Annotated in this window: 113 protein-coding genes (2 of these 113 cut by a window edge); 75 read left to right on the top strand and 38 right to left on the bottom strand. The window is 67.1% G+C overall.

The features are described 5' to 3' along the window. Both K6L26_RS20125 and K6L26_RS20120 read left to right on the top strand, forming a co-directional pair. Positions 1-527, top strand: the 3' portion of a protein-coding gene (locus tag K6L26_RS20125) for a hypothetical protein (RefSeq protein WP_221851307.1). Its footprint begins 64 nt before the window's first position; 527 of the gene's 591 nt are visible here — the last part of the coding sequence; its start codon lies beyond the left edge, outside the window; the stop codon is at positions 525-527. Then, the gene (locus tag K6L26_RS20120) at positions 527-1393 is read left to right on the top strand and encodes an acyl-CoA thioesterase (protein ID WP_221853435.1); all 867 of its coding nucleotides are present in this window, start codon (positions 527-529) and stop codon (positions 1391-1393) included. The genes K6L26_RS20125 and K6L26_RS20120 overlap by 1 nt, the downstream gene beginning before the upstream one ends. 24 nt (positions 1394-1417) lie before the next feature. Here the strand turns inward: K6L26_RS20120 and K6L26_RS20115 are convergent, their stop codons facing one another. Beyond that, complete coding sequence (locus tag K6L26_RS20115; protein WP_019343087.1) at positions 1418-1672, bottom strand: DUF2631 domain-containing protein; 255 nt, start codon at positions 1670-1672, stop codon at positions 1418-1420. 87 nt (positions 1673-1759) lie between these two features. After that, positions 1760-3091: a cryptochrome/photolyase family protein gene (locus K6L26_RS20110; RefSeq protein ID WP_221851306.1), complete on the bottom strand. Its 1332-nt coding sequence runs from the start codon at positions 3089-3091 to the stop codon at positions 1760-1762. 50 nt (positions 3092-3141) lie between these two features. Between K6L26_RS20110 and K6L26_RS20105 the strand changes: the two genes are divergently transcribed. Beyond that, on the top strand, positions 3142-4011 hold the full coding sequence (locus tag K6L26_RS20105; protein ID WP_076213516.1) for a TIGR03619 family F420-dependent LLM class oxidoreductase: 870 nt from the start codon (positions 3142-3144) through the stop codon (positions 4009-4011). 387 nt (positions 4012-4398) lie between these two features. Then, on the top strand, positions 4399-5571 hold the full coding sequence (locus tag K6L26_RS20100; protein ID WP_342394417.1) for a hypothetical protein: 1173 nt from the start codon (positions 4399-4401) through the stop codon (positions 5569-5571). 3 nt (positions 5572-5574) lie between these two features. Here K6L26_RS20100 and K6L26_RS20095 read toward each other — a convergent pair whose 3' ends face one another. Next, positions 5575-6486 carry a hypothetical protein gene (locus K6L26_RS20095; RefSeq protein WP_174551523.1) on the bottom strand — a complete coding sequence of 304 codons (912 nt, stop codon included), beginning with the start codon at positions 6484-6486 and terminating at the stop codon, positions 5575-5577. A 253-nt stretch (positions 6487-6739) separates the two neighbouring features. Next, the gene (locus K6L26_RS20090) at positions 6740-7192 is read right to left on the bottom strand and encodes a nitroreductase family deazaflavin-dependent oxidoreductase (protein ID WP_019346488.1); all 453 of its coding nucleotides are present in this window, start codon (positions 7190-7192) and stop codon (positions 6740-6742) included. A gap of 206 nt (positions 7193-7398) precedes the next feature. Between K6L26_RS20090 and sigI the strand changes: the two genes are divergently transcribed. From sigI to K6L26_RS20065, 5 genes are read left to right on the top strand one after another with little or no spacing between them, the layout of a single operon-like run. Beyond that, positions 7399-8244, top strand: a complete 846-nt coding sequence (gene sigI / locus K6L26_RS20085; RefSeq protein ID WP_221851302.1) for an RNA polymerase sigma factor SigI — start codon at positions 7399-7401, stop codon at positions 8242-8244. A 41-nt stretch (positions 8245-8285) separates the two neighbouring features. Further along, positions 8286-9458: a 1-deoxy-D-xylulose-5-phosphate reductoisomerase gene (dxr, locus tag K6L26_RS20080; RefSeq protein WP_019346486.1), complete on the top strand. Its 1173-nt coding sequence runs from the start codon at positions 8286-8288 to the stop codon at positions 9456-9458. Next, entirely contained in the window at positions 9455-10675 is a 1221-nt protein-coding gene (locus tag K6L26_RS20075; protein WP_019346485.1) for a M50 family metallopeptidase, read from the top strand. Before dxr ends, K6L26_RS20075 begins: the two co-directional genes overlap by 4 nt. Before the next feature lie 10 nt (positions 10676-10685). Further along, a complete protein-coding gene (ispG, locus tag K6L26_RS20070; RefSeq protein ID WP_230983356.1) occupies positions 10686-11840 on the top strand; it encodes a flavodoxin-dependent (E)-4-hydroxy-3-methylbut-2-enyl-diphosphate synthase in 1155 nt (384 codons plus the stop codon). Positions 11841-11895: 55 nt separating this feature from the next. Further along, positions 11896-12750 (top strand): GNAT family N-acetyltransferase, encoded by an 855-nt coding sequence (locus K6L26_RS20065; protein ID WP_047039236.1) that lies wholly within the window; start codon positions 11896-11898, stop codon positions 12748-12750. Positions 12751-12759: 9 nt separating this feature from the next. Here the strand turns inward: K6L26_RS20065 and K6L26_RS20060 are convergent, their stop codons facing one another. Next, entirely contained in the window at positions 12760-13320 is a 561-nt protein-coding gene (locus K6L26_RS20060) for a peroxiredoxin-like family protein (RefSeq protein WP_085140037.1), read from the bottom strand. 75 nt (positions 13321-13395) lie between these two features. Between K6L26_RS20060 and K6L26_RS20055 the strand changes: the two genes are divergently transcribed. From K6L26_RS20055 to K6L26_RS20045, 3 genes are all read left to right on the top strand, one after another. After that, the gene (locus K6L26_RS20055; RefSeq protein WP_064898805.1) at positions 13396-14004 is read left to right on the top strand and encodes a TetR/AcrR family transcriptional regulator; all 609 of its coding nucleotides are present in this window, start codon (positions 13396-13398) and stop codon (positions 14002-14004) included. Between the two features lie 91 nt (positions 14005-14095). Continuing rightward, positions 14096-15919 (top strand): penicillin-binding transpeptidase domain-containing protein, encoded by a 1824-nt coding sequence (locus K6L26_RS20050; RefSeq protein ID WP_064898807.1) that lies wholly within the window; start codon positions 14096-14098, stop codon positions 15917-15919. Between the two features lie 23 nt (positions 15920-15942). Beyond that, a complete protein-coding gene (locus tag K6L26_RS20045) occupies positions 15943-16530 on the top strand; it encodes a DUF1707 SHOCT-like domain-containing protein (protein WP_036389900.1) in 588 nt (195 codons plus the stop codon). A 2-nt stretch (positions 16531-16532) separates the two neighbouring features. On the opposite strand, the gene K6L26_RS20040 is transcribed toward K6L26_RS20045, so the two are convergent. Further along, positions 16533-16913, bottom strand: coding sequence for a PaaI family thioesterase (locus K6L26_RS20040; protein ID WP_019346785.1), 381 nt, complete (start codon positions 16911-16913; stop codon positions 16533-16535). Positions 16914-17026: 113 nt separating this feature from the next. On the opposite strand from K6L26_RS20040, the gene map reads away from it, so the two are divergent. From map to K6L26_RS20020, 4 genes are all read left to right on the top strand, one after another. Continuing rightward, the gene (map, locus tag K6L26_RS20035; protein ID WP_019346784.1) at positions 17027-17884 is read left to right on the top strand and encodes a type I methionyl aminopeptidase; all 858 of its coding nucleotides are present in this window, start codon (positions 17027-17029) and stop codon (positions 17882-17884) included. A 10-nt stretch (positions 17885-17894) separates the two neighbouring features. Next, complete coding sequence (locus tag K6L26_RS20030; protein WP_085140035.1) at positions 17895-19394, top strand: cobyric acid synthase; 1500 nt, start codon at positions 17895-17897, stop codon at positions 19392-19394. A 9-nt stretch (positions 19395-19403) separates the two neighbouring features. Beyond that, positions 19404-20078 carry a hypothetical protein gene (locus tag K6L26_RS20025; protein ID WP_221851301.1) on the top strand — a complete coding sequence of 225 codons (675 nt, stop codon included), beginning with the start codon at positions 19404-19406 and terminating at the stop codon, positions 20076-20078. 63 nt (positions 20079-20141) lie between these two features. After that, complete coding sequence (locus K6L26_RS20020) at positions 20142-20705, top strand: alpha/beta fold hydrolase (RefSeq protein ID WP_019346781.1); 564 nt, start codon at positions 20142-20144, stop codon at positions 20703-20705. A 253-nt stretch (positions 20706-20958) separates the two neighbouring features. Here the strand turns inward: K6L26_RS20020 and ngg are convergent, their stop codons facing one another. Together ngg and K6L26_RS20010 are read right to left on the bottom strand one after the other, a co-directional pair. Then, the gene (ngg, locus tag K6L26_RS20015) at positions 20959-22764 is read right to left on the bottom strand and encodes an N-acetylglutaminylglutamine synthetase (protein ID WP_019347762.1); all 1806 of its coding nucleotides are present in this window, start codon (positions 22762-22764) and stop codon (positions 20959-20961) included. Beyond that, a complete protein-coding gene (locus K6L26_RS20010; RefSeq protein ID WP_221851299.1) occupies positions 22761-24566 on the bottom strand; it encodes an N-acetylglutaminylglutamine amidotransferase in 1806 nt (601 codons plus the stop codon). The genes ngg and K6L26_RS20010 overlap by 4 nt, the downstream gene beginning before the upstream one ends. Positions 24567-24663: 97 nt before the next feature. On the opposite strand from K6L26_RS20010, the gene K6L26_RS20005 reads away from it, so the two are divergent. Continuing rightward, the gene (locus K6L26_RS20005; RefSeq protein WP_221851297.1) at positions 24664-27990 is read left to right on the top strand and encodes a DEAD/DEAH box helicase; all 3327 of its coding nucleotides are present in this window, start codon (positions 24664-24666) and stop codon (positions 27988-27990) included. Position 27991: 1 nt separating this feature from the next. Here the strand turns inward: K6L26_RS20005 and K6L26_RS20000 are convergent, their stop codons facing one another. Then, entirely contained in the window at positions 27992-29581 is a 1590-nt protein-coding gene (locus tag K6L26_RS20000) for an amino acid permease (protein WP_085140032.1), read from the bottom strand. Between the two features lie 190 nt (positions 29582-29771). Between K6L26_RS20000 and K6L26_RS19995 the strand changes: the two genes are divergently transcribed. From K6L26_RS19995 to K6L26_RS19965, 7 genes are read left to right on the top strand one after another with little or no spacing between them, the layout of a single operon-like run. Next, on the top strand, positions 29772-31139 hold the full coding sequence (locus K6L26_RS19995; RefSeq protein ID WP_221851295.1) for a glutamine synthetase family protein: 1368 nt from the start codon (positions 29772-29774) through the stop codon (positions 31137-31139). 37 nt (positions 31140-31176) lie between these two features. Beyond that, positions 31177-31884: a gamma-glutamyl-gamma-aminobutyrate hydrolase family protein gene (locus tag K6L26_RS19990; RefSeq protein ID WP_064898819.1), complete on the top strand. Its 708-nt coding sequence runs from the start codon at positions 31177-31179 to the stop codon at positions 31882-31884. After that, positions 31881-33245, top strand: a complete 1365-nt coding sequence (locus K6L26_RS19985; protein ID WP_221851293.1) for an aldehyde dehydrogenase family protein — start codon at positions 31881-31883, stop codon at positions 33243-33245. Before K6L26_RS19990 ends, K6L26_RS19985 begins: the two co-directional genes overlap by 4 nt. Continuing rightward, complete coding sequence (locus K6L26_RS19980; protein ID WP_019347769.1) at positions 33246-34019, top strand: 3-oxoacyl-ACP reductase; 774 nt, start codon at positions 33246-33248, stop codon at positions 34017-34019. Positions 34020-34036: 17 nt separating this feature from the next. Then, positions 34037-34792: a FadR/GntR family transcriptional regulator gene (locus K6L26_RS19975; protein WP_036388118.1), complete on the top strand. Its 756-nt coding sequence runs from the start codon at positions 34037-34039 to the stop codon at positions 34790-34792. A 9-nt stretch (positions 34793-34801) separates the two neighbouring features. Beyond that, positions 34802-35131 carry an ArsR/SmtB family transcription factor gene (locus K6L26_RS19970; protein ID WP_019343621.1) on the top strand — a complete coding sequence of 110 codons (330 nt, stop codon included), beginning with the start codon at positions 34802-34804 and terminating at the stop codon, positions 35129-35131. 57 nt (positions 35132-35188) lie between these two features. Further along, on the top strand, positions 35189-36295 hold the full coding sequence (locus K6L26_RS19965) for a Nickel transporter NicT (protein WP_019343620.1): 1107 nt from the start codon (positions 35189-35191) through the stop codon (positions 36293-36295). On the opposite strand, the gene mtr is transcribed toward K6L26_RS19965, so the two are convergent. Both mtr and K6L26_RS19955 read right to left on the bottom strand, forming a co-directional pair. Further along, positions 36292-37677, bottom strand: a complete 1386-nt coding sequence (mtr, locus tag K6L26_RS19960; RefSeq protein WP_221851291.1) for a mycothione reductase — start codon at positions 37675-37677, stop codon at positions 36292-36294. The two genes, K6L26_RS19965 and mtr, sit on opposite strands and share 4 nt — an antisense overlap. Before the next feature lie 9 nt (positions 37678-37686). Further along, positions 37687-38718, bottom strand: coding sequence for an alpha/beta hydrolase (locus K6L26_RS19955; RefSeq protein WP_221851289.1), 1032 nt, complete (start codon positions 38716-38718; stop codon positions 37687-37689). Positions 38719-38970: 252 nt separating this feature from the next. On the opposite strand from K6L26_RS19955, the gene mqo reads away from it, so the two are divergent. From mqo to K6L26_RS19910, 9 genes are all read left to right on the top strand, one after another. Further along, positions 38971-40473, top strand: a complete 1503-nt coding sequence (gene mqo, locus K6L26_RS19950; RefSeq protein WP_036388111.1) for a malate dehydrogenase (quinone) — start codon at positions 38971-38973, stop codon at positions 40471-40473. 13 nt (positions 40474-40486) lie between these two features. Continuing rightward, positions 40487-40936 (top strand): GNAT family N-acetyltransferase, encoded by a 450-nt coding sequence (locus K6L26_RS19945; protein ID WP_036388110.1) that lies wholly within the window; start codon positions 40487-40489, stop codon positions 40934-40936. 34 nt (positions 40937-40970) lie between these two features. Then, a complete protein-coding gene (locus K6L26_RS19940) occupies positions 40971-42839 on the top strand; it encodes a magnesium chelatase subunit D family protein (RefSeq protein WP_221851287.1) in 1869 nt (622 codons plus the stop codon). 33 nt (positions 42840-42872) lie between these two features. Next, on the top strand, positions 42873-43487 hold the full coding sequence (gene cobO / locus K6L26_RS19935; protein WP_047039247.1) for a cob(I)yrinic acid a,c-diamide adenosyltransferase: 615 nt from the start codon (positions 42873-42875) through the stop codon (positions 43485-43487). A 91-nt stretch (positions 43488-43578) separates the two neighbouring features. Beyond that, positions 43579-44934, top strand: coding sequence for a cobyrinic acid a,c-diamide synthase CobB (locus K6L26_RS19930; RefSeq protein WP_221851286.1), 1356 nt, complete (start codon positions 43579-43581; stop codon positions 44932-44934). Continuing rightward, positions 44931-46178 carry a uroporphyrinogen-III C-methyltransferase gene (cobA, locus tag K6L26_RS19925; protein ID WP_221851284.1) on the top strand — a complete coding sequence of 416 codons (1248 nt, stop codon included), beginning with the start codon at positions 44931-44933 and terminating at the stop codon, positions 46176-46178. Before K6L26_RS19930 ends, cobA begins: the two co-directional genes overlap by 4 nt. A 33-nt stretch (positions 46179-46211) precedes the next feature. Then, positions 46212-47732, top strand: a complete 1521-nt coding sequence (locus K6L26_RS19920; RefSeq protein ID WP_019347041.1) for an MFS transporter — start codon at positions 46212-46214, stop codon at positions 47730-47732. A 21-nt stretch (positions 47733-47753) separates the two neighbouring features. After that, positions 47754-48416, top strand: a complete 663-nt coding sequence (locus K6L26_RS19915) for a 4a-hydroxytetrahydrobiopterin dehydratase family protein (RefSeq protein ID WP_064898833.1) — start codon at positions 47754-47756, stop codon at positions 48414-48416. A 24-nt stretch (positions 48417-48440) separates the two neighbouring features. Then, a complete protein-coding gene (locus K6L26_RS19910) occupies positions 48441-50201 on the top strand; it encodes a proline--tRNA ligase (RefSeq protein ID WP_221851282.1) in 1761 nt (586 codons plus the stop codon). A gap of 121 nt (positions 50202-50322) precedes the next feature. Here K6L26_RS19910 and K6L26_RS19905 read toward each other — a convergent pair whose 3' ends face one another. Next, positions 50323-50802 (bottom strand): ferritin-like domain-containing protein, encoded by a 480-nt coding sequence (locus K6L26_RS19905; RefSeq protein WP_036388100.1) that lies wholly within the window; start codon positions 50800-50802, stop codon positions 50323-50325. Next, positions 50799-51326 carry a hypothetical protein gene (locus tag K6L26_RS19900; protein ID WP_047039277.1) on the bottom strand — a complete coding sequence of 176 codons (528 nt, stop codon included), beginning with the start codon at positions 51324-51326 and terminating at the stop codon, positions 50799-50801. The genes K6L26_RS19905 and K6L26_RS19900 overlap by 4 nt, the downstream gene beginning before the upstream one ends. A gap of 208 nt (positions 51327-51534) precedes the next feature. Between K6L26_RS19900 and rimP the strand changes: the two genes are divergently transcribed. From rimP to K6L26_RS19865, 7 genes are all read left to right on the top strand, one after another. Continuing rightward, a complete protein-coding gene (rimP, locus tag K6L26_RS19895; RefSeq protein WP_036389894.1) occupies positions 51535-52080 on the top strand; it encodes a ribosome maturation factor RimP in 546 nt (181 codons plus the stop codon). Further along, the gene (nusA, locus tag K6L26_RS19890) at positions 52077-53105 is read left to right on the top strand and encodes a transcription termination factor NusA (protein ID WP_019348789.1); all 1029 of its coding nucleotides are present in this window, start codon (positions 52077-52079) and stop codon (positions 53103-53105) included. Before rimP ends, nusA begins: the two co-directional genes overlap by 4 nt. Positions 53106-53156: 51 nt before the next feature. Continuing rightward, positions 53157-53534: a YlxR family protein gene (locus K6L26_RS19885; RefSeq protein WP_076111750.1), complete on the top strand. Its 378-nt coding sequence runs from the start codon at positions 53157-53159 to the stop codon at positions 53532-53534. Between the two features lie 79 nt (positions 53535-53613). Further along, positions 53614-56403 (top strand): translation initiation factor IF-2, encoded by a 2790-nt coding sequence (infB, locus tag K6L26_RS19880; protein WP_047039256.1) that lies wholly within the window; start codon positions 53614-53616, stop codon positions 56401-56403. A 13-nt stretch (positions 56404-56416) separates the two neighbouring features. Beyond that, the gene (gene rbfA, locus K6L26_RS19875) at positions 56417-56920 is read left to right on the top strand and encodes a 30S ribosome-binding factor RbfA (RefSeq protein WP_019347844.1); all 504 of its coding nucleotides are present in this window, start codon (positions 56417-56419) and stop codon (positions 56918-56920) included. Then, a complete protein-coding gene (locus K6L26_RS19870; protein WP_064898872.1) occupies positions 56913-57917 on the top strand; it encodes a DHH family phosphoesterase in 1005 nt (334 codons plus the stop codon). Before rbfA ends, K6L26_RS19870 begins: the two co-directional genes overlap by 8 nt. Positions 57918-57919: 2 nt before the next feature. Next, a complete protein-coding gene (locus K6L26_RS19865) occupies positions 57920-59254 on the top strand; it encodes an MATE family efflux transporter (protein WP_221851280.1) in 1335 nt (444 codons plus the stop codon). A 78-nt stretch (positions 59255-59332) separates the two neighbouring features. Here K6L26_RS19865 and K6L26_RS19860 read toward each other — a convergent pair whose 3' ends face one another. Beyond that, entirely contained in the window at positions 59333-59944 is a 612-nt protein-coding gene (locus tag K6L26_RS19860) for a class I SAM-dependent methyltransferase (RefSeq protein WP_019347841.1), read from the bottom strand. Positions 59945-59989: 45 nt separating this feature from the next. On the opposite strand from K6L26_RS19860, the gene K6L26_RS19855 reads away from it, so the two are divergent. Continuing rightward, entirely contained in the window at positions 59990-60433 is a 444-nt protein-coding gene (locus K6L26_RS19855; RefSeq protein WP_036388090.1) for a MerR family transcriptional regulator, read from the top strand. Between the two features lie 180 nt (positions 60434-60613). Here the strand turns inward: K6L26_RS19855 and K6L26_RS19850 are convergent, their stop codons facing one another. Then, a complete protein-coding gene (locus tag K6L26_RS19850; RefSeq protein WP_019347836.1) occupies positions 60614-61369 on the bottom strand; it encodes an enoyl-CoA hydratase in 756 nt (251 codons plus the stop codon). Positions 61370-61414: 45 nt separating this feature from the next. Between K6L26_RS19850 and K6L26_RS19845 the strand changes: the two genes are divergently transcribed. Both K6L26_RS19845 and K6L26_RS19840 read left to right on the top strand, forming a co-directional pair. Continuing rightward, the gene (locus tag K6L26_RS19845; RefSeq protein WP_043370305.1) at positions 61415-61681 is read left to right on the top strand and encodes a DUF2277 domain-containing protein; all 267 of its coding nucleotides are present in this window, start codon (positions 61415-61417) and stop codon (positions 61679-61681) included. Further along, positions 61678-62232, top strand: a complete 555-nt coding sequence (locus tag K6L26_RS19840; protein WP_221851278.1) for a DUF1802 family protein — start codon at positions 61678-61680, stop codon at positions 62230-62232. The genes K6L26_RS19845 and K6L26_RS19840 overlap by 4 nt, the downstream gene beginning before the upstream one ends. On the opposite strand, the gene K6L26_RS19835 is transcribed toward K6L26_RS19840, so the two are convergent. Next, on the bottom strand, positions 62221-63864 hold the full coding sequence (locus K6L26_RS19835; protein ID WP_221851277.1) for a CocE/NonD family hydrolase: 1644 nt from the start codon (positions 63862-63864) through the stop codon (positions 62221-62223). The genes K6L26_RS19840 and K6L26_RS19835 overlap by 12 nt on opposite strands. Positions 63865-63890: 26 nt before the next feature. Further along, positions 63891-64484 (bottom strand): DUF3558 domain-containing protein, encoded by a 594-nt coding sequence (locus K6L26_RS19830; protein ID WP_036388076.1) that lies wholly within the window; start codon positions 64482-64484, stop codon positions 63891-63893. A gap of 162 nt (positions 64485-64646) precedes the next feature. Here K6L26_RS19830 and K6L26_RS19825 point away from each other — a divergent pair, with 162 nt between their 5' ends. From K6L26_RS19825 to K6L26_RS19770, 12 genes are all read left to right on the top strand, one after another. Next, positions 64647-65603: an ACP phosphodiesterase PptH gene (locus K6L26_RS19825; protein WP_036389888.1), complete on the top strand. Its 957-nt coding sequence runs from the start codon at positions 64647-64649 to the stop codon at positions 65601-65603. Continuing rightward, positions 65600-66274: a 4'-phosphopantetheinyl transferase PptT gene (gene pptT / locus K6L26_RS19820; protein ID WP_019347830.1), complete on the top strand. Its 675-nt coding sequence runs from the start codon at positions 65600-65602 to the stop codon at positions 66272-66274. The genes K6L26_RS19825 and pptT overlap by 4 nt, the downstream gene beginning before the upstream one ends. Continuing rightward, complete coding sequence (gene truB / locus K6L26_RS19815; protein WP_221851275.1) at positions 66271-67164, top strand: tRNA pseudouridine(55) synthase TruB; 894 nt, start codon at positions 66271-66273, stop codon at positions 67162-67164. Before pptT ends, truB begins: the two co-directional genes overlap by 4 nt. Positions 67165-67251: 87 nt before the next feature. Beyond that, positions 67252-67893: a TetR/AcrR family transcriptional regulator gene (locus K6L26_RS19810; RefSeq protein WP_221851273.1), complete on the top strand. Its 642-nt coding sequence runs from the start codon at positions 67252-67254 to the stop codon at positions 67891-67893. A gap of 122 nt (positions 67894-68015) precedes the next feature. Further along, entirely contained in the window at positions 68016-69221 is a 1206-nt protein-coding gene (locus tag K6L26_RS19805) for a lipid-transfer protein (protein ID WP_221851272.1), read from the top strand. A gap of 27 nt (positions 69222-69248) precedes the next feature. After that, positions 69249-69689 (top strand): type II toxin-antitoxin system Rv0910 family toxin, encoded by a 441-nt coding sequence (locus K6L26_RS19800; RefSeq protein ID WP_221851270.1) that lies wholly within the window; start codon positions 69249-69251, stop codon positions 69687-69689. Further along, a complete protein-coding gene (locus K6L26_RS19795) occupies positions 69686-70573 on the top strand; it encodes a MaoC/PaaZ C-terminal domain-containing protein (RefSeq protein ID WP_221851269.1) in 888 nt (295 codons plus the stop codon). The genes K6L26_RS19800 and K6L26_RS19795 overlap by 4 nt, the downstream gene beginning before the upstream one ends. Before the next feature lie 3 nt (positions 70574-70576). Beyond that, the gene (locus K6L26_RS19790; RefSeq protein WP_221851267.1) at positions 70577-71449 is read left to right on the top strand and encodes an SDR family oxidoreductase; all 873 of its coding nucleotides are present in this window, start codon (positions 70577-70579) and stop codon (positions 71447-71449) included. Further along, on the top strand, positions 71446-72687 hold the full coding sequence (locus K6L26_RS19785; protein WP_221851265.1) for an acyl-CoA dehydrogenase family protein: 1242 nt from the start codon (positions 71446-71448) through the stop codon (positions 72685-72687). The genes K6L26_RS19790 and K6L26_RS19785 overlap by 4 nt, the downstream gene beginning before the upstream one ends. After that, positions 72684-73517, top strand: a complete 834-nt coding sequence (locus K6L26_RS19780) for an alpha/beta fold hydrolase (RefSeq protein WP_221851264.1) — start codon at positions 72684-72686, stop codon at positions 73515-73517. Before K6L26_RS19785 ends, K6L26_RS19780 begins: the two co-directional genes overlap by 4 nt. After that, positions 73514-75127 carry an acyl-CoA synthetase gene (locus tag K6L26_RS19775; protein WP_221851263.1) on the top strand — a complete coding sequence of 538 codons (1614 nt, stop codon included), beginning with the start codon at positions 73514-73516 and terminating at the stop codon, positions 75125-75127. The genes K6L26_RS19780 and K6L26_RS19775 overlap by 4 nt, the downstream gene beginning before the upstream one ends. Further along, positions 75124-75972: an SDR family oxidoreductase gene (locus tag K6L26_RS19770; protein ID WP_221851261.1), complete on the top strand. Its 849-nt coding sequence runs from the start codon at positions 75124-75126 to the stop codon at positions 75970-75972. Before K6L26_RS19775 ends, K6L26_RS19770 begins: the two co-directional genes overlap by 4 nt. A gap of 4 nt (positions 75973-75976) precedes the next feature. Here the strand turns inward: K6L26_RS19770 and K6L26_RS19765 are convergent, their stop codons facing one another. The 3 genes from K6L26_RS19765 to mntR all read right to left on the bottom strand — a co-directional run bounded on the left by K6L26_RS19765 (position 75977) and on the right by mntR (position 79156). Beyond that, positions 75977-77194 (bottom strand): SfnB family sulfur acquisition oxidoreductase, encoded by a 1218-nt coding sequence (locus K6L26_RS19765; RefSeq protein ID WP_221851259.1) that lies wholly within the window; start codon positions 77192-77194, stop codon positions 75977-75979. Beyond that, positions 77191-78360: an LLM class flavin-dependent oxidoreductase gene (locus tag K6L26_RS19760; RefSeq protein ID WP_221851257.1), complete on the bottom strand. Its 1170-nt coding sequence runs from the start codon at positions 78358-78360 to the stop codon at positions 77191-77193. Before K6L26_RS19760 ends, K6L26_RS19765 begins: the two co-directional genes overlap by 4 nt. 73 nt (positions 78361-78433) lie before the next feature. Beyond that, positions 78434-79156: a manganese-binding transcriptional regulator MntR gene (gene mntR, locus K6L26_RS19755; protein ID WP_019347826.1), complete on the bottom strand. Its 723-nt coding sequence runs from the start codon at positions 79154-79156 to the stop codon at positions 78434-78436. A gap of 80 nt (positions 79157-79236) precedes the next feature. Between mntR and K6L26_RS19750 the strand changes: the two genes are divergently transcribed. From K6L26_RS19750 to bla, 6 genes are all read left to right on the top strand, one after another. Beyond that, positions 79237-80223, top strand: a complete 987-nt coding sequence (locus K6L26_RS19750) for a bifunctional riboflavin kinase/FAD synthetase (RefSeq protein WP_019347825.1) — start codon at positions 79237-79239, stop codon at positions 80221-80223. A gap of 97 nt (positions 80224-80320) precedes the next feature. Further along, positions 80321-80590 (top strand): 30S ribosomal protein S15, encoded by a 270-nt coding sequence (gene rpsO, locus K6L26_RS19745; RefSeq protein WP_003880490.1) that lies wholly within the window; start codon positions 80321-80323, stop codon positions 80588-80590. A gap of 10 nt (positions 80591-80600) precedes the next feature. Continuing rightward, the gene (gene lppU, locus K6L26_RS19740; RefSeq protein ID WP_372514979.1) at positions 80601-81101 is read left to right on the top strand and encodes an LppU family putative lipoprotein; all 501 of its coding nucleotides are present in this window, start codon (positions 80601-80603) and stop codon (positions 81099-81101) included. Positions 81102-81390: 289 nt separating this feature from the next. Next, positions 81391-83664, top strand: a complete 2274-nt coding sequence (locus K6L26_RS19735; protein ID WP_221851255.1) for a polyribonucleotide nucleotidyltransferase — start codon at positions 81391-81393, stop codon at positions 83662-83664. Between the two features lie 29 nt (positions 83665-83693). Further along, positions 83694-84983 (top strand): M16 family metallopeptidase, encoded by a 1290-nt coding sequence (locus tag K6L26_RS19730; protein WP_043370301.1) that lies wholly within the window; start codon positions 83694-83696, stop codon positions 84981-84983. Between the two features lie 18 nt (positions 84984-85001). Then, the gene (gene bla, locus K6L26_RS19725) at positions 85002-85886 is read left to right on the top strand and encodes a class A beta-lactamase (RefSeq protein WP_221851253.1); all 885 of its coding nucleotides are present in this window, start codon (positions 85002-85004) and stop codon (positions 85884-85886) included. Here the strand turns inward: bla and K6L26_RS19720 are convergent. The 3 genes from K6L26_RS19720 to ald all read right to left on the bottom strand — a co-directional run bounded on the left by K6L26_RS19720 (position 85878) and on the right by ald (position 88243). Further along, on the bottom strand, positions 85878-86348 hold the full coding sequence (locus tag K6L26_RS19720) for an Hsp20/alpha crystallin family protein (RefSeq protein ID WP_076210996.1): 471 nt from the start codon (positions 86346-86348) through the stop codon (positions 85878-85880). The genes bla and K6L26_RS19720 overlap by 9 nt on opposite strands. A gap of 127 nt (positions 86349-86475) precedes the next feature. Then, the gene (locus K6L26_RS19715; protein WP_081281579.1) at positions 86476-87039 is read right to left on the bottom strand and encodes a DUF4334 domain-containing protein; all 564 of its coding nucleotides are present in this window, start codon (positions 87037-87039) and stop codon (positions 86476-86478) included. 88 nt (positions 87040-87127) lie between these two features. Continuing rightward, positions 87128-88243: an alanine dehydrogenase gene (gene ald / locus K6L26_RS19710; RefSeq protein WP_221851251.1), complete on the bottom strand. Its 1116-nt coding sequence runs from the start codon at positions 88241-88243 to the stop codon at positions 87128-87130. 94 nt (positions 88244-88337) lie between these two features. On the opposite strand from ald, the gene K6L26_RS19705 reads away from it, so the two are divergent. Further along, a complete protein-coding gene (locus K6L26_RS19705; protein WP_036388048.1) occupies positions 88338-88850 on the top strand; it encodes an HTH-type transcriptional regulator AldR in 513 nt (170 codons plus the stop codon). Between the two features lie 2 nt (positions 88851-88852). Here K6L26_RS19705 and K6L26_RS19700 read toward each other — a convergent pair whose 3' ends face one another. Then, positions 88853-89626: an META domain-containing protein gene (locus tag K6L26_RS19700; protein ID WP_019344593.1), complete on the bottom strand. Its 774-nt coding sequence runs from the start codon at positions 89624-89626 to the stop codon at positions 88853-88855. A 206-nt stretch (positions 89627-89832) separates the two neighbouring features. Here K6L26_RS19700 and dapB point away from each other — a divergent pair, with 206 nt between their 5' ends. From dapB to K6L26_RS19680, 4 genes are read left to right on the top strand one after another with little or no spacing between them, the layout of a single operon-like run. Next, positions 89833-90570 (top strand): 4-hydroxy-tetrahydrodipicolinate reductase, encoded by a 738-nt coding sequence (gene dapB, locus K6L26_RS19695; RefSeq protein WP_036388046.1) that lies wholly within the window; start codon positions 89833-89835, stop codon positions 90568-90570. Next, positions 90567-91037 (top strand): hypothetical protein, encoded by a 471-nt coding sequence (locus K6L26_RS19690; protein WP_221851249.1) that lies wholly within the window; start codon positions 90567-90569, stop codon positions 91035-91037. Before dapB ends, K6L26_RS19690 begins: the two co-directional genes overlap by 4 nt. Further along, a complete protein-coding gene (locus K6L26_RS19685; RefSeq protein ID WP_221851247.1) occupies positions 91034-91489 on the top strand; it encodes a flavodoxin family protein in 456 nt (151 codons plus the stop codon). Before K6L26_RS19690 ends, K6L26_RS19685 begins: the two co-directional genes overlap by 4 nt. A 13-nt stretch (positions 91490-91502) precedes the next feature. Beyond that, positions 91503-91967: a hypothetical protein gene (locus K6L26_RS19680; RefSeq protein WP_019344597.1), complete on the top strand. Its 465-nt coding sequence runs from the start codon at positions 91503-91505 to the stop codon at positions 91965-91967. Between the two features lie 7 nt (positions 91968-91974). On the opposite strand, the gene K6L26_RS19675 is transcribed toward K6L26_RS19680, so the two are convergent. Together K6L26_RS19675 and K6L26_RS19670 are read right to left on the bottom strand one after the other, a co-directional pair. Next, positions 91975-92892: an HpcH/HpaI aldolase/citrate lyase family protein gene (locus K6L26_RS19675; protein ID WP_019344598.1), complete on the bottom strand. Its 918-nt coding sequence runs from the start codon at positions 92890-92892 to the stop codon at positions 91975-91977. A gap of 22 nt (positions 92893-92914) precedes the next feature. Further along, the gene (locus tag K6L26_RS19670) at positions 92915-93664 is read right to left on the bottom strand and encodes a dienelactone hydrolase family protein (RefSeq protein ID WP_221851245.1); all 750 of its coding nucleotides are present in this window, start codon (positions 93662-93664) and stop codon (positions 92915-92917) included. A gap of 42 nt (positions 93665-93706) precedes the next feature. On the opposite strand from K6L26_RS19670, the gene K6L26_RS19665 reads away from it, so the two are divergent. Both K6L26_RS19665 and K6L26_RS19660 read left to right on the top strand, forming a co-directional pair. Then, the gene (locus K6L26_RS19665) at positions 93707-94507 is read left to right on the top strand and encodes a thymidylate synthase (RefSeq protein WP_019349060.1); all 801 of its coding nucleotides are present in this window, start codon (positions 93707-93709) and stop codon (positions 94505-94507) included. Continuing rightward, on the top strand, positions 94504-94995 hold the full coding sequence (locus K6L26_RS19660; protein WP_221851243.1) for a dihydrofolate reductase: 492 nt from the start codon (positions 94504-94506) through the stop codon (positions 94993-94995). The genes K6L26_RS19665 and K6L26_RS19660 overlap by 4 nt, the downstream gene beginning before the upstream one ends. Here K6L26_RS19660 and K6L26_RS19655 read toward each other — a convergent pair. Continuing rightward, positions 94977-96218, bottom strand: a complete 1242-nt coding sequence (locus K6L26_RS19655) for a DUF4303 domain-containing protein (RefSeq protein ID WP_221851242.1) — start codon at positions 96216-96218, stop codon at positions 94977-94979. The two genes, K6L26_RS19660 and K6L26_RS19655, sit on opposite strands and share 19 nt — an antisense overlap. 96 nt (positions 96219-96314) lie before the next feature. Here K6L26_RS19655 and K6L26_RS19650 point away from each other — a divergent pair, with 96 nt between their 5' ends. Beyond that, a complete protein-coding gene (locus tag K6L26_RS19650) occupies positions 96315-97517 on the top strand; it encodes a winged helix-turn-helix domain-containing protein (RefSeq protein WP_221851240.1) in 1203 nt (400 codons plus the stop codon). Here K6L26_RS19650 and K6L26_RS19645 read toward each other — a convergent pair. Continuing rightward, positions 97494-98906, bottom strand: a complete 1413-nt coding sequence (locus K6L26_RS19645; RefSeq protein ID WP_221851238.1) for an APC family permease — start codon at positions 98904-98906, stop codon at positions 97494-97496. The two genes, K6L26_RS19650 and K6L26_RS19645, sit on opposite strands and share 24 nt — an antisense overlap. A 31-nt stretch (positions 98907-98937) precedes the next feature. Then, positions 98938-99867 carry a proline iminopeptidase-family hydrolase gene (locus K6L26_RS19640; protein WP_019344726.1) on the bottom strand — a complete coding sequence of 310 codons (930 nt, stop codon included), beginning with the start codon at positions 99865-99867 and terminating at the stop codon, positions 98938-98940. Between the two features lie 69 nt (positions 99868-99936). On the opposite strand from K6L26_RS19640, the gene K6L26_RS19635 reads away from it, so the two are divergent. Continuing rightward, positions 99937-100725 carry a FadR/GntR family transcriptional regulator gene (locus tag K6L26_RS19635; RefSeq protein ID WP_019344725.1) on the top strand — a complete coding sequence of 263 codons (789 nt, stop codon included), beginning with the start codon at positions 99937-99939 and terminating at the stop codon, positions 100723-100725. Positions 100726-100737: 12 nt separating this feature from the next. Here K6L26_RS19635 and K6L26_RS19630 read toward each other — a convergent pair whose 3' ends face one another. The 6 genes from K6L26_RS19630 to K6L26_RS19605 all read right to left on the bottom strand — a co-directional run bounded on the left by K6L26_RS19630 (position 100738) and on the right by K6L26_RS19605 (position 106363). Continuing rightward, positions 100738-101985, bottom strand: coding sequence for a sulfotransferase family protein (locus K6L26_RS19630; protein WP_076215577.1), 1248 nt, complete (start codon positions 101983-101985; stop codon positions 100738-100740). Beyond that, complete coding sequence (locus K6L26_RS19625) at positions 101982-103058, bottom strand: DUF1214 domain-containing protein (protein WP_076215574.1); 1077 nt, start codon at positions 103056-103058, stop codon at positions 101982-101984. The genes K6L26_RS19630 and K6L26_RS19625 overlap by 4 nt, the downstream gene beginning before the upstream one ends. Further along, entirely contained in the window at positions 103055-103666 is a 612-nt protein-coding gene (locus K6L26_RS19620) for a TetR/AcrR family transcriptional regulator (protein WP_036388028.1), read from the bottom strand. The genes K6L26_RS19625 and K6L26_RS19620 overlap by 4 nt, the downstream gene beginning before the upstream one ends. A gap of 144 nt (positions 103667-103810) precedes the next feature. Beyond that, on the bottom strand, positions 103811-104596 hold the full coding sequence (locus tag K6L26_RS19615; RefSeq protein ID WP_221851236.1) for a bestrophin-like domain: 786 nt from the start codon (positions 104594-104596) through the stop codon (positions 103811-103813). Positions 104597-104663: 67 nt separating this feature from the next. Next, positions 104664-104960 (bottom strand): hypothetical protein, encoded by a 297-nt coding sequence (locus tag K6L26_RS19610; protein WP_174682969.1) that lies wholly within the window; start codon positions 104958-104960, stop codon positions 104664-104666. A gap of 530 nt (positions 104961-105490) precedes the next feature. Then, positions 105491-106363, bottom strand: coding sequence for a DMT family transporter (locus K6L26_RS19605; RefSeq protein ID WP_019344719.1), 873 nt, complete (start codon positions 106361-106363; stop codon positions 105491-105493). Between the two features lie 164 nt (positions 106364-106527). Here K6L26_RS19605 and thyX point away from each other — a divergent pair, with 164 nt between their 5' ends. From thyX to K6L26_RS19585, 4 genes are all read left to right on the top strand, one after another. Further along, positions 106528-107280 carry an FAD-dependent thymidylate synthase gene (gene thyX / locus K6L26_RS19600; RefSeq protein WP_019344718.1) on the top strand — a complete coding sequence of 251 codons (753 nt, stop codon included), beginning with the start codon at positions 106528-106530 and terminating at the stop codon, positions 107278-107280. A gap of 112 nt (positions 107281-107392) precedes the next feature. Next, the gene (gene dapA, locus K6L26_RS19595; RefSeq protein WP_019344717.1) at positions 107393-108241 is read left to right on the top strand and encodes a 4-hydroxy-tetrahydrodipicolinate synthase; all 849 of its coding nucleotides are present in this window, start codon (positions 107393-107395) and stop codon (positions 108239-108241) included. Then, positions 108241-109917 (top strand): ribonuclease J, encoded by a 1677-nt coding sequence (locus tag K6L26_RS19590; RefSeq protein WP_019344716.1) that lies wholly within the window; start codon positions 108241-108243, stop codon positions 109915-109917. The genes dapA and K6L26_RS19590 overlap by 1 nt, the downstream gene beginning before the upstream one ends. Before the next feature lie 47 nt (positions 109918-109964). Next, positions 109965-110639 carry a hypothetical protein gene (locus K6L26_RS19585; protein WP_131828906.1) on the top strand — a complete coding sequence of 225 codons (675 nt, stop codon included), beginning with the start codon at positions 109965-109967 and terminating at the stop codon, positions 110637-110639. On the opposite strand, the gene K6L26_RS19580 is transcribed toward K6L26_RS19585, so the two are convergent. Further along, entirely contained in the window at positions 110625-111062 is a 438-nt protein-coding gene (locus K6L26_RS19580) for a hypothetical protein (protein WP_019344714.1), read from the bottom strand. The two genes, K6L26_RS19585 and K6L26_RS19580, sit on opposite strands and share 15 nt — an antisense overlap. A gap of 2 nt (positions 111063-111064) precedes the next feature. Then, positions 111065-111694, bottom strand: coding sequence for a helix-turn-helix transcriptional regulator (locus K6L26_RS19575; protein ID WP_221851234.1), 630 nt, complete (start codon positions 111692-111694; stop codon positions 111065-111067). 64 nt (positions 111695-111758) lie between these two features. Between K6L26_RS19575 and K6L26_RS19570 the strand changes: the two genes are divergently transcribed. Further along, positions 111759-112166, top strand: coding sequence for a group III truncated hemoglobin (locus tag K6L26_RS19570; RefSeq protein ID WP_064894434.1), 408 nt, complete (start codon positions 111759-111761; stop codon positions 112164-112166). Here K6L26_RS19570 and K6L26_RS19565 read toward each other — a convergent pair. Further along, positions 112163-112793, bottom strand: partial view of an SAM-dependent methyltransferase gene (locus K6L26_RS19565; protein WP_221851232.1) — the 3' portion only. 239 nt of this gene lie beyond the right edge of the window; the window shows 631 of its 870 coding nt (coding positions 240-870); the start codon falls outside the window, past its right edge; the stop codon is at positions 112163-112165. The genes K6L26_RS19570 and K6L26_RS19565 overlap by 4 nt on opposite strands.

The raw sequence follows: 112793 nt of genomic DNA, 5'->3' as shown, positions 1-112793 counted from the left end.
TCCGGTTCGACCGGCCGCAGCCGCGTCCGGCCAAGGCTCTGCAGTACGAGTTGAACGTCGTGGCAGCCGGCGTCGCCGACACGGTGACGGGCATCGGGGGGTGGTTGTTCGACCGGGCGATGGCCGGCTGGCGGGTCAGCGTGGCACTCGACGACGGCGCCGACGGCCGGGCCCTTCGCATCCTCGGACTGAAAGCCATTGGGCTGAACGCGCTGTGGCGACCCGTGGCGGCGGAATCGGTGGCGATGACGGTGATCGGCACCTCCCGATTCGAGTCCGGCGACCACGGGCTCGGCTTACGAGATCCCGCCGGCGGCGTGGTCTTCTTCGGGTCGCACGCACCGTCGGATTTCGATGCGACGATCCAGCGGGTCCGATACCGCCCGAGCGCGGCCGCGCTGGCGTTCAAAGCCCATGCGTCGGCCGTTGCCGGGGCGGCCCCGGGATCGGTAGACGGGGTGGAGACCCTGTTCCGGTGCGGCCGGTCGGCCGACTTGCTCGACGCCGAGCTGGTTCCGGTGTGTTGATGCCGATGGGGGCGTCGGTCGCGGGCCTGCTGGAGGCGTTCGACGTGGTAGCCGCCGGCCCGGATCGATTCGTCGGAGTGACCGGACCGGTCGGCGCCGACGGCCGGCGAGTGGCCAAGGGGACGCAAGCGCTGGGTCAGGCCATCGTCGCGACGGCAAAGAGGTTTCCGGACAAAACGATTCGGTCGGCACACGCGGTCTTTACCAGGCCGGTCGAGATCGACTCGACGGTCGAGCTGACCGTCGACGTGGCCCACCACGGCCGCTCGACGGCGACGGCCGTGGTGGCCGTCGAGCAGGATTCACGGCTGTGTGCCACCGTGACGGTGCTCGCCGACGTGCCGACAGCCGACGTGGTCAGCCATCGCGCGTTGCGGCCCGACGTCGATACGCCCGACGACGCGTATCCGTCGCGACAGGCCATGGCCGGCCACGAGGTGCGGCTGGTCGATGTCACCGATGTCAACAGTCCCGACGAGGTGGGACCACCCGAACTCTATGCCTGGCTGCGCTGTGACCCGATCCCCGAACGTGACGATCTCGCCAAGGCCCTGCTCGCCTATTTCACCGGCCAACTCGGCATCTCGACGACGATGCGACCCCATCGCGGGGTCGGCACGGCGCAGGCACACACAACTGTGTCGACGGCCCTGATGTCGACGTCGGTCAGTTTCCACGAGGCCGTGGAGTGGGAGGACTGGCTGCTCTACAGCCACGAGAGCACCGCGGCCGGGCGGGGGATGTCATATGTCCGCGGTCAGGTGCACACCGAGGACGGCGAGCTGCTGGCATCCTTCGCACAAGAGGGGCTGATTCGCCCGATGCGGCGGGTGGATACCTCGATCGATGCGCCGGCCCGGTTGTAGGCCGCCGGCGTGAATGATGTGCGGTTACCGAATCCAGCCGCGGCGGCGCATCCAGATGTTGCGGCCCACGGCCAGCAGGATGAGTACCGCGAACGTGATGAGGAACCAGTTCTCGACCCAGCCGATGTGGTTGCCGCGCATCATGACCAGCAGGAACAGTGCGGACAGAATGCCGCCGAGGTGGATCACCTTGATGTTCAGCTCCGACCAGCCCCACGCCGCCGAGGGCACTTCCTCGACGTCGACGCCGTTGTTGCGCTCCACCTCGGTGCTGGCCACGGTTGCTCCTCCGGATCGAACTGGCTTCTGGCTTGGCTTGCGGACATTCTGGCATACGACGCTGCGTCGTATGCCGGCCGTGGGGGGTCAACCCAGACGCCGGTAGCGCCGCAGCGCCTCGAGCCGCTCTTCGGCGTGGTCGACGATCGGTTCCGGGTAGGACGACGGCCGGTCTCGGCCCAGCTTGTGCACGTCGGCGGCATCGGCCAACTCTGGTACCCAGCGTCGGACGTAGGCGCCTTCCGGGTCGAACTTCGCGCCCTGCAGATTCGGGTTGAACACCCGGAAGTACGGGGCGGCGTCGGTGCCGCAGCCTGCCGCCCACTGCCACCCGTGCTGGTTGTTGGCCATGTCGCCGTCGACCAACTGGTCCAGAAACCAGCGCGCACCCCACTGCCACGGCAGGTGCAGATCCTTCACCAGGAACGAAGCCGCGATCATGCGCACCCGGTTGTGCATGAACCCCGTGGCGGCCATTTGGCGCATCCCGGCATCCACGATCGGGAATCCGGTCCGGCCGTCCTTCCATGCGGTGAATGCCCGCCGGGCCGCCTCGTCGTCATCCACGTCGATCGCGTCGAAATCGCGGTTCCAGTTCTGCCATGCACTGTCGGGCCAGTGGAACAGGACTGCCGCGTAGAAGTCGCGGAACGCCAACTCCCTCAGGTAGGCGTCGTGGCCGGAGGCGAGGTCGACCGCCATGGTCCGCGGGTGGATGGTGCCGAACTTGAGATGGGCCGACATCTGGCTGGTGGCGTCGAGGTCGGGCCGATCGCGCCGGGCCGGATAGTCGGCCAAGTCCCGATGCGCGAACGCCTGCCACTGCCTCAGCGCCGCACTCTCACCCGCGTCGAACACCAGAGCCGCTGTGGCAGAGGGGATTTCGATGCGATCTCCGGCGGTTGGTACGTCCGCCGGGTCGATCCAGCGCGCCGAATTCGGCCCGGAATCCGCGGGCGCACGCCAGCCGTGCCCGCGCCAGGCCCGGTAGAACGGTGTGAACACCCGATACGGCGTGCCATCCGATTTTGTTACGCGCCCGGGCGACACCAGATAGGCCGATCCCGTTGCGCACAGGGCGGTTTCGCCGAGCGCCGCCCGCACCGTGTCATCGCGACGCCGCCCGAACGGCGTGTAGTCCTTCGAGATGTGAACCGAGGCGGCGTCGATGGCCCGGGCCAGCGCCGGTATCCGTTCTTCCGGGCGGCCCCGGGTCACCAGCAGTTTTCCGTCGAGGCTCTCGGACAGCTCGCGCAACGCCCGGTACAGGTACTGCAGGCGCCGCGTGCCCGCGGTTGCCTCCAGGCGCGGATCGAGCACGTAGCAGGCGAGTACCTCGCCGTCCGGTTGTGCGGCCTCCAGCAGGGCCGGATGGTCGCGGCAGCGCAGGTCTCGACGGAACCAGAGCAGCGAGGGCATGCGTACATGCTGCCCGTCAAAACAGGCGAAAAACACACGGAAGGTCTCAGATGCAGTTTTGGAGCGGCACGGCATTCATGGACACCGCCGATGCACTGACGGTGGCGCCGTTGCTCGATGAAGCCGGTTACCACGGCATGGTCTGCTCGGATCACATGATCTACCCGCGGGAACTGTCCTCGCCCTACCCGGACTCGGCGACGGGCAAGCCGCCTTGGGGGCCCGAGACCGCCTGGCCGGACTCCTGGGTGCTGATCGGTGCGATGGCCGCACTCACGCGCCGGCTCCGGTTCTCCAACGCCGTCTACGTGGCACCGGCGCGCCCGCTGCTGGAGGTCGCCAAGCAGGTGGCCACGGCCGCGGTCATTTCCGGCGGACGGGTGGCCCTCGGCGTCGGTGTCGGCTGGATGCGGGAGGAGTTCGAGCTCCTGGGGCAGGATTTCGACACGCGCGGCAAGCGGCTCGACGAAATGATCCCGGCACTGCGCGAACTGTGGCGCGGAGGCTGGGTGTCCTACGACGGGCAGTACTACTCGATTCCCGAGATGATGATCGAACCGCATCCGCCGGCGCCGGTGCCGATTCTGTGCGGCGGCGAATCGGAGACGGCACTGCGGCGCGCGGCCCGCACCTGCGACGGGTGGATCGGCTACGCGTACCCGCTTGAGCGGGCCGCGGGCTTCACCGCCCGGCTGGCCGAACTCCGCCGCGAATATGGCAGGGAGAACCAGCCGTTCGACATCATCCTGGCCCTGCTGGACCCGCCCTCGCCGGATCTGTACAAGCGGGCCGAGGATCTCGGCATCACCGCGGTGATGTGCGCGCCGTGGCTGGCAAACCCCAACGGGGCCACCGGTGTCGACCGGTTTCGGGGCCCCATCGAACAGTTCGCGGAAACCGTGATCGCGAAGGTGCGTTAGAGCAGCTCGCATCACATCGCCCTATGATTTTGAAAACGCAAACAGAGCAAAGGGGTGACGGTGAGGCGGACGGTCCGGGTCGGCAGGGCCGGCGCGGCCGGTGTGCTCATCGCCCTCGGCATCGGACTGGGTGCCTATAACTCCTGGTGGATCGCGCTGCTGTTGTCGCTTCCACTGATTGTCGGGGGAGTCGCGCTGCTGCCCTGGCCATCACGGGTCTCCGAACTCGCTCCGTTCGTCGAGCAGACCCTCGGCGAACTGGTGCCGGTGCGGGTCGACGCCCTGAGCCGCAGCAGCCTCGGCGAGAATGATCTACAGCCGACGTTGGTGACCGCGACGATCAGCCCGCCGCACGACACCGCCTATCAGGGGCGCTGGATCGCCTCGATGTCGAGCGGTGAGTTCCGGTCACTGACCGAGCGCCCGGATACCGAGTTGCCGCTGCGGCGGCTGCCGCCGCGCGAGCCGGCCCGCGCGCCCGAGTTCCATGATCAGCCCGGCAAGTGGGCGGTGATCTATCCGGCGGTCACCATGCTGATGGCGCTCACGGTGCTCTTCGGCGTCGGCGATGCCTGGCACATCTCGCCCAGCAGCGCATCGGCCCCCGCGGCGCCGCGCGCCGACACCGGGTCCAAGTCCAAGAGCATGGATCTGAATGCCCGACGGGACGGAATGATCCGCGCGATCACCGCGCAGTTCGGCCCCGCCGCGGCCAACAATCTGCTCGGTGTTCGCCTCACCGGCAGCGGGTCGGATTACGGGACAGTGCTCGACCCGACCAACGGTGACACGACGACCGTCTACATCAACAACGGCGGAGACGCGTTCACCACACCGTCGCCGCGAGTTCGGCGCAAAGACAGCACATTTCTCGCTACCGATATCGCGTCGACCGACCTGAACGCGATCGTCGACAAGATGGTCCGTCAACTTGAATCACAAGGCCGGCTCAGCAAACTGGACACCCTGGAGATCAAGCGGTCGGGCCCTGGCGCCCCGGTGATTCTGACCGGTACTTTCGGCAGCAAGACCGTCGACGCGCTGCCCGACGGGACTGTGGGAGAGATCTTCGACCCGGCGGATTTCGCGGTCTCGTTCCAGAAGGCGCGAGACGGCTTGGCACTGGCCGGGATCGCGCCCTCGGACCGCGTGCTGACCAACTTCGAGATCCGGGGTACTCACCGGGCCACACCGACAGCGCGCCCGAGCGAAGTCCAGACCAACGGAGGCGTGATGCTCGATTTCCAGACCGGAAACCGAGCCGGCCAGATCATCGTCGTACCGGGAGAGCTGCCCGAGATCACCGACAAGTCGTACAACTCGGGACGGCAGACCTTCTCCTTCGATGACATCTCACAGGAGGCTTTCGAAACCGTTCGCGCACAGGCGATGCAACGCGGCGCCTTGGAACCCTACGAACGCGAGGCCGTCGACATCTGGCTGACGGATCGGGAGATCGACGAGCACCGGTTGGCGATCCGGATCGAGCTCGCCGGTGTCAAAGAGGCAACGGGGACGTACTCGCTCACCGGTGAATTCCTTGCTCCCGGTGCCATTTGAGCGCTACTGCGGTTTTGCCGCCTCGATGGCCCGCCGGGTGGCGGCTTCCAGTTGTGCGAGTTGCACTTTGGGTGGATGTAGGACGCCACGGTCGACGAGTTCGGTGACGATCTCACGGGCCCGGCCGTAATAGGTGGCCTGTTCGGCGGGCGTGGAGCTCGACGTGGCGTGGTTGTACAGCTTGAGCGCGGTATCGAGTTCTGCGCGTTCGCTCGCGTCCAGATAGGAGGTGCCGACCTTCCTGCCGTGGGATTCGCAGGCGATCCAGGCTCGGCGCAGGGCCACCACCGCCTGCTGATAGGCGTCGGCCAGGCCACGGTTTCCCGGGTAATTCTCGGTGCGCAGCGCCTGCGCATCGTCGAGCGCGACGTGGAACGTCTGCGTCGGTTCGACGGTCACGTCGGTGATCGCCGGGTAGCGCAACAGCATCGCCGGGTCGAGTTCGTAGCTGCCGTACGCCCCGAGGATGTGGTCGTGGCGCCGGACGGCCTCCTCCCACAACCGCTGTGCGGCGTCGTCGGTCCCGGCATCGGCGATCCGCGATCCCGAAACCGGTGCCTCCACGCCGGTTCGGGGGTCGGGCAATGACGATTCCAGCCGGCGGAGGACCTCGGCCGCAGCGGGATCCGAACCGACGACGGCTACCCGCCATTCTTCGTGGCCGGCATCGGTGGCGAACGTCAGCGTGAGGTACTTCTGGCCTCGCACCGTCAAGAGCCCGCCACCGGTCGTTGTAGCGTCAGCCGGTCCTGCTCGGCTCACCGCGATCAGTGACGACAGTGGATAGCTCACGATCCGGTCGTTCTCGTCACCGAGATGAACGGTGTGCCCGTCGACAGTGATCAGTACAGCTCCCGGCTTGCCCGAACGTCCGTAGGACAACCCGCCCACGGCAACGGAGACCAGCGTCGCCACCACGACGGCAGTGAGAAACCCTGATGCTCCGGCGTAGTTGAGCGCCACGAGCGCAACCAAACCCGCCAGCAGTACGGCGCCCGACGCGGCCGCGGAGATCCGATGACGGCTGGTCAGATACTCGGTCCGAGCAGTGACTGGCACCAGCTTGGCGTCCTCGGCTGAATTCATCCGGCTCAGCATACGGTCGCCGCCGGGAGCTTCCAGACATCGCGATCCGTCGTGCCGTCGGGTCGGTTGCCAGCGGACGCGACTAGGCGGGATCGAATCGAAACACCGGCAAACGCCCTGCCAGCGCCTCGAATTCGTCAGGAGTGCCGTCGACGACGAGACCGCTGCGCTTGGCGAACCCGACGCCCACCGGGACCTTGACCGCGAACGCGCGCAACACAGGCCGCGACTGCTCCGGTGTGAGCTCGACGATCCTGACCGTGCGGGACCGCCGGCCCCGGGCCAGTGTTCCGGTGCGGGCGGCCCGCGCGTTGGCCGCCCAGTCCGAGCCGGGGTATCCCGCCACGGTGTAGAGGCCGCCTTCGTGGTCGAACGGCGTCATGGGTGTGCTGCGGGGCTTGCCGGACTTGCGGCCGGGGACGGTCAGCACCATGGCCGGCCCGGTCGGCAGGCCCAGGCGCTGCACCGCCATCATCACCTTGTTCATCGGCTTGAGCCAGCGGGGCGGGCACGGCTCGGTCGCGTGTTCTGACATGTCTGGTCCTCCTCGACGGTTGGCGAACACATCGCGGGGCCGGTCACTCGCCCGGCGAACGGCGCGGCCTTACCGGCGTTGCCGGTTGCGCGCGTGACGAGAATTGTGTTCGTGCAACCAAGGACGGAGCGGCCGTCCGAAAAGTTACAGCGGTCGCGAATCAGGGCCACGGGTAACTTTCCGGCCCTCGGAATCGTCATGACTACATGAACGAATCCGCCGGCCTTGAGGCGGCGTGGCACAACCACCACCCGTATCTGGTCAACCTCGCCTACCGCATGCTCGGCGACATCGGCGAGGCCGAAGACGTGGCGCAGGAGGCGTTTCTGCGGCTGGCCCGGGCAGACCAGGACCAACTCGACGATGTCCGGGCCTGGCTGACCGTGGTGGCCGGCCGGTTGTCCCTCGACGTCCTGCGGTCGGCGCGGGCCCGGCTCGAACACCTGGACGGATCGGCCGCGCTGGGCACCGCCGCGGCCGCCGACGCCGACCCGGCCGACCGCGTCACGCTCGACGATCAGGTGGGTTCGGCGCTGCTCGCGGTGCTCGCCCGGCTCAGCCCCGGTGAGCGCGTCGCGTACGTCCTGCACGACATCTTCAAGATCCCGTTCGCGGAGATCGCTCACACCGTCGGACGGCCGGTCGGGACGTGCCGCCAGCTCGCGCGGCGCGCCCGCACCAAAGTGGCCGGCGCCGCACCGGACCGGGTCGAGGTGGGCGCCGACGAGCACCGGCACGTCACCGACGCGTTCATCACCGCATGCGCGAACGGTGATGTGGCGGCGTTGGCCTCGGTGCTCGATCCGAGCGTGTGGGGGGTCGGCACGGTGCTCACCGGCCCGGCACGGCGGCAGGTCAACCACGGGCGTCACGCCGTCGCGACAAACCTGCTGCGCTACCTCGGGCCGGGCGCGACGGTGGTGTGCGCGGCCGAGCCCGTGTTGCTCGCCTACGACCGGCGGCGACTGTTCGCGGTGGTGGTGCTGACCATCCGGGACGGACTCGTGCTCAAGATCGAGGCCACCGCCGACCCGTCCGCCCGCACGCGGTGACCGTCGGCGCCGCCGGGCCCCGAACGCGGCACAATGTAACGGTGAGCGACAGAAAGCGTGTGCTGATACTCGGAAGCACCGGATCGATCGGCACCCAGGCGCTCGAGGTAATCGCGGCCAACCCCGACCGGTTCGAGATCGTCGGGCTGGCCGCCGGCGGCGGCAACCCCGACCTGCTCGCCGCGCAGCGCGCCGCGACTGGCGTCACCAACATGGCGGTGGCCGACCCGGCCGCCGCGGAGAAGATCGGTGACGTGGCGTACGCCGGGCCGGATGCGGTGACCCGGCTGGTCGAGAACACCGAGGCCGACGTGGTGCTCAACGCATTGGTCGGGGCACTGGGGCTGGCTCCCACTCTGGCCGCCCTGGCCAGCGGCGCGCGCCTGGCCCTGGCCAACAAGGAGTCACTCGTCGCCGGGGGGCCACTGGTGCTCAAGGCCGCCGCGCCAGGGCAGATCGTCCCGGTGGACTCGGAGCACTCGGCGATGGCCCAGTGCCTGCGCGGCGGTGCTGCCGACGAGGTGGCCAAGATCGTGCTCACCGCGTCGGGCGGCCCGTTCCTCGGGTGGTCGGCGGCCGACCTGGAATCGGTCACCCCGGAGCAGGCAGGCAAACACCCGACCTGGTCGATGGGCCCGATGAACACGCTGAACTCGGCCACCCTGGTCAACAAGGGTCTGGAGTTGATCGAAACCCACCTGCTGTTCGGCATCGACTACGAGCGCATCGAAGTCGTCGTGCACCCGCAGTCGATCGTGCACTCGATGGCCACCTTCACCGACGGTTCGACCCTGGCCCAGGCGAGCCCGCCGGACATGAAGTTGCCGATCGCATTGGCCCTCGGCTGGCCCGACCGGATCGCCGGTGCGGCCCTGGCCTGTGACTTCACCACGGCCTCCACCTGGGAATTCCTGCCGCTGGACAACGAGGTTTTCCCGGCGGTGAACCTGGCCCGGGCCGCCGGGACCCGCGGCGGGTGCCTGACCGCGGTGTACAACGCCGCCAATGAGGAAGCCGCCGAGGCCTTCCTGGCTGACCGGATCCCGTTCCCGGCGATCGTCGACACCGTGGGTGAGGTGTTGCACGCTGCCGACCAGTGGGCCGCCGAACCCGCTACCGTGGAAGAAGTACTCGACGCGCAGCGGTGGGCCAGGGAGACGGCACGCCGCATGGTCGAGCAGAAATCTGTGAGAAAAGGGCTCGTCACCAAATGATGTTCGTCATCGGCATCGCGCTGTTCGCGCTGGCCATCCTGGTATCGGTGGCACTGCACGAATGCGGGCACATGTGGGTGGCGCGCGCCACCGGGATGAAGGTGCGCCGCTACTTCGTCGGTTTCGGTCCGACGCTGTGGTCGACGCGTCGGCCCAACCGCCTCGGCGAGACCGAATACGGCATCAAGGCGATTCCGCTGGGTGGTTTCTGCGACATCGCGGGCATGACGTCGGTCGACGAGATCGCGCCCGAAGACCGGCCGTATGCGATGTACAAGCAGAAGGTGTGGAAGCGCGTCGCGGTGCTCTTCGCGGGCCCGGCGATGAACTTCATCATCGGCCTGGTGCTCCTGTACGCCATTGCGATCACCTGGGGCCTCCCCAACATCACGCAGCCCACCACCGCGATCGTCGGCGAAACCGGTTGTGTCGCACCGCAACTGAGTCTCGAGAAGATGGGGGAGTGCCAGGGGGCGGGCCCAGCGGCGCAGGCCGGGATCCGGGCCGGTGACGAGATCGTCAAGGTCGGTGACACCAAGGTCTCCGACTTCTCCCAGATGGCTGCCGCGATCCGCAAACTCGACGGTCCGGTGCCCATCGAACTCAAGCGCGACGGGCAGACGATCACCACGGTCGTCGACGTGGCCCAGACGCAGCGCTTCACCAGTGCGGACGCCAAGGAGCCGGCCACCGTCGGCGCCATCGGCGTCAGCGCGGTCCCGGTTCAACCCCCGACCAAGTACAACCCGCTGACGGCCGTGCCTGCGACGGTCTCGTTCACCGGTGACCTCGCTGTCGAGTTGGGTAAATCGCTGGCGAAGATCCCGACCAAGATCGGTGCGCTGGTCGAGGCGATCGGCGGCGGTGAACGCGACAAGGAGACCCCGATCAGCGTCGTCGGCGCGAGCATCATCGGCGGCGAGACCGTCGAGGCCGGCCTGTGGGTCGCGTTCTGGTTCTTCCTGGCGCAGCTGAACTTCGTGCTCGGCGCGATCAACCTGGTGCCGCTGCTCCCGTTCGACGGTGGGCACATCGCGGTCGCGACGTACGAGAAGATCCGCAACATGATCCGGGCGGCCCGCGGCAAAGTCGCCGCAGGCCCGGTCAACTACCTCAAGCTCATGCCCGCCACATACGTGGTGTTGCTGGTAGTGGTCAGCTACATGCTGCTGACCGTGACCGCAGACCTGGTCAACCCACTCAGCATCTTCCAGTAGGAGATCCCACATGACAGCGTCCATCGGTTTGGGAATGCCCGCGCCCCCGGCGCCGACCCTGGCGCCGCGGCGAAAAACCCGCCAGCTCAACGTGGGCGGCGTCGGCATCGGCAGTGAGCACCCGATCGCGGTGCAGTCCATGTGCACCACCAAAACTCATGATGTCAACGCGACACTGCAGCAGATCGCCGAGCTGACCGCGTCGGGCTGCGACATCGTGCGGGTGGCCTGCCCCCGGCAGGAGGACGCCGACGCGCTCGCCGAGATCGCCCGGCACAGCCAGATTCCGGTGATCGCTGACATCCACTTCCAGCCCAAGTACATCTTCGCCGCGATCGACGCGGGTTGCGCGGCTGTGCGCGTCAACCCCGGCAACATCAAGGAGTTCGACGGCCGGGTCAAAGAGGTGGCCAAGGCCGCCGGCGAGGCGGGCATCCCGATCCGCATCGGCGTCAACGCCGGTTCGCTGGATCCCCGGTTGATGAAGAAGTACGGCAAGGCCACCCCGGAGGCGCTCGTCGAGTCGGCGCTGTGGGAGGCCTCGCTGTTCGAGGAGCACGGCTTCGGCGACATCAAGATCAGCGTCAAGCACAACGACCCGGTGATCATGGTGGAGGCCTACACCCAGCTGGCCGCCCAGTGCGATTACCCGCTGCACCTCGGAGTCACCGAAGCCGGCCCGGCATTCCAGGGCACCATCAAGTCCGCGGTGGCGTTCGGCGCGCTGCTGTCCAAGGGCATCGGCGACACCATCCGGGTGTCGCTGTCGGCGCCGCCGGCCGAAGAGGTCAAGGTCGGCAACCAGATCCTGGAATCGCTGAACCTTCGGCCCCGTGGCCTGGAGATCGTGTCGTGCCCGTCCTGCGGCCGGGCTCAGGTCGACGTCTACACCCTGGCCAACGCGGTCAGCGCGGGCCTCGACGGACTCGACGTCCCGCTGCGGGTGGCGGTGATGGGCTGTGTGGTCAACGGTCCGGGAGAGGCCCGCGAGGCCGATCTCGGGGTGGCCTCGGGTAACGGCAAGGGCCAGATCTTCGTCAAGGGTGAGGTCATCAAGACCGTCCCGGAGGCACAGATCGTGGAGACGCTGATCGAGGAAGCCATGCGGTTGGCCGAACAGGCCTCAGATGATGCCAGCGGTTCGCCTGTGGTGACCGTAAGCTGATAACGACCCTGTGAGCGGGGTCACCCAGCCTCGGCATTAACAGAGAGAATCGTCCATGTCGGCTCCACCACTGTTCCGCCTCGTCGATGAGCGCCGAGTTTCCGTGGTGCGTGACGCCACCCCGTGCCTGCCGGTGTTCGACGAAGATCCGGTGGGGTCGTGCATGGTGGCCGCCCGTGTCGCCGAGTTCGGGGTCGAGCACGGCGCGATCGGCGGGGAACTGTGGACGAGGCGAGGCGTGACCGAGTCATTGTGTTACGCCGGGCCCAACCTGATCCCGTTGCGCGGGGACGCCGAGGATCTGAAGGCGTTCTCGGACAAGGCGATGAGCACCGCGCGTCGGTGTTCGTCTCTGGTCGGCCGGGCGGAGTTGGTGCTGCCCATGTGGCGCCGGCTGGAATCGGTGTGGGGGACCGCCCGTGACGTCCGTGAACAACAGCCCCTGATGGCGCTCAACTCGATGCCGCATTGTGCGATCGATCCGGCTGTCCGCCCGGTGCGCATGGAGGAGCTCGACGCTTACCTGGTGGCGGCAGTCGACATGTTCATCGGTGAGGTCGGTGTCGACCCGCGCCTCGGTGACGGCGGCCGCGGCTACCGCCGCCGCATCGCAGGCCTGATCGCCGCGGGACGGGCGTGGGCCCGGTTCGAACGTGGCCAGGTGGTGTTCAAGGCCGAGGTCGGCTCTCAGTCACCGGCGGTCGGCCAGATTCAAGGGGTGTGGGTCCATCCCGAGTGGCGCGGCCACGGGTTGGGCGTCGCCGGGACGGCGGCACTGGCGGCCGCCGTGGTGGGCTCCGGGCGCATCGCGAGTCTGTACGTCAACAGCTACAACACGGTGGCGCGAGCGACTTACGCCCGCATCGGGTTCGAACAGGTCGGTACGTTCGCCACGGTCCTGTTGGACTGAGTGACGCGGTCACGGTCGGGCTGCGGCGGCCCGTTCCAGCAGATCGTCGACGGACCATTGATCGTCCGCGTGGGCACCGTATTTCGCGGCCAGCACGGCGCCGTTCGAGGCGATGAGGAAATCCGCGGGTAGTCCGAGCCGTCCACCGGCCTGTCTGCCGGCCGGGGCGCGGAATCGTCCGCGCACGGTCAGAGCGCCGCCCCGGACGATCGCCGGCCAGCTGCGGGGATCGAGTAGGGCACGGGGGCTGGATTCGACGCCGAACCGCCGGTAGACCTCCTTGTCTGGATCGGCGATTGTGGCGAACGGCAGATCGGCTGTGTGCTGTGCCAATTCGACTGCAGGGCTGTGGAAGAAGACCACCTCGCGGATACCGGCGGCACGGATCTCGGCGTGCCGGGCCACGAACGACTGCAGGTGCAGATTGCAGATCGGACAACCCGCGAAGCGCCTGAACTGCAGATGGACCATGCTGTCCGGATCCGGTACCGGGACGTGTTCGCCTGTGACGCTGACGAATTGGCTTCCATCGACTATCTCGGGTGGAACGGGGCAGGTGGATGGGATCATGGCTTCTCCTCGATTAGCGTGCGATGTACGCCTACGGTCGACGTTATAGGCGTACGGTGTACTCTGTCAATCGTCATGCCACGCCCACGTTCACTCAGCCAAGCCCAGGTAGCCGCCGCTGCGCTGGCGGTGATCGATGCCGACGGCTTGGAGGGCCTGTCGATGCGCGCTGTTGCCCGCGAACTCGGTATGGGCACGATGTCGCTGTACCGGTATGTCGCCGATCGCGACGAGCTCGAAGCGATGGTGGTGGACCTCGTGCTCGACGGGGTCGATCCCGTCCCGTCTCGCGGTTCGGCACGCCACCAGCTCACCGAACTCGCGGATCGGGTGCGCGCCGCGGCCGCGCGGCATCCTGCGGTGGCGCCGCTGATACTCACGCATCGGCACCGTTCGCCCGCGTCGTTGAATTGGGGAGAATCGGTGCTCGCTGTGCTCACCGCAGCCGGTTACGACGGGAAGCGACGGGTCTACGCGTTCCGGGCGCTGCTCGCCTACATTTTCGGGGCGCTGGAAATCGAGATGTTGGGAAGCCTGGCCGGGCCGGGAACCAGCGCTCTGGCGAGTTTGCCGGCGAATGAATATCCCTTGCTGGCGGAGACGGCAGCGGTGGCGAGCGGTATCGAACCGGACGAGGAGTTTCGCCGCGGCCTCGAAATCCTGCTGCGTGCGCTCCAGGTCTGACGCCGGCAACCGGTTGGTCTCACCACAGTCTCGGTTCTATCTCGGTGCGCCTCCGCCGGATCCGGCGTCGACGTTTCTAACATCAGCCTCAATGGCAACTCAAACATCATCAGTCACACGGACCACAGGACTGTTCGCACTCGTAGTGGTCCTCGGGGCGACGGCGCTGAGCGCCTGCACGCCGCGGCCCGACGGGCCCGAGCCCGCGGCGGAGCGGTTCTTTGCCGCACTGGCCACTGGTGACACCGCTGCCGCCGCGCAGCTGGCCGACCGGCCCGAGGATGCCAAGACCGCCCTCAGCGAAGCGTGGAACGGGCTGCAGGCCACCGGCCTCGACGCCCAGATCATGGGTTCGAAGTACGCCGGCGACACGGGCAGCGTCAGCTACCGGTACACGTGGCATCTGCCGAAGAACCGCACCTGGACCTACGACGGTCAGCTCAACATGATTCGCGACGAGGGCCGGTGGGAGGTGCGGTGGAATGCCACCGGGCTGCACCCGAGACTGGGCGAGCACCAGACCTTCGCTCTGCGGGCCGATGCGCCGCGGCGCGCCTCGGTCAACGAGCGCGGCGGCACCGACGTCCTGGTGCCCGGCTACATCTATCACTACGCGCTGGATGCCAGGGCAGCCGGCACCGCGCTGATGCCGACAGCGCGGGCCGTCGCCGACGCCCTGCGCGGCTTCGACCCGACACTGGGTGATCCCCAACTGCTCGCCGAACAGGCCAGTGCGTCAGCGCAACCGATGAGCCTGATCACGCTGAAGCAGGCGGACAACGACCGCATCGCGCCAGCCATCGGCCGGCTCCGCGGCGTCGTCGTCACCCCGCAACCCGAAATGTTGCCCACCGACGAAACTTTCGCCCCGGTGATCGTCAACGAAGTCAAGAAATCCGTGGCCGACCAACTCAACGGTCAGCCGGGCTGGCGCGTGGTCACGGTCAACCAGAACGGCGTCGACGTCGACGTGCTCAACGAGGTGGCAGGCGATCCGGCGCCGTCCATCACCATCAGCCTCGACCGAGCCGTGCAGGAGGCCGCGCAGAATGCGGTCAACACCACCGGCAAGCAGGCGATGATCGTCGCGATCAAGCCGTCCACGGGCGAGATCCTGGCCGTGGCGCAGAACCGGGCCGCTGACGCCGTCGGTCCGCTCGCGACCATGGGTCAGTTCCCACCCGGCTCGACGTTCAAGATGGTTACTGCGGGGGCAGCCATCGAACGCGACATGGCTACTCCCAACACGCTTTTGGGTTGCCCGGGGACGCTCGACATCGGGCATCGGACCGTCACGAACTATGACGCGTTCGATCTCGGCATGGTGCCGATGTCGCGGGCGTTCGCCAACTCGTGCAACACCACCTTCGGTGAACTCGCCAGCCGGATGCCGCCGCGCGGTCTCACCCAGGCCGCGGCGCGCTACGGCATCGGCACCGACTATCAGGTGGACGGGATCTCGACGCTGACCGGCTCGGTGCCGCCGACGGTGGACCTGGCCGAGCGCACCGAGGACGGATTCGGTCAGGGCAAGGTGCTGGTCAGCCCGTTCGGGATGGCATTGGCCGCCGCCACCGTGGCAGCAGGCAGGACGCCGGTGCCGCAACTCATCGAGGGCCGCCAGACCATGGTCGACCGCGCGGGCGCCCCGATCAGCCCGAAGATGGTCGACGGCCTGCGCCCGATGATGCGCCTGGTGGTCACCAACGGCACGGCAAAGGATCTCAACGGGCTCGGCGATGTGCGCGGGAAGACCGGCGAGGCTGAGTTCATGGGTGGTTCCCATTCCTGGTTCGCCGGCTATCGCGGGGACATGGCGTTTGCGGCGCTCATCGTCGGGGGCGGCAGTTCGGAGTACGCGGTGCGCATGTGCAAGACCATGTTCGAAGGGCTGCCCCCGGCCTATCTGGCGTGAACGGCGGTACCGTTGAACCTGCCATGACAGGGATCAACGAACAATCCGTGGACCTGCGCGTCTCCGATGCCGATCGCAACGGCACATTGCGGCGGTTGCACAACGCCGTCGCGCTCGGGCTCATCGATATCGCCGAGTTCGAGGAACGCTCCGCGATGGTGTCGCGGGCCCGCCTGCATTCGGATCTCGACGCGTTGGTCGGCGACCTGCCCGGACCTGGTGCCATTGTGACCACCGCCACCGACCGCGTCGAGTTGCGCGGCGTGCTCGGGTCGCTCAAGCGCCAGGGCGAATGGACGGTCCCGACCCGGCTCGCGCTGGTCCGTCGGATGGGCTCGGTTGAGTTGGACCTGACCCGCGCCCGGTTCGCCGGACCGATGGTGGTCATCGAGCTGGACATGAAATTCGGGTCTGTCGAGATCCGGTTGCCTGACGGGGCCAGCGCGTCGATCGATGACGTCGAGGTGATCGTGGGCAGCGCAGATGATCACCGCCGCGACGCACCGGCCGAGGGCACCCCGCACATCATCCTCACCGGCAAGGTGGTGTGCGGTTCTGTCGACATTCGCGGGCCGCGCCGGAACTGGAAGTTGACGCTGCGCCGGTCCTGACGTCAGCGCGGCTCGAGCACTGCGAATGTCAGGGTCGCGCGGGCGGCCAGTCGATCGCGGGTGACGTCGGTGACATCGACCGAGGTCACGATGAGTCGTTTGCCGGCCCGCACGACCTTGGCCTCGGCGCGGGCGGTGCCCATGATGGGCGCCAGAAAATGGATGTTGAGGTCGGCGGTCGTCACGTCATAGCCGACTCCGGAGGCATTGCCCGCCAGCATCCCGGCGGCGATATCGATCAGCGTGGCCACCAGCCCGCCCTGCAGCGCGCCGCGCACGTTGGCCAGGTCCGGCCGGTTGTCCATTTCCAGGACCAGCCGGTCGGGACCCGACTCCACCTCGCGGTAATCCAGCATTTGCAGGACGTGGACGGTTTCGGTCATCGCCGTGCCTCAATCACCCCCGTACGGTAACACCATTACCGCTTCATGAGAGGGGCGCTCTCCGGTGGCCTCCGCAACGCCTCGGCAGGTGTGCCGGCGATTAAGCTGTTCGCATGCCAGTTCGTACCGCCCTGCGCCCCGGTGTGCTCTCACCGACCCTGCCGGTTCCCAAGTCGATTCCGCGACCGGAGTATGCCTGGCAGCCGACGGTGCGCGAGGGGAGTGAGCCCTGGGTGCAGACGCCCGAGGTGATCGAGAAGATGCGCGTCGCCGGCCAGATCGCCGCGGCGGCCCTGGCCGAGGCCGGCAAGGCAGTGGCTCCCGGCGTCACGACCGACGAGCTCGACCGCATCGCCCACGAGTACATGATCGACCATGGCGCCTACCCGTCGACGTTGGGCTACAAAGGCTTTCCCAAATCCTGCTGCACCTCTCTGAACGAGGTGATCTGCCACGGCATCCCGGACTCCACGGTGATCGAGGACGGCGACATCGTCAACATCGACGTCACCGCCTACATCGACGGCGTTCACGGCGACACCAACGCCACCTTCCTGGCCGGTGACGTCTCCGAGGAGCATCGACTGCTCGTCGAGCGCACCCATGAGGCGACCATGCGCGCCATCAAGGCCGTCAAGCCCGGGCGCGCGCTGTCGATCGTCGGCCGGGTGATCGAGGCCTACGCAAACCGGTTCGGCTACAACGTCGTACGCGATTTCACCGGCCACGGCATCGGCACCACGTTCCACAACGGTCTGGTGGTGTTGCACTACGACCAGCCCGCGGTCGAGACGGTGCTGGAGCCAGGCATGACCTTCACCATCGAGCCGATGATCAACCTCGGATCGCTGGACTACGAGATCTGGGACGACGACTGGACCGTGGTGACCAAGGACCGCAAGTGGACCGCACAGTTCGAGCACACCCTGGTGGTCACCGAGGACGGCGCCGAGATCCTCACCCTGCCGTGACGTTGCGACCGTGAGCGGGGCACTACTTGTCGCCGGCACCACCTCCGACGCCGGCAAGTCGATGGTCGTGGCCGGCTTGTGCCGCCTCTTGGGCCGCAAAGGCATGTCCGTCGCGCCGTTCAAGGCGCAGAACATGTCGAACAACTCGGCGGTCACCGTGGACGGCGGTGAGATCGGCCGGGCTCAGGCCATGCAAGCCCGGGCCGCCGGGCTGGCGCCCAGCACCCGGTTCAATCCCATCCTGCTCAAGCCCGGTGGAGACCGCACATCACAGCTGGTGATCAGGGGTCAGGTGGCCGGAACGGTGGCCGCAGGCGACTACTTCACCCATCGTGACCGGCTGGCCGCGGTGGTCGCCGAGGAACTGGCCTCACTGAGATCTGAATTCGACGTGGTGATCTGCGAAGGCGCGGGCTCGCCGGCGGAGATCAACCTGCGCGCCACCGACCTGGCGAACATGGGGCTGGCCCGCGCCGCCGATCTGCCCGTCATCGTGGTGGGCGACATCGACCGCGGCGGCCTGCTGGCCCACCTGCACGGCACCGTGGCCGTCCTCGGGCCCGAGGACCAGGCCCTCATCGCGGGTTTCGTCGTCAACAAATTCCGCGGTGATCCGGCGCTGCTCGAACCCGGCCTGCATCAATTGTTCGAGCTGACCGGACGTCCCACCTATGGGGTGATCCCGTTCGATGACGGACTCTGGCTCGACACCGAGGATTCGGTGTCGGTTCGCCCAGGCGGCGTGGTCGGTACACCGCAAGCTCCTCACGGGACCCAGTCGCTCACCGTCGCCGCGGTCAGGCTGCCGCGAATCTCGAACTCGACCGACGTCGAGGCCCTGGCCTGTGAACCGGGCGTCGTGGTGCGATGGGTTGCCGATGCCGCCGACTTGGCCGGCGCCGATCTCGTGGTGATTCCCGGCAGCAAGGCCACCGTGAGCGATCTGGGCTGGCTGCGTCAACGCGGTCTGGCTGATGCCATCCTCACCCACGCCGCGCAGGGCCGGCCGGTGCTGGGAGTCTGTGGCGGGTTCCAAATGCTGTGCCGTCGCATCCACGACACGGTCGAATCCTCGAGCCCGGAACCCGTCGAAGGTCTTGACCTGCTCGACGCCGACATCGAGTTCGCCGTCGACAAGACCCTGCGGCACTGGGAAAAGCCGTTGTGGGGCTACGAAATTCATCACGGCCAGGTGACCCGTGCGGCGGCCGACGACTGGCTCGGGGTCGGGCTGCGCCGTGGCGCCGTCTACGGCACCCACTGGCACGGTCTGCTCGACAACGACCGCTTGCGCCGGGACTGGCTCACCGAGGTCGCCGACAGCGCCGGCCGCACGGGGTTCGTGGTTGCTGACGACACCGACGTGCCGGGTCGGCGCGATGCCCAGCTGGATCGCATGGCCGACCTGCTGGCCGCCCACCTGGATATCGCCGCCGTGATGGAACTCGTGCGGCACGGGGCCCCTACCCGGCCCACCATGAGCACTGCACTGACCGGCGTGGCCCAGTAACCTGGGCAGATGCGTCGGTGCCATCGCTGGGTGGCAACCTCGGTCGGGTTGGTCGCTCTCCTCGCGCTGTCGGGCTGTGCGCCGGTGATCTCCGGCACGCCCACGTGGCCCGGCGCCACCTTGGACAAGGTGTTCCTGACACCCGCCGACTTCCCACCGGGCGTGCAGGTCGACCGGGTCATCGATGACGGCGCAGGACCCGGGGGATCGGGTGGACCGCCGCCGATGCTCTCAATCCCGGCCGGATGCAGCGACGGGCTGACAAGGGTGATCGCCGAATCCGTCGAGCGGGGACCAGGCAGCGCCGCGCAGATCATCGCCGCCTACGACGGGGCACGCATCGTACTGACGGTGACCGCGTCGCCGCTGCCGCTGGACAAGCTGGCCGCCACGGCGCAGCGGTGCGCACAGTTCTCCACCTACTTCGACCCGGCCGACAAGGGCATCCCCATGACCACCACCAAGCTGGACGTCCCGCGGGCGTCGGCGTTGGCCTATCAGCAGACGATGCAGCTGGGCGGGCAAGAGCAGAGCATCTTCTTCGCCTTCGAAAACGTCGGCAGCTGGGCGGTTTTCGGGATCGCCTTCCCCACGCAGGACCCGTCGATCGCCGCCAAAGGCGCATTACCGCAGACTTTTCTGGACGTTTTCGGTGCCCAGGCCGAACGTGTGTCCACCCGCTGACGCGGCCGTCAGGACAATGCCAATTTCGGCCCGCCCGTCGCTACTGGACGGTAGTTTGTCCGAATGCTTACCACCGTCGCGACGATCGACGGATTCACCACACCCGTCGACGTCTCGGGACCTGAGAAGGGTTCCACCGTGGTAGTGCTGAGCGCCGGCCACCACGGGCCGGCCGCATACGAGCCGATCTGCCGGCGCTTGCACACCGCTTCGCTGCGCACGGTGATCATCGGCCCCGATCCGCGGCTGACCGCCAAGTCGGTGGTCGGGATACTCGATTCGCTCGACATCAAATGGGCGTTGCTGGTCGGTGACCGCCTCGGCGGAGAACTGGCCTGGGAATTGGCGGCGACCAGGCTGGACAAATTCATCGGTCTGGTGGTGGTGGATCGCGGACATCCCCGCGTCGCCGATGCCACCGGGACGATCCGCGACGACGGATGCCCGCCGGTCGAGATGAACACCACCGTGCTCGTCAGCTCCCCGGCAGCACGCGCCGTCGCCAAAGCCAGCCAGCGCTACGTGTACGGCGACTTCCGGCTGGTGGAGATCGCGGGCAGACGTAACGCCGGTGACTCGACGGCCCAGCTGGCGGCCGAGATCGTGCTGCGCACCAGCAGTTGGTGACCGGCGCTTCGGCTCGATCCCGCTCTATGACGGGTGAGCGCCCGTGATCATCCGCGGTTTGTCACGCTGGAGTGGCGCTCATTGCCCAGTGTCACGCTGGAGTGGCGACTGCCAGTAGGCGGGCGGCCCGCACACACCCGTTGTCACGCTGGAGTGGCTTCCGGCGCCGAGTGCCACGCTGGAGTGACAGTCGCGGGCGCTCAGTCAGCCGCCGCGATGTTGTCGGGTCGGCGGCCTGCCTTCGCGCGGGCGCTCAGTCAGCCGCCTCCGAAGGCTTCCAGGCTTGCGGCAAACCCGGCTGCTGCGGGAACAGGAAATCCACGAACGCGGCCGCGGTGGGTTGCGGCTCGTGGTTGGCCAGGCCCGGGCGCTCGTTGGCTTCGATGAAGACGTACTCGCGGCCCGTCACATCGGGAACCAGCAGGTCGATGCCCGTGACGGGGATGCCGATCGCCTCGGCCGCGGCCACACCGACCCGGCACAGCTCGGGATTGACCTCGGCGGTGACGTCGTGGATCGTCCCGCCCTGATGCAGGTTGGCCGTACGTCGCACCCGCAGGCGCTCGCCCTCGGGCAGCACATCATCGAAGGACCAGCCCGCCTCGGCGACGGTGCCCTTGGTGACGTCGTCGATAGGGATTCGTGACTCCCCGCCGGTGGCCGCCGCCCGGCGGCGCGATTGGGTCTCGATGAGCTCACCGATGGTGTGCTTGCCGGTGCCGACGATCTCGGCGGGTCGGCGGATGGCTGCGGCCACCACCTTGCCGTCGATCACCACCAGCCGAAGATCGTCGCCGGGGGCGCGCTGCTCGATCAGTACCTCCGGGTACTGCTCGCGGGCCCGGTGCAGCGCCGCGTCGAGTTCCTCGCTGCCATCGACCCCGACGGTGATGCCCTTGCCCTGCTCGCCGCGGGTGGGCTTGACCACCACGTCGCCGACCTCGTCCAGAAACTCGTGGTCCTCGTGGTCAAAGGTGGCCAGTCGGCCCTTGGGGACCGTGATGCCGGCGTCGGAGACGATGCGCCTCGTCTGGCGTTTGTCGTCGCAGCGGGCCATGGCTACCGCAGAAGTGAACTCCGACAGTGACTCTCGGGTGATCACGCTGCGGCCACCGTGCGACAGCTTCATCTCGCCGGCGCCTGCGTCGAGCACCTCGACCCGGATACCGCGGCGCATCGCCTCGTCGGCGATGATGCGCGCATACGGGTTCAGATCGTCGACCGTCTCGGGCGGATGGGTGAACAACGGCTCGTTGATCGCGTTCTTGCGCTTGACGGCCAGCACCGGGACCCGATGGAAACCCAGTTTTTCGTACAGCGCGATGGCGGCCGAGTTGTCGTGGGCCACTGACAGATCCAGGTAGGCCCGGCCGCGTTCGCGGAAGATCCCGGCCAGGGTGCGGGTCAGTGCGTCGCCGACGCCGGGCAGTCCGGCCGCCGGATCCACCGCCAGGCTCCACAGGCTCGACCCGTCTTCCGGATCGGCGAACAACCGTTTGTGATCAACGCCGGTGACGGTGCCCACCACGGAGCCGTCGTCGTCGCGCACCGCAACCAGATACACCACCGCGGGCGTCAGGGTGTGGTTGTGCCAGATGACGTCGACGGGGGCAGGCACCATCCCGCACCGTACGTACACCCGGTTCATCGCGTCGGCGTCCATCGGTGTCTGCAGGGTGCGCACGGTGAACCCGACCGGTTCGGCCGCCGCGAGCTCGTCGGTGAACCGCAGCCGGTAGGTGTGGCTCGGATCGATGAACAACTCGGCGGGAGACCGGGCGACCAGCACGTGCGACTCGCGGGCGTAGATGCAGATGTCGCGGCGGCCGGGGCCTTCCTGCTGAAGCACCTCGGCGAGTTGCTCGGGATCGGCGAAGGTCTGCCCGAAAATCAGCCGGCCCCAGCCCAATTCGAGGACCACGTCATCAGCCATGGCATCGACGAGGTGTTGCGGTGAGGCATCGTGAAGGCCAAGTGTGATCGCCTCGGTGTGGTCCGCGTGATCGGTGTGACCAGATCCTGCCGAGGCTGCCGACGCGTCATGGTCAGTTGCCGTCACGCCGCAGCCCCCGTCACACCGTGGCGCTGCAACCACAACTCCAGCAGCGCGATCTGCCACAACTCGTTGCCCCGCAGCGGGGTCAGCCTGCCGTTCGGATCGGCCAGTAACCGGTCGACGGCCTCGGGACGAAACAGGCCGCGCTCCTTGGCTTCCGGCGCGTAGAGCGCATTCCGGACCATGTCCAGATACGGCCCCTCGAGGTGGGTCAGCGCCGGGACCGGGAAGTATCCCTTCGGCCGATCGATCACGGCTGCCGGAATCACACGCCGTGCAGCTTGTTTGAGCACGCCCTTGCCCCCGTACGCGGTCTTGAGGCCGGGAGGGCAGGTGGCAGCCAGCTCGACGAGCTCGTGATCGAGGAACGGCACGCGGCCTTCCAGGCCCCACGCCATGGTCATGTTGTCCACGCGCTTGACCGGGTCGTCGACCAGCATCACCGTGGTGTCCAGCCGCAGCGCCCGGTCCACGCCGGTCTGCGCGCCCGCCGCGGCGAAGTGATCGGTGACGAACACCCCGCTGGGATCGCCGTCGGCCCGGTAGGCGTCGCTGATCAGCGCGCTCACCCCCGCGCTGTCGCGGTCGAAGAACGCCCCGCGGTAGCTGGCCACCGAGCCTGCGAGGTCGGCCGCGCCCGGTTCTGCCATCGGCGGATACCAGTGGTAGCCGGCGAACACCTCGTCGGCACCCTGCCCGGACTGCACCACCTTGACGTGCTTGGCGACCTCCTGGCTGAGCAGGTAGAAGGCCACGCAGTCATGGCTGACCATGGGTTCGCTCATGGCGGCTATCGCGCCGTCGAGGGCGGGCAGCATACGGTCGGTGCCGATGCGGATCTGATGATGGTCGGTGTCGAAATGCTCGGCGACGATGTCGGAGTATTTGAACTCGTCACCGGCCACCCCGCCGACAGACTCGAAACCGATCGAGAACGTGGACAGACCGTGCTGTCCCGCCTCGGCGAGCAGCCCGACGATCAGGGAAGAGTCGACACCGCCGGACAGCAGACATCCGACCGGTACGTCGGCCACCAGTCGGCGCTCGACCGCGCGCCGCAGCGACTCCAGTACCGCGTCCTCCCAATCCCGTTCCGACCAGTCCGCTCGATCGGCGTGGCGGGTGAAGTCCGGCGACCAGTACACCGTGGTGTGCCGGCTGCCGTCGGGTTCGATCGCGACCACCGACGCCGGCGGCACCTTCTTGATGCCCTGCAGGATGGTCAGCGGAGGCGGCACCACCGAGTGGAACGTCAGGTAGTGGTGCAGCGCGATCGGGTCGATGCGGGTGTCGACACCGCCGCCGGCCAGCAGCGCCGGCAGCGATGAGGCGAACCGGATCCGATGGTTGTCCTCGGTGATGTACAGCGGCTTGATGCCCAGCCGATCGCGGCCCAACAGCACCCGGCCGGTGTCGCGCTCGACGATCGCGAACGCGAACATCCCCATCAGGTGCTCGACGAACCGGTCACCCCAGTGGTGATAGGCCTTGAGCAGCACCTCGGTGTCGCTGTGCGAGAAGAAGCGGTACCCATGTCCCGACAGCTCTCGGCGCAGCTCTTGGTAGTTGTAGATGCAGCCGTTCCAGCAAACGGTCAATCCGAGTTCGGGATCGACCATGGGCTGGGCGCCCGCTTCGGTCAGGTCAATGATTTTCAGGCGGCGGTGACCCAGTGCGACCCGGCCTTGCGACCACACACCGGCCGCGTCCGGACCCCTGGGTGCCATCGCGTCTGCCATGGCCGACACCGCTGAAATATCCGGTGTCCGGCCATCGAGACGCACCTCCCCGCCGGCTCCACACATCAGTTCGACCCTACACAGGATCCGGAGAAGGTGCGCCACCGACGGTGTGTCGAGTGCGTGACCAGGACATGTCGGAAGGTGGCCCTATTCTCCTCATATGAGGCCTGGATTCGGCTTCGCGATAGCCCGTGACGAGCTGATTCGCGATTTCGGCGCGCAGGCAACCGTCCGGGGTGAACGCTACGCCGCCGAAGGCCGCGTCCGCGACGCCGAGTTCGATCCCGTCGAGCGCTTGGTGCGCGGACGGTGTGTGGGCTCGCATGGTCAGTTGTACGTCCTTGAGGTCGGGCTCTCGCCGGGAAGTCGGCCCGTCGTCGACTGGGCTTTGTGTTCATGCCCGGTCGGGTCGTTCTGCAAACATGCGGTCGCCCTGGTGTTGACGGTTGTGCCTGCCGACCCGGCGCAGCCGCCGATCGAGCGCTGGCGCTACGTGCTCGGCAAGGTGCTCGACGAAGTCGCGGTGCCTGAGGGCGGTGGCAAACCGATCGCGCTGGAATTCTCGGTGAGCGGCCCGACCCGCTACCGCCCGGGTACGTCGCTGCTGCTACGCCCGCTGAGCCTCGGCAAACGGGGTACCTGGATCACTCGCGCATTGACCTGGCGGCGCCTCGCCGACCATCCCGACCCCGGCGAGTTCGATCGCGACCAGTACCGGGCGGTGCGGGCGCTGGTGTCGGAGGTGGTGCGCTATTCCGAGCCGCGCGGCGGCGACGCGATGGTTCTCAACGGCATGCCGGCCACTCTGTGGCCCCGGCTGGCCGAGGTGCTGGATGTCGGGGTGACCGTCCTGGCCGACGCCGCCGGCGGCATCAGTGCGGTCGAGTTGGTCAAGAACGTCCATCTGCGGCTGGACTTCGCGGCAGCGGGCGGCGGCGGTGCGGTCATGTCGGTGGCGCTGATCGTCGACGGGCAGGACAGTGACCCCGAGGGGGTCGGATTGATCGGGATGCCGGCCCCGCACGGGATGTTTCAACTTGTCGATTCGGTGTTGCGCCTGGGCGCCTTCGATCCGGTGCCGGGCCGCACCATGGCCGAACTGCTGGGGCACCGGGAACAGGTGCACATCCCGGCCGACATGGGACGCGAACTCGCGGTAGACATCCTGCCGCGCCTGGCCGGCACCGTGGACCTGGAAGTCGCCGAGGGCCTGTTCGTCCCGCCGACCATCAGTGGTCCCAGACCGGCGCTGACGGTCAAGGTCGTCGACGGTGGGGCGCGGGTCTTCTGGAGCACGCGGTATGAGGTCAACGATCAGCATCACGACTTCGACCCGTTGTCCTCGGCCGGGCTGATCGGGTACCGCGATGCGGCGGCCGAGGAGGAGCTCTGGCAGCGGGTGCTGCCCGCGTTGCAGGCGGTGGCAGCGGCCGCACATGACTGGAAACGTCAAGCCTCGCAACATGTCAACCGGTGGGTCTCCACAACGCTCGACGCGGAGGCCGTCCACGAGTTGCGGGCCATCGTCAACGCCGCCAGCGCTGTGGATGCGGTCTCGGTGGCGTCCCGGCGCACGCTGCTGGGCGGGGTCGATCTCACCGCGGTGGAGGCCGCGGTGTTGTGTGACCACACCCTGCCGCAGTTGGACTGTTACGCAGATCTGATCGTCGATGCCGACAGCCGGTACCGAGCCGCGGGTGCCGATCCGGTGGTGTCGTTCTCCGGAGACACCTCTGGCCCGGGCGACTGGTTCAGCCTGAACGTCACGGTGAGCGTGGACGGTGAGACCGTGGCGCTGCCCGACGTCATCCGTGAACTAGCTTCAGGCGCAACGCATATGTTGTTGCCGTCGGGAATCTACTTTCGGTTGGACACACCTGAGCTGGTCCGGTTGAGGGCGTTGCTCGACGAGGCGCGGGCACTCGGCGAGATCGACGGGGACCGGGTCAACGCCGCGTCGCTGAACATCACCCTGTGGGACGAACTGCTCGAGCTCGGTGTCGTCGACGATCAGCTCGCCCGGTGGCGGGCCAACCTGGCGCGGCTGGCCGCGGCCCGTCCTCCGGTGCCCGTCGACCCGCCTGCGGGGCTCGTTGCCGAACTCCGCGACTACCAGCGCGACGGGCTGGACTGGTTGTCGTTCCTGTGGGACAACGGAATCGGCGGGGTGCTCGCCGACGATATGGGCCTGGGAAAGACCGTGCAGACGTTGGCGCTCATCACCCGTGCCGTGTCCGGGGGCGCGGGCAAGTTCCTGGTGGTGGCGCCGACCAGCGTGGCGCGCAACTGGGTGGCCGAATGCCAGAAGTTCACCCCTGGACTCAACGCCGTGGTGGTGACCTCGACCGACGCACGGGCAGCCGTGGGATTGGCCGAACAGGTGGCCGAGGCGGATATCGTCGTCACGTCCTACACGCTGCTGCGCATGGATGTTGCCGCGTATTCACAAATCCAGTGGGCCGGAATGGTTCTCGACGAAGCGCAGTTCGTGAAGAACCACCACAGCAAGACGCACCAGGCCGCCCGGCTGCTCGACGTGCCGTTCAAATTGGCCATCACCGGCACGCCCATGGAGAACAACCTGATGGAACTGTGGTCGTTGCTCTCGATCACGGTGCCCGGGATCTTCCCGTCTCCGAAGGTCTTCGAAACCTACTTCCGAAAGCCCATCGAATCGGGTCAGGCGCCCGAGCTGCTCCAGGTGTTGCGCAGGCGGATCAAACCGGTGTTGTTACGTCGCACGAAAAGCCAGGTGATCAGCGAGCTTCCGAGCAAGAGTGAGCAGGTGCTCACCATCGGGCTGAACGCCAAGCACCGCAAGATCTACGACACACGGTTGGCTCGCGAGCGGCAGAAGGTGCTGGGTCTGCTGGGGGATTGGGAGAAGAACCGGTTCCAGATCTTCAGGTCGCTGACCTTGCTGCGGCAGCTCAGTCTGCATCCCGGATTGGTCGACGACTCCGCTCGTTCGGTGGGTTCGGCCAAGATCGACTTCCTCGTCGAGCAACTCGATCAGTTGGTTGCCGAGGGTCACAGCGCGCTGGTATTCAGCCAGTTCACCGGATTCCTCGGCATCGTCCGGTCACATCTGGATTCGGCGGGTATCGCCTACAGCTACCTGGACGGATCGGTCGACTCCGACAGAAGGGCCAGCGCCATCGAGGAGTTCGGTGCGGGCGCCACGCAGGTGTTCCTGATCAGCCTGAAAGCCGGCGGATTCGGACTCAACCTCACCGCCGCCGACTACTGCTTCCTGTGCGACCCGTGGTGGAGCCCGGCCGCCGAAGCTCAGGCTGTCGACCGGGCCCACCGCATCGGGCAGACCCGGCCGGTCACCGTCTACCGTCTGGTCGCTGGAGACACCATCGAGGAGAAAGTGGTGGCGCTGCAGGACCGCAAGCGGGCCCTGTTCGACGCCGTGGTCGACAACGGGGATCTGTTCGGCTCGGCCATCTCGGCCTCCGACATCCGCGAACTGCTCGGGTGATTCAGCTCTGCAGTTCTGCGGCCGCGGCGTCGACCTGCTTGATCGGACCGGTGAACCAGTGCTTCACCGACACGTGCCAGTAGGCGAACAGCAGCACCAGCACACCGCCGACCAGCAGTGGGGTGTAGTTCACGAACTTCCACTGGAAGCTCGGATCCCACGGCATGCCGCCCAGGGAGGTCGGGAACATCGCGATGATCGAGGTGACGATGATCTCGACGATGGCTATCGGCGCCATCCACTTGTACTTGTCACCGACGTTCCACTTGCCCTGCTCGAAGGAGTCGCCGGCCTTCCACCGGTAATAGATGGGCACCGCGAAGCACAGGTACAGCCCGACCACGCCGATCGAGACGACGGCGTAGAACGCCACCGGCGAGGGAACTTCCACGCCGTTGACGGGAATCTTCACCGGAACGATGGCGGGCAGCGTGATGATCGCCGCGATCACTGCGGTGATGATGACGGCGTTGGCGGGCACCCGGGTGGCATTGACCTTCGACCACAACTGGTGTCCGGGGACGGCGCGGTCGCGGCTGAAGGCGAACAGCATGCGCGAGGCGCTGGTCTGGCAGGCAGTGGTGCAGAACAGCTGACCGGCGGTGGCGATCAGCAGCACCACTCCGGCCCACTTGGATCCCAGCGCCTGGGTGAAGATCGTTGCTACTGCGCCGCCGTTGGCGGACACCTCGTCGGAGTTCTGCACCGCGAACAGGAACGAGAGCAACAAGATCCAGCCACCGATGGCCGAGTAGAAGATCGACTGCCAGATGCCCTTCGCGGCGGCGTTGGCCGCGCTCTTGGTCTCTTCGGACAGGTGCGCCGACGCGTCGTATCCGGTGATCGTGTACTGCGTGAGGATCGCCGAGATGGGCAGTACGAACAGCAGGAAGCCCCAACCGGATGTGGAGCCGGAGAAGATGCCGGAGTTGTTGATGGTCTTGGCGAAAACGTCGGAGACACTGGCATGTTGCTCGGGCAGCAGCCACAGGATGGCGATGACCGCGGTCGCGCCGGCGACGTGCCACCACACCGAGACGTTGTTGATGACGGCCAGCAGGTGTGACGAGAAGATGTTGATTACCGCCGATACCGCCAGGATGATCAGGAACATGATGAACACCCGGGTCAGGCTGTAGCCGGCGAGCCAAGATTCACTGAATGTCCCGAGGGTGAGGTCCAGGAAGGTCGCGCTGCCGTAGGACACCGACGCCAGGATCGCGATCAGGCCGATGAGGTTGAGCCAGCCGGTGTAGAAGCCGGCCTTGGGTCCGCCGAGTTTGGCGGCCCACCAATAGATCCCGCCCGAGGTGGGGTAGGCGGAGACCAGTTCGGCCAGGCAGAACCCGATGATCAGGATGAACACCGAGACGATCGGCCAGCCCCAGGCGATGGCGGCGGGGCCGCCGTTGTTCCAGCCGAGCCCGAACGAGGTGAAGCAACCCGCCAGGATCGAGATGATCGAGAAGGAGATCGCGAAGTTGGAGAATCCGGACCAGGACCGTGAGAGTTCCTGGACGTACCCAAGCTTGGCGAGATGTTGTTCGTCGTCGGAAAGGTGTTCGGTGAGATCTTCGTGCCCCTCGGGCATGGCGGCTCCTCATGTGCAGGGCGGTGGGCGGTCTGCACACGGACAATAGAGCGTTATTGGTCTGCTGTCCTACCTTTTGGACGTGACAATCATGCTAAATCGGGGCACGATCATCACGTCATCGCCAATGCAATGGTCGGCTGGACGCCAGGTTGGCCACCGAAGCCCACAGGGGTAGGAGAGTGCGCAAATGAGCCAGAACCCCGGCATGCTGGCACGAGCCGACCTGGAGCAAATGGTCGCTGCGCGTGAGATCGACACCGTGATACTCGCCTTCTGCGATATGCAGGGCCGGTTGACCGGGAAGCGGGTTTCGGGCCGGTTGTTCGTCGAGGAGGTCGCCGCCCACGGTGCGGAGTGCTGTAACTACTTGCTCGCGGTCGACGTCGACATGAACACCGTCGGCGGCTATGCGATGTCGAGTTGGGACACGGGCTACGGCGACATGGTGATGACCCCCGATTTCAGCACCTTGCGGTTGATCCCGTGGCTGCCCGGCACTGCGCTGGTGATGGCCGATCTGTCGTGGCTCGACGGTCGCCCCGTCCAGCAGGCGCCGCGCAGCATTCTCAACCGCCAGATCGACCGGTTGGCCGAGCGCGATCTGGTGCCCTACGTCGGAACCGAGCTGGAATTCATGGTGTTCGACAACACCTTCCGCGAGGCCTGGGCCTCGGGTTACCGCAACTTGACGCCCGCCAGCGACTACAACGTCGATTACGCCATGATGGCGTCCACCCGGATGGAGCCGCTGCTGCGGGACATCCGGCTCGGCATGGAAGGCGCCGGGCTGTACTGCGAAGGGGTCAAGGGGGAGTGCAACCTCGGCCAGCAGGAGATCGCCTTCCGCTACGACCACGCCCGCAGCACCTGTGACAACCACACCATCTACAAGAACGGTGCCAAGGAGATCGCCGACCAGCACGGCAAGAGCCTGACCTTCATGGCGAAATTCGATGAACGCGAAGGTAATAGCTGCCACATCCACATCTCGCTGCGGGGCGAGGACGGTTCGGCGGTCCTCGCTGACGAGGCGGGGCCGCACGGGATGTCGCCACTGTTCCGCAGCTTCATCGCGGGCCAGCTGGCCACACTGCGTGAGCTGACCCTGTTCTACGCACCGAATATCAACTCCTACAAGAGGTTCGCCGACGGTAGCTTTGCGCCCACGGCGATCGCCTGGGGCCTGGACAACCGCACCTGCGCATTGCGGGTGGTGGGACACGGCTCGAGCCTGCGGGTGGAATGCCGGGCGCCCGGCGGCGACGTCAACCAGTATCTGGCGGTGTCGGCGCTGATCGCGGGCGGTCTACACGGCATCGACCATGAGCTGCAGTTGCCCGATCCACTGCCGGGCAACGCCTATGCCAGTGAAGCGCAACGGTTGCCCACCACCCTGGCCGAGGCTGCGGAGTTGTTCGCGAAGTCCGAGGTGGCACGTGCGGCGTTCGGGGACGACGTCGTCGAGCACTACCTGAACAATGCGCGGATCGAATTGGCGGCCTTCAATTCCGCGGTGACCGACTGGGAAAGGGTGCGCGGTTTTGAACGGCTCTGACGCTGGGCGTGCCGACGCGACTCGTCCGGTAATCGGCATGACCACCTACCTGCAGCAGGCTCAAACCGGGGTGTGGGATGTACAAGCGAGCTTTCTGCCCCAGATCTACTTCGAAGGTGTCACTCGGGCCGGTGGCATCGCGGTGCTGTTGCCGCCGCAGCCGGTGGATCTCGACATCGCCGCCCGCGTGCTCGATCGCGTCGACGGACTGGTGATCACCGGCGGCCCGGACGTCGACCCGGCCCGCTACGGGCAGCAACCGCATCCGACCACCAACAAGCCCGACACCAGCCGCGACGACTGGGAGTTCGCCCTACTGGAAAGCGCCCTGCGGCACGGTGTTCCGGTGTTCGGTGTGTGCCGGGGAGCGCAGGTGCTCAACGCCGCACTGGGCGGCACGCTGCACCAGCACCTGCCCGATGTGATCGGCAGTACGCACCACCAGAAGGGCAACGCGGTGTTCGGCACCTCCTCGATACGCACCGTGCCGAACACCCGCCTGGCGGCCCTGATCGGCGAGACATCCGACGCGCAGTGCTATCACCATCAAGCCATCGACCTACTGGGTGACGGGCTGGTGGTGAGCGCCCGTGACGCCGACGGGGTGATCGAGGCGGTCGAGTTGCCCGGAGACACCTTCGTGGTCGGCGTGCAATGGCACCCCGAGGAAACCCTCGATGATCTGCGGCTGTTCGCCGCTCTCGTCGAGGCGGCCAGAACCTATGCGACAGAGAGGATCTCATGACATCGAGCCAGGTCGTCAACCCGGCCACCGAGGAGGTGCTGACCACCGTCGATCTCCTCGACGTGAGCGCCGTCGACGACGCGGTGGCCCGGGCGGGCTTAGCGCAGCGGCGGTGGGCCCGCCAGGCCCCGGCTGAGCGGGCCGCCGCGTTGCGCGCGTTCGCCGCCTGCGTCGATGCCCACATCGATGAGCTGGCGGCGCTGGAGGTGGCCAATTCCGGGCACCCGATCGGGCAAGCCGAGTGGGAGGCCGGCCATGTCCGAGACGTCCTGCAGTACTACGCGGCCACCCCGGAACGGTTGAGCGGTAAGCAGATCCCGGTGGCCGGCGGCTTGGACGTCACGTTCAACGAGCCGCTCGGCGTCGTCGGCATCATCACGCCGTGGAACTTTCCGATGACCATCGCCGCCTGGGGCTTTGCCCCCGCGCTGGCCGCAGGGAACGCGGTCGTGCTCAAGCCCGCCGAATGGACTCCGCTGACCACGATCCGGCTCGGGGAGCTCGCCGTCGAATCAGGCTTGCCGGCCGGGCTTTTCCAGGTGCTGCCGGGCAAGGGCTCGGTGGTCGGGGAGCGGTTCGTCACGCACCCGGGTGTGCGCAAGGTGGTGTTCACCGGCTCCACCGAGGTGGGAATGCGGGTGATGGCCGGTGCCGCGGCACAGGTCAAGCGCGTGACTCTGGAGTTGGGTGGCAAGAGCGCGAACATCGTGTTCGACGACTGCGATCTGGAGAAGGCGGCGGCCACCGCGCCGTACGGGGTGTTCGACAACGCGGGGCAGGACTGCTGCGCACGGAGCCGGATCCTGGTGCAGCGCAGCGTCTATGACCGCTTCATGGAGATGCTGGAGCCGGCAGTCAAGGGTGTGGTGGTCGGGGATCCCACGGTTCGTGACACCGAGATGGGCCCATTGGTTTCGCGCCCACACTGGGAGTCGGTGTCGTCGTATGTCCCGGACGGGGCCCCGGTGGCGTTTCGGGGTTCGGCCCCCGATGGGCCCGGATTCTGGTTCCCGCCAACGGTGTTGACGCCGCAGCGCACCGACCGCACCGTGACCGATGAGATCTTCGGTCCTGTGGTGACCGTGCTGCCGTTCGAGGATGAGGCCGACGCGATCGCGCTGGCCAACGACACCCCCTACGGCTTGTCGGGTTCGATCTGGACCGACAATCTCTCGCGGGCGCTTCGAGTGTCACGGGCGGTGGAATCGGGCAATCTCAGCGTGAATTCGCACTCGTCGGTGCGCTACAACACGCCTTTCGGGGGTTTCAAGCAGTCCGGGCTGGGGCGCGAGTTGGGCCCTGACGCACCGCTGTCTTTCACCGAGACCAAGAACGTATTCTTCGCAACAGAGGAGCTGTAGATGGATCTGACCCAACGTCTGGCCGGCAAGGTCGCCGTCATCACCGGCGGCGCCAGCGGCATCGGTCTGGCCACCGGCCGGCGGCTGCGCGCCGAAGGGGCCACCGTCGTGGTGGGCGATATCGACCCCGCTACCGGCGAGGCCGCCGCCGAGGAACTCGACGGATTGTTCGTCGGCGTCGACGTATCGGACCAAGATGCCGTCGATCATCTCTTCGACACTGCTGCAGCGACATTCGGCTCCGTGGACATCGCCTTCAACAACGCCGGCATCTCCCCGCCCGAAGACGACCTGATCGAGACCACCGAGCTGCCGGCCTGGCAGCGGGTGCAGGACATCAACCTGAAGTCGGTGTACTTGTCGTGTCGGGCGGCGCTGCGCCACATGGTGCCCGCGGGCAAGGGCTCGATCATCAACACCGCGTCGTTCGTGGCGGTGATGGGTTCGGCCACCTCCCAGATCTCCTACACCGCGTCCAAGGGCGGCGTGCTGGCCATGTCCCGCGAGCTCGGCGTGCAGTACGCGCGACAGGGGATTCGGGTCAACGCCCTGTGCCCCGGGCCGGTCAACACCCCACTGCTGCAGGAGTTGTTCGCCAAGGATCCCGAGCGGGCAGCCCGAAGGTTGGTGCACATCCCGCTCGGCCGTTTCGCCGAGCCCGAGGAGTTGGCGGCCGCGGTGGCGTTCCTGGCCAGCGACGACGCCTCGTTCATCACGGGCTCGACATTCCTGGTCGACGGGGGCATCAGCTCCGCGTACGTGACGCCGCTGTGACACCCTGATAGCTCACCATGACAGCCGAACCGGACCCGCAGCCGGCCGCAACAGGGCCTGATTCGCAGCCCGCTGTGGCGGCCGAGGCACTGTTGCGCCCGGTTCGGCTGGGCAATGCGTTCGAAGACACCGTCGGCCGGTTGCTGGAGACGATTCGGCTGGGGGTGCTGGGCCCGGGCGAGTCGTTGCCGCCCGAGCGCGAGCTTGCCGCTCGCCTCGGAGTCAGCCGCGACACGGTCCGGGAGGCCATCAAATCGCTGGCCGATGCCGGGTACCTGGTGTCGAAACGGGGGCGCTACGGCGGCACCTTCCTGGCGGAGGAGTTGCCCAGGCACACCGCCGACGGCCCGAGGCCTACCCGTGAGGAGATCGATGACGCGTTGCGGTTGCGCGAGATCCTCGAGGTCGGGGCGGCGCGGATGGCGGCCGGGCGCACGCTGAGTGCTGCCGAGCGCGACGGGCTCTGGTCGCGGCTGGCCGACGTCCGTGCCGCTGAACCCGACGACTACCGGCGGCTGGATTCACGGCTGCACCTGGCCATCGCGGAGGCGGCCGGATCGCCGTCGCTGGTTCCGTTGGTCGCCGAGAACCGGATGCGGCTGAACGCCCTGTTGGATCAAATTCCGTTGCTGTCGCGCAACATCGCCCATTCCGACGAGCAGCACGAAGAGATCGTCATGGCGATCCTGGCCGGGGACGGCGAGCGGGCCGCGTCGGCCATGCTGGCCCATGTCGGGGGATCGTCGGCCTTGCTGCACGGCTTTCTGGATTAGATTCGTACCGTGGACCAGCACGGTAGGGCGGGCCAGGTCGAGCGCGCGACATCGGCGCTGGCCGACGTCGACACGTCCGGGTGGACGCAGCGCTTCGATCTGCTGTCGGATCCGCATCGGCTGGAGATCCTGCTCGTTCTGCACCGGGCGCCGGGGATCTGCGTCGGTGATCTGGCCACCGCCCTGGGTCGTTCGGAGAACGCGGTGTCACAGGCGTTGCGGGTGTTACGCGAGCAGGGTTGGGTCATCGCGACCCGGGTGGGTCGCACGGTGAGCTACCGCCTCGACGACGACACCGTGCACGACCTGCTGCATTGGATCGGTGCACGGCACGGCTGACGGAGATTCTCATCTGTTCATCTGGACAGATATCGGTGGCCGCCTTACGCTCGGTCGATGACCACCGGTGCATCGCAGGCAACGGCCCGATCCACCCGATTGGCAACCGGATTCGACCGCACGGACTGGACCTCCATCGCTGCCGTCACCGGATTCGTCCTCCTGCTGCATGTCATCGGTTGGGGCGTTCTGGTCTTCGGGGTGGCCCCGCAACACATCACCCTCGGCTCGGCCGGCGTGTTCGGGGTGGGTCTCGGTGTCACCGCGTACCTGCTGGGGGTGCGTCATGCCTTCGACGCCGATCACATCGCAGTCATCGACAACACCACCCGAAAACTGGTCGGGGAGGGCACCCGGTCGGTGTCGGCCGGGTTCTGGTTCTCACTGGGGCATTCGAGCGTGGTGTTCGGGCTGGCGCTACTTCTGGCGCTGGGGGTGCGGGCGCTCGTCGGCCCGGTGCAGGACGCGGACTCCACGATGCTGCAGACCCTCGGTCTGGTGGGCTCGCTGGTGGCCGGTACGTTCCTGATCCTGGTCGGGCTGACGAATCTGTTCGCGGCAGTGGGAATCGCCAAGGTGTTCCGGGCCATGCGCAGCGGTGAATACGACGAGGCCGAGCTCGAACGGCAGCTCGACAGCCGGGGTTTCGTCGCCCGTCTGTTGGGTCGGGTGATGCGGCGGGTCGGCAAGCCCTGGCATCTGTACCCGGTGGGATTCCTGATGGGGCTGGGCTTCGACACCGCCAGCCAGGTCGCGTTGCTGGTGCTGGCGGCGGGAACCGCGGCCTTCACCCTGCCCTGGTACGCGATGCTGGTGCTGCCCGTGCTGTTCGCCGCGGGGATGAGCCTGTTCGACAGCCTGGACGGCATCTTCATGGCGCGGGCCTACGGCTGGGCCTTCCTGCAGCCGGTGCGCAAGGTGTACTACAACCTGACCGTCACCGTGCTGTCGGTGATCGTCGCCCTGGTGGTCGGGGTGATCGTGCTGACCGGCCTGCTGGTCGAGCGTCTCGGCATCACGACCGGGCCGTTGGCGTTCATCGGTTCGGCCGACCTGGAGTTCGTCGGCTTCGCGATCGTCGGGCTTTTCGTGGTGAGCTGGGTTGTGGCGCTGGGGGTCTGGCGGTTCGGCCGGATCGAGCAGCGTTGGGCTGCGCGGGCCTAGTCGACCAGACCCAGCAGCGCGTTCTCGATCACCTCGGGCAGTGCCGGGTGGATCCAGTATTGGCCCCGGGCGATCTCCTGGGCGGTCTGCCCGAAGCTCATGGCCTGGATCAGCGGCTGGATGATCGCGGAAGCCTGGTAGCCCATGATGTGGGCGCCCAGGATCTTGCCGGTGGCGCGATCGCCGATCAACTTGGCGATGCCCGTGGTGTCTTCCATCGCCCAGCCGTACGCGGTGTCGCCGTAGGCCTGAACCTTGGTGACGTAGTCGTAGCCCTCGTCGCGGACCTGCTGCTCGGTCAACCCCACCATGGCGATCTGAGGTTCGGTGAACACCGCCGACGGCACGAACCGGTGATCGCTGCGCACCAGCGCATCGGTGTCATCCCAGTCGCGCAGCAGGTTCTCCCTGACCACGCGTGACTCGTGGTTGGCCACATGCTTGAGCTGCCACTCCGAGGACACGTCGCCGAGCGCGAAAATGCCACGCGCGGTGGTGCGTTGGTATTCGTCGACGATGACCAGACCGTCTTCGTCGACCTCCACCCCGGCGAGTTCGGCGTCGAGCAGGTCGCCGTTGGGCACCCTGCCGGTCGCTACCAGCAGCATGTCGGCAGGCAGTGTCTTGCCGTCGTCGAGCTCGAGCACGATCTTGTCTCCGTCGTGGTGGGAGCCGATCACGTTCTCGTGGGTACGCACATCCCACTTCTCGGCGGCCAGAGCGCTGAACTCGTGGCAGATCGTTTCGTCGGAGTGGCTGATCAGGCAGTCGCCACGCACCACGATGGTGACCCGCACGCCGAGTGCCGAGAACACGTGGGCGAACTCGGCGGAGACGAATCCGCCGCCGACGATCACCAGGTGTTCTGGGAGTTCAGGGATACGCATGATGTCGTCACTGGTGTAGTACGTCACGCCGCAGTCCACGATGGCCGGCGGGACGTAGGCGCGGGACCCGGCCGCGATCACCACCTGGTCGCTGCTGAATTCGTCACCGGCCTCGGTGCGCAGCGTGTAGCGGCCGTCGGCGGTCTTGGGTCCGAACCGGGTGTGGCTGGCGTACACCGTGATGTGCGGGTCGTTGCGGCGGTAGCCCTCGCCGCCGGCAGCGATCGGATCGATGCGGCCGAATACCCGGGACACGATGTCCGGCCAACGAATCTTGTCGACGTGGGAATCGACGCCGTACCTGGCTGAATCCTTGATCGCGGCAGCCACGTCGGCGGCGTAGACGAACATCTTGGTGGGGATACAGCCGACGTTGAGGCAGGTGCCGCCGAAGGTGCCCTGTTCGCAGATCGCGACCTTCTTGCCGGCGTAGCGCTCGTCGAGAATGCTGTTGCCCGAGCCGGTCCCGATGATCGTCAGGTCGTAGTGCTCCATGTGCGCTCCCTATCCGGAAGGTGTTGTGCTCGGCCGGGTTTGTTGGCTCAGGTAGTAATCGAGCCAGCGATCGAGCTCGCGGTAGGCCGCCGCCCGGGCGTCGGCGACCGACAGGAAGACATCGTGTTTGGCGTCGGGGATAGGCGCCATCGTGGTGTGGTTGCCGACGCAACCGGACCACCGCGCGATCTGGCGGACGTCGAGGACGGCGTCACCGCGCTGCATCGCTCCGGGATCGGAAGTTTCGGTCACGCTACGGTCGGACCGCAGGATCAGATTCGGTACGCCGACATCCAAACCGCGATGCAGCCTGGCCTGTCCGCGCCGGATCGCGTTGATCCATCCGAAGGTGACGGGGAAGCCTCCCAACGGCTTCCACTCCAGGTTGTAGTCGAACTCGCCGCCGTAGTCGCGGTGCAGCGTCGTGCCGTAACCACCCTCGGTGGGTTTGCGGACCACCGAGAGCTTGCGCAGCCGAGCCAAGGCGATCAGGGCGGCCGACGTGGGTGCGGTGCGCAGAATCGCCGGTCCGTGCAGGTCGAAGAACGGACTGTTGAGCACCAGCCCGCCGACGTGATGGGCGGCCAGCCGGCCGCTGCGGCGAAGACGGTCGGCGAACAAGGTGAGGATCAGCCCGCCTGCGGAATGGCCGTACAGGCACACTGTGGCGTTGCCGGTGTCGGCGGCGATGACGGCGAGGGCCTTTTCCAGTTCGGTGTCGTAGCGCGCCAGATCGGTGGTGAAGTGGGGGGTCTGCCCGTCGTGGCGGGACCGCCCGCACTTGGGCAGGTCCAACGCGTAGAACGAGAACCCGCGATCGGCGAACCGGTCGGCGAGTTCGGTGTGGAAGAAGTAGTCGGTGTAGCCGTGCAATGCCAGCACGGCGTGGCCCGTCTCGTCTGATGCCGGCTCAGCCGGGCCTCGCCGCACGAGCGTGGCGACCAGGTCACCCTCGCCGTCGGGATCGGGTCCGGCATCGATGGTGTGCTGCCAGAACCCCGGTAATACATCCGGCTCCCACTCGGGCTCCCGTGACGTCACGGTTCCACCCTAACTGCGGGCCGAACGGAAGTAGGGTCTGCCTGCGCGGGAATGCGGAGGGTTCCCTCCGGTTGTCCTCGAATCGGTCAGCAACCTCATCGGGGATGCTCGTACCCGGCCCGCGGATCGGGTCCGGGTGACGGATCGCACTACCATGCCTGGCCAACGGGGATTCGCGGCGCGATAACCTGGGCATAACAAGAAAGCCGTCGACGAGGACGGGCCGCGCAATACAAAGGACTAGCGATCAGGGTGGCTGAGGCAAACGTGGGTACGACCGAGAAGACCGACGTCGTTCTGGTTGGAGCCGGCATCATGAGCGCGACCCTCGGCGCGCTGATCCGGCTGCTGGAGCCCGACTGGTCCATCACCATGATCGAGCGGCTCGACGGCGCCGCAGCCGAGAGCAGCGACCCCTGGAACAACGCCGGTACCGGGCACTCGGCGCTGTGTGAGCTGAACTACACGCCCGAAAAGTCGGACGGGTCCATCGACACCACCAAGGCCATCAACGTCAACGAGCAGTTCCAGGTCTCTCGGCAGTTCTGGGCCTACGCGGCCGAGAACGGCGTGCTGCCCGACGTGCGCGGCTTCCTCAACCCGATCCCGCATGTCAGTTTCGTACACGGGGCCGGCAACGTCGACTACCTCAAGCGCCGCTACGAGGCACTGGTGGGCAATCCGCTGTTCGCCTCGATGGAGTTCATCGACGACAAGGACGAATTCGCCCGCCGGTTGCCGTTCATGGCCGCCAAGCGGGATTTCTCGGACCCCGTCGGGTTGAACTGGTCGCAGCACGGCACCGACGTGGATTTCGGCGCGCTCTCGCGCCAGCTGATCGGCTTCACCGCGCAGCGCGGCATGAACACCCTGTTCGGTCACGAGGTGCGCAACCTGCACAAGGAATCCGACGGCAGTTGGACGCTCAAGGTGACCAACCGGCGCACCGGCGGGAAGCGCAAGTTCAATGCCAAGTTCGTGTTCGTCGGCGCCGGCGGCGGTGCACTGCCGCTGCTGCAGAAATCGGGCATTCCGGAGGCCAAGGGGTTCGGCGGGTTCCCGGTGGGCGGCGCGTTCCTGCGGACCGACAACCAGGCGCTGACCGCCGGCCATCAGGCCAAGGTGTACGGACTTCCGCCGCTGGGTGCCCCGCCGATGTCGGTGCCGCACCTGGACACTCGCGTGATCAACGGCAAATCCTGGCTGTTGTTCGGCCCGTTCGCGGGCTGGACGCCGAAGTTCCTCAAGCAGGGCAAGTTCACCGACCTGCCGCTGTCGGTCAAGCCCAACAACATCATGTCCATGCTCGGGGTCGGGCTCACCGAAATGGGTCTGGTCAACTACCTCGTCGGTCAACTTCTGCTCAGTGAGGCTGCGCGGGTCGACACCTTGCGCGAATTCGCGCCCAGCGCAGTCGATTCCGACTGGGAGCTGGACATCGCCGGCCAGCGGGTGCAGGTGATCCGGCGCAAGGGGGCGGGCGGTGTGCTGGAGTTCGGCACCACCGTGCTGACGGCCGCCGACGGCAGCATCGCCGGCCTGCTGGGCGCCTCGCCGGGCGCCTCCACCGCGGTGCCCGCGATGCTCGACGTGCTGGAGCGCTGCTTCACCGACCGCTACCAGAGCTGGCTGCCCAAACTCAAGGAGATGGTGCCGTCGCTGGGCACCAAGTTGTCCGACGAGCCCGGCCTGTTCGAGGAGGTCTGGGCATGGGGGACCAAGGCGCTCAAGCTGGACGCCCCTGTGACTGCGTGACCGGAGCTGGCGGATGACGGTCGCACTACGCCGCAGCTGGGCCAAAGACCTCGACGTTCCAACGCTTTACGAGCTGCTGAAGCTTCGTGTCGAGGTGTTCGTAGTGGAGCAGGCAACTCCCTACCCGGAGCTCGACGGCCGGGACCTGCTCGCCGAGACTCGCCATTTCTGGCTGGAAAGCCCTGATGGAGAAGTCATTTCGACGCTACGCCTGATGGAGGAGCACCCCGGCGGTGAGAAGGCGTTCCGGATCGGCCGAGTGTGCACCAAGCGCAGTGCCCGGGGCAACGGGCACACCACCCGGCTGATGCAGGCGGCGCTGGCGGAAGTCGGCGACTATCCGTGCCACATCAACGCCCAGACCTATCTGATCGACATGTACGGCCGGCACGGATTCGTCCGCGACGGCGACGAATTCCTCGACGACGGAATCCCGCACGTGCCGATGGTGCGTGCCGGATGACCGAAGAGCGAGCCTTCCCGATGGCGGCCATCTGATGACGGCACAGACCCACACCTACCCGTTCAGTGCCCTGGTGGGCCAGGACCGGCTGCGGCTGGCCCTGCTGCTATGCGCGGTTCACCCCGAGATCGGCGGCGTGCTGATCCGCGGCGAGAAGGGGACGGCGAAATCGACGGCGGTCCGCGGCCTGGCCGCGGTTTTGTCGGCGGTCGATGAAGATGCCCGGCTCGTGGAACTGCCGATCGGTGCGACCGAGGACCGGGTCGTCGGTTCACTGGACCTGCAGAAGGTGCTGCGCGACGGCGAACACGCCTTCTCGCCGGGCCTGCTGGCCCGCGCGCACGGCGGTGTGCTCTACGTCGACGAGGTCAACCTGCTGCACGACCACCTGGTCGACGTGCTGCTCGATGCCGCAGCAATGGGGCGGGTACATGTTGAGCGCGAAGGGATTTCGCACTCGCACGAGTCCCGGTTCGTGCTGATCGGCACGATGAACCCGGAGGAAGGCGAGCTGCGTCCACAGCTGCTCGACCGATTCGGGCTGACGGTGGACGTGGCCGCCTCCCGTGATGTCGACGTCCGTGTCGAGGTGATCCGGGCCAGGATGGCGTTCGAGTCCGACCCGCGATCGTTCGTCGATCGCCACGCCGCCGCTGATGCTGAACTGGCCGACCGGATCGCCGCCGCACGCGCCGCGATCGGCTCGGTGGTGCTGCCCGACAGCGAACTTCGCCGGATCGCCGCGCTGTGCGCGGCATTCGACGTCGACGGGATGCGGGCCGATCTGGTGGTGGCGCGCACCGCCGTTGCCCACGCCGCCTGGCGTGGTGCCGGCACCGTGGCCGAAGAGGACATCCGGGTGGCCGCCGAACTGGCCCTGCCGCACCGGCGGCGCCGCGATCCGTTCGACGATCCGGGGCTGGATCCCGAACGCCTCGAAGAGGCCATGCAGCAGGCAGGGGAGTCGGCGGCCCGGTCGGAAGCCGAGCGCGAGCCTGATCCGGACTTCGACCCGGACTTCGATCCGCCCGGCGGCGGCACAGACCCGGGTGCGGAAGGACAGCCGGCACAGGGCAATTCGAAGTCCTCGACCCGTCCCAGCGCTCCACCCGCGGCAGTGTTCCGGACCAGGGCGCTGGTGGTGCCCGGGGTCGGTGAAGGGGCGCCGGGCCGGCGTTCGCGGGCCCGCAATCGCACCGGCACGCCCATCGCGGCTACCGCGGAACCCGGTGCCGGACACGGTCTGCACATGTTCGCCACGCTGCTGGCCACCGCGGGCCGCCAGCAGGGCGCCGGCCTGCCACGTCCCCGCCCCGAAGACATTCGACGCGCGGTTCGTGAAGGCCGCGAAGGCAATCTGGTGATCTTCGTCGTCGACGCCTCCGGATCCATGGCCGCCCGCGACCGGATGTCTGCGGTCACCGGTGCCACGCTGTCGCTGCTACGGGATGCCTATCAGCGTCGGGACAAGGTCGCGGTGATCACGTTCCGCCAGCAGGAGGCGCGGGTGCTGTTGCCGCCCACCACGTCGGTGCACATCGCCAGTCGTCGGCTGGCCCGGTTCGATACCGGCGGCAAGACCCCGCTGGCCCAGGGCCTGATGGCCGCGCGGGATCTCGTTGTCCGGGAGAAGGCCCGCGACCGCGCCCGGCGCAGCCTGGTGGTGGTGCTCACCGACGGCCGCGCCACCGGGGGGCCGGATCCGCTGGGCCGTACCAGCCGAGCTGCGGCCGCGTTGGTGGCCGAAGACGCCGCCGCCGTGGTGGTCGATTGTGAAACCTCGTTCGTGCGACTCGGATTGGCCGGGCAGCTGGCCGAACAACTGGGGGCGCCGGCGGTGCGGCTCGAACAGTTGCGGGCGGCCGAGCTGACCCGGCTCGTCCAGCATCAGACCGCCGCTTAGTACGGCCCGAGACTGCGCCAGGAAGGACCGCCCATGCCACAGGGACAGCCTCTGACCGTGCCCGACGACGGCTTGACCACCAAGGCCAGGCGCAACGCGCCGCTGCTGGCCGTGCACACCGGGCCCGGAAAGGGTAAGTCGACCGCCGCCTTCGGGATGGCGCTGCGCGCGTGGAACCAGGGTTTCTCGGTGGCGGTGTTCCAGTTCGTCAAGAGCGCCAAGTGGAAGGTCGGGGAGGAGGCCGTGTTCAACCAACTCGGCCGGCTGCACGACGAGCACGGCGCCGGCGGTCCGGTCGAATGGCACAAGATGGGCTCGGGTTGGTCCTGGACCCGCAAGCACGGCAGTGACGTCGACCATGCGGCTGCGGCCGCCGATGGCTGGGCCGAGATCAAACGCCGGTTGGCAGAGGAACGCCACGATTTCTACGTGCTCGACGAGTTCACCTATCCGCTCAAGTGGGGCTGGGTGGACGTCGCAGAGGTGGTCGAGGTGCTCGGCACGCGGCCGGGCACCCAGCACGTGGTGATCACCGGCCGCGACGCCCCGCAGGCGCTGATCGACGCCGCGGATCTGGTGACCGAGATGACCAAGATCAAGCATCCGATGGACGCCGGCCGCAAGGGCCAGAAGGGCATTGAGTGGTGATTTTCGGCATGCTCGTGGACGCTGAGTGTGCGCATAGTGCTGCTGTTTCGCGGTGTGTCGGGCAGCAGACACGCACGCTCGCGGTGAAAAAATGAGAGCGGTGGTGATCGCCGCACCGGCATCGGGCAGCGGGAAGACCACCGTGGCAACGGGTTTGGTGGGTGCGCTGCGCCAGGCCGGTCACGTGGTGGCGCCGTTCAAGGTCGGGCCGGACTTCATCGACCCCGGTTATCACGCCTTGGCTGCCGGCCGTCCGGGCCGCAACCTGGATCCGGTGCTCGTCGGTGAGGACTTGATCGGACCGCTGTACCGGCATGGCTGCACCGGTGCCGACATCGCCGTCGTCGAGGGCGTCATGGGCCTGTTCGACGGTCGTATCGAGGGCCAGATGACCGGGATCCCACGAGGCTCGGCGGCGCAGGTCGCCGGTCTGCTCGGGGCGCCGGTGGTACTGGTGGTCGACGCCCGCGGGCAGAGCCACAGCATCGCGGCCCTCATCCATGGTTTCGTCACCTTCGACCCGGCGGTGCGGATCGCCGGGGTGATCCTCAACCGGGTGGGCTCCGAGCGGCATGAGGCCGTGCTGCGCCAAGCCTGTGAGCATGCCGGGGTGGCGGTGCTCGGTGCGATTCCCCGTGCTGACGAATTATCCGTCCCGTCAAGGCATCTCGGGCTGATCACCGCGGTGGAACATGGTCTTCGGGCTCGTGACGCGGTGACCGCGATGACCGCGCTGGTGGCGCGGCACGTCGATCTCGCGGCGCTGGTGGCCGCCGCCGGTGCCCACGTCACGACGGAACCGTGGAGCCCGGTGACCGAGTCGGTGACCAATGTCACGGTGGCCCTGGCCGCGGGTAAGGCCTTCAGCTTCAGCTATGCCGAGCACGCCGAGCTGTTGCGCGGCGCCGGAGCGCGCGTCGCAGAGTTCGACCCGCTGACCGAGCCGCTGCCGGCCGGCACAGACGCGCTGGTGCTGCCCGGCGGGTTCCCCGAGCAGTTCACCGCCGAACTCTCGGCCAACGATCTTGTCCGCCAGCAGATCAGGGATCTCGTCGCGCGCGGCGCGCCGGTTCACGCCGAGTGCGCCGGCCTCACCTATCTGGTCGACGATCTCGACGGAGTGCCGATGTGCGGTGTACTCGCCGGTTCAGCGCGGTTCACCGAGCGACTCACCCTCGGTTACCGCGACGCGGTCGCGGTCGTCGACTCCTGCCTGCATGCCGCCGGTGACCGGGTTACGGGTCATGAATTCCACCGCACCGCAGTGGAATTCGTCGACGATCCGGCGCCGGCCTGGGCCTTCGCCGGCCCCGGGCAGGCTCCCCGGCGAGATGGCGCGGTGCGCGGCGGGGTGCACGCCGGGTACCTGCACACGCACCCGGCGGCACACCCTGGCGCTATCACCCGCTTCGTGGCAACGGCGGCAACCACTAAGCTCGGCGGGTGACCACCGCGCACGCGAGGAGCAACGCGTCCTCCGAGAATGCCTACCTCGTCGGCCTGCGCCTGTCGGGCAAGAAGGTCGTCGTCGTCGGCGGCGGCACCGTCGCGCAACGCCGGCTGCCTCTGCTGATCGCCCACGGCGCCGACGTCCACGTGATCGCCCGGGCGGCGAGCCCTGCCGTGGAGGCGCTGTCGCACGACGATCCGGGGATCACCCTGCAACTGCGCGACTTCCGCGCCGATGATCTCGACGGCGCCTGGTACGTGCTGGCGGCCACCGATGACTCCGACGTCAACGCCGCGATTGCCGCCGAAGCCGAGCAGCGGCGCATCTTCTGCGTTCGCGCCGACATTGCTCGCGAGGGCACAGCGGTGACTCCGGCCACGTTCGAGTCCGACGGCCTGTCAGTCGGTGTCCTCGCCGGCGGTGAGCACCGCCGTTCGGCGGCCATCCGTACCGCCATCCACGAAGCGCTCCAGAGCGGCCTGCTGACCGCGGACGCAGGGGACGAGCCCGGTGAGGCGCCGACGGGTGTAGCCCTCGTCGGTGGCGGACCCGGCGACCCCGAGCTGATCACGGTGCGCGGTCGGCGCCTGTTGTCCCGTGCCGATGTCGTCGTCGCCGACCGGCTGGCCCCTCAAGAGTTGCTGGCCGAACTCGGCCCCCACGTCGAGGTCATCGACGCGGCCAAGATTCCCTACGGCCGGGCGATGGCGCAGGAGGCGATCAACCAGGTCCTGGTGGACCGGGCCCGCGCCGGGAAGTTCGTCGTCCGCCTCAAAGGCGGCGATCCGTTCGTCTTCGCCCGCGGCTACGAAGAGGTCCTGGCGTGCAGCGAGGCCGGGATCCCGGTCACCGTCGTACCCGGTGTGACAAGTGCCATATCGGTGCCGGCACTGGCCGGAGTTCCGGTCACCCACCGCGGCATGACCCACGAATTCGTGGTGGTGAGCGGCCATGTTGCACCCGGCCACCCCGAATCGTTAGTCAATTGGAATGCGCTGGCCGCGATGACCGGCACGATCGTTCTGCTGATGGCTGTCGAACGCATCGAACTGTTCACCAAGGCGCTCCTGGATGGCGGGCGACCTGCGGATACGCCCGTGCTGGTGGTGCAGCACGGCACGACTGTCGCACAGCGCACGCTGCGGGCCACCCTCGCCGACGCGCCCGAGCGGATTCGCGCGGACGGTATCCGACCTCCGGCCATCATCGTGATCGGGCCGGTGGCCGCCTTCGCCGGTTAAAGGATTCTTAAGATTCCGGTAAGGTGACCCCCTATGACGGCACTCAACGACGCAGAGCGCCAGGGGCTCGCCGCCCGCCTCCCGTCCTGGTTCCCGTCCTGGGGCTTTTTGTCCGCTGTGATCGCGATCGGCGGCATGCAGCTGCTGGCCACCATGGACAGCACTGTGGCCATCGTCGCGCTGCCACGGATCCAGGACGAGCTCGGCCTGTCCGACGCCGGACGTAGCTGGGTCATCACGGCCTACGTCCTCACCTTCGGCGGACTCATGCTGCTCGGCGGACGCCTCGGCGACACCATCGGCCGCAAGCGCACCTTCATCGTCGGCGTCGCGCTGTTCACCATCGCCTCGATCCTGTGCGGCATCGCCTGGAACGAGGCGACACTGGTGACCGCCCGGCTGCTGCAGGGCGTCGGCGCGGCGATCGCCTCGCCCACCGGCCTCGCGCTCGTCGCGACGACCTTCCCGAAGGGCCCGGCCCGCAACCTCGCCACCGCGGTGTTCGGTGCCATGACGGCCATCGGCTCGGTGATGGGCCTGGTGGTCGGCGGTGCGCTCACCGAGGTGTCCTGGCGGTTGGCCTTCCTGGTCAACGTGCCGATCGGGCTGGTGATGCTCTACCTGGCCCGCACCGCGCTGCGGGAGACCAACCGGGAGCGCATGAAGCTCGACGCCGCCGGCGCGCTGCTGGCGACGCTGGCCTGCACGGCCGCGGTGTTCGCGTTCACCCAGGGTCCGGAGAGCGGCTGGCTGGCGCCGATCACGCTCGGCTCGGGCGCGGCAGCCGCGGTGTTCGGCATCGCCTTCCTGATCGCCGAGCGCAGCGCCGAGAACCCGGTGGTGCCGTTCGACCTGTTCCACGAGCGCAACCGGGTGGCCACCTTCGCCGCGATCTTCCTGGCGGGCGGCGTGCTGTTCACCCTCACGGTGCTGATCGGCCTGTACGTCCAGGACATCCTCGGCTACAGCGCCCTGCATGCCGGCATCGGCTTCATCCCGTTCGTCATCGGCATGGGCATCGGCCTGGGCGCCTCCTCACAGATCGTCCGGTTCTTCCAACCCCGCCTCGTGGTCATCGCCGGCGGCATCCTGGTGCTCGGCGCGATGCTCTACGGCTCGACGCTGCACGCCGGCATCCCGTACTTCCCGAACCTCGTGGTGCCCATCACCATCGGCGGTATCGGCATCGGCATGATCGTGGTGCCACTGACCCTGGCGGCGATCGCCGGCGTCGGGTTCGACCGCATCGGCCCGGCCTCGGCCATCGCGCTGATGCTGCAGAATCTCGGCGGCCCGCTGGTGCTGGCCATCATCCAGGCCGTCATCACGTCGCGCACTCTCTATCTCGGTGGGATCACCGGCCCGGTCAAGGACATGAACGGTCCGCAGCTCGCGGCGCTCGATGCGGGTTACACCTACGGGTTGCTGTGGGTGGCCGCGGTTGCGGTACTGGTCGGCGGCGCGGCACTGTTCATCGGCTACACCTCCGAACAGGTGGCGCATGCCCAGGAGGTCAAGGACGCCATCGATGCCGGAGAGATCGAGCTCGACTGACGGTAGGCCGAATCGATGCCGATGAACCGCCGGGAGATCTCCGAGGCCGTCGGCCCGCTGGGCTGGCGCCTGGTGCTGGGAGCGGTCTACACGGAGGTGCTGGCGCCGTCGATGGCGGACGCGGTCGCGGCAGCGTCCCACGCGGTGCATGCGGCCGGTCGCGATGCGTCGGGCCATCTTTCGATCGACATCCGGGCCGACCGGGCGGTGCTGAGGCTGCGCACCCACGACGCCCACACGGTGACCGAGCGGGATCTGGCTCTGGCCCGCGAGGTGTCAGGAGCGCTGGCCGCGCGCGGCTTCGAGCAGTCCGCCGGGGCCGGGGCCATCCAGGCGATGGAGATCGCGATCGACGCCCTCGACATCGGTGCCGTCCGACCGTTCTGGAAGGCCGTCACGGGCTACGTCGATGAACCGGGCAACGAGGACCTCAACGCCGGCCTGGTCGATCCGTTCGGCCGCGGTCCGGCCATCTGGTTTCAGCAGATGGATGCGCCACGGCCGCAGCGAAATCGGATCCACCTGGACATCGACGTCACCCACGACGCGGCGCAGGCGCGGGTCGACGCGGCAATGGCGGCCGGCGGCATATTGCTCAGTGACCGCGTGGCGCCGCGGTTCTGGGTACTGGCCGACGTGGAGGGCAATGAAGCCTGCATCTGCACCTGGCAGGGCCGTGACTGAAGACACGCCTTAAGGTTGTCGCCTGTGATCACCCGCATGTCCGAGCTGTTCCTGCGAACCCTGCGCGACGACCCCGCTGATGCCGAGGTACCCAGCCACAAGCTGCTGATCCGGGCCGGTTATGTCCGTCCGGTCGGCCCCGGTATCTACAGCTGGCTCCCGCTGGGCCTGCGGGTGCTGCGCCGGATCGAGAACATCGTGCGGGAAGAGATGAACGCGATCGGCGGACAGGAGATCCTGCTGCCCGCGCTGTTGCCGCGTGGCCCGTACGACACCACCAACCGATGGACCGAGTACGGCGACACCCTGTTCCGGCTGCAGGACCGCCGGGGCAACGACTATCTGCTCGGGCCGACGCACGAGGAGATCTTCACGCTGACGGTCAAGGGGGAGTACTCCTCTTACAAGGACTTCCCGGCCATCCTGTACCAGATCCAGACCAAGTACCGCGACGAGGCGCGGCCGCGGGCAGGCATTCTGCGCGGCCGTGAGTTCGTGATGAAGGATTCGTACTCGTTCGACGTCGACGAGGACGGCCTGAAGAACGCCTACCACGCGCACCGCGAGGCGTACCAGAAGATCTTCGGCCGCCTCGGTGTGCGCTACGTGATCGTGTCGGCGGTCTCGGGCGCGATGGGCGGCAGTGCCTCCGAGGAGTTCCTGGCCGAGAGCGAGGTCGGCGAAGACACCTTCGTGCGGTGCCTGGAGTCCGGCTACGCCGCCAATGTCGAAGCAGTGATCACCCGGGCGCCGGCGGCGCTGCCCATCGAGGGGCAGCCTCCGGCGCAGGTGTACGACACCCCGGACACCCCGACCATCGCGACCCTGGTCGATTGGGCCAATTCGGCTGCCCTGGCGCATTTCTCGGGGCGCGAGGTGACCGCCGCCGACACTTTGAAGAACGTCCTGCTCAAGACCCGTGAGCCGGGTGGCGAGTGGGAGCTGTTGGCCGTCGGCGTGCCCGGCGACCGTGAGGTCGACGAGAAGCGTCTGGGCGCCGCGCTGGAGCCGGCCGAGTTCGCGCTGCTCGATGACTCCGACTTCGCCAAGAACCCGTTCCTGGTCAAGGGCTATGTCGGCCCGAAAGCGCTGCTGGACAACGGCGTTCGTTACCTCGTCGACCCGCGGGTGGTCGACGGCACGGCGTGGATCACCGGAGCCGACGCACCCAACAAGCACGTGGTCGGCCTGGTTGCCGGCCGCGACTTCACCCCGGACGGCACGATCGAGGCGGCCGAGGTCCGTGACGGTGACCCGTCACCGGACGGCGCCGGCGTGCTGACCTCCGCGCGGGGAATCGAGATCGGCCACATCTTCCAGCTGGGCCGCAAGTATGCCGATGCCTTCACCGCCGACGTTCTCGGCGAGGACGGCAAACCGGTGCGCCTCACCATGGGCTCGTACGGCATCGGCGTGTCCCGCATGGTCGCGGTGATCGCCGAGCAGCAGCACGACGAACTCGGCCTGCGCTGGCCCAGCGCCGTCGCACCGTTCGACGTGCACGTGGTGGTGGCGAACAAGGACGACGCCGCCCGCACCGGTGCGACCGAGCTCGTCGCAGCGCTGGACCGGCTCGGCCACGAGGTGCTGTTCGACGATCGCAAGGCGTCCCCGGGCGTGAAGTTCAAGGATGCCGAACTGCTGGGCATGCCGTGGATCGTGGTGGTCGGCCGCGGCTTCTCCGATGGCGTGGTGGAACTGCGCAACCGGTTCACCGGGGAGAACCGCGAGATCGCCGTCGACGACGCGGCCGCCGAGATCTCGGCCGTGCTCAGCGCCGGCTGAGCGACGTCGACTTCTACGTCAGGGCTGCTGCCGGTCGCGGGCAGCAGCCCTCGGGTAGAAAACGGCGAGCCTAGAAACGGGCGAGCCTAGAAACGGGCGAGCCTAGAAACGCGGCGAGCGCCTATTCGGCCCCGCCGGGGAAGGCGACCGTCACCGGCCAGGCGTTGGCGATCGCGCGCCACTTGGCCGCCGTGACGGCGGTCTCCGACAGTGCGGCCACTGCGAACGCGCGGTCGTCGTCGCTGGTGGCCTGCTCGAGCACCGCACGCCAGGCCACCGACGAGTCCTCTTCCATGCGTATCGCGAGGTTGGCGGCATCGGTCGGGTCGTTCACCGGCGAGGGCAGTTGATAGCCGGCGGCCGGCAGCGGAGGCGTGACCGAGCGGGCTTCGAGCATCGCGATGGCCGATTCGCGGCGGGCCCGGTGTTCGGCCATCGCCGCGGCCACGAGGGCGTTGTCCTCGGCCGTCGAGTGGGCCGACACCAGCCCGTAGCCGTATATCGCGCCGTGCTCGACGGCCACGGCGTCGAAGAGGGCGGCATCGGCGGCCGTGGTCGGACGGCTGGGCGAGGTGGTCGACCGTGGTCCGGGTGAGGTCACTGTGCACCTCCTCGCAGGGCGACGGTGTAGGCAGCGGTGCACGAGGCGGCGATCGACCCGAGCAGGCCGGCGCGATAACCGGAGAGCGTGCGGGCCAGCCCCGCGGCGCGGTCGGCGGATTCTCTGAGCGCGTTGACCACGTCGTCGACCTTCGGTGCGGAGTCGTCTGCTCGGTTGCCGGGGGCGGCCTTCGCGGTGGTGCTGGTGGCGGCGTCGGCGTTGTCTGCGGGTGCGGATCCGGTGATCCGGGCCAACTCGTCCGACAGGGCCTTGGCGTGCGCCGTGCGATCGCCGGCCACCGCGTTCAAGGCCCGGGTCACCGGCGCCGCGGGAGGCTGGGCGGCCGCCACCGCGGCAGCCAGTGCGCTGTCGGTCCGCGCGCGGTCCCACTGTTCGGTCAAGTCGTCCACTTCGGGTTGAGGCGTCGTCGTACCGCATGCGGCGGCGGTGGCGCCCATCAGGGCAAGGGCCGCAGCCGAGAGCAGTACGCGCCGCCGGCTGATGTCTGCATGGGCGCTCGGCACGTGAACATCCTGCCATTGCTGCCGCACCGGCCTGACGCCCCGCCGACCGGTCGGTGCGCGCCCGGGAGACGACATTCGCCACGCATCAGACTTCGATTGACGATTGCTGGCGCGGGCCTGGCGTATCGTGAATAGGCGATTCCGGGGCCGATCCAGGTGGCTGGCCCTGGGATTTGTGTCGGAGACAATTCAAGATGAGGAGCTCGCCGTGGCACCGGATCCAAAGTTGCGGTCTGCGGATTTGCCGTCGCAGACGCAGGTGATCGAGCTACTTGATGGCGAGTTCGCGCGCGCCGGTTACGAAATCGACGATGTCGTGGTCGATGCATCGGCTCGCCCGCCCCGCATCACCGTGATCGCCGACGGCGACGAGGGCCTCGATCTCGATTCCCTGGCAGCGCTGTCGCGGACGGCTTCGGAGCTGCTCGACCAGCTGGCGCAGGGCGACACGCCGTATGTGCTCGACGTCACCTCCCCGGGGGTGGACCGGCCGCTGACGCAGGCCAAGCATTTTCGCCGCGCCCGCGGACGGAAGGCTGAACTGACACTGACCGACGGTTCGGTGTTCACGGGCAGGCTGGGGGAAACCGACGGCACGGTACTGAAAGTCGTGGTGCCGGAGGGGCGGGAGCTGGCCGTGCGTGAACTCGCTCTTGCCGATATCGCCAAAGCTGTTGTGCAAGTGGAGTTTTCACCTCCAAACCGACGTGAATTGGAACTGTCGGGAGAAACCGGGAAGGGGGCCGGCGAATGAACATCGACATGGCGGCGCTACATGCCATCGAGGCCGACAAGGGCATCACCGTGGATGTGGTCGTCGAGACCATCAAATCCGCATTGCTCACCGCATATCGGCACACCGAGGGCCATGAGCCCGACGCCCGCATCGACATCGACCGAAAGACCGGTGTCGTCAAGGTGATCGCTCGCCAGACCGACGCCGATGGCAACCTCCTGCACGAATGGGACGACACACCTGAGGGATTCGGCCGTATCGCGGCGACCACGGCCCGGCAGGTGATCTTGCAGCGGCTGCGCGACGCCGAGAACGAGAAGACCTACGGCGAGTTCGCGGCCCATGAGGGCGACATCGTCGCCGGAGTGATCCAGCGGGACGCCCGGGCCAACGCCCGCGGACTGGTCGTCGTACGGATGGGCAGCGAGACCAAGGGGTCCGAAGGGGTGATCCCCAGTGCCGAGCAGGTGCCGGGGGAGCGCTACGAGCACGGCGACCGGCTGCGTTGCTATGTCGTCGGTGTCACCCGGGGGGCCCGTGAGCCCTTGATCACGCTGTCGCGCACCCATCCCAACCTGGTCCGCAAGCTGTTCTCGCTGGAGGTGCCAGAGATCGCCGACGGGTCCGTGGAGATCGTGGCGGTGGCCCGGGAAGCCGGTCACCGGTCCAAGATCGCGGTGGCCTCCCGGGTGCCCGGGCTGAACGCCAAGGGCGCGTGTATCGGTCCGATGGGCCAGCGCGTGCGCAATGTGATGAGCGAACTGTCCGGCGAGAAGATCGACATCATCGACTACGACGAGGACCCGGCGCGGTTCGTCGCGAATGCCCTGTCGCCGGCCAAGGTGGTGTCGGTATCGGTGATCGACGAGGCCGCGCGCGCGGCGCGAGTGATCGTGCCGGACTTCCAGCTCTCGCTGGCGATCGGCAAAGAAGGTCAGAACGCCAGGCTGGCGGCTCGGCTCACCGGTTGGCGGATCGATATCCGCAGCGATGCGGCCCCGCAGCCCGAGCATGACGTCCGGCCTGGAGCGGTACACGATTGACAGTTGTGACCGGCGTTTCGGACCACAGCCCTCGGGGCGGTAGACTCAGCCGTGATCCAGCGCGAGACTCCGGCCCTGTCGCATCGAAGCACCTCCGACACCTCTGTCGGTCCAGTGCGGACTTGCGTCGGATGCCGGAAGCGAGAGTTGGCCGCCGAGTTGCTCCGAGTGGTCGCGGTGACCGACGGGAACGGGACGTGTTCCGTAACCGTTGACCCTGCGGCAAGCCTGCCAGGGCGTGGTGCGTGGCTGCACCCCGACCAGCAGTGCGCGCAGATGGCAGTGAAGCGACGAGCCTTCGTCCGAGCGTTGCGACTCACCGGTTCACCGGATACATCCGCGGTGATCGAGTACGTCGAGAACATCGATCTCGACAGGCCCGACACCCCGGCAACAGAACAGGTAGCGAAGAACATGAGCACACCGTGAAGTCCCGATGACCATGCGTCATAGCTAAACCCGAGGCGCGGCGCCTACCACCGCTGTTGCCTCCAGACGAGGAGATGTAGTGGCAGCAGGTAAGGCCCGTGTGCACGAGTTGGCGAAGGAACTCGGTGTCACCAGCAAGGAACTCTTAGCCAAGCTCAAGGAGCAGGGCGAGTTCGTCAAGTCGGCGTCCTCCACCGTGGAGGCGCCGGTCGCGCGTCGGCTGCGCGAATCGTTCGGCGCAAAGGCCGGCGGTAAGAAGCCCGAAGACAAGCCGCGCCCGCAGGGCGCCTCACCGGCGCCCAAGCCCGGCGCGCCCAAGCCGGCTCCGGCCAAGCCCGCCGCCCCCGCGGCTCCGGCGGCCGAACCCAAGGCTCCCGCCGCCGAGGCTGCTCCGGCCGCCCCGCGGCCCGCCGCTCCGAAGCCGGCCGCTCCGCAGCCTCCGGCCGCACCGAGTGCCCCGGCTGCCGCGACGCCGAGCGCCCCGGCAGCGCCGACCCCGGGCGCCACGCCCGGTCCCCGGCCTACCCCCGGTGCCACGCCAGGCCCGCGTCCGGGTCCGGCCTCCGGCGCCCCCAAGCCGGCTCCGCGTGCCCCGCGCGTCGGCAACAACCCGTTCTCCTCGCAGCAGCCCGCCGAGCGGCCCATCCCGCGTCCGCAGCCGCGGCCGGGTGCCCCGCGTCCCGGCGGCGGCCCGCGTCCGTCGCCCGGCAACATGCCGCCTCGTCCGGCAGGTGCCGGTGCTCCCGGCCGTGGCGGACCCCGCCCCGGCCCGCGTCCCGGCGGTGGCCCTCGTCCCGGCGGTGCCGGCGGCGGCGGTCGTCCCGGTGGTGGCGGCGGCGGTAACTACCGCGGCGGCGGTGCCGGCGGCGGTGGCGGTGCCGGTGGAGCGGCTGCCGGCGGCTTCCGGGGTCGTCCCGGTGGTGGCGGCGGTCGTCCCGGCCAGCGCGGTGGCGCAGCCGGTGCGTTCGGTCGTCCCGGTGGTGCCCCCAAGCGCGGTCGCAAGTCGAAGCGGGCGAAACGCGCCGAATACGAGAACATGCAGGCTCCCGTCGTCGGTGGTGTGCGGTTGCCGAAGGGCAACGGCGAGACCATCCGGCTGGCCCGCGGTGCCTCGCTGAGCGACTTCGCCGAGAAGATCGACGCCAACCCGGCCGCACTGGTCCAGGCGCTGTTCAACCTGGGCGAGATGGTCACCGCGACCCAGTCGGTCGGTGACGACACCCTGGAGCTGCTCGGCAGCGAGATGAACTTCAAGGTGCAGGTCGTCTCGCCCGAGGACGAGGACCGTGAGCTGCTGGAGTCCTTCGATCTGACCTACGGGGAAGACGCCGGGGACGAGTCCGCTCTGGAGGTCCGTCCGCCGGTGGTCACCGTCATGGGCCACGTCGACCACGGCAAGACCCGACTGCTGGACACGATCCGCAACGCCACCGTCCGCGAGGGCGAGGCCGGCGGCATCACCCAGCACATCGGCGCCTACCAGGTCGAGGTCGATCTGGACGGCACCGTCCGCCCGATCACCTTCATCGACACCCCGGGTCACGAGGCGTTCACCGCCATGCGTGCCCGCGGCGCGAAGGCCACCGACATCGCGATCCTGGTGGTCGCCGCCGACGACGGCGTCATGCCGCAGACGGTGGAGGCCATCAACCACGCGCAGGCCGCTGACGTGCCGATCGTGGTGGCGGTCAACAAGATCGACAAGGAAGGCGCCGACCCGGCCAAGATCCGGGCCCAGCTGACCGAATACAACCTGGTGGCCGAGGACTACGGCGGCGACACCATGTTCGTCGACATCTCCGCCAAGCAGGGCACCAACATCGAGGCGCTGCTGGAGGCGGTCGTGCTGACCGCAGACGCGGCCCTGGATCTGCGGGCCAACCCCGACATGGAGGCCCAGGGTGTGGCCATCGAGGCGCACCTGGACCGCGGTCGCGGTCCGGTGGCCACGGTGCTCATCCAGCGCGGCACGCTGCGCGTCGGCGACTCGGTGGTGGCCGGCGATGCGTATGGCCGCGTCCGCCGCATGGTCGACGAGCACGGCGAAGACGTCGAAGAAGCGCTGCCTTCGCGTCCGGTCCAGGTCATCGGCTTCACGTCGGTACCGGGTGCCGGTGACAACTTCCTGGTTGTCGACGAAGACCGCATCGCCCGCCAGATCGCCGACCGGCGCAGTGCGCGCAAGCGCAACGCCCTGGCCGCGCGCAGCCGCAAGCGGATCAGCCTGGAAGACCTGGATTCGGCGCTGAAGGAAACCAGCCAGCTGAACCTGATCCTCAAGGGCGACAACGCCGGTACGGTCGAAGCTCTCGAGGAAGCCTTGATGGGCATCCAGATCGACGACGAAGTGGAGCTGCGGGTCATCGACCGCGGTGTCGGTGGCGTCACCGAGACCAACGTCAACCTGGCCTCGGCCTCGGACGCGATCATCATCGGGTTCAACGTCCGCGCCGAGGGCAAGGCGACCGAGCTGGCCAACCGCGAGGGTGTGGAGATCCGGTATTACTCGGTGATCTACCAGGCCATCGACGAGATCGAGGCCGCGCTCAAGGGCATGCTCAAGCCGGTGTACGAGGAGAAGGAGCTCGGCCGCGCCGAGATCCGGGCGATCTTCCGGTCGTCCAAGGTCGGCAACATCGCCGGCTGCCTGGTCACCTCCGGCATCATGCGCCGCAACGCCAAGGCTCGGCTGCTGCGTGACAACACGGTGGTCGCGCAAAACCTCACGGTGTCCTCGCTCAAGCGCGAGAAGGACGATGCCACCGAGGTGCGCGAGGGCTACGAGTGCGGTCTGACGCTGACCTACTCCGACATCAAGGAAGGCGACGTCATCGAGACGTACGAGCTCGTTGAAAAGGCTCGCGCGTGAAGGTGTCCGCATAATGGCCGATCCCGCACGGGCCAAGCGGCTCGCCAAACGGATCTCCACCATCGTCGCCTCGGCGATCGAGTACGAGATCAAGGACCCCCGACTGGCGGGGGTCACCATCACCGATGCGAAGGTGTCGGGTGATCTGCACGACGCCACGCTGTACTACACGGTGATGGGGTCTTCACTCGACGACGAACCGGACTATGCCGGAGCGGCGGCGGCGCTGGAGAAGGCCAAGGGCGTATTGCGGTCCAAGGTGGGCGCCGGGACCGGGGTGCGATTCACCCCGACCCTGGCGTTCGTCCGCGATACCGTGCCCGACGCGGCGCACCGGATGGAGGAGCTGCTGGCCCGGGCGCGGGCTGCCGACGCGGATCTGGCGAGAGTTCGAGAGGGCGCCAAGCACGCCGGCGACGAAGACCCGTACCGTGTGAGCGGGGCGGAGGACATGGACTCCCTTGCCGATGGGGCAGACACAGAGGATGCCGGTGACCGCGATCGAACGGATGACTGATACTGCTCATTCGGGGGCTCCCAACGGGTGCCCTTCCGGTCTGCGTGTCGACGCGCGTGCGGCGGCCGATCTCCTCGCGGACGCGACCAGCGTCAGCGTCGTGTGCCACGTCTATCCCGACGCCGACACCATCGGCGCGGGTTTGGCGCTCGCGCAGGTGCTCGACGACGCAGGTAAGCAGGTTGAGGTAGCCTTCGCGGCTCCCGACCAGCTGCCCGAATCGTTGCAGACCCTGCCGGGCGGGCACCTGATGGTCACCCCCGACGCCATCCGAGACGACGCGGATCTGGTTGTCACGGTGGACATTCCGAGTGTCAACCGGCTTGGTGCACTGGCCGGACTGGCCGATGCGGGCCGCGAGGTGCTCGTCATCGACCACCATGCGTCCAACCAGCTCTTCGGCACCGCCAACTACGTCGACCCCACGGCGGACTCCACCACGATGCTGGTGGCCGAACTCCTCGATGCGTGGGACAAACCCATCGACAAACGGGTGGCACACTGCCTGTACGCCGGACTGACCACTGACACCGGATCGTTCCGCTGGGCCACCGCCCGCGCGCACCGGCTGGCGGCCCGGTTGGTCGAACTCGGAGTGGACAACGCCTCGATCAGCCGCGCCCTGCTCGACACTCACCCGTTTGCGTGGCTGCCGATGCTGTCCCGGGTGCTGGCCTCGGCGCGGTTGCTGCCCGACGCCGTCGGCGGCCGGGGGTTCGTGTATGCCGTTGTGCCGCACGACGAATGGTCCAGCGCTCGCCCCGAGGAAGTGGAGAGCATCGTCGACATCGTGCGCACCACCCAGCAGGCAGAGGTCGCCGCGGTGTTCAAGGAGATCGAGCCGCAACACTGGTCGGTGTCGATGCGGGCGAAGTCGCTGAACCTGGCCACGGTCGCCAGTTCGTTCGGGGGTGGCGGCCATCCCCACGCTGCCGGGTACTCCGCGGCAGGTCCCGCCGACGACGTCGTTCAGGCGCTCGCGGAGGCTCTTGCCTAGCCATGGTTGAGCCGGAAGGCGACGTTCCGGTCACACCCGCGACCACCCGCCGTATCGCCGGCCTGGCGTTCCCGGCGCTCGGGGTGCTCGCGGCCGAACCTATCTATCTGCTGTTCGACATCGCGATCGTCGGACGGCTGGGCGCACTCAGCTTGGCCGGGTTGGCCATCGGCGGCCTGATCCTCGGCTTGGTCAACTCGCAGGGCACGTTCCTGTCCTACGGCACCACATCACGGTCGGCGCGGCTGTTCGGGGCAGGGGACCGCAAGTCCGCCATCGGTGAAGGTGTGCAGGCCACTTGGCTGGCGCTCGGCCTGGGACTGCTGATCATCGTGGTGGTGCAAGCCGCGGCCACCCCGCTGCTCTCGGCGATCGCCGGTCATTCCGACATCGCCGGCGCCGCCTTGCCGTGGCTGCGGATCGCCATCCTGGCCGCCCCGGCGATCCTGGTGTCATTGGCCGGCAACGGCTGGATGCGCGGGGTGCAGGACACTGTCCGCCCGCTGCGGTATGTGGTGGTCGGGTTCGCGGTGTCTGCCGTGCTGTGCCCCCTGCTGGTCTACGGCTGGCTGGGGCTGCCCCGGTTGGAGCTGGCCGGCTCTGCGGTAGCGAACGTGGTGGGGCAGTGGGTGGCGGCGCTGCTGTTTCTCCGTGCCCTCGTGATCGAGAATGCGGCGCTGCGAATCCAGCCCGAGGTGATGCGGGCCCAGCTGAGGATGGGCCGGGACCTGCTGCTGCGGTCGCTGGCCTTCCAGGCGTGTTTCCTGTCCGCGGGGGCGGTGGCGGCGCGATTCGGTGCGGCCTCGGTAGCGGCGCATCAGGTGGTGCTGCAGGTGTGGAGTTTCCTTGCCCTGGTGCTGGATTCGTTGGCCATTGCCGCGCAGTCCCTGGTGGGTGCGGCGCTGGGGGCCGGTCAACTCGCGCATGCCAAGAGCGTGGCCTGGCGGGTGACGTTGTTCTCCACCCTGGCCGGGGTGGTGCTGGCCGTGGTGTTCGCCGTCGGTTCCTCGGTGTTGCCGTCGGTGTTCACCGACGACGAGTCGGTGTTGGCCGCGATCGGGGTGCCGTGGTGGTTCATGGTGGCTCAGTTGCCGGTGGCCGGAATCGTGTTCGCCCTCGACGGTGTGCTGTTGGGTGCCGGGGACGCCAAGTTCATGCGCAACGCCACCCTGACCAGTGCGCTGGTCGGCTTCCTGCCGCTGATCTGGCTGTCGCTGGTCTACGGCTGGGGCTTGTTCGGCATCTGGTCGGGGCTGAGCACGTTCATGGTGTTGCGGCTGATCTTCGTCGGCTGGCGCGCGTTCTCGGGACGTTGGCTGGTGCCCGGGACCGCCTAGCTGCACCGCGAGCGTGCGCGTTTGCGCCCCGACACACCGCGCGCCGTCGGCATTGTGCGCACGCTCGTGAACCGCGAGCTACCGTCGCGTGGCGCCGACGGCCCAGACAGCTCCCTTGCCGCTGCCTTGTCCGTCCACAGAAACTTCGTCGAATCCGGCGTCGCGGCACAACGCGCCGAACGCCTCGGCCTGTTGCCGGGTCCAGCCGTGGCTGGCCAATCCGGTTGCCTCCTCGGGTGATTGACGTTCGATCGCGATCAACCGCCCACCCGCTGTCAGCACGCGGCGGGCCTCGGCAACTGCCGCCTCGACGTCCTGCCAGTGGTGCACGGTGGCCAGCGCCCACAGCACGGTCGCCGATCCGTCGGCCACCGGCAGGGACTCGGCGGTGCCCTCGGCCCAGGTGATCGGCGTGCGCTTGGGCGTGACCAGGCGGGCGATGCGCAACATGGTGGACGAGGGATCGACGCCGGTCGCGCGGGCGCCTCGGCGCGCCGCGATTCGGGCCGCGGTGCCCGGTCCGCATCCCACGTCCACGACGTGGTCGTCCGGGCCGAGCTGGGCGATATCGGCGGCCATCCTGGCCTTCGCCCGGCCCACCAGAAGGAAGACCAACCCGCACAACACTCCGGTGACACCCGCGAAGCCGGGATGGTCCGCATGGTGATTGATCGCACGCGCGGCGCTCATAGGTAGACCTTGCCGGTTCAAGGTGGGTTGAAGTCAAATGGCGGCATGGACGTGATCCCGATCGGCGAGGCCGCTGCGAAGTTGCAGATGAGTCCGTCGGCGTTGCGGTACTACGACGAACGTGGCCTGGTGTCCCCGCGGCTGCGCCAAGCCGGCAAGCGCATGTACGGACCCGAGGAGCTCCGCCGGCTGGCATTGCTCAAGATCGTGAACCGGTTGGGTCTGCCACTCGACACCGCGGCCGCAGTATTGGACGCGCCGAGTGAGCAGTGGCGTGAGACGGTACGCGAGCAGATCGCCGCGCTGGACCGGGTGATCGCGCAAGCCCAAGGGGCTCAACAGTTTCTGGCTCATGCGCTGCGTTGTCCGAAAGAGCACCCCGCCCGTGAGTGCGACACGATGATCGGAGCGCTGGACCGGCTCGTCGACGGGATGAGCGTGGAGGAGCTGGCCAGGGACCAGTCCGGAAACGGCTGGCTCATCGACTGATCGGCACCTGCGCCCGACACCGCCAAATCGGCGCGAACCATCCCGCCGATACCTATTGGTTCACCGGTGTGGGTTGGTTGAACCCGGCCGATGTCGCGGCGAAGGACGACAAGACGTTCACCTCCGTCTGCACTCCCCAGAGGTAGGTCGCGTCGCCGGCCTCCGGGGAAGTGAGCGGTGTCAGCGCACCTGGGATCGTCCCCGCTCGATGACCGAGCTGCGACTGGCCGCGATGTCGTCACCGGTCGCCGTTGCCATCCACGCCCGCGCGGAGGCCGCTTCGATCCACAGGCCCTCGTTGGTCTGCGACTCGTCGATGCGGTGATAGGAGGCGAGTAGCGCACGGACGGCGGCCTGATTGTTGGCGACGATCGAGGCGGCCACCTTGCGGGCCGTGGGCAGGAGCTCACCATGGGGGACCACCTCGGTGACCAGGCCGGCGCGCAGCGCCTCGGTGGCCGAGAGGTAGTCGCCGGTCAGGCTCATTCGGCGGGCCAGGCCCACCCCGACCTTCTGCGGCAGGCGCACGCTCAGGCCCCAGGTCGGCAACAGCCCGACGCGGGCATGGGTGTCGGCGAACTTGGCCTGCTCGGAGGCGATCAGGATGTCGCAGTACAGCGCCAGTTCCAGGCCTCCCGTGACTGCGGCACCGTTGATGGCGCCGATCACCGGCTTGGTCATGGCCGGCCATTTGGGGGAGATGTCGGGCAGTTCGGTGGTGTCGCCGAGTTCTTTGAGATCAAGGCCCGCGCAGAAAACCGGATCGGCGCCGGTGAGGATGACCACGTCGACGTCGTCGTCGGCCTGCGCGTCATGCAGCGCTCGGAAGAACTCGGAGCGCAGCTGGGCCGAGAGGGCATTGCGTGATTTGGGCCGGTTCAGGGTCAGGGTGCGGACTCGGTCGGTGGTGTCGATATGCAGGACGTCATCACTCATGCGATCAATCTATCTGGGTGTGATCCGGCGGCCTATCGTGGTGTCATGTGCCGCAATATCACCGAGCTGCGGGGCCTGCAGCCCGCAGCCACCGACGAGGAGATCGAGGCCGCCGCGCGCCAGTACGTCCGCAAGGTCAGCGGTATCACCCGGCCGACGGGCGCCAATGTCGAGGCGTTCGAGGCCGCCGTCGCCGAGGTCACCGCGACTACCACGCGGCTGCTCGACGGGCTGGCCCCGCGCCGGCAACCGCCCAAGACCGTTCCGCCGCTGCGCCGCCCGGAGGTCCGGGCCCGGCTGGCCGCGAAGTGACGTCAACGCGTCCCGCGCTCAAGGAGTGGAGCGCAGCCGTGCACGCCCTCCTGGACGGACGCCAGACGGTGCTGCTTCGCAAGGGCGGCATCCACGAGAAACGATTCTCGGTGGCCGCCCCCGAGTTCGCGCTTTTCCCGACGGTCGCGCACAGCCATGCCGAGCGGGTGCGGCCACCACACACCGATCTGCTCGACGCTGCTGCGGCTGACAGCACCGAGGATTCGGTGATCATTCGAGCCGGCGCGAAAGTTGTTGCCGCAGTGGAGGTCAACCGGCCCCAGGCGATCGAGGAACTCGCCGATCTGCACATCTGGACCGCCGAATCGGTGCGCGCCGATCGGCTCGATTTTCGGCCCAAGCACCGCCTGACCGTGCTGGTCGTCCAAGCCAGCCCGCTGCGCACCCCGATCCGGCTGGCCCGGGCGCCTGAATTCGCCGGGTGCAAGAGCTGGGTTGATCTGCCCGTGCCGGCGGATTGGGACCTGCCGGTGCACGACGACGCCGTGTTGCGTGACATCGCCGAGCGGGTGCGAACCTCAGTCGGCTGACGGCGGTACCGGTCCGGCCGGTAACACGACCCGGGACAGTCCGCCCTGGCCGTGATGCACGGTATGAGTGGCGCGTACCAGTTGGGAACCGGAGATCGCCGGTTCGGCGGTGCCCAGATTGCGCGCGAAGCGCGGGTGTGAGCCGCCGGCGATCAGCACCCGGATCCGTGATCCGGCCTTGAACCGGTGCGCGACCGCGTCCAACTCCAGGTATACCGGTCCGGTGTGACCGTTCAACCGTCGGAACGCGTCAGAGACGTTGCGGGACCGGCCTTTCGCGTCCACCTCACTGATCCGGACGAAGATGTCGTGGTGCGGGTTGTCGCAACTGTGCGTCAGCTCGACGACCGGATTGCCCGCCACGTAGAGGTCTGCCGCAAGCGGGTCACCCGTGAACGTCAGCACATCCTTGCGCCGGGCCAGCCGGGTGTCGTCGCGGTAGCCACCCGTCGCGGCCAGCAGCCGGCCGCCCACCGTGGGGGTGGGCTCGGCCGGGTGGTAGACGAAGCTGGACGGCGGTGCGGTTTCCGGGGGCGGTGCCTCGCCCAGGCGCCCCGCTGGTTGCAGGAACAACTCATGCTCACCCATGTCCGGCGGCCAGTCGGCCAGCTCGACCCAACCGTGCCCGTTGACATGGGCCCGGACCGTGCTGCGGTCGGTCTGGCCGTCGCCCGACAGGTGGGCGCCCAGCCACTGCAGCGATTCGCCGATCACGGTCGAGAGGCCCTTGGTCAGCAGCTGACCGTGGGTCCACGGTCCCACGGTCAACGCCACCGGGACACCGCGCCGGTGCAGCTGTTCGTACTGCTCCAGCGTCTGGTCCAGGAAAAGGTCCTGCCACCCGCTGAGCAACAGAATGGGCACCTCGACGTGCTGAAGAGCCTCGTCGAACCGCAGCAATTCCCAGAACGGGTCATCGCGTTCGGGGTGATCCAGCCAGGATTCGAACCATGGGGCACCGGTGCCCAGCAACCGACGCCCGGCCGCGCCCATCGGCAAGCCGGCGGTCGCCTTGGCCAGTTCGGCAGGTCCTCGTAATTGGCGGGCGAGCGCCTGGAGGACACCGGGATCCTCTTGACGGGCCACCATCGCGCTCCAGCCGAGGAAGTCGTTGAGGGTGAACGCCCCAGTGCCCCAAGCTGATTCGCTGAAATCATGTGGGCCGACGGTAATCACGGCCGCCTTCATCTCCGGTGGCGGATCGGCCAGCAGTGCCCATTGGGTGAAGCCGAGATATGACAGCCCCACCGTGGCGAACGATCCGGTGAACCACGGCTGATCTCGCAGCCAGGCCACGGTGTCGGCCCCGTCGGCCATCTCGTGGACCATCGGCGTGAACTGGCCACCGGAGCCGAATGTGCCGCGCACACTCTGCAACACCACGTGGTAACCGCGCGCCGCGTAGACCTGGGCGAACACCGCCGAGAACGGGAAGCGACGACCGTAGGGCCCGCGCACCAGCAAGGTACCGGCGGGACGGGCCGTGACGGGCGCGTAGTGGTCGGCGATCAGTTCGACACCATCGCGCATCGGTACTCGCAGCCCGTGCTGCACGGTGAAGTCGGTCTCGTGCGGCGGCAGACCCAGAATCCGGCTGGCGACCTTGCCGGTGTAGCGGCGCAATGTGCTCACGTAGCCAGGCTACGTATCGCCGGATGTCAGAACTTGTAGTAGGGCGCCAATTCGTGGGCCCGCTGCAGGTTGGTCTGCAGGCAGTCCGGGCGGTCCGGAGAATGGATGGGCGAGTAGAACAGCGACTGCTGGATCACGCCGTAGCTGGTGTCGAACGCGATCATGCAGGTGACCCACCACCGATCGTTCCAGTCCGTGGGCTTCATGATCCAGTACTGCGCGGCCCGGTGCCCGTCGACATCCAGTTCGACGGCGTCGGGCGGGATGGTCTCCTCGTAGGTGCGCCAGACGAAAGCCTCGACGGCCATCTGGTAATTGCCCGCGTCGTAGTGACAGCGCAGGCTGTCCTCGGGCTCCGGTGGGGTGACGGCCAGACCGATCCGTTGCACCGCGTCGAACGGGATGTCGTTGCACGGATCGAACGGCGACGGGTCGGTGGTCTCGATGACCGGCCACTTGATGGTCGTGGACACATTGGTCATCGGCAGGTCGGTGACGTCGAGGTGAAGCGGGCCGGCCGCACCTTCGGTCGGGTTCGACTGCCACCCCACGATCACCGCCGATACCAGCGCCGCAACCAACCCTGTCGACGCCGACAGGAGTCGCAACTTGGCGGCCATCACACCCCCTCATCAATTCGGTGGCAAAACGTTCCCCGGCTTGCGGGGAGTGTAGCGGTCGGTCGCAACGGACTCGACCATAAACGAGAACCTGTTCTAGTTGTCAACGGCGCGCACGCCCGGCGCCCGGTTAGGCTGGTCCGTTGTGGTGGTGCAACTGTGATTGATCACGAGTCGAGAGACCGGCAGCCGATTCTGTGGGCGATCAGCGATCTGCATACCGGGCACACGGGGAACAAGCCGGTCACCGAGTCGTTGTACCCGGCGTCGCCGGACGATTGGCTGATCGTCGCCGGCGACGTGGGTGAGCGCACGGACGAGATCCGGTGGGCCCTGGACCTGCTGCGCAAGCGGTTCGCCAAGGTCATCTGGGTACCCGGGAACCACGAACTGTGGACCACCAACAAGGACCCGATGCAGATCTTCGGCCGGGCGCGTTACGACTATCTGGTCGACATGTGCGACCAGATGGGCGTCATCACCCCCGAGCACCCGTTCCCGGTGTGGACCGAGCAGGGCGGCCCGGCCACGATCGTGCCGATGTTCCTGCTCTACGACTACACGTTCCTGCCCGAGGGCGCCTCCAGCAAGGCTGAGGGGCTGGCCATCGCCCGGGACCGCAACGTCGTCGGCACCGACGAGTTCCTGCTGTCCAGTGAGCCGTATGCGACCCGGGACGCATGGTGCCGTGATCGGGTCGAGGTCACCCGCAAGCGGCTCGACGATCTGGATTGGATGACCCCGACGGTCCTGGTCAACCATTTCCCGCTGGTTCGGGAACCCTGCGATGCGATGTTCTATCCCGAGTTCTCGCTGTGGTGCGGGACGACAGCCACCAAGGACTGGCACACCCGCTACAACGCGATCTGCTCGGTCTACGGCCACCTGCACATCCCCCGGACCACCTGGTACGACGACGTGCGCTTCGAAGAGGTTTCGGTGGGCTATCCGCGCGAGTGGCGTCGCCGCAAGCCCTTCCGCTGGTTACGTCAGATCCTGCCCGACCCCAACTACGCGCCCGGTTATCTCAACGAGTTCGGCGGCCATTTCCAGATCACCGCGGAGATGCGCGCCCACGCTCAGCAGATGCAGGAGCGGATCAAGGCCAGGCGCGCATGAACGACACGTTGCTGGGGCAGGTGCTGCCCGACCTGCCGGGCAAGCTGGCCGCCGCGGAGATGTACGACGACCCGCCGGGTTTGCCAACGCTGCCCGAGGAGGAAGCGCTCGTGGCTCGCGCGGTGGCCAAGCGGCGCAACGAGTTCACCACTGTGCGCTACTGCGCCCGCCAGGCGTTGAGTGAGCTGGGCGTGAGTCCGGTGCCGATTCTCAAGGGGGACAAGGGCGAACCGTGCTGGCCGGACGGGATCGTCGGCAGCCTGACGCACACCCAGGGGTTTCGCGGCGCGGTGGTGGGCCGGGCCGGCGGGGTGCGCTCGGTCGGCATCGACGCCGAACCGCACGACGTGCTGCCCGACGGGGTTCTGGGTGCCATCTCGCTACCGTTGGAGCGCTCCGAAATCGGCGCTTTGCCCGACGGCCTGCATTGGGATCGAATCCTGTTCTGCGCCAAGGAGGCCACCTACAAGGTCTGGTATCCGCTGACGCATCGCTGGCTCGGGTTCGAGGATGCCCACATCACCTTCGGGGTGGATGCGTCCGGTACCGCCGGAACCTTCCGGTCCCAGATCCTCATCGACCCCGCCGCCGAACACGGCCCACCGTTGACCGCGCTGGACGGCCGCTGGTCGGTCCGTGACGGTGTGACGCTGACGGCGATCGTGCTGTGAGCCGACCGGTTCCAGAGGCCGGCCTGGTGATCGTCGACAAGCCGGCCGGGATGACCAGCCATGACGTGGTGGGACGTTGCCGCCAGCTGTTCCGCACCCGCAAGGTCGGCCACGCCGGCACGCTGGACCCGATGGCAACCGGTGTACTGGTGGTCGGGATTGAACGGGCCACCAAGATCCTCGGCTTGCTGACCGCCACGGACAAGTCCTATTCCGCCACGATCCGGCTGGGCCAGACCACGACCACCGAAGACGCCGAAGGCGAAGTGTTGCAGACCGTTTCGGCCGCGCACGTGACAGATGAGCAGCTCGAGTCCGCAATGGCGGCACTGCGTGGCGACATCGCGCAGGTGCCGTCGGCGGTCAGCGCGATCAAGGTGGGCGGCCAGCGGGCCTACAAGCTGGCCCGTGAAGGGCTGACCGTCGAACTGGCCGCGCGGCCCGTGCGGATCGACCGGTTCGATGTCACCGCGGTCCGACGCGTGGACGATTTCGCCGACGTGGACGTCGAGGTGGACTGCTCGTCCGGCACGTACATCCGCGCGCTGGCCCGCGATGTGGGTGCCACGCTCGGTGTGGGCGGACATCTGACCGCGTTGCGGCGCACCAAGGTTGGCCGGTACGGCTTGGGCGAGGCCCGCACCTTGGACGACCTCGCCGAGCACGCCAGGCTGAGCTATTCGCTCGACGAGGCCTGCCTGATCGGGTTTCCGCGTCGCGACCTGACCGACGCCGAAACCGAGGACACCCGCCACGGGCGGGCATTGAAACCGGCCGGCATCAACGGGGTGTACGCCGCCACCGCGCCCGACGGGCGGGTCATCGCACTGCTCGAGGATGGGCCCAAGCGCACCAAGAACGTCGTGGTGCTGCGGCCGGCCACGTTGTAGCCGACGCGGCCGGGGCGCTACACATGCAATCAAGTCGGTATGTTAGTTCGATGCTGGCCATCGGTCCGGTCGACTAGGATTCGGGCGATGTCAGCAGTGGTGGGCGAGCATGGCGGTCGGCGTACGCAAGCCGAGCGCAGTGCAGCGATGCGCGCCCGACTGCTGGACGCCACCGTGGAGTGCCTGGTCACCTATGGCTATGCCGGGACCACCACGCAGCGGGTCGCCGAGGTTGCCGGAGTCACCCGCGGCGCCCAGGTTCATCACTTCCGGTCCAAGGAGGACCTCGTGGTGGCCGCGATCGAGCATCTCGCCGAGCAGCGTGCCCAGGCGGCGGTCCGTGACCTGGGCAGGGTGACTGCCGGTCCGGACACCGCTTCGATGGTGTTGGACTACCTGTGGGAATCGCACCAGGGCCCGGTTTTCGTTGCCACACTTGAGCTCTGGGTGGCGGCGCGCACCGATGCGGTGCTCGCGGCGCAGATCGAGCGGGTCGAGCCGATCGTCACCGGTGTGCTGATCGGCGCACTGGCGCAACTGGTGCCGGATCGCACCGCGCAGAAGGAACTGCGCGACCTGGCCTACACCGCCATGGATGCGCTGCGGGGGATTCTGCTGTCGAGCTTCGCCGACCGCGATTCCGAGCGGGCCAGGAAGCGCTGGGACCGGGTGTGCGTGCACCTGCGTCGGATGATCTCCGACACCTTGAGTTCCGAACTCTCGTCGTAGTTCAGGCTCCTGTCCGGAGCCGACCGTCAACAAACCCTCTGTGATCGCGGGCATTCTTCTGCCTGTTGTAAAGATACAAACCAGTTGGTATGTTTCTGGAATCGCGGAGAAGGAGAGGGTCAATGGCGCGGAAGACATACGTCATCGGTGTGGGGATGACGAAGTTCGAGAAGCCGGGTAACCGGGTCAACGACGACGGATCGCCATGGGACTACCCGGATATGGCGCGTGAATCGGGCACAAAAGCGTTGGCAGACGCCGGAATCGACTACCGCGAGGTGCAGGAGGCCTACGTCGGATACGTCTACGGGGAATCGACCTCAGGTCAGCGGGCAGTTTACGAGCTCGGCATGACGGGGCTTCCGATCGTCAACGTGAACAACAACTGTTCGACCGGTTCGACGGCGCTGTACCTGGCAGCCCGGGCAGTGCGCAGCGGTCTGGCCGACTGCGCGCTCGCACTCGGCTTCGAGAAGATGCAGCCAGGGTCGCTCGGCTCGACCTATGACGACCGCGAACAACCGATGGCGAAACACTTCCTGGCGCTGGCCGAGATCTCCGAGGTGCTGTTCCCGCCCGCACCGTGGATGTTCGGTGCCGCGGGCCGCGAACACATGAAGGAATACGGTTCGACCGCAGAGCATTTCGCCAAGATCGGGTACAAGAACCACAAGCACTCGGTCAACAATCCCTACGCACAGTTCCAGGACGAGTACAGCATGGACGACATCCTCGGTTCGAGGATGATCTACGACCCGCTGACCAAGCTGCAATGCTCGCCCACCTCGGACGGGTCGGGTGCGGTGATTCTGGCCAGCGAGGACTTCGTCGACAAGCACGGCTTGGCCTCCCAGGCCGTGGAGATCGTCGGCCAGGCGATGACAACCGATTTCGAGAACAGCTTCGACGGCACCTGTAAGGCGTTGATCGGCCATCACATGAATGTCGCTGCCGCCCGGCAGGTTTACGACGAGTCGGGCCTGGGTCCCGATGACTTTCAGGTCATCGAGTTGCACGACTGCTTCAGCGCCAACGAACTGCTGCTGTACGAGGCATTGGGACTCTGCCGTGAAGGCGAGGCACCGAAGCTGATCGACAACGGCGACACCACCTACGGCGGGCGCTGGGTGGTCAACCCATCCGGAGGCCTGATTTCCAAGGGGCATCCGTTGGGCGCGACCGGCCTGGCCCAGTGTGCCGAATTGACCTGGCAGTTGCGAGGCACGGCCGACAAACGTCAGGTGGACAACGTCACCGCCGCGTTGCAACACAACATCGGCCTGGGCGGGGCTGCCGTGGTGACCGCCTATCAGCGGGCCGACCGGTAACCGACACACACAGATAGGGAACTGACAATGGGACATATCGAAGCCACCCGTGAGCTCGCCGCCAGTCCGGACGCCTTGTGGGCCACGGTCTCGGACCCGCAGACGTGGGACAAGTGGTTCACCGTTCACGACAAATGGCTGGAGGAACCGCCGGCGACGCTGACCGAAGGCGCCCGGCTCACGGCCAAGATCGTCATGCTGGGCATGGCGAACAAGATCGAATGGACCATCGAATCCGTCGATGCGCCCAACAGCCTGGTGTTGTCCGGCACCGGAATGGCCGGGGTGAAGGCGAAGTTCGCATTCACCATCGTCCCGATCGAGGCCGGCTCCCGATTCACCGTCAGCGGTGACTTCGAGGGCGCGCTGGTCAAGGGGGCGCTGGCCAAGGCCGTCGAGAAGGACGGCGTCAAACAACTCGACAAGAGCCTGGACGCGCTCGACGCACTGGCATCGGCGTCGGCATGACCGCGGCGAACAGCACCACGGATGAGGAACTGCGCTTCGACGACAGCGGGCTGAACACCTGGACCGACGAGGAACGGTTCGAGGTCACCCGCGAGCGGCTCGCCGAATATGCCGCGGCCACCAACGATCCGATTCCGGCGCATCGCTCTGGTGACGTGGCACCTCCGGTGTTCGCGATCGTTCCGGTGTTCGAGGCGCTGCTCGTACCTGCCGTTGACGTACTCCCTGTGGAACTGATCCCGCGGGTGGTGCACGGCGAGCAGGACTTCCACTTCCACCGGCCGATCCGGCCCGGCGACAAGCTGGTGTCCCGCGGCAAGATGATCGGCTACGAAGGGCTCGAGAACGGTACCCGGGCAGCGATCTACCTCGAATGCCGAACGGAAGACGGCGAACTGGTGAACGAGCAATATGTCACCACATTCGTTCGAGGGTTCGATGCGGGTAAGTCAATGGGGGAGTTGAGCCCGGCCCACCGGTTCGACGAGGGATTGCGCGCCGGTGCCCCGGTAGCGACGGTGAACCAGCACGTCGACGTCGACCAGACCTTCCGGTACAGCCCGGCTGCAGGCGACCCCATGCCCATCCACCTCGACGAGGAGGTGGCCCGAGACGCAGGGCTGCCGGGCATCATCGCCCACGGCCTCTGCACCATGGCATTCACGTCGTGGGCTGTGCTGACCGAAGTGGCCGGATCAGATGTGAACCGGCTCAAGCGGTTTGCCGTGCGATTCTCCAAGATGGTGCTCCCCGGCGACGACCTGGAGACCCGCATCTGGCGGAGAGGTTCGGCCAACAGTGTCACGACCTACGCGTTCGAGACCGCCAGAGGATCCGATTTCGTCATCACCGACGGCCTGGCGGAAATAGCTGAGGAGGCATAACAGATGAGTGCATTGAACGGGCGCGTCGCCGTCATCACCGGCGCAGGCAGAGGGATCGGCCGCGAACACGCGCTGTTGTTCGCATCGCAGGGCGCCGGCGTCGTCGTGAACGACCTGGGCGGCAGCAACGCCGGCGAGGGGAGCGACAGCGGGCCGGCCCACGAGGTGGTGGCCGAGATCGAGGCCGCGGGCGGCAGGGCGGTGGCGAACACCGCCAACGTCGCCACCTGGGACGGGGCGAAATCACTGGTCCAACAGGCGATCGACGAGTTCGGCCGGCTCGATGTCGTGGTCAACAATGCCGGTATCCTGCGCGACGGTTTCATTCCCACCATGGCCGAATCCGATTGGGACGCGGTGATCGCGGTTCATCTCAAAGGCCACTTCTCGGTGCTGCGGCACGCCGCCGAGTACTGGAAGGCACAGTCGAAGTCAGGCGACCGGCCCAATGCGTCGGTGATCAACACCGCATCCGGGTCGGGTACCACGATTCCCAATGCCGGACAAGCGAACTACGGTTCGGCCAAGGCAGCGATCGCCGCGTTGACCCTCGTCGCCGCCGACGAGTTGGAACGGTATGGCGTACGGGTCAACGCCATCGCACCGATCGCCCGAACCCGCTTGACCCTGGCCACGCCCGGAATGGGTGCGCTCATGGCCGAACCCGAGGACGAGAGCGAGGTCGACCTTTTCAGCCCGGCCAATATCTCACCGCTGGTCGCCTACCTCGCCACGGAGAAGTGCCCGATCACCGGTCGGGTCTACGCCGTGCAGGGCGGCGCGATCTCGCAGCTCGCCGGCTGGCATGACGTCGAGACCATCGAGACCGACGGTCTGTGGCAGATCGACGACATCGCTGCGAGGTTGCCGTCATGATCGAGTGGTCCGACACGGACATCATCATGCGCGACACGGTGCGCGAGTTCATCGACAAGGAGATCCGGCCGCACCTCGACCGCTTGGAGAGCGGCGAGCTCTCACCGTACCCATTCGCCCGCAAGCTGTTCAGTGAGTTCGGACTCGACGTGATGGCTGCCGAGGCGGTCAAGAGCATGCTCGACAAGCAGCGTGAGCGTGGGTCGGGGGAGAGCCGGGACAAATCCGGGGGAATCGGCGCGCTCGGTGAACAGGCCTCGATGGCCGCTGTCATGGTGTCGGAACTCGCCGGTGTGAGTATCGGCCTGCTCAGCACCATCGGCGTCAGCCTGGGACTGGGGGCGGCGACCATCATGAGTCGCGGAACGCCGGCGCAGAAGGAGCGGTGGCTGCCGGAGTTGATGACGCTGCAGAAGATCGCGGCATGGGCGATCACCGAGCCAGACGCGGGCTCTGATGCGTTCGGCGGCATGAAGACCTATGTCAGACGCGACGGCCCCGACTACATCCTCAACGGACAGAAGACGTTCATCACCAACGGTCCGTACGCCGACGTGCTGATCGTCTACGCCAAACTGGACGACGGCGACGCAGCGACGGACCGCCGGGACCGGCCGGTGCTGACCTTCGTGCTCGATGCCGGGATGCCCGGACTCACGCAGGGCAGACCGTTCAAGAAAATGGGCATGATGTCCTCGCCGACGGGAGAACTGTTCTTCGACAACGTACGGATCGGTCCCGACCGGTTGCTCGGTGAGACCGAGTCCCATTCCGGCGGTGACGGACGCGACAGTGCGCGAGCCAATTTCGCTGCCGAACGAGTGGGAGTGGCACTGATGTCGTTGGGCATCATCAACGAGTGCCACCGGCTGTGCCTCGATTACGCGAAGACCCGCACGCTGTGGGGGAGGAAGATCGCCGAGTTCCAGCTCATCCAGTTGAAGCTCGCACGCATGGAGATCGCCCGGATCAACGTGCAGAACATGGTCTTCCAGACTCTGGAGCGGCTCAAGGCGGGCACACTTCCGACCCTGGCCGAGGCCTCGGCGATCAAGCTGTACTCCTCGGAGGCGGCGACCGAGGTGGCCATGGAAGCCGTTCAGCTGTTCGGCGGCAACGGCTATATGGCTGAGTACCGGGTGGAACAACTCGCCCGGGATGCCAAGTCACTGATGATCTACGCGGGAAGCAACGAGGTGCAGGTGACGCACATCGCGAAGGGGCTGCTCGCGGGATGATCACCGAAAGCCGCGCCGGTTTCGGCGGGGTGGGCACCAGGGTGCTATCGGTGCCGGGCAGCGGGACCCCGGTGGTTCTGCTGCACGGCTACGCAGACAGTGCCGATACGTGGCGTGGCGTGCTCACCCGTCTGGAGGCGCTCGGGCGTAGGGCGCTCGCGGTCGATCTGCCCGGCTTCGGCCGGGCGGATCCCCGCCGCGCCGGCCCCTTGCTGCCACAGTTCGACGGGTTCGCCGATGCACTTCTGGCCGAGACCGGACCGGTGGTCCTGGCGGGGAACTCGCTCGGTGCGGCGACGGCGCTCAGGGCGGCGGCCCGCAATCCGGACCTGGCCGCTGCGGTGGTCGCGCTGGACGATCCGCTCAATGCCCGCCACTGGCTCGCCAACCTGGCCCGAAAGCGTTGGGTCCCCACGGGATTCTGGTCTTTGCTCGCACGCATCCCGGTTCCGGAGAGTAGCCTGCGCCGGCTCACCGCGAACGCTGTGCCGCGGGTGTTGTACGGCCCGGGAATCACCGCGGACCCCGAGGTCGTGACCTATTGGTCCGATTTGGTGTCGGGGCCGTCCGCAGTCGCGGCGTTGGGGCGTGACGCCTTCCGATACGCGTACGAAGCGCTGGGTAGCCACCGCGGCATCCGGATCAACTGTCCCACCGTGGTCGTGCACGGCGCCAGGGACCGGATCATTCCGGTCAAGGCGAGTCAAGTACTGCATCAACAGATTCCGGGAAGCCGACTCGTCGTCTTGCCACGGTCTGGTCATTGCCCGCAACTCGATGACCCTGAGGCTGTGGTTCGGATCATCGCAGAGATCGGAGTTGCCGTATGAGGGACATGGTAAATCGGCTGCGTGAGGTCGTATCGGCGGCGATGGTTCTGCAGCGCCGCGGTCTGCTCGACGTGCGCAGCCCCGTGGCGGCCATCCGGGCATCCCGCGCGCTACGAAAGTACGGGTCCTTCGGCGGTCTCATCACGCATACCGCCGGGCGCTACGGCGACGCGACCGCACTGGTGGACGAAGCCGGAACCCTGAGCTTCCGCGATCTCGAACGAACATCGAATGCGTTGGCTCGCGGACTGTCCCGAAAGGGCATCCAAGCCGGAACGGTCGTGGGTGTCCTCGAACGCAACCACCGCGGACTGATGCTCGCGTTGGCAGCAGCAGGCAAGATCGGGGCCAGGGTGGTTCTGCTCAACACGGGATTCGCCGCACCGCAGCTGGCCGATGTCTGTGTCCGGGAGCATATTTCGGCGGTGGTGGCCGATGAGGAATTCGTAGCGCTACTGGATGTGTTGCCGGCCGGCATCGAGCGCATCATCGGGTGGGCCGATGACGCAACGGAATTCCCGACACTGGACGCCATCGCAGGGGACGAGTGGACAGACCCGTTGCCCGCTCCGGGCACGCTGGGCGGGATGGTGTTGCTGACCAGCGGCACCACCGGCACCCCCAAGGGGGCGCCGCGGAACAAGGTGAGTCCGTTGCAGTCCGCGCAGCTGCTCGACCGGATCCCGTGGCCGGCCGGTGGCGCCTACTGCGTTGCCGCGCCGATGTTCCATGCCACGGGTCTGGCGACCTGTTCACTGGGGCTCGTGCTGGGCAACCGCGTGGTACTGGCTCGGCGGTTCGAGCCCGAGGACACGCTGGCGTCGATCGAAACCCATGAGGCGACTGCTCTCATCGTGGTGCCGACGATGCTGCAGCGCATTCTCGACCTCGGGCCCGATGTGCTCGCCCGTTACGACACCTCTTCGCTCCAGGTCGTGTTTGCCGCCGGATCGGCGCTGTCCCCGGATCTGTGCCGGCGTACGTCCGAGGCCTTCGGAGACGTGCTGTACAACCTGTACGGGTCCACGGAAGTGGCTGTCGCTGCGGTCGCCACCCCGGCTGAGCTGCGCGCGGCGCCGGGCACTGTGGGGCGCCCGCCGGTCGGCTGCACCTTGGCCGCGTACGACGAACAACGACGTCGGATCACCGAACCAGGCCGGAGCGGAACACGTTTCGTGTCCAGCGGGCTGAGTTTCTCGGGCTACACCGACGGCGGTCACAAGGAGGTCGTCGACGGACTGTTGTCATCGGGGGACACCGGTCATTTCACCGCTGACGGCCTGTGGTTCGTCGACGGTCGTGACGACGACATGATCGTGTCCGGTGGAGAGAACGTCTTTCCGCTGGAAGTCGAGAACCTACTGGCCGGCCATCCTGAAGTGGTCGAGGCGTGCGTACTGGGGGTCGACGACGACGACTTCGGTAAACGGCTCCGCGCCTTCGTGGTTCGTCGCCCTGACGCGGCGCTGGACGCCGACGGTGTGAGGACCCATGTTCGGGCCGGGCTGGCGCGTCACAAGGTGCCCCGGGATGTCGTCTTTCTAAATTCCTTGCCACGCAACGAAACCGGGAAAGTGCTCAAAGCTGTGTTGCGGAAGGAGTTCCGATGAAGAAGACCGCATACCGAGGCGGCCGGGTGGTGGCGATCACCGGGGGAGCCAGGGGAATCGGAATGGCGACCGGCGCCGCGTTCCTGCGGGCAGGCGCGCGGGTCGCCCTCGGGGACGTCGACGCGGCCCTGGTCGAGAAGACGGCGGCAGAACTCAGGGAGACGACAGGCGGGGTGGTCTGCGGGTTGCCGCTCGACGTGACGGACCGGACATCGTTCTCCTCATTTCTAGATGCCGCCGAGGACCGGCTGGGCCTGCTGGACGTGTTGGTCAACAACGCCGGGATCATGCCCACCGGCAGCTTCACCGACGAGACCGATGACATGACCGACCGCATGGTCGCCATCAACCTGTGCGGTGTTCTCTACGGGTCGAAGCTCGCCGCGCACCGGATGGCCGGTAGTGGTGGCCATATCGTCAACGTGGCATCGCTGGCCGGCGTGAGCGCGTTTGCGGGATTGGCCACCTATTGCGCAACCAAGCACGCCGTCGTCGGATTCTCTGAGGCCCTGCACCTCGAGCTCGCCGGAAACAGAATCGGGGTCACTGCCGTCCTCCCCGGCGTGGTGCACACCGAATTGTCTGCCGGACACAGCACTCCGAAATGGATACGGCCCATCGCAGAGGTAGAGCCCGAAGATGTCGCGACGGCTATCGTCGCCGCGATAGGAACCCACCGCACCACACTCGCCATACCGCGGGCCCTGGGCGCGATGATCAAGATCACCACGGGTTTACCGGACCGGATTCGGCACAGAATCTCGGCTGCCGCGCATTTCGACACCGCATTCACCCACGTCGACCCGGCGGCCCGCGAGGCCTATCACCGGCGTCTCGACATCTGAGACCTCAAAGTTGGCCGTGCCGAGGCGGTTTCGTGCCCGACAGGGTGTAGTTGCCGATGTGGCGGATCTTCCAGCGGGTCGCATCGTGCAAGGTGTGGGTGCGGGCGTCACGCCAGTAGCGCGACAGATTGCCGGAGGCCGAGGCGCTGCGGGTCCCACCGAATTCGAACAGTGCGCTGCCGGCATCCACCGCGGCGCGCGCGGCCGCCACCTTGGCGATCGCCACCGCGATCGAGGCCTTCGCAGCGCTGTCCTCGGTGAGATCGCCCCGGGCCGTGTCGACCTGGCGGGCGGCCTCGGCGAGCAGCGCCTGCGCGCCCCGCACCGTCACGGTCAGCTCACCGGCCGCCTGCACCAGCGTCGGGTCCTCGACGGCGCTGGACACCGACGCCTCGAAATGCGGCCGGGCCTTGGCGGCCTGGCGCACGGCTTCCTCCAGAGCGGCCGTCGCGATACCGACGTCGAGCGCCGCATGCAGCAGCTGGGCCCGGGCCCCGTACACCGTGGGTTGCGTGAAGATCGGGCTGAACTCGACCACGTGCGCGGTCGGCACCTCGACGGCGTCGAGCGTGACCGTGCCCGAGGCCGTCGTCCGCTGGCCCATCCCGTCCCAGTCGTCGATGACCTCGACGCCGGACGCATCGCGGGGGACGAATGCGATGGCCTTCGGTGTGGCGGCCGTCGGCACCTGCGCCGAGCCGTCGGAGCGTGAGGCGCGCACGATCAGCCAGTCGGCGAACAACGCCCCGGTGGAGTAGTACTTACGGCCGCGCAGGACGTAGCCGGCGTCCGAAGCCGTCAGTGTGGTGGTGTCGACGTCGATCGGGTGCGGGCCGCGTTCGGACTGGGCGTTGGCGAACAACGCCCCGTCCAGGACCAGTCCGTAGAAGTACGCCTGTTGTTCCGGGGTGCCTTGCAGTCGCAGGGCCTCCAAGAAGGTGAAATGCGAGTGCGGGATCTGGCCGATGGACGGATCACCGTGCGCGATAAGTCTCAGCACCTCGGCGAGCACCTCGACGGGAACGTCGAGCCCGCCGTGCTCGACCGGCACGGTCAGGGCCAGCAACCCCGAATCCTTCAGTGCCTGAATCTGTTCGTGCGGCAGGATCCGGTGCGCGTCACGTGCGCCGGCACCCTCGGCGAACGACCTCGACAGCTCGGCGGCCACCGTCAGCGCTGCCTGAGCCGAGGAGATACGAACGGCGCCGGCCAGGTCCGTCATCGCGACGTACCGACGAACGGAATCGAGGCCGGCGCACCGGATTGGGCGCCGCCGCCGAAAAGCCCGCGCTCACGCAGGATCGGCACCACGCCCTCGCCGAACCAGAACAACTCCTCCAGATGCGGATAGCCCGAGAAGATGAACTCGTCGATGCCGATCTCGGCGTACTCGGCGATGCGGTCGGCCACCTCGGTGTGGCTGCCGACCAGAGCGGTACCCGCACCGCCGCGGACCAGCCCGACGCCCGACCACAGGTTGGGGGCGATCTCAAGGCTGCGGGCATCGCTCCAGGTGCCGTTGGTGCGGTTGGCCTCGTGCAGGGCACGCATGCGCTTCTGGCCCTCGGACTGGCTGCGGGCCAGGCCGGCCTGCGCCGCGGCCACCGTCTCCTCGTCGAGCGCGGCGACCAGCCGGTCGGCCTGCGCCCACGCCTCCTCGGAGGTATCCCGCGAAATGGTGTGCAGGCGGATGCCGAAACGCAGTTTGCGTCCCTGTTCCTCGCCGAGTGCGCGGATCCACTCGATCTTCTCGCGCACCGCGGCGGGCGGCTCGCCCCAGGTCAGGTAGACGTCGGAGTGCCGGGCTGCCACGGGCCCCGCGGCCTGCGAGCTGCCGCCGAAGTACAGCGGCGGCACCGGAGTGGGCGGCAACGCCAGCGAAGCCTCTTCGACGTCGATGTACTCGCCCTTGTGGGTCACGGTCTCGCCGGCCCACAGCCGCCGCACCACGTCGAGGAACTCGTCGCAACGCGCATACCGGGCGTCCTTGTCGAGGTGGTCGCCGAAGGCCCGCTGCTCGTGCGCCTCGCCACCGACGACGACGTTGAGCAGGATCCGTCCCGGGGCATGCCGGGCGAACGTCGCGGCCATCTGGGCCGATAAGGTCGGGCTGACCAGGCCGGGGCGGAACGCCACCAGGAACGCCAGCGACGTGGTCTCCCGGGCCAGCAGCGCTGCGGTGACGAACGCGTCCTCGCACCAGGCCCCGGTGGGGATCAGCGCGCCGGTGAAACCAAATCGTTCCGCCGAGCGCACGATCGAGGCCAGGTAATCGATCGAGGCTTCCCGGTCGCCGCCGGCAGCGCCTGTGGGCGTGCCGTGGCCGCCGCCGACGATCAACCGGCTGTCGCCGTAGGTGGGCAGGAACCAGTGCAGAGAGACAGTCACGAACAGGACATCTTGGTGCTGAATCGGCTAGGCCGCACGGGTAAAAATCGCGATGATCGTCTCTCGCGTGTCGTCAGCTCGCGACGACCCAGATCGCCTCCGCCGCCGGATTGCCGAGCTCGACCTGAATGCTCGTATCGTCCGGTCCGGACGGATCGTCGGGTTCGCCCGGTCTTCCCACCGCCACCGAGATCACGCCGGCGAAATCACGCCGCGCCAGCACCCGCACCCTGGAATCGAGGCTGATGCCGACGCTGTCGAAATAGCGCAGCATCTCCGGATCGGCATCCGAGATCCGCGCAACGGTACCGGCGTCGCCGTCCTGACACGCCGACAACTGGCGGGCCGGAGGGGTGGGCACCTGGCCGTCGGCGGCCGGGATGGGATCGCCGTGCGGATCGCGCGTGGGGTGGCCCAGCTTGGCGTCGATGCGGTCGAGCATCAGATCGGACACCGCGTGCTCCAGGATCTCGGCCTCGTCGTGCACCTCGTCCCAGCCGTAGCCCAGCTCCTGGACCAGGAAGGTCTCCATCAGCCGGTGCCGTCGGACCATCGCCAGCGCCGCGCGCCGACCCGCGTCCGTCAGCGTCACGGCGCCGTATTTCTCGTGATGGACCAGGCCCTGGTCGGCGAGCTTGCGAATCGATTCCGACGCTGTGGAGGCGGACACGCCGATCCGCTCGGCCAGCAGTTTCGTGCTGACCTTTTCGCGAGACCACTCTTGGGCCGTCCAGATGACTTTCAGGTAGTCCTGGGCAACCGAGGAGAGGTCTTGATGGTTACCGTCGGGACTCACAGTAGGAAAGTTTAGGCAATCATCACCTGATCGGGGGATCTAGAGCAGACCGTGCCGCCTTCGGGTCGTAGGCTGATTGCGTGCAGCGCTGGCGTGGGCAGGACGAGATCCCCACGGACTGGGGCAGGTGTGTGGTCACCATCGGGGTGTTCGACGGGGTTCACCGTGGACACGCGGAGCTGATCAGCCATGCGGTGAAAGCCGGGCGATCGCGGGGAGTGCCGGTGGTTCTCATGACCTTCGATCCCCATCCGATGGAAGTGGTGTTTCCGGGAAGCCACCCGGCGCAGTTGACCACACTGACCCGGCGTGCCGAGCTGGTCGAGGAGCTCGGCGTCGACGTGTTCCTGGTCATGCCGTTCACCACGGATTTCATGAAGCTCACCCCGGAGCGCTACATCCACGAACTGCTGGTGGAAGACCTGCACGTGCTCGAAGTGGTGGTGGGCGAGAACTTCACCTTCGGCAAGAAGGCGGCAGGCAACGTGACGATGTTGCGCGCAGCAGGGGAGCGCTTCGGCTTCGCCGTCGAGAGCATGTCGTTGGTGACCGAGACACTCGACGCCGAGCGCCGCGACGAGCGGGTCACGTTCTCGTCGACATACATCCGGTCATGCGTCGACGCCGGTGACATGGTGGCCGCCACCGAAGCCCTGGGCCGCCCGCATCGGGTCGAGGGTGTGGTGGTGCGTGGCGACGGCCGCGGCCGGGTGCTCGGATTCCCGACGGCCAACGTGGCGCCGCCGATGTTCTCGGCGATTCCTGCCGATGGCGTCTACGCCGCCTGGTTCACCGTGTTGGGGCACGGCCCGGTGATGGGCACCGTCATCCCGGGCGAGCGGTACGAGGCCGCTGTCTCCGTCGGCACCAACCCGACCTTCTCCGGCAGGACACGCACCGTCGAGGCGTTCGTGCTCGATACCAACGCCGACCTGTACGGGCAGCATGTGGCGGTCGACTTCGTCGCCCGGATCCGCGGCATGGAGAAGTTCGAGTCAGTCGAGGACCTCGTGGTGGCGATGGAGGCGGACACCGAGCGGGCCCGTTCGATTCTGGCAGCGCACTAGCGGGCTGCTAGACTTCCTGCCGATCCGGTGCATGCTGCAGTCCGCGGTGGCTGCGCCGAGAATTTGTTCGCGGAACTGAAAATGATGGAGTTATTTCGTGGCGCTTACTGCCGAGCAGAAGAAAGAAATCCTGAGCAGCTACGGTCTGCACGAGACCGACACCGGTTCGCCGGAGGCCCAGGTCGCCCTGCTGACCAAGCGGATCTCGGATCTGACCGAGCACCTCAAGCAGCACAAGCACGACCACCACTCGCGTCGCGGCCTGCTGCTGCTCGTCGGCCGTCGTCGCCGGCTGCTGAAGTACGTCGCCCAGGTTGACGTGGCGCGGTACCGTTCGCTGATCGAGCGCCTCGGGCTGCGTCGCTGACGCGGCGTCGATGCCACCACTTTCCGCGGCTGCCCCTCTCGGGGCAGCCGCGATACTTTTCGTCGGCGGCCTGACCGCCTGCTCATCCGCGGCAGCCGCGGACATGAAGGCAGGGGACTGCCTGAAGATGAGCGGCACCTACGACCGCCCGGACGCCAGCCATGCGGAGTGCGGAAGCGACGCGTCGAACTACAAGGTGATCTCCACGGTCACCGACAGCGATCAATGCCCGGGCGACGTCGATACCTATTACTCCGTGCGCAGCGCGTTCAGCGACGAGACCCAGACGCTGTGTCTGGACATCGACTGGCTTACCGGCACGTGCATGAGCATCGATCCCGAGAACGACAAGGACCCGTATCGGGTTGACTGCGCGGATTCGTCTGCGCCACACCGGCAACGGGCCACCGAGGTGCTGCGCGGGGTGTCGAACGTCGATCAGTGCGCCAGCGGAGTCGGTTACGCCTACCCGGAACGCCAGTTCACCGTATGTGTCGAGGACGTGTCCTAGCTGCCACGGATGCCGATCAGGCCGTTGCTGCCGTGTAACATGAGGGCGTTCGGCGGCTGGAATCTGCGCTGAACACAGGTGCGACACCCGCGGTCCGCGGGCGTTGTTCCTGCGAGTCATATCGGGCCCGCCTGGTCGGGCGGTCTTCGGTAGTGGCTGCCGGAACCCCATTGGCGGGTCCATCCGGCCGCTTCGATCGACGGCCGTAGCCGTATCCAGGCCCCATGGCGTATCGCCAGCGTGACGACGCGAAACAGTTGAATGAATTCGAAAGAGGCCAACGGACTCTATGTCTGTAGTTGAACTTGAAGACGGTGTGTTCGAATCCACCGCAACCCTGGACAACGGGCGCTTCGGCACCCGCACCATCCGTTTCGAGACCGGCCGGCTCGCGCAGCAGGCCGCCGGCTCCGTCGTCGCCTACCTCGATGACGAAACCATGCTGCTGAGCGCGACCACCGCCAGCAAGAACCCCAAAGACCACTTCGACTTCTTCCCGCTGACGGTCGATGTCGAGGAGCGCATGTACGCCGCGGGCCGTATCCCCGGCTCGTTCTTCCGCCGTGAGGGCCGTCCCTCCACCGACGCGATCCTGACCTGCCGCCTGATCGACCGCCCGCTGCGTCCGTCGTTCGTCGACGGCCTGCGCAACGAGATCCAGGTCGTGGTCACCGTGCTGAGCCTGGATCCCAAGGACCTCTACGACGTACTGGCCATCAACGCCGCTTCGGCGTCGACCCAGCTCGCCGGGCTGCCGTTCTCCGGGCCCGTCGGCGGCACCCGCGTCGCCCTGATCGACGGCCAGTGGGTCGCCTTCCCGACGGTCGAGCAGCTGGAGAAGGCTGTCTTCGACATGGTCGTCGCGGGCCGGGTGCTCGAAGACGGCGATGTCGCGATCATGATGGTCGAGGCTGAGGCCACCGAAAATGTCATCGACTTGATCGCCGGCGGTGCCGGTGCCCCCACCGAGGCCGTCGTCGCCGAGGGTCTCGAGGCAGCCAAGCCGTTCATCAAGGAGCTGTGCACCGCTCAGCAGGCGCTGGCCGAGAAGGCCGCCAAGCCCACCGGCGAATACCCGGTGTTCCCCGATTACGAGCAGGACGCGTACGACGCCGTGGCGTCGGTGGCCACCGACGCTCTGTCGGAGGCGCTGACCATCGCGGGCAAGCACGATCGCGACGACCGCACCAACGAGATCAAGGTCGAGGTGCTCGAGCGTCTGGGCGAGACCTTCGCCGGGCGTGAGAAGGAAATCGGCGCCGCATTCCGGTCGCTGACCAAAAAGCTTGTGCGCCAGCGCATCCTGACCGATCACTTCCGCATCGACGGCCGCGGCATCACCGACATCCGGGCGTTGTCGGCCGAGGTCGCCGTGATTCCGCGGGCGCACGGCAGCGCGCTGTTCGAGCGCGGCGAGACCCAGATCATGGGTGTCACCACGCTGGACATGGTCAAGATGGCCCAGCAGATCGACTCGCTGGGGCCCGAGACCACCAAGCGTTACATGCACCACTACAACTTCCCGCCGTACTCGACCGGTGAGACCGGTCGCGTCGGCTCGCCCAAGCGCCGCGAGATCGGCCACGGTGCGCTGGCCGAGCGTGCGCTGGTTCCGGTGCTGCCCAGCGTCGAGGAGTTCCCGTACGCGATCCGGCAGGTGTCGGAGGCATTGGGCTCCAACGGTTCGACCTCGATGGGTTCGGTGTGTGCCTCGACGCTGTCGCTGCTGAACGCGGGTGTGCCGCTGAAGGCGCCGGTGGCCGGCATCGCCATGGGTCTGGTCTCGGACACTGTCGACGGTGAGACCCGTTACGTCGCGCTGACCGACATCCTCGGCGCCGAAGACGCCTTCGGTGACATGGACTTCAAGGTCGCCGGCACCAAGGACTTCGTCACCGCGCTGCAGTTGGACACCAAGCTGGACGGTATCCCGTCCAAGGTGCTGGCCGGTGCGCTGAGCCAGGCCAAGGATGCGCGGCTGACCATCCTCGACGTGATGGCCGAGGCGATCGACCGCCCCGACGAGATGAGCCCGTATGCACCGCGGATCACCACCATCAAGGTTCCGGTCGACAAGATCGGCGAGGTCATCGGGCCCAAGGGCAAGATGATCAACTCGATCACCGAGGAGACCGGCGCCCAGATCTCCATCGAGGACGACGGCACGGTGTTCGTGGGTGCGGCCGACGGACTGTCCGCGCAGGCCGCGATCGACAAGATCAACGCGATCGCCAACCCGCAGCTGCCCAAGATCGGCGAGCGGTTCCTCGGTACGGTCGTCAAGACCACCGATTTCGGCGCCTTCGTGTCGCTGCTGCCAGGGCGTGACGGCCTGGTCCACATCTCCAAGCTGGGACGTGGCAAGCGCATCGCCAAGGTCGAGGATGTGGTGAAGGTCGGCGACAAGCTGCGCGTCGAAATCGCCGACATCGACAACCGCGGCAAGATCTCGCTGGTGCTCGTCGACGAGGAGCAGGCAGAGGGCGCGGCTCCGGCCGACGCCGAGGCGGCTACCGACGGCGCTGCGGTTCCGGCCGAAGCCGCCCCGGCTGCCGAGTCCTGATCGGCTCGGCACGACCCAAGGCGTCTGCACTGAATACCACTGACGTCCGCCGGACAGATCTGCCCGGCGGACTCCGGGTGGTCACCGAGTACATCCCGTCGGTGCGTTCGGCGTCGGTCGGGGTCTGGGTGGGTGTCGGCTCCCGCGACGAGGGACGAAGCGTCGCGGGTGCCGCCCACTTCTTGGAGCACCTGCTGTTCAAGGCCACCCCGACACGCAGCGCGGTCGACATCGCGCAGGCCGTCGATGCCGTCGGCGGTGAGCTGAACGCGTTCACCACGCGCGAGCACACCTGTTACTACGCGCATGTGCTCGACTCCGACCTCGAACTCGCGGTCGACTTGGTGGCCGATGTCGTGTTGCGGGGGCGTTGTGCCACCGAGGATGTCGAGGTGGAGCGCGACGTCGTCCTCGAAGAGATCGCCATGCGCGACGACGATCCCGAGGACAGCCTCGGTGACGTCTTCCTCTCGGCGATGTTCGGCGACCATCCGGTGGGGCGTCCGGTGATCGGCAGCGTCGAGTCGATCGAGACGATGACGCGTGCGCAGCTGCATTCGTTCCACGTCCGTCGTTACACGCCCGAACGGATGATCGTGGCGGTGGCCGGCAACATCGACCACGATGTGGTGGTGTCGTTGGTCCGAGAGCATTTCGGCCCGCGGCTGGAAGTCGGCCGTTCTGCGGTGGCTCCCCGCAAGGGTTCGGGACGCGTCGGGGGCAAGCCGGCGCTGCTCGTGGTCGACCGCGACGGGGAGCAGTCCCATGTGTCACTGGGGGTTCGCACCCCCGGTCGGCACTGGGAGCATCGGTGGGCGCTGTCGGTGCTCAACACCGCACTCGGCGGTGGCTTGAGTTCCCGTCTGTTCCAACAGATTCGCGAATCACGCGGCCTGGCCTACTCGGTGTACTCGACGGTGGACACCTTCGCCGACAGCGGGGCGCTGTCGGTGTACGCGGGATGTCAGCCGGAACGGTTTGACGAAGTGGTGCGGGTGACCACCGAAGTTCTGGAAGGTGTTGCCAGAGACGGGATCACCGCCGACGAATGCCGGATCGCGAAGGGCTCGTTGCGCGGCGGGCTGGTGCTCGGGCTGGAGGATTCCGGATCACGTATGCACCGGATCGGCCGTAGCGAACTCAATTACGGTGAGCACCGGACCATCGATCACACGTTGGCCCAGATCGAGGCGGTCACCCTCGAAGAGGTCAACGCCGTCGCTCACCAGTTGCTGTCTCGCGACTACGGTGCTGCCGTGCTCGGTCCCTATGGTTCGAAAAAGGCTTTGCCGCAACAGCTTCAAACTATCGCCGGCTGACCCGCTACGCTGGGTCCAATGACCGGACTCTCGCGGCGCAACGTACTGATCGGTTCGCTCGTGGCGGCAGCTGCCGTCGGTGCCGGCGTCGGAGGCGCCGCACCGGCATTGGCGGCACCGATCGATGACCAGCTGGCGGAACTGGAGCGTCGGGACAACGTCCTGATCGGCTTGTACGCATCCAACCTGGATTCCGGGCGGAGGATCACGCACCGTGCCGACCAGATGTTCGCGATGTGCTCGACGTTCAAGGGCTACGCCGCTGCGCGGGTGCTGCAGATGGCCGAGCGGGGCGAGATCTCACTGGACAACCGGGTGTTCGTCGACGCCGACGCACTCGTGCCGAACTCGCCTGTCACCGAGACGCGGGCCGGTGCTGAGATGACGTTGGCCGAGCTGTGTCAGGCGGCGCTGCAGCGCAGTGACAACACCGCGGCCAACCTGCTGCTGAAGACCATTGGCGGGCCGGCGGCCGTCACCGCCTTTGCCCGCAGCGTCGGCGACGAGCGCACCCGCCTGGACCGCTGGGAAGTCGAGCTGAACTCGGCGATACCCGGGGACCCGAGGGACACCAGCACCCCCGCGGCGCTGGCAGTCGGATACCGTGCGATTTTGGCGGGGGACGCATTGAGCCCGTCGCAGCGCGGCCTGTTGGAAGACTGGATGCGGGCCAATCAGACCTCGAGCATGCGTGCCGGTCTTCCGGAGGGCTGGACCACTGCAGACAAGACCGGCAGTGGGGATTACGGCAGCACCAACGACGCCGGAATCGCTTTCGGCCCCGACGGGCAACGGTTGTTGTTGGTGATGATGACGCAGTCGCAGGCCCATGACCCCAAGGCCGAGAACCTGCGACCGCTCATCGGTGAGCTGACCGCGCTGGTGCTGCCGTCCTTACTCTGAGTGCTCGTCGGATCCTATTGCCGTCGAGCCGTTCTCGGCGTCTTGGATCGGGATTTGCCGGGCGCCGGCCGGGTTCTGCGACAACGGCACGCGCACGGTCAGGATGCCGCGCTCGTAGCCTGCGGTGATGTTGTCCTCGTCGGCCTCGGCGGGCAGCGTCACGGTGCGCAGGAAGGAACCGTAGGAAAACTCCGACCGTGCGGTGGTGTCGGCGCGCTCGGAACGCTCGGCCTTCACGGTCAGTTGGCCGTCGGCCACGGTGATCTGAACGTCGTTGGCGGCATCGATACCGGGGATCTCGGCGCGAAGTTCGTAGTGGTCCTCGGTGACCTCGTCCTCGATGCGCATGAGGTTGCGCTCGAAGATCGGTCGCAGGCTGGCGAACGGGGTGATCCCGGCGAAGAACTCCGAGAGCTCGGGCAGCAACGGGCGGGGCTGGTGCGCGACGGGCAGGTTGACCATGGGTGACTCCTCAGTCCTGGAACGTCGATCGGAGGAAAAGGCCTTGTAACGCTTGCCCTTTCGATCCAAGCATCGACGTGGAGCCACCGGTCGAATCTTCGGTGAACAGCGCGCGTACGGGTGGCAGCTAGGTCACCCGCAGTGACTCGTCGCGCTGTAGGACGAAGAAATACGGTTTGAGGGAGTTCCGCAGGTCCATGGCGCCGATGACGGCGTCGTCGGAGAGCCGCCGGAACACGTCGTTGATGGGCAGCTGGTCATAGATCATCGTCGCGGTGTCCACGCCGCGGTATCGGGTGGTACGCAAGCGCGCTTTAGGGGCCCGGGTCTGCAGCACGGGCCGCAACGCGGCGATAGGGGCCACCATCGACCGATTCCGAAGTAGCGGAACCTTGTTCGATACGGCCAGGCCGCCGAAGGCCAGCACGGGATTGAGGGCCCACAGCGATGTGCCGTCGCCGGAGGGGAACAGCAGCGGGTGGACGGTCTCACCGTCGACGAACTGCTTGCCCCACCAACCGCTGGCCGCCAGTAGACCGTCCATCGGATGTCCGGTGGGCAATTCAGCACCGTGCCAGGTGCCCAGCATGAATTCTGGCTCGACGGCGTCGGCCGCGTCGAAGGCGGCGAGCGCGTCACGTGTCGTCGTGGGGACGATCGGAAACAACTCCTGCAGCATGAAGGCCACCATACTTGACACGTGTCAAGAAAAGTTCGCCGCCCGGGAATGCGCGTCGCCCGGCCGGAGCGAGCTCCAGCCGGGCGACGGTGGGGTGGGATCAGGCCAAGAACGTGGCCGGATCGGTGAACGGCATATCGAGGTCGACGGCGACCTGTTCGGAGAGCAGCTTGCCTTCGTGTGTGGACAGGCCCTTGGCCAGTGCTGCGTCGTCGGCGCAGGCGGCCTTCCAGCCCTTGTCGGCCAGTTTGAGTACGTAGGGCATGGTGGCGTTGGTCAGTGCGAAGGTGGAGGTGCGCGGCACGGCGCCGGGCATGTTGGCCACGCAGTAGAACACCGTGTCGTGCACGCTGAACGTCGGATCGTCGTGGGTGGTGGGCCGGGAATCCTCGAAGCAGCCACCCTGGTCGATGGCGATGTCGACCAGTACCGCGCCCGGCTTCATATGGGCGACGGTGGCATTGGTGACCAGCTTGGGGGCCTTGGCGCCCGGGATCAACACCGCACCGATCACCAGGTCGGCCTTCTTGACGGCCTCTTCGAGTTCCAGTGAGGACGAGTAGCGGGTTTCGATGCCGGCGTTGGTCTCGTTGTCGATCTTGCGCAGGGTGTTGATGTTCAGGTCGAACACCGTGACGTGGGCACCCATGCCCTTGGCGATGCGTGCGGCATTGTAGCCGGCCACGCCACCACCGATGACGACGACCTCGGCCGGGGCGACACCGGGCACCCCACCCATCAGCACGCCGCGCCCGCCCTGAGTGCGCATCAGGTGATAGGACCCGACCTGCGCCGACAGTCGTCCGGCGACCTCACTCATCGGGGCCAGCAGCGGCAGCGCACCATCGGCGGTCTGCACGGTCTCGTAGGCGATGGAGGTGGTGCCCGAGGCCAGCAGGGCGTCGGTGCATTCCTTGGACGCGGCCAGGTGCAGGTAGGTGAACAGAGTCTGGCCGGTGCGCATGCGCGCATACTCCGCGGCGATGGGTTCTTTGACCTTGAGCAGCAGTTCGGCCTCGGCCCACACCTGCTCGGCGGTGGATACGATCTCGGCGCCGGCGGCCTTGAAGTCGTTGTCGGTGATGGCCGACCCCTCACCGGCCCCGGCCTGGATGATCACCTCGTGGCCGCGGCGGGTCAGCTCCGCCACCCCCGCAGGGGTGATCGCCACTCGGTACTCGTTGTTCTTGATCTCGGTCGGGACGCCGACGAGCATGATCGCTCCTTCAAAGTTGGTGTGTTGAAAATAATTGTGAAGAACCTTCGATATCGGAGCAATATCCCCGATGAAGATTCGCTAGGATGGCGGCGTGAATGAAGGATCGTCAAGCCTGCCGGGTCGTGGGACCCGTTCACCGAAGGATGTTCGGCCCGAACTCGATGACGTGGACCGTCGCATCCTGCTCGCGCTGCACGCCGATGCCCGCATGTCCAACAGCGCATTGGCCGACGCGGTCGGTATCGCCGCATCGACCTGCCACGGGCGGGTGCGCCGACTCCAGGAACTCGGGGTGATCCGGGGCTTCTACACCGACATCGATCCGGCCGCGGTCGGGCTCAGCCTGCAAGCGATGATCTCGGTGAGCTTGCAGTCCAACGCCCGCGGGAAGATTCGCAACTTCATCGCCCATATCCGCACCCGGCCACAAGTGATGGACGTGTATTTCCTGGCCGGGGGAGATGACTTCATCCTGCATGTGGCGGCGCGTGACACCGAGGATCTTCGGGCGTTCGTGGTGGAGAACCTCAACGCCGACGCCGACGTGGCGGGTACGCAGACCTCACTGATCTTCGAACACCTGCGCGGGGCATCACCGCTGTAAGTTCACTGCGCGCGCAGCACCAGCCCGTTGCCGTCGGTGCCGGACAGTGTCAGCTCGTCGCCGTCGATGGCCGTCTGGACCGCACCCTTGAGCACCCGCAGCACGGCCTGCTCAACCTCGGTGACCTCGGGCGGGCAGGCCATCTTCGTGGTGGCCAGTGGGCCGAAGTCGATGACTGCCGGCGACCCGGAGACGTTTGCGTGCCCGTTGATCCGGTTGCACCCGGTAGAACCGCTGACCGCACCGTCGTCACCGATGGTCAGCGTGGGCTTGGACTGTTCGAGTGCCACCGACGTGCTGACCGCCTGCCCGGACACCAGGCTGGTGACCTGCCAGGTGGTGCCGGTGAGCGGACGATCGGGGTCGACCACCTTCTTGTCCCGCAACGTGACCGTCGCGGCGTCGGTGCGCAACGTGAGGGTGTCGCCCGACAAGGACCAGGTTGGCTTGGCGTCGAAGAACTTCGAGACCCAGGCGTCCGCATCACCCACCGGGGGTGGGCAGGCCATCATGGTCATGGCCAGCTGGTTGGCGGCGATCCGGCCGTCCGACAGGTCGGCGCTGCCGGAGCCGTGGTTGCAGCCGGCGAAGGTGCTGATCTGCTTTCCGTCGAAACCGATCGTCAGCGGCCCACCGCCGGGGATCTGGTCACCCTCCACCTGCTCCGAGATGAACGTGCGGCCGTTGAGGTCTTCGGCGTCGGCGGCCGCGTTGTCGGCACATCCCACAAATGCGAGGGCGGCCACGGCGAAGGGTGCCAGCGGGATCAGGCGCATGGTTCCACCGTAGATGCCGGGGCCCCGACCCGACCGCCTCCGACATGATTCGGACATGCATTCGATATCTGACACCTTTGCGCAGCTCAGTCAGCACAATCGCGAGCGTGCACAGAATGTCGACACAACACGGCGGGTTCACCAACAGACACGCACGCTCGCGGTGCAAGGGAGGCGGCGCCATTGTGGGCAGTAGGCTCCCAACCATGCGAGTTGGTGTTCTCGGAGCAAAAGGCAAAGTCGGCGCGACCATGGTGCACGCGGTCGAATCCGCGGAGGATCTGACATTTTCGGCCGGGGTCGACATGGGTGATCCGTTGACCATGCTCACCGACGCCAAGACCGACGTCGTCATCGACTTCACTCACCCCGACGTGGTGATGAACAACCTGAAGTTCCTCATCGACAACGGGATTCACGCCGTCGTCGGGACCACCGGATTCACCTGGGATCGCATCGAACAGGTGGAGGCCTGGCTCAAGGAGAAGCCGGAGTCCGCGGTGCTGATCGCGCCCAACTTCGCCATCGGTGCGGTGCTGTCCATGCACTTCGCCCAGCAGGCGGCGCGGTATTTCGAATCGGTCGAAATCATCGAGCTGCACCACCCGCACAAGGCTGACGCGCCGTCCGGCACTGCCGCACGCACCGCGAAGCTCATCGCCGAGGCGCGAAAAGGCATGCCGCCCAACCCGGATGCCACCAGCACCGGTCTGGAGGGGGCCCGCGGCGCTGACGTGGACGGCGTGCCGGTGCACTCGGTGCGGCTCGCAGGCCTGGTCGCCCACCAGGAGGTGCTGTTCGGCACGCAGGGGGAGACGCTGACGATCCGGCACGACAGCCTGGACCGGTCCTCGTTCGTACCGGGGGTGCTGCTGGCGGTACGCAAGATCGCCGAACGGCCCGGTTTGACCATCGGCATTGAACCGCTGCTCGATCTGTCGTGAGTGACGGCGCGCGGTCGCTGCGCATCCAACTGGTGATCGGCTTCATGTGCCTGGCGCTGATCGTCTACTTCCTGATGCTGGGGCGCACCGCGTTGGTCTTCATCGGCTCGGGGGAGCCGGCCGCGATCGGGCTGGGCTTGGCGCTGCTGGTCTTCCCGCTGATCGGGGTCTGGGTGCTGTTCACCACGCTGCGGGCGGGCCTGGCACACCAACGGTTGGCCCGCCTCGCCCGCGAACAGGGCATGGAACTCGATGTCAGTGAGCTGCCGACGCGGCCCTCGGGCCGCATCGAACGCGATGCGGCTGACGAATTGTTCATGACGGTCAAGGCCGAACTGGAAGCCGACCCGGACAATTGGGTTCGCTGGTACCGGCTCGCCCGGGCCTACGACTTCGCCGGTGACCGCGGCCGGGCCCGCGAAACCATGCGTACCGCGGTGCGGATGCAGGAACAACAGGCCTCATGACCAAGACACTGCTCGTGGTGCATCACACGCCGTCCCCGGCGACGCGGGAGCTCCTCGAGGCAGTGCTGGCCGGGGCGCGGGATCCGGACATCTCCGGTGTCACGGTCGAGTCCATCCCGGCATTAGCTGCCACCGTCACCGACATGCTCGCCGCGGACGGCTACCTTTTCGGCACCACAGCCAATTTCGGCTACATGAGCGGTGCGCTGAAACACTTCTTCGATACTGTGTACTACCCGAGCCTCGACCACGTGGCCGGGCGTCCGTACGGGCTGTGGGTGCACGGCAACAACGACACGGTCGGTGCGGCGAGCGCGGTCGACAAGATCGTGACCGGGCTGGCGTTGGTCAAAGCGGCTGACGTACTTGAAGTTACGACAGTGGTGGACGGAGCCGTCCGGGAACGCGCCTACGAGTTGGGCGGCACGTTGGCTGCCACGTTGATGGACTGACGAGAGGACAGCTATGCCGGGCATTGCCGAACTTGCCCTCGGAGCCGCTCCCATCGCCGGTGGAGCGATGCTCGGGGTGATCGCAGGCAACCTCAAACCACCGGACATCCGCGGCATGATCACCAAGGATCTCGATCTGTTGGACCGGTTGCCGGCCGAAGATGTCGAACGGAAGGCGCGGCTCAAGGCCAGCATCGACGAACGTATCGACGGCTTGATCGACGCGAGCGACCGCACTCGCGAAATCCGCGAAGCCGCGATGTCCTACCGCGGCAATTGGCGGGACATCGTCGTTTTCATCTGCGCACTGCTGTTCACGTTCATCTGGTGGAACGTCAGTCACAGCCGGGCCAACTGGCTGGTGATGTTCATCGCGATGATCATCGTGTCCATCGCCGCCGGCATCTATGCAGGGCGCGGAATAGCCCGCGCGATCAACACCTTCCTGCACCGCAACGACGACAAACCCCAGACCTGAGCGAACCTCAGTAGTGATACGTGTCGGACGGGGCCGGCACGTGGTCCGGATCGTCGCTGTACTCGGGCTCGTGAACGCCGTAGGCCCTGGCCAGGTCGAGGATCTTGTTGGCCCGGGCGATGCGGGGCAGGTCTGACCCGTTGCGGATCTCCCCGCCGTCGCGCTGGAACTCGGCGAAAAACTCCTTCGCCCAGCTGATCTCGTCCTGAGACGGGGCCAGACCCTCGTTGACCGTGGCGCACTGATCCGGCGTCAGGCAGATCTTGCCGGTCATGCCGAACTCGGCGGACACGGCCGTCGCTTCGGACAGGCGCAACGCGCTCGACCCCACGGTCGGGCCGTCGATGGCGCCGGGCAATCCGGCCGCCTTGGCGGCAATGGTGAACCGCGAGCGCGCGTACGCCAGCGTTGCCGGGTTGTCGCCGAATCCGGTGTCGCGCCGGAAGTCACCGATTCCGAACGCGAGCCGGAACGCACCCTTCGCCGAGGCGATCTCGGTGATTCGCTCGAGGCCGCGCGCGGTCTCCACCAAGGCGACGATCGGCACATCGGGCAGTCGTCGAGCCGTCTCCGTGACGTGGTCCACCGACTCCACCATCGCCAGCATCACACCGCCGACCGAGGTTCCGGCCAACATCTCCAGATCGTCGGCCCACCACGGGGTGCCGAAGCCGTTGATCCGGACCCAGTCGCTGTTGCCGTCGGCCAGCCAGCGGGTCACCTTCTCGCGGGCGGCCGCCTTGTCCTTGGGAGCCACCGCATCCTCGATGTCGAGGACGACGATGTCGGCGTGAGAGCGCGCCGCAGGGGCGAACCGTTCATACTGCGCGCCGTTTACCAGCAACCAGCTCCGGGCCAGTACCGGGTCGATCCGGAATCCGGGTTCGGTGGGATGGGACTCGTCGGAGAAGGGCTGGTCATACACGCCGTCAATCGTCGCCTACGGCCTAGGCCGGAGCCAAAGCGGCCCCGAACACGCGCTCGGTGTTCTCCCAGTGCCGCTGTGCGGCGTCCTCGTCGTACACCGCGGCATGGTCGGGCACCGCGAAGCCGTGGGCGGCGGGATAGAACTCGATGGTGTGGTCGACCGCCGCGCCCGACAGCGCGTCCTCCAACCGCTTGCCGTCATCTTCGGTGAAGGAGGCGTCGTTCGCGGCCGCGGCGACGTAGACGGTCGCCTGGATCTTGTCGGCCAGCAGGTGCGGGCTGTCGGGATCGTCTTCGACGGCGAGCCTGCCGCCGTGGAACGAGAGGGCGGCCGCCACTCGCTCGGGCACCCGGGTGGCGACGATGAGGGAGGCGCGCCCACCCATGCAGTAGCCGGTGGTGCCGAACTTGTCGCCGGACACATCGGGACGGGCCGCGAGGTAGTCGAAGAACGCCTCGGCGTCGGTGGCGATGATCTCCGGAGTGAGCGTGCCCATCAGCTCGAAGAGCTTCTTGCGCTGCTCCTGGTCGGTGAACACGGTGTTGAGGTCGAAGGGACCCCAGCCCGGGGTGCGGTAGTAGACGTCGGGCACCAGCACGACATAGCCGAATCCGGCCAGCTTGGCCGCCATCTCCTCCATGGTCGGGCGCAGGCCGCCGGCATCGGGAAACAGCACCACCCCGGGCCAGGGGCCGTCGCCCTCCGGTGTGGCGACAGTGACGCGGCAGGTGCCATCGGCTGTGCTGATCGAGTCTGTGGTGGTCGGCATGGCTACCGTTCTACTCCCCGCGACGGCACGTAAGCTGAGTGCGTGCCGATCCAGACCCCCTACGAGGACCTGTTGCGGAAGGTGACCGAGCAGGGCGTGGCGAAATCCGATCGCACCGGTACCGGCACCCGCAGCCTGTTCGGGCACCAGATGCGCTACGACCTGGCCGACGGCTTCCCGCTGATCACCACCAAGAAGGTGCACACCAAATCGGTGATCTACGAACTGCTGTGGTTCCTGCGCGGCGATTCCAACGTGCGGTGGCTGCACGACCACGGTGTCACGATCTGGGACGAATGGGCCAGTGAGACAGGCGATCTCGGCCCCATCTACGGCGTGCAGTGGCGGTCGTGGCCGACACCGTCCGGTGAACACATCGACCAGATCTCGAACGCCCTCGATCTGCTCAAGCGTGACCCCGACTCGCGGCGCAACATCGTCTCGGCGTGGAATGTCGGCGAGATCCCTCAGATGGCGCTCCCGCCGTGCCACGCTTTCTTCCAGTTCTATGTCGCCGACGGCAAGTTGTCCTGCCAGCTGTACCAGCGCAGCGCCGACCTGTTCCTGGGCGTGCCGTTCAACATCGCCAGCTACGCTCTGCTGACCCACATGATGGCCGCGCAGGCCGGTCTCGGCGTCGGCGAGTTCGTCTGGACCGGCGGCGACTGCCACATCTACGACAACCACGTCGAGCAAGTGGCCCTACAGCTCAGCAGGGAACCTCGGCCGTACCCAGAACTTGTTCTGGCCCAACGTGATTCGATTTTCGACTACACCTATGAGGATATTGCGATTCTGAACTACGACCCGCACCCGGCGATCAAGGCACCTGTCGCTGTATGACCGAAGATCTTCGACAGCTGGCGATGATCTGGGCACAGTCGAGCTCTGGCGTCATCGGACGGGACAACGGCATCCCGTGGCACCTGCCGGAGGACCAGGCCCGGTTCAAGCAACTCACCCTCGGCCAGACGGTGATAATGGGTCGGCTGACCTGGGAGTCGTTGCCCGCCAAGGTCCGTCCGTTGCCGGGGCGGCGCAATGTCGTCATCACCCGTAACCCCGACTATGTCGCAGAAGGTGCGGAGGTGCTCCTCGATCTGGATGACGTCTTCCGCGGCTGGGTGATCGGTGGGGCGCAGGTCTACGTACAAGCCCTACCGTTCGCGGTTCGGTGCGAAGTGACCGAGATCGACATCGACCTGACACCCGCAGCGGGTGACGCGATGGCGCCGGTGCTCGACGACTCGTGGACCAGGACCACGGGGGAATGGCTCACCAGCAGCTCGGGTCTGCGGTACCGCTACTGCAGCTACGTGCGGGCCCGGTAGCCGGCGAGCCGGCGCACCTCGCTGTCAGAATCCTCGGCCTCGAGCCGGGTAAGGCTCCTCTCCAGGGCCCGCACCACCTCATCGTCGAGGTTCCCGGGACCCATCGGACCGATCAGATCGCCGATGACGACGACGGCGTGACGCCGGATCACCGGCTCGGTGTGATCGAGGCCGGGGCGGACACCCGGCAGGTCGGCGGCGTCGAGGGTGCAGTGGCCGCGTCCGGGCTTGAGCTCGTCGGCGACCAGTTCTGCGATCGCCGCATCGGCCAGCCCAGCTCCCAGCAGGTCATAGGTCAGCGGAGCGTGTTCGCGGCCGTGATCGCGGAACGACGTGTACGGCGCGGTCACTGCCGCGGCCCGGGTCGCGGGCGCAAGATCGGATCGCCCCAGCACTTCTCGGCCTGCGCCGAGGCGCCCGAGGGCGGCCGCGGCCCAATCGTGCCCATTGCCTCTCAGTCCGACGGCTGCCCAAAGTGCCGCCAGCACGTCGGGGGTCGCGATGTGCAGATCCGCCAAGAGCTTGGCGCCCTTCCACGCGGTGTCGCGCCGGGTAAGGGCGGCGATCCCCACCGGCACGGCGGCTTTACCCAGGTCGATGAGTAGGTCGGTGGCGCGTTCCTGTCCCAGATCCGAGCGCGGCCCGGGCGTCAAGCCTGCGGCTGCGGCCAGCGCCGCGACGCGTTGGGGAACCGGCAAAGACAGCACGGCCCGCTCGGCGTCGGCGGAGGCGGCATAGTCGGGAAAGTGGCGCAGCAACTCCTCAGGTGTGACCGAGCGGACCAGGAGATCGCCGGCCTCGTCGTCGAGGTAGACCACCACGTCATGGGGCAGGGTGCCGTCGGCGACGAGTGCGGTGCGCGTCCCGGCGACGATGTTCAGCATCGCCTGTGCGAAGCGGTCCCACTCCTGTTCCCACTGCACCCGCGGTAGGCCGGTGACTGCCGCGCTCAATTGCTCGCCCCAGCCCGAATCGGTTTCGCCCCACTCGTAGTCCTGGTACTCCCAATCCGGCGGGCTGAACCGGCAATCGGGATCCTCGACCGATTCCTCGGTGGCCAACGCGAGATTGGGCAGGTAGATCACCCCGGTGGTCTCGGCATAGAACTCGCTGAACGCCACGGCATACGGCGTCTCCGACGCTGCCGTCTGAACCATCGCGCGGACCGCATCCGACGCCGCCAGGGTCAACTCGGTCTCGAACGCATCCCAGTCGAACGCCACGCGCACCAGTATCGCTGCAATCCGCTCCGCTACTTGTCGGGACGTTCGCTCCAATCCGCTCCGCTACTTGTCGGTGCCCTAGGGAACGATGGCAAGGTGGCCACCCTAACCACCGCACAGGCCCGCCGCGTCGCCATCGCAGCCCAGGGGTTTCATGAACCCAAGCCGCGCGGCGCCGTCACGCGTGCCCACCTGCGCAGGCTGATCTCCCGGATCCAGGTACTGCAGCTGGATTCGGTGTCGGTCGCGGTACGCGCGCACTATGCGCCGGTGTTCAGCCGGCTGGGGCCGTATGACCGTGACGCGCTGGACCGGGCCGCCTGGTCGCACAGTGCGCGTTCACCTCGGCTTCTCGTGGAGTACTGGGCGCACGAAGCCGCATTGATGGCAGTGGAAGACTGGCCGCTGCTGCGGTGGCGGATGCGGGAGTACACCCACGGCCGGTGGGGTAGGGAGATCGTCCGGAAGAACCAGAAGTTGGCTGACGATGTGGTCGCGGCAGTGGCGGAGCTCGGACCGTCCACCGCGGGGCAGATCGAGGCCCACCTGGAATCCGCGCCGCGCGGACGCAAAGGGCCGTGGTGGGACCGCAGCGACACCAAGTGGGTGGCCGAGGCGCTGTGGTCGGCAGGGGTCTTGACGACGGCGACGCGCGTCGGCTTCGCCCGGCACTACGACCTCACCGAACGGGTACTGCCGCCAGAGGTGCTGGCCAGAGAGGTCGACGACGAGGAGGCGTTCCGCGAGCTGGCGTTGCGGGCGGCCACCGCCCTGGGAGTCGGTACCGAGGCCGATATCCGCGACTACTTCCGGATGGCCGCCAAACAGGTCAAGCCTGCGATCGCCAAGCTGGTAGCCGACGGAGAGCTCGAGCCCGTGGACGTCGAAGGCGTCCCGGCCTACCTCCGGACGGGGCAGATCGTGCCGCGCCGTGACCGGGGGACAGCGTTACTGTGCCCCTTCGACCCGTTGATCTTCTTCCGGCCCCGGGTGCAGCGGCTGTTCAATTTTCATTACCGGATCGAGATCTACACGCCGGCACCGAAACGTCAATTCGGTTACTACGTATGGCCGTTCCTGCTTGACGGCGAGTTGGTGGCGCGGGTCGATCTGAAACGCACCGATGCCGCGTTGCAGGTGCCCGGCGCGTTCATGGAAGACGGCCAGGACCCCGCGCGGGTGGCGGAGGCCCTGGCCGTCGAGCTGAGGACGATGGCGTCGTGGCTGGGGGTGGGCGAGGTCGTGGTGGGGGGCCGTGGTGACCTCGCCGAGCCGTTACGTCGCCGGTTCCTCAGCTAGTTCAGGGACCCCGCGCCCGCGAATCAAGTTGGTGGCGAAGATGATCCCGCCGATCACCAGCCACACGATGCCGCCGATCTTGGCCAGCGCATCGGCGTTGATCAACACGTAGCCGATGATCAGGAAGCCGACGGTCGGCACCGCCAGGTGCAGGATGTAGTTCTTCGACTTCTGGCGCACCACGTAGTACCAGATGACCGAGGCGTGCAGCAGACAGAAGCCGAACAGCGCACCGAAATTCACCAGCGACGAGATCAATCCGATCTGTCCGACGAAGAACAGCACCAGTACCAGGCTCAGGGCGCTGACCACCAGGATGGCTGCGATCGGCACCTTGCGGGCGCTGATCGTGGACAGGAAGGCGGGCAGTTGGCGGTCGCGGCTCATCGAGAACAACAACCGGCTGGTCGCGGCCTGGGCGGCCATCGCGTTGGCGAAGCCGACGGCGAGCACATTGACCACGAAGAACGCGTTCATCCAGCCGGTGCTCGACGCGGCCTGCACCAGCAGGAAGAACGCGTTGCCCACCTCGTCATCACCGAACGATTCGCGGCCCCCGGCCAGCAGGCTGGCCAGCCAGGTTTGGGTGATGAACAGGAATGCCACCACGAACAGGGCGACGATCATCGCGCGACCGGCCGGGTTCTTCTTCCCGGTGGACTCCTCGGCCAGCGTGGAGATGCCGTCGAAGCCGAGGAAGCTCAACACCGCGATAGACAGTGCCGCCGCGATCAACGGCGCGGTGACAAGTTCGGAGTTCCAGATCGGCAGCGCGCTCCAGCCGACGTCGGGAAGCGACTGCCCGTTGATGGCGCGCACCGCTATGACGACGAACAGCACGACGAAAACCAGTTCGACAGCCAGGAATACGCGGTTGACGATCTTGAGCGAACCCACGCCGAGCAGGTTGATGATCGTGTTCACCACCACGAAGACGATTGCCCACACCCAGCGCGGAGTGCCCGGGAACAGCCCGACCATCGATTCGGCGGCAAAGACGTAGAGCAGGGTGGGGATCAGCAGGTAATCGAGCAGGATGGCCCAGCCGGCGAAGAACCCCAGACCGGGGTGGATGCCGCGGCCCACGTAGGCGTACACGGAGCCGGCGAGCGGGAACGACTTGGCCATCTGCGAGTAGGCCAGGGCGGTGAACACCATGGCGATCAGGCCGATCAGATAGACCAGCGGCACCATGCCCGACGCGCTGTTGTAGACGGTCCCGAAGATGGTCCACGGTGCGATGGGCACCATGAACACCAGGCCGTAGACGATGAGGTCGGCCGTGGAGACAGAACGGCTGAGTTCCTGCTTGTAGCCGAATGATTCGAGATCGCGCTGTCCTTCACCGGTGGTGAGAGGGGCAGCGGGGGAGCCGGCCTCAGTTGCCATGGCGTTCCTGTCGAGTCGAAGGGGGGTGGGGTCAGACCCGGGCGGCAGCGGCCAGATCGTGCTGATTCAGGAAGTCGGCGATCACCTTGCGGAACTCTTCGGGTTTCTCGAGGTGGGTGCAGTGGCTGGTGTCTGCGAACACGTGACTGCGGGCTTCGGGGATGAGGTCGACATAGGGCTGCCAGGTCGCCGGGGTGGCCTCGTCGAACTCGCCGGCGATGACGAGTGTCGGGGCGGTGACCGATGGCAGCCGGTCGATGATGCTCCAGTCGCGCAAAGTTCCGATGACATGAAACTCGTTGGGGCCGTTCATGGTGTGGTACACCGTCGGCTCGGCCTCCATCTGCGCGACGGTGTCCGCGAAGTCCTTCGGCATCGGCTCGACCCGGCAGACGTGGCGACGGTAGAACTCCTCTGTGGCGGCCAGGTATTCGGGATCGGTGACGGTGCCGTCCGCTTCGTGTCGGTCCAGCGCGGCCCGGGCCTGCGGCGGTAGTTGAGCGCGTAGTTCGGCCGCACCTTCGACCCACAGTTGCATCGAGGCAGGGGAGTTGCAGATCGACAGCGAGGCCAGCCCCTCCGGGACGCGGACCGCGATCTCGGCACCGAGCATGCCGCCCCAGGATTGTCCGAGCACGTGGTACCGGTCGATCCCGAGGGCTTCGCGGACGGTGTGGAACTCGTCGACAAAAAGCTGAGGTGTCCAGAAGTCGGCGGGGGCGTCGGGCAGGTGGGTGCTGTTGCCGCAGCCCAACTGGTCGTAGTGGACGACGGTGCGGCCGGTCTCATCAGCCAGGGCGGCGATATTGGCTACGTAGTTGTGGGCCATGCCGGGTCCGCCGTGCAGGACGAACAAGGGCAGCGCTTCGGGGCGGGCGGTTTCGGGTGTGCTGACCTGGACCCAGGTCTCGTGACCGCGGAAGGGCACCGTGCGGGTGGAACGAGGCATGGCGGTCAGCATGGACCATTAATGGTCTCGTGACAAGACCATTAATCAGGATTTAATTTGGACCGTCGATATTGTGTGCCCATGGGGAATCCCGAGTCGCAGCCGGCGGAGCCTCCTGGCGTCGCGCCCGGGCTCCTCGAGCGCGAACTCGAACCCTTGTCGCGGGTGGACGAAATCACCGACCGGCTCGTCACTGCGGTGGCAATCGGCGAGTACCTGCCCGGATCGCGCCTGCCCGCCGAGCGCGAACTCGCCGCGTCGCTGCGCGTCGGGCGAATGACGGTACGAGCGGCCTTGGCCCGGCTGGTCGAACTGGGGTTGGTGGAGACCCGCCGCAGCGGCCGCGGCGGCGGCACGTATGTGTTGCAGCAATGGCCGGAGTCGTCGACCGCGGCCGTCGGACGCACTCTCACCATGCGCCTCGACGAACTCCGGGACCGCTGCGATGCCGTCTGCCGAATCCACGGCGCGGTATGCCGTGCGGCCGCGGAGGCTCGAACCGACCATGACCTGGCCGTGCTGCGGCAACGGCTCGAGGACTACCGCCGGGCGGAGAGCGGCCGGGCCGCCCAGCAGGCGGACAGCGCGCTGCACCTGGCGATCATGGACGCGGCCGGCAACACCGTGCTCAAACAGATGCTGCTCGAGTTGGAAGCCTCCGTGAGCATCGCCGCGCCGGCTCACATGTGGGGTGACTCGGCGACCATGCGTGAGATGGAGCTCCGGGCCCTGCGCGAGCACGAACAGCTGATCGACGCGATCGCCGGGCGGCGCGGGGATGACGCCGAAGCGCTTGCGCGCGCACACCTGGCGATCGACTTCGAGCACATCGCGGCAGCAATGCGCCGGGCCGGGGGCGCGGCGCAGTGACGGCCGGGATATCTAGGCGAGGAACCGCTCGCGGTAGTCGCGATACCGTTCGGCGAGGGCCACCGGATCGAGCTGCAGGTCAGCCGCGTCATAGATGACGCCGCCGTAACGCCCTCGGGGATGCTCGGTGAGGAAGTCGGTCATCGCGGCCCGTACGTCGTCTCCGAACGGTTGACCGGCGAGCCGGTAGACGGCGGCCAGGGTGCCCCGTTCGTCGGCCATGAAGTCGTCGAACCGGACATCGATGGACTGCTCGGCAGGCAGCACCTCGCGGTCGCGGACGCAGCCGGCGAGCAGGTCATCGATGCGGCCCAGCCAGTGCTCGGTCAGCTTCGCGACGTCGGGACGATCCACCGCCATCCGGGTCGCGTAACAGATCATGGTCATCATCGACAGCGTCACTTCGACCGGATCACGGTGCGTGACAACAAAAGTCGCATCTGGGAAGGTTGAGGCCAGCGTCGGGAACTGCTCCAGGTGCTGAGGTGACTTGAGCACCCAGCGGGTGCCCCCGCGCAGCCATTGCATGGCCTGGAGGCTGCGCTTGACGTAGGCGTAGGAGGCGGCCTGGTCGTGCGCCTTGTAGTGAGCCGCGAAACTCGGTACGTAGTAAGTGGTTTCGAACAGCATGCCGGACATGTCGTTGGCCAGCAGCTGGATCTCTTCATGGGCATGCTCGACGGTCATGTCGTGCATCCGCCGGAACTCCGGCATGGAACTGTTCACCAGTTCCAGGCCGGCTCCGCATCGATCCCGCCGGGGTTGTGGGGAGTCCTCATCGGGTCCGGGCACTGGTTCGAGGCTCTCCCAGTACGGCAGGTAGCGGAGTGCGGGATCGGCGGCGAGCAGGTTGTGCAGATGCGTGGTGCCGGTGCGGGGCAGACCGCAGATGATGATCGGCCGCTCGATCGCTATGTCCTCGATCTCGGGATGGTCGGCGATCAGGGCCTCCAGTCGTAACCGGTTGACCAGGTGTCCGGCCAATTGCTCGAACGCCATGGCCCGGCCGGTGTCGGACAGGGTGGCCTCGTCGCGCAGCGCGGTACAGAGGACGTCCAGCCGCTCCCGGAAGGCCGGGTCGCCGAAATCCTCCAGCCCGGACCTCTCGGTCGCGGTCGCCAGCAGCACCTCCGGGTTGAGGTCGAGATTCGCGCCGTACGCAGCGAGTCCGTCGCGGATCGGTTGGGCTGCAGGCGGATACACCGGGTTGGCCAGATCGTCGAACCGGATCGGCGCCGGACGTTGCGTGCTGGTGGTCACAGGGCCGCGACCTCGGCCACGTCGACCACGCGGCACTGGGGGTGTGCCGGGGTCTCGTCGGGCAGGAACCAACGCAGCCAGATCAGCCCGTTGGATCGGCCCGCGGTGGAGACCCAGTTCGGGTGGCCCGGGTCCTTCTCGCTGATCACGATCCGCCAGGACCCGTCCGGCTCGTAGCTCACATGGGCGCCGTTGATCGTCACCCGCTCGTGGGTGTAGTCGTAGGTGTGCAGGAACGGATTCCACAGGCAGAGGTTCCAGAACACGCAATCCGGTGAGGTGCCCTCGATGATCAGGGCCTGATCCGCTGCGAGCTCGTAGGCGCCCATCGCGTAGGCGGCGTCGGCAGCCGACCAGCCATAGGCGTTTTGCGGCACCGGGAACGGCGGATGCAACTGGTTGACGGGCTCCACCTTGGTGGGCAAGAACGAAACCTGTTCGCGCAACCAGTTCCTGGCGTACTGGAAGCGACGGGCCAGCTCGGCCGCACTGTCGGAGCGCCGGGCCGGCGGGTCGAGAGTCTCGATCCGCCACGTCGGCCGCCGATCAGTGTCGGGGTTGTCGAGATAGTCACGGGTGAGGGCGAACTCGGTGTCGGGGTCGAGCTTGAGCCAGGCGCCCGGCTGGGGGTCTGGGCTCATGACGAACTCGAAGTTTCCGTCCTCGTCGAACTCGAGGTCGCGGTTGTTGATCGTGCCGACGATGCGGTCGCTGTAGCGGCCTTCCCCGGGCCCGCCGTAGACCGTCATCGACAGATAGACCGCATCGCCGCGGTTGCCGGTGACCCGGTAGGTGCGGGCGGGATCCAGGGGCGCGAGCTGATAGAACGCATCGGAGTTGTCACCGCCCCACTTGAGGTACGGGCTGATGACGTCGACCAGGATCGGCTTGTCGCGGTCACCCCACACGTACGCGTCGACAGCGACGCGCAGCACGCTGAACGCCAGCCGGTACCCGTCGAGCAGATCGGGCTCGCTGAGCGCGGGGTCCGCGTCGAGCAGTTTCTGCTCGATGGCGCGCACCTCGTCGAGCAGCCCGTTGAATGCCGCGGACAGCTCGGTCTTGTCGGTCATGGATGGTCCTTCCTTCGGGGATGGGCAGGTTGGGCTCCTTCGATCAGCAAGGAGCACAGGCGATTCGCGGTGTGGTCGACATCGACGTCCGGTTCCATGTGGGCGGTGTAGAACGCGGTGCCGATCAACGTCTGATAGAGCATGTCGACGTCGACGTCGGGCTGGACCCGGCCCTGCTCGACACCTGCGGTGACCAGGGCTCGGAAGGCGTCCTTGGTCCGCTCGTCGAGCAGTTGTTGGGTCCGGATGTGCAGCTCAGGATCGCGGCGGCGTTCGGTGAGGATGCCGAGCGCGGCGGCCTCGACCACCGGATCAAGCCAGAAGGTGAGTACCGCGGCGGCGAAGCCGCGTAGGTCGGAGTCGAAATCCCCTGACAGCGAAAGGAGTTCGCCTCCAGGCGGCTGCTCGAACGCGGCGTCGAAGACCAGGTGTGCCTTTGACGGCCAACGCCGGTACACGGTGGGCCGGCTGACTCCGGCCTCCCGGGCGATGGCCTCGATGGACAGTTGGTCGTAGCCGTCACGTGCCAGCAGGTGTCGGGTGGCGCGCATGATGTCGCGTTGAGTTTGTGGGTCACGCGGCCGGCCAGGGCCTGTGATCGGGGACACACCGTTAAATTACGATGTGTCACGTAATTGAGTCAATAGGTGATTTGGTGCGGTGGCCCTCGATTTTGATGCGAGGGTCGTCGTGATCGCCGAACGACAGCCCTGCGGTCGAGAACGACGCGGGGGCGCGGGGATGCGGGCCGGTCAGGTCCCTTTGTCGATCAGGTCGAACACCACCACGGCGTGTGCGAACCGATGTGGGGTGACGCCGACGGGCCCATATGGATGGTCGAGCATGAAGACCAGGAAGAGCAGCAACGCGAGCAGGACCGTGACGGTGCTGACCAGGATCATGTGGGCACGGCTGTTCTCGAGCCGCATGAAGCTGGCCAGCGTGATCAGCACCAGACTGCCGAAGATCAGCGCGCACCACAGCAGGACAGGTATGCGAGGGCTCGAGTTGAGAATGCGCGCACTGCGGTCCGAGGTCAGGGTGGCCAACTGGCTGAGGAACTGGCTGTTGATCGGGCTGGCTGCCGAATCCGACTTGGCCGTACCGACGATGCGGTACATCTCGGTGAGCGCGTGCCGGCCATTGTTGCTGATGGTGCCGAACTCTTCCTTGCCCCATTCAGGGCCCTGCACCGCGGCCGCATACCTGCGAAGTTGTTCACGCACCTGGCTCTGCTCCGGTTGCGGCATGGCCACCGTTTGGCGATACATGGTCACCAATGTCGAGGCCTCGTTGGAGACGTTGGTCTGGGCGGAAAGGTATTGCTGCCATCCGACGACCACGGTAAACCCGAGGAGGGCTCCATAGACCAGGCCCACCACGGTGAGGAACGGCGACAACACCGAGTTGTGCTCGGGCCGCGTGTCGCGGGCAATGACCCGGCTGGCCAGGAGGACGCTGCCGACGGCCAGCGCCACGGCGCCCACGACAACAGCGGCGAGCAGGAGCCAAGTCCCGAACAACCCAAAGTCGCCCATAGTTGACAGAGTTTGTCAGCAAACTTCCCGGCTCGGAGGCCGATCGGCCGGTTTTGCCCGGGCCGGATCAGATCATCTGCAGGGCCGCGAGACAGACGTCAGTCGAGGCGAAGGCGCTGTTTGGCTTGACGCGTTCGTGGGCGACGCCGCCGCGCCGCCGCTCGGAGAAGATGATGCGGCCGTCCGGGCTGAACCCGATCTCCAGCTCGGTCACTACGCCGGTGGCGCTGAGCGTGGGGTGCTCCCAGACCATGGTGCGGTACTCCGCATTCGGGCCGCTGTCGAAGATCAGATCCCAGTCTTTCTCGTTGGCTCGTTCGCGGACCAGGTCCAGCATTTCGTAATGCACAGCAGTTCCTCTCATGGTCGTCTTGGTGGGTGGTCTGTCTTGTCGAGATGCATTGCGCCGCAGGGATGTCGACGGTGTTGTCACATCGATCGTCCTGGATCTCGTGCCCGGCGTCTGTCGTCCGGTCGGCCCACCGCGGGGTGAATTCCGGGTCCGCCGATCGGCGGACACAGTTGGGACGAATTGGTCGCTGCCCCTCGATCAGCGACCAATTCGTCGGTCTGGTTGGGCTTCAGCGCCCGCGTAACACCTGCGTGACTGTGGCTTGCGGGTCAGCGCTCCCGGTCCGGGGATGCGGAGCCGAATTCAAAGAGAGTCAGGGCATTCCATCGCCTGCGTAACATTGGCAGACCTTCCTTCTCCGGTGGGTGGACAGGGGACTGGCAGGGTTCGAGCTGCGAACCCGCTCCCGGCGTCCGGGGAACAGGACAGTAAAGAGGAACGGTCTGACAAGTCCGGCCGGGCGCCGGGCGCAGTCGACGGATTCGGGGACTTCTGGCGCTACACGACTTCGAGGAATTCCGCGGGCGCGGTCACGAGCGCGGTCACGAGCGCTTCTGCGCGCTCTCGTATTCGGCAGCGCTGGAGAAGGACAGCGCGACCGCTCCGGCGACGGCCGCGATGAAGGCGATCACCACGAGCCAGCCGTAACCCGGCCGCGAGACATCGCCCAACAGCACCACACCGACGATGCCCGGAACCACGGTTTCGCCGACTACCAGTGCCGCGGCCACACCGTTCACCGACCCCACCTGCAGTGCCACGGTGAACAGATAGAACCCGCCCAGGCCGGCGACCAGGATGGCCCACAGCGCCGGGTCGGCGATCAACACACCCACGTTCAGCGGTTCGAGACCATCGACGACGCGCACCGCAACCGCCATGGCGCCGTAGAGGACCCCGGCAATCAGGCCCGCAGGCACTGCGGCGTTTTTCCCGAGCAGCCGGACCAGTGCGGCGCCCAGGCCCAGAATGATCGCCGACACCACGAGGACCCCCCAATGCAGGCCCGCACCCGCATCGCGGTCGCCGAGATGCCCTGCGGTGGCACCCAGGATGCACAGCGCCGCAAGAACTATGGCGATCGCCGTCCAGTCGCGCCGATGCAGCCGAACGTGAAGAACGAAGATGCTCAACACCGCGGTCACCACGAGGTTGGCGCTGATAATCGTCTGCGAGAGGAACAGCGGGATCAACCGGGCCGAGACCAGGCTGCCGGCAAAGCCGAGAAGATCCAGCGCCATGCCCGCGATGAATACCGGAGCGAGCATCGCGCCCACAGTCGAACGGAGGGTGGGGCCACGATCAGGCGTAGCGACGCCGGACGCAACCGAACGCCCCGCGGCATACGACTGCAACACCGAGGCCGTGCCGTAACCGACACACGCCAGCACAGCGGCGGCCACACCGATCAGCACTGCGGACCGCCGGACATCAGGCGATTGTAGGAGCGTCACCGGTCTTACTCGGTGAACCGCGTCGATTTCTACCGCGTGGTCGTCAATCCGCCGTTCAACAGCCTTGGGGTAGAAGTCGGCGCGCTGCTGAGCCGCCGCAACGCGCCCGACAGTAGGGTGGGCGGGTGGCCGAGATCGCGCCGCTGCGCGTGCAGCTGATCGCCAAGACGGAATTTCAGGCACCATCTGACGTGCCGTGGAGCACTGATGCCGAGGGCGGTCCCGCGCTCACCGAGTTCGCCGGCCGGGCTTGCTACCAGAGCTGGTCGAAGCCCAACCCCAGGACCGCGACCAACGCGAGCTACATCCGCCACATCATCGACGTCGGACACTTCTCGGTCCTCGAGCATGCGAGCGTCAGCTTCTACATCACCGGGATCTCCCGGTCGGCGACCCACGAGTTGATCCGGCACCGGCATTTCTCCTACTCGCAGCTCTCGCAGCGCTACGTGCCGGAGAACGACGCCGAGGTGGTGGTCCCCCCCGGATTCGAGGACGACCCCGAGCTGGTGGAGATCTTCACCGCGGCCGCCGACGCCAGCCGGGCCACCTACACCGAACTGCTGGGCCGGCTGGAAGCGAAGTTCGCGGACCAATCCAACGCCGTTCTGCGGCGTAAGCAGGCCAGACAGGCCGCCCGGGCGGTGCTGCCGAACGCCACCGAGACCCGCATCGTGGTCAGCGGCAACTATCGCGCCTGGCGTCATTTCATCGCGATGCGCGCCAGCGAACACGCCGACGTGGAGATCCGCAGGCTGGCGATCGCCTGCCTGCGAGAACTCGTCGAGGCGGCTCCGGCGGTGTTCTCCGATTTCGAGATTTCGACGTTGGCGGACGGTAGTGAGGTGGCAACCTCTCCTTTGGCGACGGAGGCTTGACGGAGTCGGCGGTCAATACGGCGACAGAGGTCCGATAGGTCCAGGGTAATCTTGGCGCGTGAGTACGAGCGGAATCGATGTAACAGCGCAGTTGGGCACGGTGTTGACCGCAATGGTGACGCCGTTCAAGCCCGACGGCTCGCTTGATCTCGATGCCGCCGCTCGACTGGCCAATCACCTGATCGACGCGGGCTGCGACGGCCTGGTGCTCTCGGGCACCACCGGCGAATCGCCGACCACCACCGATGACGAGAAGCTCGCGCTGCTGCGTACGGTGCTGGAAGCGGTGGGGGACCGGGCCCGCATCATCGCCGGCGCGGGCAGCTACGACACCGCCCACAGCGTGCACCTGGCCAAGGCCAGCGCCGCCGAAGGAGCGCACGGACTGCTCGTGGTGACGCCGTACTACTCGCGGCCTCCGCAAGCCGGGCTGCTGGCGCACTTCACCGCCGTCGCCGATGCCACCGATCTGCCGAACCTGCTCTACGACATCCCGCCGCGGTCCTCGATCCCGATCGCCTGGGAGACCATCCGCGCATTGGCAGCACACCCGAACATCGTGGGCGTCAAGGACGCCAAGGGAGACCTGCACGGTGGTGGCCAGATTCTCGCCGAGACCGGCCTGGCGTACTACTCCGGTGACGACACGTTGAACCTGCCCTGGTTGGCCATGGGTGCGGTCGGCTTCGTCAGCGTCTGGGGGCACCTGGCCGCCGGGCAGCTGCGAGACATGTTGAGCGCGTTCAACTCTGGTGACATCGCGACGGCCCGCAAGATCAATGTCTCGCTGGCTCCGCTGGCCCGCGCCCAGGCCCACCTCGGCGGGGTGACCATGTCCAAGGAAGGCCTGCGGTTGCAGGGATTCGATGCGGGTCAGCCACGGCTGCCGCAGATCCCGGCCTCCCCGGCCGAGATCGAGGCGCTGGCCGTCGATATGCGTGCGGCTGCGGTGTTGCGATAGTGAGCACCGAACTCGCACCCCCCAAGCCACTGGCCCCCGGCGGTCTGCGAGTTACCGCCCTGGGCGGAATCAGCGAAATCGGCCGCAACATGACGGTCTTCGAACATCTGGGCCGACTGCTCATCGTTGACTGCGGGGTGCTGTTCCCCGGCCACGACGAGCCCGGGGTCGACCTGATCCTTCCGGACCTGCGTCACGTCGAGCACCGGCTCGACGATGTCGAGGCGCTCGTCGTCACGCACGCCCACGAGGACCACATCGGCGCGATTCCGTTCCTGCTCAAGCTGCGGCCGGATATCCCGGTGGTCGGCTCGAAATTCACCATCGCGCTGATCCGCGAGAAGTGCCGCGAGCACCGGATCAAGCCGGTGTGTGTGGAGGTCGCCGAGCGGCAGAGCAGTCAGCACGGTGTCTTCGAGTGCGAGTACTTCGCTGTCAACCACTCGATCCCGGGGTGCCTGGCCGTCGCGATCCACACGGGCGCGGGCACCGTCCTGCACACCGGCGACATCAAGCTCGACCAGCAGCCGCTCGACGGCCGCCCGACAGATCTGCCGGGCATGTCGCGTCTCGGCGACGCCGGCGTGGACCTGTTCCTGTGTGATTCGACCAATTCCGAACACCCGGGTGTCAGCCCGTCCGAGAGTGAGGTCGGCCCGACGCTGCACAGGCTGATCCGTGGGGCCGAGGGCCGCGTGATCGTCGCCTGCTTCGCGTCCAACGTCGATCGCGTGCAACAGATCATCGATGCCGCGGTAGCGCTGGGGCGCCGGGTCTCCTTCGTCGGACGTTCGATGGTGCGCAACATGGGCATTGCCCGTGAGCTGGGCTACCTGCGGGTGACCGACGCCGACATCCTCGACATCGGCGCGGCCGAGATGATGCCCCCCGAGAAGGTCGTGCTGATCACCACCGGCACACAGGGTGAGCCGATGGCCGCGCTGTCCCGGATGTCGCGCGGCGAGCACCGCAGCATCACGCTGACCGCGGGCGACCTGATCATCCTGTCCTCGTCGCTGATCCCGGGCAACGAGGAAGCGGTCTACGGCGTCATCGACGCACTGGCCAAGATCGGCGCTCGCGTGGTCACCAATGCCCAAGCGCGCGTACATGTTTCCGGCCATGCCTACGCGGGTGAGTTGCTGTTCCTCTACAACGGGGTGCGGCCCCGTAACGTGATGCCGGTGCACGGCACCTGGCGGCACATGCGCGCCAATGCGGCGCTGGCCGCGAGCACCGGGGTGCCGCAGGAGAACATCGTGCTGGCCGAGAACGGCGTGAGTGTGGACCTCGTCGCCGGCAAGGCCTCGATCTCCGGCGCGGTGACCGTCGGCAAGATGTTCGTCGACGGATTGATCACCGGCGACGTCGGTGACGCCACGCTGGGTGAACGCCTGATCCTGTCGTCGGGTTTCGTGGCGGTGACCGTGGTGGTGCACCGCGAGACCGGAAAACCCGCGGCCCCGGCGCATCTGCATTCCCGCGGGTTCTCCGAGGATCCGAAAGCGCTGGAGCCGGTGGCCCGCAACGTCGAGCGTGAATTGGAAAGCCTTGCCGCTGACAACATCACGGACCCGACCCGGATCGCCCAGGCCGTGCGGCGCACGGTGGGCAAGTGGGTCGGTGAAACCTACCGGCGTCAGCCGATGATCGTCCCCACCGTCATCGAGATCTAGCCGAATTGGTGCATCGAGCCCGTTATTCAAGCCGTTAGATTGGGTTGGTGAGCCGCCCCGCACCTCAGGTGCCATTCGAGCGACGTCGTCCGGTTCCTCCGCTCAACTCGGTGGACGAGGTGAAGCGGGCAGTGGAGTACCCGTACGTGATCCGTGTGTTCGTGACGATGATGGCGGTCGGGGCCGTTTACCTGCTGATGGTGATCGCTTATGCCGTAGTCACCCGCGGTCACCAGAACATGGTTGTGTTCACTGTGCTCGCGGCGGTGTGGTTCGTGTTCTTGTTCGGCGGCACCAAGATCATGCCGGCCATGCTGATGCGTCGCTTCTACGACCGGGTGATGCGCGGCGGCGTGTTGTGTGACGTCTACCCGGCCGGTTTTCCGGATACCAAGACCGCAATCCTGATCGACGCGCGGTTATCCGACGCGCAGGCAGCTTATGTGCACGATGCGACGGTCTCGTGGCTCGGCCGGCTGGCCGCGGATCCGGCAGCACGTGCGCAGGCCGGGGACCTGTTCTCGGACGGCCGGATTCGCAGTGCCGACGAATTCGCCGGCCCGGGCGCGCGGGGTGGATTTCTGGTGGCCGAGGACAAGGACCCGAACCAGGGCTGGCGGCTGATTCTTCCCGAGCCGAGTCCACGTGACCCCCACCGGCCGTATGCGAACGGCCTTGTGGTTCAGGTCAAGACACCGAGCCTGGAGTCAGCCGGCCAGTAGCAGGACACCGCCGGTGAGCAGAGCGATGACTTTGATGAGCTCGAAGCCCACGTAGTAGTAGTGCGCCCGGGAGCGGCCCGCGGCCTCGTCGCCCGGGGCGGCGGCCAGCACGGCGTCGGAGCGCTGAGTCAGCTTGGGTCGCACGGCAATCAGTTGCACGGCCAGCGCCGCCACAGCCACGGCGAAGGCCGCGATGATGGCAGTCGACGGGCGCTGGACCATCAGGATCACGAGAACGATCACGGCAAAGACGGATTCGACCGAGTTCAGCGCGCGGAAAACCTTGCGCCCGATGCCGAGTCCGATCTGTAGCGTCACGCCGGGCGCCCGGAACTTCAGCGGGGCCTCGATGAACGAGATCGCCAGCACCATGCCCAGCCAGCAGAAGGCGACCGCGACTGCGACGGCCAGACCGGCATTCATCATCAATCTCCTTTCGGACCCAGATGGGCCACGCACAGATCCGGCTCGACGAATGCGTCAAGCCGCTCCACGTCGACGGGTGCCTGCCAAGCCTCCAGCGCTCCCTGCATCAGGCCCAGATGGACCGGGCACACGACAGATGGGCGAGCTTGAGCCAGTTCGGAAAAAGGGCAGTGGCGCAACTGAACTCGGTCATCCGCCGGCGGCTCAGGAGCGAAGCCGATGTCGTCGAGCAGTTGCACCAGGGCATCGACAGCCGAGTCGGGGGAGTCCGCCGTCCGCGGCGACATCGTGCGTCCCCAAGCTCGGCCCATCTCGCGGGCCTTGGCTGCGGGGTCGTCCTCGGCGGCCAGCCCACTCGCCAGGATCTCGGCCAACAGCCGGTAGTCGGTGGGCCCGGCCGGGTCCATGCGGCGCACCGCACGGTAGAGCTGTGGGGGCCGCCCCGGGCCGCGGTGGTGAGGTTCGACACGTTCGACCTGACCGTTTTCCTCCAGGTGCTCGAGGTGAAACCGCACGGTGTTGGTGTGAACTTCGAGTCGGGCGGCGATCTGCGCGGTGGTCATCGGCGTGGCCGAGGCCTTCAACGTGCTCAGCACGTCGACTCGGCGCTTTCCGATCGCGGTGATCATGGCTAGAGTTTATACAACAACCACTTGTATAAACTAGGGCAAGGCCCGCGGAGGTGCGCGTCTCATGGCTGAAGACCTGAAGGACCGCGACGATGTGGAACTGTTGTTGTGGCGGTTCTATGGAAAGGCGTTGTCCGACCCCGTGCTCGCCGAGCCGTTCGCCCAGCTGCGCGCCAAGGGCCTGCGAGCGCATCTGCCCGTCATGTGTGACTTCTGGGAGACCGTGTTGTTCCGCGCCGGGCTCTATCACGGCAGCGCCCTGATCGTGCACCGGCAACTGCACGCCCGGCACCCGCTGTCGGCGCCGCATTTCGTGCGCTGGCTGACCTTGTGGACCGAGACCGTTGACGAGTTGTTCGCCGGTCCGCATGCCGAGCGGGCCAAGCTTCAGGCGGGCCGTATCGCCAAGTCCATGCATCGGAGACTGGCCGGTGCCGATGCCGCCGAGCTTGACGCTTTGGTTGCCTGCTAACGCTTTACGGCGTAGGCGCTCCACTCCACCTGGGAGGCCGCAAGCTCGCGCCCGCTCGGCTCGAGGTAGTGCTCGGCGAGGTAGTCGGGCCCGGCTTGCTCGGCGAGCTGCCAGCCGTAGGGCCCGATGAACGCCGCCACGTCGTCGGGATTCAGCCCGAACTGCCACAGTCGGCTACGAACCCGGAACCGCCGATACAAGGATTCGGCGCCGTACCGGTTGGTGCCGTCGATGAAATCGCTGCGGACGTATGTGAACGCCAATCGGCTCCCGGGCGTTGCCGAGCGAAGGAACTCGAATGTCGATGCGACACCGTCGGCGCTCAGGTACTGCGTGACGCCTTCCCAGATGAAGAACGTGCGATGCTGTGCGCGGTGACCGTGCTCCGCGAGTTCGGCGGCCAGGTCGTCGTGTTCGAAATCCACGGGAACCAGATGCACCGAATCGGGCACGCTGCCCAGGGCGCGGTGTACCACCGAGCGTTTGCGCTCGATGTTGACCGGCAGGTCCACTTCGAATACCGGGATCGCACTGTGCCGCGCCAGGCGGTAGCCGACGGTGTCGAGCCCGGCACCGAGAATCACCACGGCGTCGATGTCGGGCAGGGCCGCAGTGAGCTTGTCGCCG

This window comes from Mycobacterium farcinogenes, assembly GCF_019739075.1.
GTDB lineage: Bacteria > Actinomycetota > Actinomycetes > Mycobacteriales > Mycobacteriaceae > Mycobacterium > Mycobacterium senegalense.
Note: the sequence above shows the minus strand (reverse complement) of the source record. Positions and strands in the feature narration are given on the sequence as shown.

Coding starts and splice junctions, on each gene's coding strand:
- K6L26_RS20120 (WP_221853435.1), top strand. CDS start 527: ATGCCGATGGGGGCGTCGGTCGCGGGCCTGCTGGAGGCGTTCGACGTG.
- K6L26_RS20110 (WP_221851306.1), bottom strand. CDS start 3,091: ATGCCCTCGCTGCTCTGGTTCCGTCGAGACCTGCGCTGCCGCGACCAT.
- K6L26_RS20105 (WP_076213516.1), top strand. CDS start 3,142: ATGCAGTTTTGGAGCGGCACGGCATTCATGGACACCGCCGATGCACTG.
- K6L26_RS20100 (WP_342394417.1), top strand. CDS start 4,399: ATGTCGAGCGGTGAGTTCCGGTCACTGACCGAGCGCCCGGATACCGAG.
- K6L26_RS20090 (WP_019346488.1), bottom strand. CDS start 7,192: ATGTCAGAACACGCGACCGAGCCGTGCCCGCCCCGCTGGCTCAAGCCG.
- sigI (WP_221851302.1), top strand. CDS start 7,399: ATGAACGAATCCGCCGGCCTTGAGGCGGCGTGGCACAACCACCACCCG.
- K6L26_RS20075 (WP_019346485.1), top strand. CDS start 9,455: ATGATGTTCGTCATCGGCATCGCGCTGTTCGCGCTGGCCATCCTGGTA.
- ispG (WP_230983356.1), top strand. CDS start 10,686: ATGACAGCGTCCATCGGTTTGGGAATGCCCGCGCCCCCGGCGCCGACC.
- K6L26_RS20065 (WP_047039236.1), top strand. CDS start 11,896: ATGTCGGCTCCACCACTGTTCCGCCTCGTCGATGAGCGCCGAGTTTCC.
- K6L26_RS20060 (WP_085140037.1), bottom strand. CDS start 13,320: ATGATCCCATCCACCTGCCCCGTTCCACCCGAGATAGTCGATGGAAGC.
- K6L26_RS20055 (WP_064898805.1), top strand. CDS start 13,396: ATGCCACGCCCACGTTCACTCAGCCAAGCCCAGGTAGCCGCCGCTGCG.
- K6L26_RS20050 (WP_064898807.1), top strand. CDS start 14,096: ATGGCAACTCAAACATCATCAGTCACACGGACCACAGGACTGTTCGCA.
- K6L26_RS20045 (WP_036389900.1), top strand. CDS start 15,943: ATGACAGGGATCAACGAACAATCCGTGGACCTGCGCGTCTCCGATGCC.
- K6L26_RS20040 (WP_019346785.1), bottom strand. CDS start 16,913: ATGACCGAAACCGTCCACGTCCTGCAAATGCTGGATTACCGCGAGGTG.
- map (WP_019346784.1), top strand. CDS start 17,027: ATGCCAGTTCGTACCGCCCTGCGCCCCGGTGTGCTCTCACCGACCCTG.
- K6L26_RS20025 (WP_221851301.1), top strand. CDS start 19,404: ATGCGTCGGTGCCATCGCTGGGTGGCAACCTCGGTCGGGTTGGTCGCT.
- K6L26_RS20020 (WP_019346781.1), top strand. CDS start 20,142: ATGCTTACCACCGTCGCGACGATCGACGGATTCACCACACCCGTCGAC.
- K6L26_RS20010 (WP_221851299.1), bottom strand. CDS start 24,566: ATGTGTGGAGCCGGCGGGGAGGTGCGTCTCGATGGCCGGACACCGGAT.
- K6L26_RS20005 (WP_221851297.1), top strand. CDS start 24,664: ATGAGGCCTGGATTCGGCTTCGCGATAGCCCGTGACGAGCTGATTCGC.
- K6L26_RS20000 (WP_085140032.1), bottom strand. CDS start 29,581: ATGCCCGAGGGGCACGAAGATCTCACCGAACACCTTTCCGACGACGAA.
- K6L26_RS19995 (WP_221851295.1), top strand. CDS start 29,772: ATGAGCCAGAACCCCGGCATGCTGGCACGAGCCGACCTGGAGCAAATG.
- K6L26_RS19990 (WP_064898819.1), top strand. CDS start 31,177: ATGACCACCTACCTGCAGCAGGCTCAAACCGGGGTGTGGGATGTACAA.
- K6L26_RS19985 (WP_221851293.1), top strand. CDS start 31,881: ATGACATCGAGCCAGGTCGTCAACCCGGCCACCGAGGAGGTGCTGACC.
- K6L26_RS19980 (WP_019347769.1), top strand. CDS start 33,246: ATGGATCTGACCCAACGTCTGGCCGGCAAGGTCGCCGTCATCACCGGC.
- K6L26_RS19975 (WP_036388118.1), top strand. CDS start 34,037: ATGACAGCCGAACCGGACCCGCAGCCGGCCGCAACAGGGCCTGATTCG.
- K6L26_RS19965 (WP_019343620.1), top strand. CDS start 35,189: ATGACCACCGGTGCATCGCAGGCAACGGCCCGATCCACCCGATTGGCA.
- mtr (WP_221851291.1), bottom strand. CDS start 37,677: ATGGAGCACTACGACCTGACGATCATCGGGACCGGCTCGGGCAACAGC.
- K6L26_RS19945 (WP_036388110.1), top strand. CDS start 40,487: ATGACGGTCGCACTACGCCGCAGCTGGGCCAAAGACCTCGACGTTCCA.
- K6L26_RS19940 (WP_221851287.1), top strand. CDS start 40,971: ATGACGGCACAGACCCACACCTACCCGTTCAGTGCCCTGGTGGGCCAG.
- cobO (WP_047039247.1), top strand. CDS start 42,873: ATGCCACAGGGACAGCCTCTGACCGTGCCCGACGACGGCTTGACCACC.
- K6L26_RS19930 (WP_221851286.1), top strand. CDS start 43,579: ATGAGAGCGGTGGTGATCGCCGCACCGGCATCGGGCAGCGGGAAGACC.
- K6L26_RS19920 (WP_019347041.1), top strand. CDS start 46,212: ATGACGGCACTCAACGACGCAGAGCGCCAGGGGCTCGCCGCCCGCCTC.
- K6L26_RS19915 (WP_064898833.1), top strand. CDS start 47,754: ATGAACCGCCGGGAGATCTCCGAGGCCGTCGGCCCGCTGGGCTGGCGC.
- nusA (WP_019348789.1), top strand. CDS start 52,077: ATGAACATCGACATGGCGGCGCTACATGCCATCGAGGCCGACAAGGGC.
- rbfA (WP_019347844.1), top strand. CDS start 56,417: ATGGCCGATCCCGCACGGGCCAAGCGGCTCGCCAAACGGATCTCCACC.
- K6L26_RS19870 (WP_064898872.1), top strand. CDS start 56,913: ATGACTGATACTGCTCATTCGGGGGCTCCCAACGGGTGCCCTTCCGGT.
- K6L26_RS19865 (WP_221851280.1), top strand. CDS start 57,920: ATGGTTGAGCCGGAAGGCGACGTTCCGGTCACACCCGCGACCACCCGC.
- K6L26_RS19860 (WP_019347841.1), bottom strand. CDS start 59,944: ATGAGCGCCGCGCGTGCGATCAATCACCATGCGGACCATCCCGGCTTC.
- K6L26_RS19855 (WP_036388090.1), top strand. CDS start 59,990: ATGGACGTGATCCCGATCGGCGAGGCCGCTGCGAAGTTGCAGATGAGT.
- K6L26_RS19850 (WP_019347836.1), bottom strand. CDS start 61,369: ATGAGTGATGACGTCCTGCATATCGACACCACCGACCGAGTCCGCACC.
- K6L26_RS19845 (WP_043370305.1), top strand. CDS start 61,415: ATGTGCCGCAATATCACCGAGCTGCGGGGCCTGCAGCCCGCAGCCACC.
- K6L26_RS19830 (WP_036388076.1), bottom strand. CDS start 64,484: ATGGCCGCCAAGTTGCGACTCCTGTCGGCGTCGACAGGGTTGGTTGCG.
- pptT (WP_019347830.1), top strand. CDS start 65,600: ATGAACGACACGTTGCTGGGGCAGGTGCTGCCCGACCTGCCGGGCAAG.
- K6L26_RS19810 (WP_221851273.1), top strand. CDS start 67,252: ATGTCAGCAGTGGTGGGCGAGCATGGCGGTCGGCGTACGCAAGCCGAG.
- K6L26_RS19805 (WP_221851272.1), top strand. CDS start 68,016: ATGGCGCGGAAGACATACGTCATCGGTGTGGGGATGACGAAGTTCGAG.
- K6L26_RS19800 (WP_221851270.1), top strand. CDS start 69,249: ATGGGACATATCGAAGCCACCCGTGAGCTCGCCGCCAGTCCGGACGCC.
- K6L26_RS19795 (WP_221851269.1), top strand. CDS start 69,686: ATGACCGCGGCGAACAGCACCACGGATGAGGAACTGCGCTTCGACGAC.
- K6L26_RS19790 (WP_221851267.1), top strand. CDS start 70,577: ATGAGTGCATTGAACGGGCGCGTCGCCGTCATCACCGGCGCAGGCAGA.
- K6L26_RS19785 (WP_221851265.1), top strand. CDS start 71,446: ATGATCGAGTGGTCCGACACGGACATCATCATGCGCGACACGGTGCGC.
- K6L26_RS19780 (WP_221851264.1), top strand. CDS start 72,684: ATGATCACCGAAAGCCGCGCCGGTTTCGGCGGGGTGGGCACCAGGGTG.
- K6L26_RS19775 (WP_221851263.1), top strand. CDS start 73,514: ATGAGGGACATGGTAAATCGGCTGCGTGAGGTCGTATCGGCGGCGATG.
- K6L26_RS19770 (WP_221851261.1), top strand. CDS start 75,124: ATGAAGAAGACCGCATACCGAGGCGGCCGGGTGGTGGCGATCACCGGG.
- K6L26_RS19765 (WP_221851259.1), bottom strand. CDS start 77,194: ATGACGGACCTGGCCGGCGCCGTTCGTATCTCCTCGGCTCAGGCAGCG.
- lppU (WP_372514979.1), top strand. CDS start 80,601: ATGCCACCACTTTCCGCGGCTGCCCCTCTCGGGGCAGCCGCGATACTT.
- K6L26_RS19735 (WP_221851255.1), top strand. CDS start 81,391: ATGTCTGTAGTTGAACTTGAAGACGGTGTGTTCGAATCCACCGCAACC.
- bla (WP_221851253.1), top strand. CDS start 85,002: ATGACCGGACTCTCGCGGCGCAACGTACTGATCGGTTCGCTCGTGGCG.
- K6L26_RS19720 (WP_076210996.1), bottom strand. CDS start 86,348: ATGGTCAACCTGCCCGTCGCGCACCAGCCCCGCCCGTTGCTGCCCGAG.
- K6L26_RS19715 (WP_081281579.1), bottom strand. CDS start 87,039: ATGGTGGCCTTCATGCTGCAGGAGTTGTTTCCGATCGTCCCCACGACG.
- ald (WP_221851251.1), bottom strand. CDS start 88,243: ATGCTCGTCGGCGTCCCGACCGAGATCAAGAACAACGAGTACCGAGTG.
- K6L26_RS19700 (WP_019344593.1), bottom strand. CDS start 89,626: ATGCGCCTGATCCCGCTGGCACCCTTCGCCGTGGCCGCCCTCGCATTT.
- dapB (WP_036388046.1), top strand. CDS start 89,833: ATGCGAGTTGGTGTTCTCGGAGCAAAAGGCAAAGTCGGCGCGACCATG.
- K6L26_RS19685 (WP_221851247.1), top strand. CDS start 91,034: ATGACCAAGACACTGCTCGTGGTGCATCACACGCCGTCCCCGGCGACG.
- K6L26_RS19680 (WP_019344597.1), top strand. CDS start 91,503: ATGCCGGGCATTGCCGAACTTGCCCTCGGAGCCGCTCCCATCGCCGGT.
- K6L26_RS19670 (WP_221851245.1), bottom strand. CDS start 93,664: ATGCCGACCACCACAGACTCGATCAGCACAGCCGATGGCACCTGCCGC.
- K6L26_RS19660 (WP_221851243.1), top strand. CDS start 94,504: ATGACCGAAGATCTTCGACAGCTGGCGATGATCTGGGCACAGTCGAGC.
- K6L26_RS19645 (WP_221851238.1), bottom strand. CDS start 98,906: ATGGCAACTGAGGCCGGCTCCCCCGCTGCCCCTCTCACCACCGGTGAA.
- K6L26_RS19640 (WP_019344726.1), bottom strand. CDS start 99,867: ATGCTGACCGCCATGCCTCGTTCCACCCGCACGGTGCCCTTCCGCGGT.
- K6L26_RS19635 (WP_019344725.1), top strand. CDS start 99,937: ATGGGGAATCCCGAGTCGCAGCCGGCGGAGCCTCCTGGCGTCGCGCCC.
- K6L26_RS19625 (WP_076215574.1), bottom strand. CDS start 103,058: ATGACCGACAAGACCGAGCTGTCCGCGGCATTCAACGGGCTGCTCGAC.
- K6L26_RS19615 (WP_221851236.1), bottom strand. CDS start 104,596: ATGGGCGACTTTGGGTTGTTCGGGACTTGGCTCCTGCTCGCCGCTGTT.
- K6L26_RS19610 (WP_174682969.1), bottom strand. CDS start 104,960: ATGAGAGGAACTGCTGTGCATTACGAAATGCTGGACCTGGTCCGCGAA.
- dapA (WP_019344717.1), top strand. CDS start 107,393: ATGGTGACGCCGTTCAAGCCCGACGGCTCGCTTGATCTCGATGCCGCC.
- K6L26_RS19580 (WP_019344714.1), bottom strand. CDS start 111,062: ATGAATGCCGGTCTGGCCGTCGCAGTCGCGGTCGCCTTCTGCTGGCTG.
- K6L26_RS19575 (WP_221851234.1), bottom strand. CDS start 111,694: ATGATCACCGCGATCGGAAAGCGCCGAGTCGACGTGCTGAGCACGTTG.
- K6L26_RS19570 (WP_064894434.1), top strand. CDS start 111,759: ATGGCTGAAGACCTGAAGGACCGCGACGATGTGGAACTGTTGTTGTGG.